The organism is Nonomuraea terrae, assembly GCF_044465245.1.
Lineage (GTDB): Bacteria > Actinomycetota > Actinomycetes > Streptosporangiales > Streptosporangiaceae > Nonomuraea > Nonomuraea terrae.
The window spans coordinates 450309-561521 of the sequence record NZ_JBITLL010000007.1 but is presented as its reverse complement, the minus strand read 5'-3'; the positions used below and the strand labels follow the sequence as shown (position 1 = coordinate 561521).

107 protein-coding genes and 3 pseudogenes (2 of these 110 running past the window's edge) are annotated in these 111213 nt (G+C 71.7%); 60 read left to right on the top strand and 50 right to left on the bottom strand.

All coding sequences use genetic code 11. The features are described 5' to 3' along the window. Both treY and glgX read right to left on the bottom strand, forming a co-directional pair. Positions 1-772: the beginning of a malto-oligosyltrehalose synthase gene (treY, locus tag ACIBP6_RS36680; RefSeq protein ID WP_397058492.1), read on the bottom strand. Its footprint begins 1358 nt before the window's first position; only the first 772 of its 2130 coding nucleotides appear in the window; its start codon is at positions 770-772; the stop codon falls past the left edge of the window. Beyond that, positions 765-2858 carry a glycogen debranching protein GlgX gene (gene glgX / locus ACIBP6_RS36675; protein ID WP_397058490.1) on the bottom strand — a complete coding sequence of 698 codons (2094 nt, stop codon included), beginning with the start codon at positions 2856-2858 and terminating at the stop codon, positions 765-767. Before glgX ends, treY begins: the two co-directional genes overlap by 8 nt. Positions 2859-3072: 214 nt before the next feature. On the opposite strand from glgX, the gene mscL reads away from it, so the two are divergent. The 3 genes from mscL (at position 3073) to pip (ending at position 5119) form a co-directional block, all read left to right on the top strand. Beyond that, the gene (gene mscL, locus ACIBP6_RS36670) at positions 3073-3492 is read left to right on the top strand and encodes a large conductance mechanosensitive channel protein MscL (protein WP_132622396.1); all 420 of its coding nucleotides are present in this window, start codon (positions 3073-3075) and stop codon (positions 3490-3492) included. Positions 3493-3566: 74 nt separating this feature from the next. Next, positions 3567-4151 (top strand): hypothetical protein, encoded by a 585-nt coding sequence (locus tag ACIBP6_RS36665; RefSeq protein WP_397058488.1) that lies wholly within the window; start codon positions 3567-3569, stop codon positions 4149-4151. Then, complete coding sequence (gene pip, locus ACIBP6_RS36660; RefSeq protein WP_397058486.1) at positions 4148-5119, top strand: prolyl aminopeptidase; 972 nt, start codon at positions 4148-4150, stop codon at positions 5117-5119. Before ACIBP6_RS36665 ends, pip begins: the two co-directional genes overlap by 4 nt. Here pip and ACIBP6_RS36655 read toward each other — a convergent pair. Beyond that, positions 5073-5621, bottom strand: coding sequence for a phosphatase PAP2 family protein (locus ACIBP6_RS36655; RefSeq protein ID WP_397058484.1), 549 nt, complete (start codon positions 5619-5621; stop codon positions 5073-5075). The two genes, pip and ACIBP6_RS36655, sit on opposite strands and share 47 nt — an antisense overlap. Before the next feature lie 108 nt (positions 5622-5729). Then, positions 5730-6032 carry a hypothetical protein gene (locus ACIBP6_RS36650; protein WP_397058482.1) on the bottom strand — a complete coding sequence of 101 codons (303 nt, stop codon included), beginning with the start codon at positions 6030-6032 and terminating at the stop codon, positions 5730-5732. Positions 6033-6111: 79 nt separating this feature from the next. On the opposite strand from ACIBP6_RS36650, the gene ACIBP6_RS36645 reads away from it, so the two are divergent. Continuing rightward, entirely contained in the window at positions 6112-6906 is a 795-nt protein-coding gene (locus ACIBP6_RS36645; protein WP_397058480.1) for a universal stress protein, read from the top strand. A 397-nt stretch (positions 6907-7303) separates the two neighbouring features. Next, positions 7304-8611 (top strand): annotated as a pseudogene (locus ACIBP6_RS36640) (histidine kinase); the annotation flags it as partial. Between the two features lie 381 nt (positions 8612-8992). Here the strand turns inward: ACIBP6_RS36640 and ACIBP6_RS36635 are convergent. After that, positions 8993-9601, bottom strand: coding sequence for a DNA-binding response regulator (locus ACIBP6_RS36635; protein ID WP_397058478.1), 609 nt, complete (start codon positions 9599-9601; stop codon positions 8993-8995). A 98-nt stretch (positions 9602-9699) separates the two neighbouring features. On the opposite strand from ACIBP6_RS36635, the gene ACIBP6_RS36630 reads away from it, so the two are divergent. Both ACIBP6_RS36630 and ACIBP6_RS36625 read left to right on the top strand, forming a co-directional pair. Beyond that, positions 9700-10428: an ABC transporter ATP-binding protein gene (locus ACIBP6_RS36630; RefSeq protein WP_397058476.1), complete on the top strand. Its 729-nt coding sequence runs from the start codon at positions 9700-9702 to the stop codon at positions 10426-10428. Beyond that, on the top strand, positions 10419-12776 hold the full coding sequence (locus ACIBP6_RS36625) for an FtsX-like permease family protein (RefSeq protein WP_397058474.1): 2358 nt from the start codon (positions 10419-10421) through the stop codon (positions 12774-12776). Before ACIBP6_RS36630 ends, ACIBP6_RS36625 begins: the two co-directional genes overlap by 10 nt. Here the strand turns inward: ACIBP6_RS36625 and ACIBP6_RS36620 are convergent. Both ACIBP6_RS36620 and ACIBP6_RS36615 read right to left on the bottom strand, forming a co-directional pair. Then, a complete protein-coding gene (locus tag ACIBP6_RS36620; RefSeq protein ID WP_132616876.1) occupies positions 12765-13883 on the bottom strand; it encodes a glycosyltransferase in 1119 nt (372 codons plus the stop codon). The genes ACIBP6_RS36625 and ACIBP6_RS36620 overlap by 12 nt on opposite strands. After that, complete coding sequence (locus tag ACIBP6_RS36615) at positions 13880-14854, bottom strand: glucosyl-3-phosphoglycerate synthase (RefSeq protein ID WP_132616874.1); 975 nt, start codon at positions 14852-14854, stop codon at positions 13880-13882. Before ACIBP6_RS36615 ends, ACIBP6_RS36620 begins: the two co-directional genes overlap by 4 nt. Positions 14855-14963: 109 nt before the next feature. On the opposite strand from ACIBP6_RS36615, the gene ACIBP6_RS36610 reads away from it, so the two are divergent. Both ACIBP6_RS36610 and ACIBP6_RS36605 read left to right on the top strand, forming a co-directional pair. Next, complete coding sequence (locus tag ACIBP6_RS36610) at positions 14964-15905, top strand: Gfo/Idh/MocA family protein (RefSeq protein WP_397058471.1); 942 nt, start codon at positions 14964-14966, stop codon at positions 15903-15905. Then, positions 15898-17013, top strand: a complete 1116-nt coding sequence (locus ACIBP6_RS36605; protein ID WP_397058469.1) for a zinc-binding dehydrogenase — start codon at positions 15898-15900, stop codon at positions 17011-17013. The genes ACIBP6_RS36610 and ACIBP6_RS36605 overlap by 8 nt, the downstream gene beginning before the upstream one ends. Before the next feature lie 9 nt (positions 17014-17022). On the opposite strand, the pseudogene ACIBP6_RS36600 reads toward ACIBP6_RS36605, so the two are convergent. The 4 genes and pseudogenes from ACIBP6_RS36600 to ACIBP6_RS36585 form a co-directional block, all read right to left on the bottom strand. Then, a pseudogene (locus ACIBP6_RS36600) lies at positions 17023-18201 on the bottom strand (MGH1-like glycoside hydrolase domain-containing protein); the annotation flags it as partial. Further along, the gene (locus tag ACIBP6_RS36595; protein WP_132616868.1) at positions 18198-18983 is read right to left on the bottom strand and encodes a sugar phosphate isomerase/epimerase family protein; all 786 of its coding nucleotides are present in this window, start codon (positions 18981-18983) and stop codon (positions 18198-18200) included. The gene ACIBP6_RS36595 and the pseudogene ACIBP6_RS36600, both read right to left, overlap by 4 nt. 1 nt (position 18984) lies before the next feature. Then, on the bottom strand, positions 18985-20013 hold the full coding sequence (locus ACIBP6_RS36590; RefSeq protein WP_397058467.1) for a zinc-binding dehydrogenase: 1029 nt from the start codon (positions 20011-20013) through the stop codon (positions 18985-18987). A 96-nt stretch (positions 20014-20109) separates the two neighbouring features. Further along, positions 20110-20394, bottom strand: coding sequence for a hypothetical protein (locus ACIBP6_RS36585; RefSeq protein ID WP_397058465.1), 285 nt, complete (start codon positions 20392-20394; stop codon positions 20110-20112). Between the two features lie 331 nt (positions 20395-20725). Between ACIBP6_RS36585 and ACIBP6_RS36580 the strand changes: the two genes are divergently transcribed. From ACIBP6_RS36580 to ACIBP6_RS36565, 4 genes are read left to right on the top strand one after another with little or no spacing between them, the layout of a single operon-like run. After that, positions 20726-22096, top strand: a complete 1371-nt coding sequence (locus ACIBP6_RS36580; protein ID WP_397058463.1) for an ABC transporter substrate-binding protein — start codon at positions 20726-20728, stop codon at positions 22094-22096. Continuing rightward, positions 22093-23007 carry a carbohydrate ABC transporter permease gene (locus ACIBP6_RS36575; RefSeq protein ID WP_397058461.1) on the top strand — a complete coding sequence of 305 codons (915 nt, stop codon included), beginning with the start codon at positions 22093-22095 and terminating at the stop codon, positions 23005-23007. Before ACIBP6_RS36580 ends, ACIBP6_RS36575 begins: the two co-directional genes overlap by 4 nt. Beyond that, the gene (locus ACIBP6_RS36570) at positions 22991-23860 is read left to right on the top strand and encodes a carbohydrate ABC transporter permease (protein ID WP_397058459.1); all 870 of its coding nucleotides are present in this window, start codon (positions 22991-22993) and stop codon (positions 23858-23860) included. Before ACIBP6_RS36575 ends, ACIBP6_RS36570 begins: the two co-directional genes overlap by 17 nt. Positions 23861-23863: 3 nt before the next feature. Continuing rightward, on the top strand, positions 23864-25021 hold the full coding sequence (locus ACIBP6_RS36565) for an ROK family transcriptional regulator (RefSeq protein WP_397058457.1): 1158 nt from the start codon (positions 23864-23866) through the stop codon (positions 25019-25021). 5 nt (positions 25022-25026) lie between these two features. Here the strand turns inward: ACIBP6_RS36565 and ACIBP6_RS36560 are convergent, their stop codons facing one another. After that, positions 25027-25773 carry a helical backbone metal receptor gene (locus tag ACIBP6_RS36560; RefSeq protein WP_397058455.1) on the bottom strand — a complete coding sequence of 249 codons (747 nt, stop codon included), beginning with the start codon at positions 25771-25773 and terminating at the stop codon, positions 25027-25029. 67 nt (positions 25774-25840) lie between these two features. Between ACIBP6_RS36560 and ACIBP6_RS36555 the strand changes: the two genes are divergently transcribed. Next, complete coding sequence (locus ACIBP6_RS36555) at positions 25841-26827, top strand: ATP-binding cassette domain-containing protein (protein WP_132616854.1); 987 nt, start codon at positions 25841-25843, stop codon at positions 26825-26827. Continuing rightward, positions 26824-27660 carry an ABC transporter permease gene (locus ACIBP6_RS36550; protein ID WP_397058452.1) on the top strand — a complete coding sequence of 279 codons (837 nt, stop codon included), beginning with the start codon at positions 26824-26826 and terminating at the stop codon, positions 27658-27660. Before ACIBP6_RS36555 ends, ACIBP6_RS36550 begins: the two co-directional genes overlap by 4 nt. A 1698-nt stretch (positions 27661-29358) precedes the next feature. Here the strand turns inward: ACIBP6_RS36550 and ACIBP6_RS36545 are convergent. After that, a pseudogene (locus tag ACIBP6_RS36545) lies at positions 29359-30549 on the bottom strand (ATP-binding protein); the annotation flags it as partial. A gap of 365 nt (positions 30550-30914) precedes the next feature. Here ACIBP6_RS36545 and ACIBP6_RS36540 point away from each other — a divergent pair. After that, positions 30915-31826 (top strand): TIGR03619 family F420-dependent LLM class oxidoreductase, encoded by a 912-nt coding sequence (locus ACIBP6_RS36540; RefSeq protein WP_397058450.1) that lies wholly within the window; start codon positions 30915-30917, stop codon positions 31824-31826. On the opposite strand, the gene tpx is transcribed toward ACIBP6_RS36540, so the two are convergent. Then, positions 31796-32296: a thiol peroxidase gene (gene tpx, locus ACIBP6_RS36535; protein WP_397058448.1), complete on the bottom strand. Its 501-nt coding sequence runs from the start codon at positions 32294-32296 to the stop codon at positions 31796-31798. The genes ACIBP6_RS36540 and tpx overlap by 31 nt on opposite strands. 145 nt (positions 32297-32441) lie before the next feature. Continuing rightward, the gene (gene icmF / locus ACIBP6_RS36530) at positions 32442-35657 is read right to left on the bottom strand and encodes a fused isobutyryl-CoA mutase/GTPase IcmF (RefSeq protein ID WP_397058446.1); all 3216 of its coding nucleotides are present in this window, start codon (positions 35655-35657) and stop codon (positions 32442-32444) included. 103 nt (positions 35658-35760) lie between these two features. Here icmF and ACIBP6_RS36525 point away from each other — a divergent pair, with 103 nt between their 5' ends. Further along, positions 35761-36810, top strand: a complete 1050-nt coding sequence (locus tag ACIBP6_RS36525) for a glucose 1-dehydrogenase (RefSeq protein WP_397058444.1) — start codon at positions 35761-35763, stop codon at positions 36808-36810. A 3-nt stretch (positions 36811-36813) separates the two neighbouring features. On the opposite strand, the gene ACIBP6_RS36520 is transcribed toward ACIBP6_RS36525, so the two are convergent. Both ACIBP6_RS36520 and ACIBP6_RS36515 read right to left on the bottom strand, forming a co-directional pair. Next, entirely contained in the window at positions 36814-37761 is a 948-nt protein-coding gene (locus ACIBP6_RS36520) for a CHAP domain-containing protein (protein WP_397058442.1), read from the bottom strand. Positions 37762-37846: 85 nt separating this feature from the next. Further along, positions 37847-38617, bottom strand: coding sequence for a PP2C family protein-serine/threonine phosphatase (locus tag ACIBP6_RS36515; protein WP_132618713.1), 771 nt, complete (start codon positions 38615-38617; stop codon positions 37847-37849). 76 nt (positions 38618-38693) lie between these two features. On the opposite strand from ACIBP6_RS36515, the gene ACIBP6_RS36510 reads away from it, so the two are divergent. The 4 genes from ACIBP6_RS36510 to ACIBP6_RS36495 all read left to right on the top strand — a co-directional run bounded on the left by ACIBP6_RS36510 (position 38694) and on the right by ACIBP6_RS36495 (position 43471). Continuing rightward, on the top strand, positions 38694-40472 hold the full coding sequence (locus ACIBP6_RS36510; RefSeq protein ID WP_397058441.1) for an N-6 DNA methylase: 1779 nt from the start codon (positions 38694-38696) through the stop codon (positions 40470-40472). 57 nt (positions 40473-40529) lie between these two features. Beyond that, a complete protein-coding gene (locus ACIBP6_RS36505; protein WP_397058439.1) occupies positions 40530-41420 on the top strand; it encodes a serine/threonine-protein kinase in 891 nt (296 codons plus the stop codon). A gap of 63 nt (positions 41421-41483) precedes the next feature. Beyond that, the gene (locus ACIBP6_RS36500; RefSeq protein ID WP_397058438.1) at positions 41484-42455 is read left to right on the top strand and encodes a FecCD family ABC transporter permease; all 972 of its coding nucleotides are present in this window, start codon (positions 41484-41486) and stop codon (positions 42453-42455) included. Next, on the top strand, positions 42452-43471 hold the full coding sequence (locus ACIBP6_RS36495; RefSeq protein ID WP_397058436.1) for a FecCD family ABC transporter permease: 1020 nt from the start codon (positions 42452-42454) through the stop codon (positions 43469-43471). The genes ACIBP6_RS36500 and ACIBP6_RS36495 overlap by 4 nt, the downstream gene beginning before the upstream one ends. A 1-nt stretch (position 43472) precedes the next feature. Here ACIBP6_RS36495 and ACIBP6_RS36490 read toward each other — a convergent pair whose 3' ends face one another. Then, positions 43473-44444 (bottom strand): alpha/beta hydrolase-fold protein, encoded by a 972-nt coding sequence (locus tag ACIBP6_RS36490; RefSeq protein WP_397058434.1) that lies wholly within the window; start codon positions 44442-44444, stop codon positions 43473-43475. After that, a complete protein-coding gene (gene fepB, locus ACIBP6_RS36485; RefSeq protein WP_397058432.1) occupies positions 44444-45427 on the bottom strand; it encodes a Fe2+-enterobactin ABC transporter substrate-binding protein in 984 nt (327 codons plus the stop codon). Before fepB ends, ACIBP6_RS36490 begins: the two co-directional genes overlap by 1 nt. 170 nt (positions 45428-45597) lie before the next feature. On the opposite strand from fepB, the gene ACIBP6_RS36480 reads away from it, so the two are divergent. Next, on the top strand, positions 45598-46482 hold the full coding sequence (locus ACIBP6_RS36480; RefSeq protein WP_397058430.1) for an aminoglycoside phosphotransferase family protein: 885 nt from the start codon (positions 45598-45600) through the stop codon (positions 46480-46482). On the opposite strand, the gene ACIBP6_RS36475 is transcribed toward ACIBP6_RS36480, so the two are convergent. From ACIBP6_RS36475 to ACIBP6_RS36445, 7 genes are all read right to left on the bottom strand, one after another. Then, positions 46474-47007, bottom strand: coding sequence for a carboxymuconolactone decarboxylase family protein (locus ACIBP6_RS36475; RefSeq protein WP_397058428.1), 534 nt, complete (start codon positions 47005-47007; stop codon positions 46474-46476). The two genes, ACIBP6_RS36480 and ACIBP6_RS36475, sit on opposite strands and share 9 nt — an antisense overlap. A 23-nt stretch (positions 47008-47030) precedes the next feature. Further along, a complete protein-coding gene (locus tag ACIBP6_RS36470; protein ID WP_397058426.1) occupies positions 47031-47633 on the bottom strand; it encodes a dihydrofolate reductase family protein in 603 nt (200 codons plus the stop codon). A gap of 143 nt (positions 47634-47776) precedes the next feature. Beyond that, on the bottom strand, positions 47777-49285 hold the full coding sequence (locus ACIBP6_RS36465; protein ID WP_397058424.1) for a glycoside hydrolase family 13 protein: 1509 nt from the start codon (positions 49283-49285) through the stop codon (positions 47777-47779). A gap of 3 nt (positions 49286-49288) precedes the next feature. After that, the gene (locus ACIBP6_RS36460; RefSeq protein WP_397058422.1) at positions 49289-50158 is read right to left on the bottom strand and encodes a carbohydrate ABC transporter permease; all 870 of its coding nucleotides are present in this window, start codon (positions 50156-50158) and stop codon (positions 49289-49291) included. Positions 50159-50484: 326 nt separating this feature from the next. Continuing rightward, complete coding sequence (locus ACIBP6_RS36455) at positions 50485-51351, bottom strand: carbohydrate ABC transporter permease (RefSeq protein WP_397058420.1); 867 nt, start codon at positions 51349-51351, stop codon at positions 50485-50487. Then, entirely contained in the window at positions 51351-52679 is a 1329-nt protein-coding gene (locus tag ACIBP6_RS36450; protein ID WP_246075419.1) for an ABC transporter substrate-binding protein, read from the bottom strand. Before ACIBP6_RS36450 ends, ACIBP6_RS36455 begins: the two co-directional genes overlap by 1 nt. Before the next feature lie 114 nt (positions 52680-52793). Then, positions 52794-53783 (bottom strand): LacI family DNA-binding transcriptional regulator, encoded by a 990-nt coding sequence (locus tag ACIBP6_RS36445; protein ID WP_397058417.1) that lies wholly within the window; start codon positions 53781-53783, stop codon positions 52794-52796. A gap of 264 nt (positions 53784-54047) precedes the next feature. On the opposite strand from ACIBP6_RS36445, the gene ACIBP6_RS36440 reads away from it, so the two are divergent. From ACIBP6_RS36440 to ACIBP6_RS36430, 3 genes are all read left to right on the top strand, one after another. Next, entirely contained in the window at positions 54048-54782 is a 735-nt protein-coding gene (locus tag ACIBP6_RS36440) for a hypothetical protein (protein ID WP_397058415.1), read from the top strand. A gap of 104 nt (positions 54783-54886) precedes the next feature. After that, positions 54887-55591: a maleylpyruvate isomerase family mycothiol-dependent enzyme gene (locus ACIBP6_RS36435; protein WP_397058413.1), complete on the top strand. Its 705-nt coding sequence runs from the start codon at positions 54887-54889 to the stop codon at positions 55589-55591. A gap of 14 nt (positions 55592-55605) precedes the next feature. Next, a complete protein-coding gene (locus ACIBP6_RS36430; RefSeq protein ID WP_132618689.1) occupies positions 55606-55875 on the top strand; it encodes a DUF6343 family protein in 270 nt (89 codons plus the stop codon). Here ACIBP6_RS36430 and ACIBP6_RS36425 read toward each other — a convergent pair. From ACIBP6_RS36425 to ACIBP6_RS36410, 4 genes are all read right to left on the bottom strand, one after another. Beyond that, positions 55834-56070 (bottom strand): DUF3040 domain-containing protein, encoded by a 237-nt coding sequence (locus tag ACIBP6_RS36425; protein ID WP_397058411.1) that lies wholly within the window; start codon positions 56068-56070, stop codon positions 55834-55836. The two genes, ACIBP6_RS36430 and ACIBP6_RS36425, sit on opposite strands and share 42 nt — an antisense overlap. Before the next feature lie 69 nt (positions 56071-56139). Continuing rightward, positions 56140-57087 carry a DUF1152 domain-containing protein gene (locus tag ACIBP6_RS36420; RefSeq protein WP_397058409.1) on the bottom strand — a complete coding sequence of 316 codons (948 nt, stop codon included), beginning with the start codon at positions 57085-57087 and terminating at the stop codon, positions 56140-56142. Between the two features lie 3 nt (positions 57088-57090). Beyond that, positions 57091-57336: a type B 50S ribosomal protein L31 gene (locus tag ACIBP6_RS36415; protein ID WP_132618685.1), complete on the bottom strand. Its 246-nt coding sequence runs from the start codon at positions 57334-57336 to the stop codon at positions 57091-57093. A 28-nt stretch (positions 57337-57364) separates the two neighbouring features. Next, positions 57365-58132, bottom strand: a complete 768-nt coding sequence (locus ACIBP6_RS36410) for an SDR family NAD(P)-dependent oxidoreductase (RefSeq protein ID WP_397058407.1) — start codon at positions 58130-58132, stop codon at positions 57365-57367. 49 nt (positions 58133-58181) lie between these two features. Between ACIBP6_RS36410 and ACIBP6_RS36405 the strand changes: the two genes are divergently transcribed. The 3 genes from ACIBP6_RS36405 (at position 58182) to ACIBP6_RS36395 (ending at position 62008) form a co-directional block, all read left to right on the top strand. Continuing rightward, positions 58182-59750 (top strand): MFS transporter, encoded by a 1569-nt coding sequence (locus ACIBP6_RS36405; RefSeq protein WP_397058405.1) that lies wholly within the window; start codon positions 58182-58184, stop codon positions 59748-59750. 100 nt (positions 59751-59850) lie between these two features. Then, positions 59851-61662, top strand: coding sequence for a DNA helicase RecQ (recQ, locus tag ACIBP6_RS36400; RefSeq protein WP_397058403.1), 1812 nt, complete (start codon positions 59851-59853; stop codon positions 61660-61662). Between the two features lie 109 nt (positions 61663-61771). After that, positions 61772-62008, top strand: a complete 237-nt coding sequence (locus ACIBP6_RS36395; RefSeq protein WP_397058401.1) for a hypothetical protein — start codon at positions 61772-61774, stop codon at positions 62006-62008. A 288-nt stretch (positions 62009-62296) separates the two neighbouring features. On the opposite strand, the gene ACIBP6_RS36390 is transcribed toward ACIBP6_RS36395, so the two are convergent. Next, positions 62297-62914: a TIGR03086 family metal-binding protein gene (locus ACIBP6_RS36390; RefSeq protein WP_397058399.1), complete on the bottom strand. Its 618-nt coding sequence runs from the start codon at positions 62912-62914 to the stop codon at positions 62297-62299. Between the two features lie 393 nt (positions 62915-63307). Here ACIBP6_RS36390 and ACIBP6_RS36385 point away from each other — a divergent pair, with 393 nt between their 5' ends. Continuing rightward, a complete protein-coding gene (locus ACIBP6_RS36385) occupies positions 63308-63643 on the top strand; it encodes a hypothetical protein (RefSeq protein WP_397058397.1) in 336 nt (111 codons plus the stop codon). A gap of 14 nt (positions 63644-63657) precedes the next feature. Here ACIBP6_RS36385 and ACIBP6_RS36380 read toward each other — a convergent pair whose 3' ends face one another. Then, on the bottom strand, positions 63658-64464 hold the full coding sequence (locus ACIBP6_RS36380) for a lysophospholipase (protein WP_397058395.1): 807 nt from the start codon (positions 64462-64464) through the stop codon (positions 63658-63660). Positions 64465-64549: 85 nt separating this feature from the next. Here ACIBP6_RS36380 and ACIBP6_RS36375 point away from each other — a divergent pair, with 85 nt between their 5' ends. After that, positions 64550-65188: an alpha-ketoglutarate-dependent dioxygenase AlkB family protein gene (locus tag ACIBP6_RS36375; protein WP_397058393.1), complete on the top strand. Its 639-nt coding sequence runs from the start codon at positions 64550-64552 to the stop codon at positions 65186-65188. Here the strand turns inward: ACIBP6_RS36375 and ACIBP6_RS36370 are convergent. The 3 genes from ACIBP6_RS36370 to ACIBP6_RS36360 are packed head-to-tail and all read right to left on the bottom strand — an operon-like array spanning position 65172 to position 68148. Then, entirely contained in the window at positions 65172-65852 is a 681-nt protein-coding gene (locus ACIBP6_RS36370; protein ID WP_246075607.1) for a helix-turn-helix domain-containing protein, read from the bottom strand. The two genes, ACIBP6_RS36375 and ACIBP6_RS36370, sit on opposite strands and share 17 nt — an antisense overlap. Beyond that, on the bottom strand, positions 65849-66904 hold the full coding sequence (locus tag ACIBP6_RS36365; RefSeq protein ID WP_397058391.1) for an alpha/beta hydrolase: 1056 nt from the start codon (positions 66902-66904) through the stop codon (positions 65849-65851). Before ACIBP6_RS36365 ends, ACIBP6_RS36370 begins: the two co-directional genes overlap by 4 nt. A 14-nt stretch (positions 66905-66918) precedes the next feature. Then, complete coding sequence (locus ACIBP6_RS36360; RefSeq protein WP_397058389.1) at positions 66919-68148, bottom strand: amidohydrolase family protein; 1230 nt, start codon at positions 68146-68148, stop codon at positions 66919-66921. A 96-nt stretch (positions 68149-68244) separates the two neighbouring features. Here ACIBP6_RS36360 and ACIBP6_RS36355 point away from each other — a divergent pair, with 96 nt between their 5' ends. After that, positions 68245-68697 carry an SRPBCC domain-containing protein gene (locus ACIBP6_RS36355; RefSeq protein ID WP_397058387.1) on the top strand — a complete coding sequence of 151 codons (453 nt, stop codon included), beginning with the start codon at positions 68245-68247 and terminating at the stop codon, positions 68695-68697. Here the strand turns inward: ACIBP6_RS36355 and ACIBP6_RS36350 are convergent. After that, positions 68692-72114, bottom strand: coding sequence for an AfsR/SARP family transcriptional regulator (locus tag ACIBP6_RS36350; RefSeq protein ID WP_397058385.1), 3423 nt, complete (start codon positions 72112-72114; stop codon positions 68692-68694). The genes ACIBP6_RS36355 and ACIBP6_RS36350 overlap by 6 nt on opposite strands. Before the next feature lie 53 nt (positions 72115-72167). Beyond that, positions 72168-72785 (bottom strand): TetR/AcrR family transcriptional regulator, encoded by a 618-nt coding sequence (locus ACIBP6_RS36345; protein ID WP_397058383.1) that lies wholly within the window; start codon positions 72783-72785, stop codon positions 72168-72170. 66 nt (positions 72786-72851) lie between these two features. Between ACIBP6_RS36345 and ACIBP6_RS36340 the strand changes: the two genes are divergently transcribed. Further along, the gene (locus ACIBP6_RS36340; RefSeq protein WP_397058381.1) at positions 72852-73745 is read left to right on the top strand and encodes an NAD(P)H-binding protein; all 894 of its coding nucleotides are present in this window, start codon (positions 72852-72854) and stop codon (positions 73743-73745) included. A gap of 64 nt (positions 73746-73809) precedes the next feature. Here ACIBP6_RS36340 and ACIBP6_RS36335 read toward each other — a convergent pair whose 3' ends face one another. Next, the gene (locus tag ACIBP6_RS36335; RefSeq protein ID WP_397058379.1) at positions 73810-74163 is read right to left on the bottom strand and encodes a nucleotide pyrophosphohydrolase; all 354 of its coding nucleotides are present in this window, start codon (positions 74161-74163) and stop codon (positions 73810-73812) included. Between the two features lie 41 nt (positions 74164-74204). Between ACIBP6_RS36335 and ACIBP6_RS36330 the strand changes: the two genes are divergently transcribed. Together ACIBP6_RS36330 and ACIBP6_RS36325 are read left to right on the top strand one after the other, a co-directional pair. Further along, positions 74205-74642, top strand: a complete 438-nt coding sequence (locus ACIBP6_RS36330; protein ID WP_397058377.1) for a MarR family transcriptional regulator — start codon at positions 74205-74207, stop codon at positions 74640-74642. 47 nt (positions 74643-74689) lie between these two features. Next, positions 74690-75511, top strand: a complete 822-nt coding sequence (locus ACIBP6_RS36325) for an alpha/beta fold hydrolase (protein WP_397058375.1) — start codon at positions 74690-74692, stop codon at positions 75509-75511. On the opposite strand, the gene ACIBP6_RS36320 is transcribed toward ACIBP6_RS36325, so the two are convergent. Next, entirely contained in the window at positions 75492-76241 is a 750-nt protein-coding gene (locus ACIBP6_RS36320; RefSeq protein WP_397058373.1) for a maleylpyruvate isomerase N-terminal domain-containing protein, read from the bottom strand. The genes ACIBP6_RS36325 and ACIBP6_RS36320 overlap by 20 nt on opposite strands. Positions 76242-76444: 203 nt before the next feature. Further along, complete coding sequence (locus ACIBP6_RS36315; RefSeq protein WP_397058372.1) at positions 76445-77194, bottom strand: alpha/beta fold hydrolase; 750 nt, start codon at positions 77192-77194, stop codon at positions 76445-76447. 88 nt (positions 77195-77282) lie between these two features. Here ACIBP6_RS36315 and ACIBP6_RS36310 point away from each other — a divergent pair, with 88 nt between their 5' ends. The 3 genes from ACIBP6_RS36310 to ACIBP6_RS36300 are packed head-to-tail and all read left to right on the top strand — an operon-like array spanning position 77283 to position 79557. Further along, positions 77283-77711, top strand: a complete 429-nt coding sequence (locus ACIBP6_RS36310; RefSeq protein ID WP_397058370.1) for a winged helix-turn-helix transcriptional regulator — start codon at positions 77283-77285, stop codon at positions 77709-77711. Between the two features lie 44 nt (positions 77712-77755). After that, on the top strand, positions 77756-78313 hold the full coding sequence (locus ACIBP6_RS36305; RefSeq protein WP_397058369.1) for a helix-turn-helix domain-containing protein: 558 nt from the start codon (positions 77756-77758) through the stop codon (positions 78311-78313). Then, complete coding sequence (locus tag ACIBP6_RS36300; protein WP_397058367.1) at positions 78310-79557, top strand: MFS transporter; 1248 nt, start codon at positions 78310-78312, stop codon at positions 79555-79557. The genes ACIBP6_RS36305 and ACIBP6_RS36300 overlap by 4 nt, the downstream gene beginning before the upstream one ends. Before the next feature lie 267 nt (positions 79558-79824). Here ACIBP6_RS36300 and ACIBP6_RS36295 read toward each other — a convergent pair whose 3' ends face one another. Continuing rightward, positions 79825-80835: a LacI family DNA-binding transcriptional regulator gene (locus ACIBP6_RS36295; RefSeq protein WP_397058365.1), complete on the bottom strand. Its 1011-nt coding sequence runs from the start codon at positions 80833-80835 to the stop codon at positions 79825-79827. Between the two features lie 142 nt (positions 80836-80977). Here ACIBP6_RS36295 and ACIBP6_RS36290 point away from each other — a divergent pair, with 142 nt between their 5' ends. The 9 genes from ACIBP6_RS36290 (at position 80978) to ACIBP6_RS36250 (ending at position 88219) form a co-directional block, all read left to right on the top strand. After that, positions 80978-82258 (top strand): extracellular solute-binding protein, encoded by a 1281-nt coding sequence (locus ACIBP6_RS36290; protein WP_397058363.1) that lies wholly within the window; start codon positions 80978-80980, stop codon positions 82256-82258. Positions 82259-82332: 74 nt separating this feature from the next. After that, positions 82333-83214 carry a carbohydrate ABC transporter permease gene (locus ACIBP6_RS36285; RefSeq protein ID WP_397058361.1) on the top strand — a complete coding sequence of 294 codons (882 nt, stop codon included), beginning with the start codon at positions 82333-82335 and terminating at the stop codon, positions 83212-83214. Beyond that, positions 83211-84056: a carbohydrate ABC transporter permease gene (locus tag ACIBP6_RS36280; protein WP_132621134.1), complete on the top strand. Its 846-nt coding sequence runs from the start codon at positions 83211-83213 to the stop codon at positions 84054-84056. The genes ACIBP6_RS36285 and ACIBP6_RS36280 overlap by 4 nt, the downstream gene beginning before the upstream one ends. Before the next feature lie 3 nt (positions 84057-84059). Further along, on the top strand, positions 84060-85424 hold the full coding sequence (locus ACIBP6_RS36275) for a glycoside hydrolase family 5 protein (RefSeq protein WP_397058358.1): 1365 nt from the start codon (positions 84060-84062) through the stop codon (positions 85422-85424). Between the two features lie 74 nt (positions 85425-85498). After that, on the top strand, positions 85499-86197 hold the full coding sequence (locus tag ACIBP6_RS36270; protein WP_397058356.1) for an STM4015 family protein: 699 nt from the start codon (positions 85499-85501) through the stop codon (positions 86195-86197). Between the two features lie 105 nt (positions 86198-86302). Further along, positions 86303-87034 (top strand): hypothetical protein, encoded by a 732-nt coding sequence (locus ACIBP6_RS36265; RefSeq protein ID WP_397058355.1) that lies wholly within the window; start codon positions 86303-86305, stop codon positions 87032-87034. Between the two features lie 143 nt (positions 87035-87177). Beyond that, the gene (locus tag ACIBP6_RS36260; RefSeq protein WP_397058353.1) at positions 87178-87318 is read left to right on the top strand and encodes a hypothetical protein; all 141 of its coding nucleotides are present in this window, start codon (positions 87178-87180) and stop codon (positions 87316-87318) included. After that, the gene (locus tag ACIBP6_RS36255; protein ID WP_397058352.1) at positions 87315-88076 is read left to right on the top strand and encodes a GNAT family N-acetyltransferase; all 762 of its coding nucleotides are present in this window, start codon (positions 87315-87317) and stop codon (positions 88074-88076) included. The genes ACIBP6_RS36260 and ACIBP6_RS36255 overlap by 4 nt, the downstream gene beginning before the upstream one ends. Before the next feature lie 11 nt (positions 88077-88087). Continuing rightward, positions 88088-88219 carry a hypothetical protein gene (locus ACIBP6_RS36250; RefSeq protein WP_397058350.1) on the top strand — a complete coding sequence of 44 codons (132 nt, stop codon included), beginning with the start codon at positions 88088-88090 and terminating at the stop codon, positions 88217-88219. A 95-nt stretch (positions 88220-88314) separates the two neighbouring features. Here ACIBP6_RS36250 and ACIBP6_RS36245 read toward each other — a convergent pair whose 3' ends face one another. Continuing rightward, a complete protein-coding gene (locus tag ACIBP6_RS36245) occupies positions 88315-89811 on the bottom strand; it encodes a carboxylesterase/lipase family protein (protein WP_397058348.1) in 1497 nt (498 codons plus the stop codon). A 27-nt stretch (positions 89812-89838) separates the two neighbouring features. Between ACIBP6_RS36245 and ACIBP6_RS36240 the strand changes: the two genes are divergently transcribed. From ACIBP6_RS36240 to ACIBP6_RS36195, 10 genes are all read left to right on the top strand, one after another. Beyond that, positions 89839-90237, top strand: a complete 399-nt coding sequence (locus tag ACIBP6_RS36240) for a helix-turn-helix domain-containing protein (RefSeq protein WP_132621123.1) — start codon at positions 89839-89841, stop codon at positions 90235-90237. 236 nt (positions 90238-90473) lie between these two features. Beyond that, positions 90474-91424, top strand: a complete 951-nt coding sequence (locus ACIBP6_RS36235) for an STM4015 family protein (RefSeq protein WP_397058346.1) — start codon at positions 90474-90476, stop codon at positions 91422-91424. Further along, positions 91421-92377, top strand: a complete 957-nt coding sequence (locus ACIBP6_RS36230) for an STM4015 family protein (protein ID WP_397058344.1) — start codon at positions 91421-91423, stop codon at positions 92375-92377. The genes ACIBP6_RS36235 and ACIBP6_RS36230 overlap by 4 nt, the downstream gene beginning before the upstream one ends. Positions 92378-92480: 103 nt before the next feature. Beyond that, positions 92481-92825, top strand: a complete 345-nt coding sequence (locus ACIBP6_RS36225; RefSeq protein WP_397058343.1) for a hypothetical protein — start codon at positions 92481-92483, stop codon at positions 92823-92825. A gap of 153 nt (positions 92826-92978) precedes the next feature. Next, complete coding sequence (locus ACIBP6_RS36220) at positions 92979-93920, top strand: STM4015 family protein (RefSeq protein WP_397058341.1); 942 nt, start codon at positions 92979-92981, stop codon at positions 93918-93920. After that, a complete protein-coding gene (locus tag ACIBP6_RS36215; RefSeq protein WP_397058339.1) occupies positions 93920-94927 on the top strand; it encodes an STM4015 family protein in 1008 nt (335 codons plus the stop codon). Before ACIBP6_RS36220 ends, ACIBP6_RS36215 begins: the two co-directional genes overlap by 1 nt. Beyond that, positions 94927-95970, top strand: a complete 1044-nt coding sequence (locus ACIBP6_RS36210) for an STM4014 family protein (RefSeq protein WP_397058337.1) — start codon at positions 94927-94929, stop codon at positions 95968-95970. Before ACIBP6_RS36215 ends, ACIBP6_RS36210 begins: the two co-directional genes overlap by 1 nt. Then, positions 95963-96754, top strand: a complete 792-nt coding sequence (locus ACIBP6_RS36205) for an STM4013/SEN3800 family hydrolase (protein ID WP_397058335.1) — start codon at positions 95963-95965, stop codon at positions 96752-96754. The genes ACIBP6_RS36210 and ACIBP6_RS36205 overlap by 8 nt, the downstream gene beginning before the upstream one ends. Then, entirely contained in the window at positions 96741-98009 is a 1269-nt protein-coding gene (locus ACIBP6_RS36200; protein WP_397058334.1) for an STM4012 family radical SAM protein, read from the top strand. Before ACIBP6_RS36205 ends, ACIBP6_RS36200 begins: the two co-directional genes overlap by 14 nt. Further along, positions 98003-98830 carry an STM4011 family radical SAM protein gene (locus ACIBP6_RS36195; protein ID WP_397058332.1) on the top strand — a complete coding sequence of 276 codons (828 nt, stop codon included), beginning with the start codon at positions 98003-98005 and terminating at the stop codon, positions 98828-98830. The genes ACIBP6_RS36200 and ACIBP6_RS36195 overlap by 7 nt, the downstream gene beginning before the upstream one ends. A gap of 223 nt (positions 98831-99053) precedes the next feature. Here the strand turns inward: ACIBP6_RS36195 and ACIBP6_RS36190 are convergent, their stop codons facing one another. From ACIBP6_RS36190 to ACIBP6_RS36180, 3 genes are all read right to left on the bottom strand, one after another. Continuing rightward, positions 99054-100421: a DUF6745 domain-containing protein gene (locus ACIBP6_RS36190; RefSeq protein WP_397058330.1), complete on the bottom strand. Its 1368-nt coding sequence runs from the start codon at positions 100419-100421 to the stop codon at positions 99054-99056. Then, entirely contained in the window at positions 100421-100717 is a 297-nt protein-coding gene (locus ACIBP6_RS36185) for a hypothetical protein (RefSeq protein WP_132612090.1), read from the bottom strand. Before ACIBP6_RS36185 ends, ACIBP6_RS36190 begins: the two co-directional genes overlap by 1 nt. A 244-nt stretch (positions 100718-100961) precedes the next feature. After that, on the bottom strand, positions 100962-101489 hold the full coding sequence (locus tag ACIBP6_RS36180) for a CGNR zinc finger domain-containing protein (protein WP_397058328.1): 528 nt from the start codon (positions 101487-101489) through the stop codon (positions 100962-100964). Between the two features lie 28 nt (positions 101490-101517). Between ACIBP6_RS36180 and ACIBP6_RS36175 the strand changes: the two genes are divergently transcribed. The 3 genes from ACIBP6_RS36175 (at position 101518) to ACIBP6_RS36165 (ending at position 104484) form a co-directional block, all read left to right on the top strand. Continuing rightward, entirely contained in the window at positions 101518-102399 is an 882-nt protein-coding gene (locus ACIBP6_RS36175) for an arginase family protein (RefSeq protein ID WP_397058326.1), read from the top strand. Between the two features lie 196 nt (positions 102400-102595). Then, entirely contained in the window at positions 102596-103510 is a 915-nt protein-coding gene (locus ACIBP6_RS36170; RefSeq protein WP_397058325.1) for an RNA polymerase sigma factor, read from the top strand. A gap of 89 nt (positions 103511-103599) precedes the next feature. Next, the gene (locus ACIBP6_RS36165) at positions 103600-104484 is read left to right on the top strand and encodes an alpha/beta fold hydrolase (RefSeq protein ID WP_397058323.1); all 885 of its coding nucleotides are present in this window, start codon (positions 103600-103602) and stop codon (positions 104482-104484) included. Between the two features lie 17 nt (positions 104485-104501). Here the strand turns inward: ACIBP6_RS36165 and ACIBP6_RS36160 are convergent, their stop codons facing one another. After that, positions 104502-106085 carry a DUF4434 domain-containing protein gene (locus ACIBP6_RS36160; RefSeq protein WP_397058321.1) on the bottom strand — a complete coding sequence of 528 codons (1584 nt, stop codon included), beginning with the start codon at positions 106083-106085 and terminating at the stop codon, positions 104502-104504. A 98-nt stretch (positions 106086-106183) separates the two neighbouring features. Here ACIBP6_RS36160 and ACIBP6_RS36155 point away from each other — a divergent pair, with 98 nt between their 5' ends. Next, positions 106184-106969: an SDR family NAD(P)-dependent oxidoreductase gene (locus tag ACIBP6_RS36155; protein WP_397058319.1), complete on the top strand. Its 786-nt coding sequence runs from the start codon at positions 106184-106186 to the stop codon at positions 106967-106969. Between the two features lie 99 nt (positions 106970-107068). Here the strand turns inward: ACIBP6_RS36155 and ACIBP6_RS36150 are convergent, their stop codons facing one another. From ACIBP6_RS36150 to ACIBP6_RS36135, 4 genes are all read right to left on the bottom strand, one after another. Further along, a complete protein-coding gene (locus ACIBP6_RS36150) occupies positions 107069-107302 on the bottom strand; it encodes a hypothetical protein (RefSeq protein ID WP_397058317.1) in 234 nt (77 codons plus the stop codon). Positions 107303-107482: 180 nt separating this feature from the next. Continuing rightward, entirely contained in the window at positions 107483-109603 is a 2121-nt protein-coding gene (locus ACIBP6_RS36145; RefSeq protein ID WP_397058315.1) for a Xaa-Pro dipeptidyl-peptidase, read from the bottom strand. A gap of 266 nt (positions 109604-109869) precedes the next feature. Next, positions 109870-110907: a hypothetical protein gene (locus tag ACIBP6_RS36140; RefSeq protein WP_397058313.1), complete on the bottom strand. Its 1038-nt coding sequence runs from the start codon at positions 110905-110907 to the stop codon at positions 109870-109872. Next, positions 110897-111213 carry the end of a Gfo/Idh/MocA family protein gene (locus ACIBP6_RS36135; RefSeq protein ID WP_397058311.1) on the bottom strand. It continues 964 nt past the right edge of the window, so only the last 317 of its 1281 coding nucleotides appear in the window; its start codon lies off the right edge, out of view — the gene reads right to left on this strand; the stop codon is at positions 110897-110899. Before ACIBP6_RS36135 ends, ACIBP6_RS36140 begins: the two co-directional genes overlap by 11 nt.

The window sequence follows — 111213 nt, the reverse complement described above, 5'->3', positions numbered from 1 at the left end:
CGTAACCGGTCGTCCCGTCGCACGCCCAGTCGCCCGGCAACCGCTCGGGCCCGATGAGGATCTTCTCCACCACCGTCCACCGCTCGCCCGCCCGCGTCCGCAGCCGCTCCAGGTAGCCGCGCGGATCGGCCAGCCCGTCAGGATGGTCGACGCGCACCCCGTCGACCAGCCCCTCGTCGAGCAGCCAGAAGATCACCTCGTGCGTGGCGAAGAGGACCGACGGGTCCTCCACGCGCAGCCCGATCAGCGACGAGACGTCGAAGAAGCGCCGGTAGCCGGGCCCCTCGCGCCAGTCGACCAGCCGGTAATGGCCCGGGTGGGGAAAGGCGTGCTCGTGGTAGCGCAGCACGTCGCCGTCGACCACGGGCTCGACGTCGTCGCCCAGCACGGGCAGCGCGACCTTCCCGTCGACCCACTCGATGTCGAACCAGTGCGCGTACGGCGAGGCCGGCCCCTCCTTGAGCACCGACCAGAACTGGGCGTTGACCGTGTTCATGTGGTTGGGCACGATGTCCACCACGATGCCCAGGTCGTGGGCGGCGAGCTGCTGCGCCATCTCCCTGAAGCCGTTCGCGCCGCCGAACTCCTCGCGGATCCTGGAGTGGTCGGTGACGTCGTAGCCGTGGCGCGACTCGGGCACGGCCTGCAGCACCGGCGACAGGTAGACGTGGCTCACGCCGAGGTCGCGCAGGTAGCCGGCGATCGCCGCCACCTCCGCGAAGCCGAAGTCGGGGGTGAGCTGCACCCGGTAGGTCGAGGCCGGTCTAGACACGGCGCAACACCCGTACGCTGCGGCCGGGCACGTCGGTGCCCTCGCCCGCCCGCACCATCCGGGCGTCGAGCCGGATCGGCATGGCCGTGTCGATCTCGGTGTGCCACATCTCGCCGTAGTCCTTCGGGATCGTGAACTTGATCGTGTCGTGGTGGGCGTTGAACAGCAGCAGGAACGAGTCGTCCCTGATCGGCCGGCCGCGCCGGTCGGGCTCGGTGATCGCTTCACCGTTGAGGAAGACGGCCAGCGACTTGGCGTAGCCGACGTTCCAGTCGCTGTCGGTCATCTCCTCCCCTGACGGGGTGAGCCAGGCGATGTCGCTCAGCCCGCGTACGGGCTTGCCGTAGAAGAACCTCCTGCGCCGGAAGACGGGGTGCTTCTTGCGCAGCTGGGACAGGCTCTGGGTGAACTCCAGCAGCAGCCAGTTCTCCCGTATGTCGGACCAGTCGACCCAGGTCAGCTCGTTGTCCTGGCAGTAGCCGTTGTTGTTGCCCTTCTGCGTACGGCCCAGCTCGTCGCCGTGGGAGAGCATCGGCACGCCCTGCGAGAGGAACAGCGTGGTGAGGAAGTTGCGCTTCTGCTGCTCGCGCAGCGACTCGACGGCGATGCCCGCCGGGCCCTCTTCGCCGCAGTTCCACGACCGGTTGTCGTCGGTGCCGTCGCGGTTGCCCTCCTTGTTGGCCTCGTTGTGCTTGGTGTCGTACGAGACCAGGTCCTGCAGGGTGAAGCCGTCGTGGCAGGTCACGAAGTTGATCGAGGCGGCGGGGCGGCGGCTGTCGTCCTTGTACAGGTCGCTCGACCCGGTGAACCGCGAGCCGAACTCCGGCAGCGTCGCCGGCTGGCCGCGCCACAGGTCGCGGATGGTGTCGCGGTAGCGGCCGTTCCACTCCGTCCACCGCGACGGGAAGTTGCCCACCTGGTATCCGCCGGGGCCGACGTCCCACGGCTCGGCGATGAGCTTGACCTGCGACAGCACCGGGTCCTGCTGCACCAGGTCGAAGAACGCGCTCAGCCGGTCGACCTCGTGCAGCTCGCGCGCCAGCGTCGAGGCGAGGTCGAAGCGGAACCCGTCGACGTGCATCTCGATGACCCAGTAGCGCAGCGAGTCCATGATCATCTGAAGGACGTGCGGCGAGCGCATGAGCAGGCTGTTGCCGGTGCCGGTGGTGTCGACGTAGTAGCGCCGGTCGTTCTCGACCAGCCGGTAGTAGTTGCTGTTGTCGATGCCGCGGAAGCCGAGCGTCGGCCCCAGGTGGTTGCCCTCGGCGGTGTGGTTGTAGACGACGTCGAGGATGACCTCGATGCCAGCCTCGTGCAGCGAGCGCACCATCGCCTTGAACTCCAGCACCTGCCCGCCACGCTGCCCCTGGCTGGAGTAGCGGTTGTGCGGCGCGAAGAAGCCGATCGAGTTGTAGCCCCAGTAGTTGGACAGCCCGCGCTGCTCCAGGATGTGGTCGGTGACGAACTGGTGCACCGGCATGAGCTCCAGCGCCGTCACGCCCAGCTTGGTGAGGTGGTCGAGGATCTCGGGATGGCCGAGGGCCGCGTACGTGCCGCGCAGGTGACGGGGGATCTTGGGGTGGCTGATCGTCAGCCCCCGCACGTGGGCCTCGTAGATCACGGTGTCGTGGTACGGCGTCGCGGGCGGCCGGTCGTGCCCCCAGCCGAAGAACGGGTTGATGACGATCGAACGCTGCACGTACGGGGCCGAGTCGAGGTCGTTCCTGGTGTCGGGCTGGCCGAAGCGGTAGCCGTACACCGCCTCGTTCCAGCGCACGTCGCCCTCGATGGCCATGGCGTACGGGTCGAGGAGCAGTTTGTTGGGGTTGCAGCGCAGGCCGCGCTCGGGGTCGTACGGCCCGTGCACGCGGTAGCCGTAACGCTGGCCGGGGCCGATGCCCGGCAGGTAGCCGTGCCAGATGAACCCGTCGACCTCGGTGAGCGGCACCCGCCGCTCGACGTTCCGCTCGTCGAACAGGCACAGCTCGACCTTGTCGGCGACCTCGGTGTAGAGCGAGAAGTTGGTGCCGGCGCCGTCGTAGGTCGCCCCGAGCGGATAGGGGTCTCCCGGCCAGATCTCGATCATCGAGGCTCCCTTGCGGTCTCTCCCCATGTTCTGTTCCCCTGCTCTGCCCGACAACCCCGGCCCCCGGCCGATCACCATGGTTCTTTTCCACACTCCGCGTCCGATTACTCCCCGTGAGTGAGCCGCCCCCGACGGCGCGGTATCGGAGACGGCTCACTCACCAGCATGCACCCGTCCTGTTTGCCGCCGCCGTTCTCGGCTACTTGGCGGTGGCATGGGCGGTTTCAAACAATTCTTACTTCGAGGCAACGTCGTCGAGCTGGCGGTCGCGGTGATCGTCGGCGCCACGTTCAGCGGTCTGGTGCAGGCGTTCGTCACCGACCTGATCACACCGCTGATCGGCGCGATCACCGGAGGCCGGCAGCCGGACTTCGCGTCGTACTCGTTCACCGTCAACGGCAGCCGCTTCCGGTACGGCGACTTCCTCAACCACCTGCTGAGCTTCCTGATCATCTCGGGCATCGTGTACTGGCTGGTCGTGGCGCCGATGGCGCGGCTCGTCGGCCTGCTCGAACGCCACAAGGAGGCCACCACCAAGCAGTGCCCCGAATGCCTGTCGGAGATCCCGGCCGAGGCGCGGCGGTGCGCGAACTGCACGGCCCGCCTGGTCCCCGACTCGGAGAAGCCGAGCTAGCGGTTTGCGGACGCCTGCCCCTGTCCGGGCCTCCGTTTGGCATGGGATGAGGGCGAGTCCGACAAGATGGACCGATGAGCGTTGAGTTGATGGTCTGGGACGAGCCGGTGCCGATCGACCGGGACCGGGCCCGTGCCACGTACCTCGCGGTCAAGCGGACCGAGCCCGGCGGCGGTGACGTGCCCGACGTCGCCAAGGAACTGCCCGGGCAGGTCACGCTCTACCCGGGGCACGTGCTGGTGACGATGGACCTCGACACGATGGACGAGATGTCCGCGCGGGTCTTCGCAGTCGCCCGCGCCCACGGCATGGTCTGCTACGACCCGCAGCGCGACCTCGTGCACAACGTGGCGCCGCTGGGGGTCTACGAGGGCATGCAGCTGCACACGGGAGACGGCATGATCGTCCACGACCCCGACCTCGGGCTGGTGCACGACGTGCTGGCCACGCTCTCGCCGCAGAACCCGTTCGTCGCGCTGGTGAGCTTCGGCCGGCATTTCCTGCAGGTCTCGCCGGGCTACGAGCTGGAGTACAAGGAGGGCACGCTCATCCGCGCGATGGTGCCCGAGCTGGCCGAGGTGCAGCAGGCCTTCCACGAGTACGCGACCGGCGGGCGGGGGTTCCTCGATCGGCACACCTGGCAGGATCAGGCCGTATGAGAACCCTGTATCCCCCGATCGAACCGTACGACTCCGGGTTGCTCGACGTCGGCGACGGCAACCAGGTCTACTGGGAGGTCTGCGGCAATCCGCACGGCAAGCCGGCCGTCATGCTGCACGGCGGCCCCGGCGGCGGGTGCGACCCCAAGCACCGGCGCCAGTGGAACCCCGAGCGCTACCGCATCGTCCTGTTCGACCAGCGCAACTGCGGCCGGAGCCGCCCGCACGCCTCCGACCCGGCCACCGACCTGAGCGCCAACACCACCTGGCACCTGGTGGCCGACATCGAACGGCTGCGCGAACACCTCGGCATCGAGCGCTGGCAGGTGTTCGGCGGGTCATGGGGCAGCACGCTGGCGCTCGCGTACGCCGAGACCCATCCAGGCCGGGTGACCGAGCTGGTGCTGCGCGGCATCTTCACCCTGCGCCCGCAGGAGTTGCGCTGGTTCTACCAGGAGGGCGCGAGTCACCTCTTCCCGGACCTGTGGGAGCGCTACGTCGCGCCGATCCCGCCGGAGGAGCGCGACGACCTGATCGCGGCCTTCCACCGGCGCCTGGAGGGCCCCGACGACGAGGCCAGGCTCGCGGCGGCGCGGGCGTGGGCGCAGTGGGAGGGCGCGACCGTCTCGCTGCTGCCCGATCCCGGGCGGGTGGCGGAGTTCGGCGAGGAGGACAAGGCCGTCGCCTTCGCCAGGATCGAGAACCACTACTTCACGCACGGCGGCTGGTTCGAGCCCGGCCAGCTGATCAAGGACGCCGGGAAGATCCGGCACATCCCGGCGGTGATCGTGCAGGGCCGCTACGACGCCTGCACGCCCATGGCCACCGCGTGGGACCTGCACAAGGCCTGGCCGGAGGCGGAGTTCCACGTGGTCGACGACGCCGGGCACGCCTACTCCGAGCCCGGCATCCTCGACCGGCTCATCGCGGCGACAGACGCGTTCGCGCCAGACGTACCGCAGGGGTGACGGCGCCCACCAGCAGCAGCGTGAACAGCGGCGCGAGCCCCACGCCGAGCAGGAACCCCGCGACCACGTCGTGCGGATAGTGCACGCCGATGAACACCCGCGAGAACGCGACGAGGGCGGCCAGCGGGAACACCAGCCAGGCCAGGCCGCGCCAGGCCAGCACGAGCGTGGCGGCGGCGCCCGCGGCGATCACCGTATGGTTGCTGGGGAACGACCAGTCGGCCGAGGGCGGGCAGGCGGCGATCGTCGCCACCCCGCCCCGGCACGGCCGCTCCTCCCTGACGAACACCTTGACGACCTCGCTCACGAGGTACGCCAGCGTGATGCCGACCGGGCCCGCCACCACCAGCGCCAGGTCCCGCGCCGGGCCGCGCCACGCCCGCAGCGCGGCCACCGCGAACAACGCCGCGAACAGGAAGAGCCCGCCGTCCGTGCCGACCTCGGCGAGCGTGTGCAGCCACTCGGGCGTGCCGACGGCGAAACCGACGATGTCCTGATACACACGTGTCCAATCCCTTAATGATCAATGGACACGACCTTACGGACATCGCCGGTCAGACGCCTCGACCGAAAGAGGGAAATTCTCGGCCCGAAAGGCCGGAGACGTGGGTCAGGTGAGGAGCTGGCGCGCCAGCGCGGCGTGCTTCGTCTCCAGCTCGGCCCGGGTGATGAGGCCCCGGTCGAACGCCTCTGTGGTGGCGTCGCGCTCGGCCACGTAGTAGGCCGCCATGATCTCGCTGCGGAGCGGCGTGAACCCGCGCTCCACGCAGTCGGAGAAGAGGCTGACCTTCCGCTCGACCGTGTCGGCGGCCACGGTGCAGGCGAGGTCGTGCTTACGGAGCTGCTCGACCGCTTCGAGCAGCGTGATCGGGCCGAGGGACCCGACGAATTTGGTCTCTAGGGTGATCTTCACTTTCTTTACTCCTCCAAAGGTTTCCAACGTTCGGATCAAGGTCGCGTATTCCCTGGTCGGAGCGGGTAAGAGGGCTTTCGTGATCGGGGGGCACGTGATCGTCGGGTATGCGGACGACCGGGGTGGGCGCGACGCGCTCGCCCTCGGCGCGTCGATCACCCGGCTCACCGGCGGCGAGCTGACCGTCGCGACGATCTACCCGCCCGGCAGTCCCGGGCTGGCGGTCGAGGCGCAGGCCAACCTGGCGCACGCGGCCGAGGAGCTGGGGCCCACGCCGGCCGGCTACCTCACGTTCGAGAGCCGCGGCACCGGGCGCGGGCTGTCGGTGCTGGCCAGCAGGATCAGGGCCGACCTCATCGTGGTGGGCTCGGCGTCCGGCGGGCAGCACGGCCGCATCGCGATCGGCGCCACCTCCGACCACCTGCTGCACCGCTCGTCGGAGGCCGTCATGATCGCCCCCGCCGACTACGAGCCGCCCGAGGAGCACGACCGGCTCACGCTCGCGTACGTGCACCGGCCGCAGTGCGACGAGGCCGTCGAACGGGTCGCCCAGGCGGCGCTGCGCTTCGGCGTGCCGCTCCGGCTCATCACGCTCGACCTGCGCACGGAAGACCCCGACCGGCTGCGCGACGACCTCGCGCTGGCCGTACGGCTGGCGTGGGAGACGACCGGCATCGAGGCCGAGTCGGACGTCGCGGAGGGCCACGACGTGGCCGCCGCCATGCAGAACGTGGAGTGGCTGCCCGGCGAGCTCCTGGTCTGCGCCGCCAGCGAGGACGCCGAGCCCCACCGCGTCTTCCTCGGCGAGCTGGCGATGAAGATGCTCCGAGCCTCCGACCGCCCGGTCGCCGTCCTCCCCCGAGGCTTCTCCTAGCCCGCTCGGTCTCCCGGTGGCCGTCGCTCGCCGGGATGCTCCTAGGCTGCCGGATGTGGTTGTGGCGCGGGTGATCGTGGTGGCGGTGCTGGCCGCCCTGTGCGGCGTGTACGTCCTGGCGGGGGCGACGGGGGCGCTGCTCGTGTTCGCCGTGCAGTGTCTGTACACGCTCTGGTCGCGGAGGTGGTGGCTGCTCGCGGCGCAGGCGCTGCTGGTCGTCTGGGTGAGCGTGGGGGCCGGGGCGTCGGTGGTGATCCTCGGCTTCCTGGCCGGGTCGCTGCTGGTCACCCGGTTGTGGGCGGTCGTCCCCGGTGTGGTGCTGGGGGCGGCGGTGATCGCGTACGCGCGGAGCGGCGACGTGCTCGTCACGCTCGACCTGACGATCACCACGGTGCTGATGACGCTGATCGTGCCGGGGCTCATCCGGCTGGTCGAGCGGGTGGACGAGCTGCACGCCACCCGCCTGGCGCTGGCCGCCGCGGCCGTGGGCGAGGAGCGGCTGCGCATCGCCGCCGAGATCGGTGACGGCCTGGGCCGCGGCCTGCAGACGATCGTCGACGGCGTGCGACGCGCCCTGACCGAGCCCGCGGACGCCGCGGTGGGGCTCGCGGCGGTGGTGGAGGCGGCGCGGGGGGCCTTGGGCGCGGCGCGGGCGGCCGCGGCGGGGTATCGGGCGATGTCGTTGACCCCGGAGCTGACCACGGCCCGTGGCCTGCTGACGGCCGCCGGGGTGGAGGTCGAGGTGCGGTCGGGGCACACCGAGCCGCTCGGGCCCGCGGGCGCGCTGCTCGCCACCGTGTTGCGCGAGGCCGTCACCGACGTCGTACGCCGCGGCGCCGCCCGTACGTGCCTGGTGGAGACCTCGGAGGAGGGCGGCGAGGTACGCCTGCGGGTGACCGACGACGGCCGCCGTACCGCCGAGGACGACGCCCTGGCCGGGCTCGTCCCGCAGGTGCGGGCGGCGGGCGGGCGGCTGTCGGGCGGCCTGTCTGAGCAGGGGCGGCACACGGTCGAGGCCGCGTTGCCCGCGCCGCAGCGCGGGCCGGCGGAGCGCGAGCCCGCCGACGTGTCGGTGCTGCTGCTGGCCGCCGTGCTGATCGGCTTCAGCCTCAAGGCGCTGCTGCAGGTGCCGGCGGCGCTGCTCGCCCCCGCCGTCGTGATCCTGGCCGTGATCGTGATCATGCAGCTCAGGTCGGTCAACGGCCGTCACATGGCCGCGCTGGCCGTGATGGCCGTGCTGGCCTTCGCACCGGTCCCGGTGTTCGGCCCGATCTGGCTGGGCGTGACCGGGTTCCTGGCGGGCCCGGTGCTACTGGCGTTCCGGCCCCGTACGGCCTGGCCGCTGGTCGCCGCGATCGTGGCGGCCACGGGCGCGAGCGCCGCGCTGTACGGGCTGCCGCCGGCCCAGTGGGCGAACGTCACGGTGAGCACGCTGGTCACCGGCCTGGTGGTCTACAGCCTGCTGCGCCTGGCCCAGATCGCCGACGAGCTGCGCGCCGCCAGGGAGCACCTCGCCCGCTCGGCCGTGGTCGAGGAACGCCTGCGCGCCGCCAGGGACCTGCACGACCTGCTCGGCCACAGCCTGGCCGCGATCCTCCTCAAGTGCGAGCTGGCCCGCCGCCTGCCGCCGGAGCGGTCGCGGGCCGAGCTGGCCGAGGTGTTGGAGATGGCCGAGCGTGCCCGGCACGACCTGCGTTCGGTCTCGGGCGAGCAGCGCGACCTGTCACTCACGGCGGAGGCGGAGTCGGCGGCGTCCGTCCTGCGGACGGCCCGCGTGGAGGTCACCGCCGACCTGGCACACCCGCCGCTCCCTGCCGACGTCGAGACCGTGCTCAGCGCCGTGCTGCGCGAGGCGGTGACGAACGTCCTGCGCCACAGCGCCGCCCGCCGCTGCGAGATCGCGACGTCCGCCGACGGCGGGCGGGTGCGGCTGCTGGTCGGCAACGACGGCGCGCGCCACGCCGGGCCGCGCCGCGGCTCGTCGGGGCTGGGCAACCTGACCACCCGCCTGGCCGCCCTGGACGGCCGGCTGACGACCGGCGTCGAGGACGGCTGGTTCACGCTCGACGCCACGGCGCCGTACGGGCTAGATCCAGCCCGACTCGGTGGCGATGCGGACGGCGTCGGTGCGGTTGCGGGCGTTGAGCTTGGCGACGATGGTCGTCAGGTAGTTGCGCACGGTGCCGGCCGTCAGATGCAGCCGGGCGGCGATGTCGGGGGCGTCCGCGCCTCCGGCGACCAGCCGTAGCACGTCGGCCTCGCGCGGGGTGAGCGGGTTGTCGGCCAGGTTCCAGGCCGTGACGGCGAGGGACGGGTCGAGTACCCGCTCGCCGCGCACGACCGTGCGGATAGCGGCCACCAGCTCTTCGGGCGGCGCGGTCTTCAGCATGAACCCGCCCACCTGGGCCGCCAGCGCCCGCTTCAGGTGCGCCGGCTTGCCGTGCCCGGTGAGCATGAGCGTCCGGCACGAGGGGACGCGCTCCCCGATCCGGGCGGCGGCGTCGAGGCCGTCCAGCTCCCCCGGCATGTCGATGTCGAGCACGGCGACGTCGGGCCGTTCCACGGTGGCGGAGGCGACGGCGGCGGCGCCGGAGTCGACGGCGGCCACGACCTCCAGGTCGGGCTCCAGGCCGAGCAGCGCCGCCAGGGCGCCCCGGATGACGGCCTGATCCTCGGCCAGAAGTACGCGAATCACGCAGACATGTCTATCAGTGTCCGAATCATGACGACGTCATGAGTGACGGGTGACCGCCTCTCTGGGCCGCGTACGCGCTGGTCGGCAGGCTTTACCGCATGGATGTCGTGCGGTTGGACGCGGTGAGCAAGGTGTACGGGAAGGGCCAGGGCGCGGTCGCCGCCCTGCGCGAGGTGTCGGTGGGAATCCCGCGCGGGTCCTTCACCGCCGTGATGGGGCCCTCCGGGTCGGGCAAGAGCACGTTCCTGCACTGCGCGGCGGGGCTGGACGTGCCGTCGTCCGGCTCGGTGCGCCTGGGCGGCACGGAGTTGTCCGGCATGGGCGAGGACGAGCTCACCGAACTGCGCAGGAAGCGGGTCGGCTTCGTGTTCCAGGCGTTCAACCTGGTGCCCGCGCTCGACGTGGTGGAGAACGTCACCCTCCCCCTCCGCCTGGCCGGAGCGCGGGTGGACCGCGGCCGGCTGGAGGAGATCCTGCGCAGGGTCGGGCTGGAGGGCCGCGCCGGGCACCGTCCCGCGCAGCTGTCGGGCGGCCAGCAGCAGCGGGTCGCCATCGCCAGGGCGCTCGTGACCCGCCCCGAGGTGGTCTTCGGCGACGAGCCGACCGGCGCCCTCGACACGATGACCGCCCGCGACGTGCTGCGCCTGCTGCGCGAGGTCGTCCAGAGCATGGGCCAGAGCGTGGTCATGGTGACGCACGACCCGCTGGCCGCCGCGTACGCCGACACGGTGTTGTTCCTGGCCGACGGCCGCATCGTGGACGCGATGACCGGCCCGACGCCCGAGAAGGTCGCCGAGCGGATGACCAGGCTGGGGGCGTGGACGTGATCGGCTTCGCGCTGAAGACGCTGCGCCACCGCAAGGGCGCGTTCGCCGGGGCGTTCGTGGCGCTGTCGTGCGCCGCCGCGCTGGTGTGCGCCTGCCTGATGCTCCTGGAGACCGGCCTGCGCGGCACGGTCGCGCCCGAACGGTACGCCGGCGCGCCCGCGATCGTGGCCGCCGACCAGTACGTCCGCGAGACCGTCGACAAGGGCGACGGCGAGACGAAGACCAAGGCCAAGCCGTTGTCGGAGCGCGCCTGGCTGCCCGCGGAGGTCGCCACGCGCCTGGAGCGCATGCCCGGGGTCACGAAGGTGGTGACCGAGGTGACGTTCCCGTTCGGGTCGTACACCGGGCACGGGTGGGAGTCGGCGGCGCTCACCCCGTTCACCCTCGCGGAGGGACGCCCGCCGCGGGGGCGCGGCGAGGTGGTCGTCGACGCCCGAGCCGGGCTCGACGTGGGAGCGGACCTGCGCGGCTACCGCGTCGTGGGCGTCACCGCGCAGGCGCTGCCCAGCCAGGACACCGTGTTCTTCGCCACCGCCGAGGCCCGCCGGCTGGCCGGCCGGCCCGGCATGGTCAGCGCCGCGGGCGTCTTCCCCGGCCTCGCCCGGGCTCCCGAGGGCGCGGTGCTCCACACCGGCGACGAACGCGGCAGGCTGGAGTTCCTGGACGCCGAGCAGGCCCGGGTGAAGCTGATCAGCTTGGGCGGCGCGCTCGCCGGCACCTCGCTGCTGGTCGGCATCCTCGTCGTCGTCGGCACGTTCGCGTTGTCGATCGGGCAGCGTCAGCGCGAGCTGGCACTGCTGCGCGCCGTGGCGGCCACGCCGCGGCAAATCCGCCGGCTCGTCGGCGGCGAGGCGCTGCTGGTGGGCGCGCTGGCCGGGGTGCCGGGCGCGGCGGCGGGCATCGGGCTGGGGCTGGCGCTGCACGCGGTGTTCACGGCGCTCGGCGCGACCCCGGCGAACCTGGGCGCGGTGGTGAGCCCGTTCCCGCCGCTGGCGGCGCTGCTCGCCACGGTCGGCGCGGCGTGGGTCGCGGCCCGCGTCTCGGCCCGCCGCCTGGCCAGGATCCGCCCCGTCGAGGCACTCGGCGAGGCCGCGCTCGGCGCCGCGCGGGTGCCGTGGTGGCGCCTGGTCGCCGGGGCCGTGCTGCTGGCGGGCGGCACGGTGCTCACGCTGGTCCTGTCGGGCCTGGACACCGAGGCCGCGGCCACGCCGGTGACCATGCTGACGGCACTCGTCTGGACGATCGCCGTGGCCGTGCTCGCGCCGCTGCTGGCGAGGGTGGCGCGGCTGGTCCCGCTGCGGGCCGCCGGGGCAAGCGGTTTCCTGGCCGGGCGCAATGTCCGCGCCGTGCCCGCCGCGCCGGCCTCGGTGCTGTCGCCGGTGAGCCTGATGGTGGCGATGACCTGCACGATCCTGTTCAGCCAGACCACGATGGGGCACGCGGCGCAGGAGCAGGCCGACGCGGGCACCCGCGCCGGTTACGTCCTGACGGGCGCGCGGGCCGAGCAGGTCGGGCGGGTGCCGGGGGTGGCGGCGGCCACGCCCGTGCTGCGCACGTCGATCCGGGTCGGCCTGGACAAGTACGCCGCCCAGGCCGTCGCCTACGACCCGCGCACGCTGGACCTGGGCGTGGCCGGCGGCTCGATGGACGGCTTCGGCGCGGGCTCGGTCGCGCTCAGCCGCACCGCGGCCGGCCACCTCGGACTCGGGCCGGGCGACCGGGTGCGGCTCACGCTCGGCGACGGCACCCCCGCCGCGCTCACCGTGGCCGCCGTCTACACCCGCGGTCTCGGCTTCGGCGACGTCACGCTCCCGTACGAGCTGGTCGCCGGCCACGTGGACGACTCCTCCGGCACTCTTCTGGTCTCGGCGCCCACCCTGACCAGGGACGCCCTGGCGCGGGCGGTGCCCGGCGCGGTCGTGCTGGAGCGGGCCCGGGCCATGGCGGTGGCCGCGGCGAACCCGCAGGTCACGTTCGTGGCGCTCGGGCTGGTCATCGCGTTCACCGCGATCGCCGTGGTCAACACGCTGGCCATGGCCACCTCGGGGCGGGCGCGCGAGCTGGCCGTGCTGCGGCTGGCGGGGGCCACCCGGCGGCAGGTCAGGCGCATGCTCGCCCTGGAGACGCTCTGCGCCGTGCTGACCGGCGCCGTCGCCGGCACTGCCGTGGCGTTCGTGACGCTGGCGGCCTTCGGCGCGGGCATGACGGGCTCGGCCACGCCGTACGTGCCGCCGGTGGCGTACGGGCTGGTGGTCGCGGCGGCGGCGGTCCTGGCTCTGGCCGCCACCGCCGTCCCGGCCCGGCAGGCCATGCGCACCCGCCCGGCCGAGGCCGTCTCACCGGCCTGACGCGACCTGCTCGTACAGCTCCAGGTAGCGGTCGGCCATCACCGACGGGGAGAAGCGGCGGCGGGCCTCCCTGCGGCACTCCTCCGGGTCGATCTCGTCCACCCGCAGCACCCACTCCGCCAGCTCCTCCTCGCTGTCGGCCAGGAAGCCGGTGCGGCCGTGGTCGATCAGTTCCGGCAGGCAGCCGCGGCGCAGGCCCACCGGCGGCACCCCGAGCGCCAGGGCCTCCACCACGGCGGTGCCGCCGGGCTCGTCCCACTGGATGGGGAAGAGCGCGGCGCGGGAGGAGGCGTACAGGCGGTCGCGTTCCTCGCCGCCGACCGCGCCCACCCACCTGACCAGGTCGCCGTCGAGATAGGGAGAGACCTGGTCGAGGTGGTAGCGCACGTCGGGGTGGCTGTGCAGGGGGTGGTAGGGGTTCTGGGCCACCACGTCCAGCTCGGCCGGGGTGTTGCGGCCGCTCACCGGGCCCGCGAGCACCAGCGGCTGGCCCAGCTTCTGACAGATCCTGGCGGCCACGTGCTGGCCCTTGAGCCCGCAGATGCGTCCCATCACCACCATGTGCTCCCCCCGCTCGGCCCGCAGGTCGCGGTCGGCGAGCGGGGTGGCCAGGTGGACGGCGCCGAGCGCGGCCTCCCGCAACGAGCCGGGGGCGCGGGCGAGCTGCGACTCCGAGACGCCGTTGACCGCGATCGCCGGGGGGAACGCCCCGTAGAAGGCCGGATGTTTGCGCAGGTCCCAGTGGAGGGTGTGCAGGACGGGCGGCCCGGCCAGCGCCGACAGCACCGCCGGGCCGACCACTTCCACGTGGTCGTGGACGAGGTCGATGTCGTCGCGCGAGCGCAGCTCGGCGATCACCCGTGCCTGGTGCGCGTGTGTGATGCCCATGACCTGGTTGTACGGTTTCTGCAGCTCGGTGAACTGTCCGTCGTCGAAGACGCCGATGAGCTCGTCCACCTCGAGGGAGCTGGCGCCGACCGAGGCCAGCACCACGTGGACGCCGCGTTCGCGCAGGGCGGGCACCAGGGTGGCCACCACGTTCTCGATCCCGCCGTAGCCGGCGGGTGGGACCGCGAGCCAGGGGCCCGCGTTCACCAGGACTTTCATGCCACATCCTCCTCCAGTACGAGGGAGGCGAGCGGTGGTCGCTCGGCCACGGCCACGTCGACAAGGTCGGCCTGTCCGTCCAGCCCGAACTGCAGCAGCGTGTGCGCCGGACGTTCCGACGCCACCACGCGGCCCTGGCGTTCCAGGCGGGACCAGGCGGTGAGCATGATCTGCCCGGCCATCCGGCCGAGCGCGGACATCGACTGATGCGTGTGCGTACGGCGTCCCAGGTCCACCTGGGCCATCGCGTCCAGCCCGACGAGCTGGAGCAGGTCGACGAGGAGGCCGAACTCCACGCCGTACTCGGTGACGAAGGGGACCCGTTCGAGCACCTTCCGGCGGGCGGCGTACTCGCCGCCGAGCGGCTGGGCGAAGCCGGCCAGCTCCGGCCAGAACAGGTTGATCAGCGGCCGGGCCACCAGCTCGGTCACGCGGCCGCCGCCACCCGGTTGGACGACGCCGTCCGCGCCGGTGTACGGCCGTTCGTAGGTGGCCTTGACGAAGTGGGTGCCGGGATCCACCAGCAGCGGCCCCACCAGGCCCGACACGTAGTGGGCGCCGAAGCTGCGCAGGTCGGCGTCCACGAAGACGACGATGTCCCCATGTGAGGCGGCCAGCCCCTTCCACAGCGCCTCACCCTTCCCGCTCAGCGGCGCCAGGTGGGAGAGCACCTGGTTCTGCGCCACCACCCGGGCGCCCGCCTGTCTCGCGCGTTCGGCGGTCGCGTCGGTGGAGTTGGAGTCGACGACGAGGATCTCGTCCACGAGTGGCATGCGTTCGACCAGGTCACGGCGGATCACGTTGACGATGTCACCCACGGTTTCCTGTTCGTCGCGGGCGGGCAGCACCACGCTCACGGTGGTGTCGCCCTTGGCCATGATTAACGCGTCGAGCGGCCATTCGGCCGCGGTGCTCGAGTGCGGGCCGTACCATTCCTGAACCCTGGTGATGGCTCGCAGATCAGATTCCATGCAGTCAGCCCCGATCTCATGAGGTCACGGCTTTCTGCCCGCCGAGAAGGCGAACGAACATGTTTGTTTGATACTCGCTAGACGTGGCATATGCCGGGTTGTGTCATCAATGACCCGAGTCGGCATCGTAGGTGCCGGAAATGTCGCCGCCCGCCACGCAGACGTCCTGTCCGGCTTCCCCGATGTCACGATCGCTGGAATAGCCGACACGGATCCCCACAAGGCCGAGGCTCTGGCCTCGAAGCATGGCGCCCCCGCCTATGGCGGCCATGCCGACCTGCTCAGTGCCGGCGGTCTCGATGCTGTCTACGTCTGTGTTCCTCCTTTCGCGCACGGTAACCCGGAACTAGATGTTCTGTCGTGCGATCTACCGATGTTCGTGGAAAAACCCCTTTCGCTGGACCTGCAAACAGCGGAAAACATCGCAGCCGAAATAGAACGGAGATCTCTGCCATCCGCAGTAGGCCATCATTGGCGTTACCTGGACATTCTCCAGCAGGCTCATGACCTGCTCGACGGCCGTCCGGTACGCCTCGCGCTCGGCCACTGGCTCGACAAGGTGCCGCCCGTCGGCTGGTGGCTCGATCCCGGCATGTCCGGCGGCCAGATCGTCGAGCAGGCCGTCCACGTGCTCGACCTGGCGCGGCTGCTGGTGGGCGAGGTGTCCATGGTGCACGCGGTGCCGGCGGAGAACACCGTGGACGGCGAGGTCGACCGCGCCACGTCGGCGGTCATGCGTTTCCGCGGCGGCGCCTCCGGCCTGCTGGCGACCGCCTGCCTGCTCTCCCACAAGCACCGGGTGGGGCTGGAGGTCTGCGCCGACGGCATCGCGCTGGAGCTCAGCGAGACCCGCCTGCTCATCGACGGCGAACGCGTCGTCGAGGACGACGGCAACGCCAAGACCCGGGTGGACCGGGAGTTCATCAACGCCGTACAGGGCAGGGGGGCCGATGTTCGCGTACCGTACCGGGAAGCGCTCAGGACCCACCGGCTCGCCCTCGCGCTGGCGCGGTCCGCGACCGAACGGAGGCCGGTGATGCTGGATGAGTGACGCGCTCGCCGAAACGCTGAGCATCGAGGCGCCGGGCGAGGTCCGCCTGGTCGAGGAGAAGCTGCCCGACCTGCCCGACGGCGGGTTCATGGTGGCCACCACCCACAGCGGCATCTCGGCCGGAACCGAGCTGACCTATGTCAAGGGCACCAACCCCTACCTCGGCGCCTCCTGGGACCCGGCGCTCGGGCTGTTCCTGGAGGGCACGCCGTCGGTGTCCTATCCGGTGCGCGGCATCGGCTACATGCAGGTCGGCCTGGTCGTCGAGACGCGGACGCGGGCGGTGTCCGAGGGCGCGCTGGTCGCCATGTGCTACGGGCACCGCACGGCGTACGTGGCCGACCCGATGGCCGACCGGTTCGTGGAGCTGCCGGACGACCTCGACCCCATGCTCGGCATCTACGTCGCCCACATGGGCCCGATCTGCGCCAACGGCCTGCTGCACGCCGCCCACGACCTGTGCGGCCCGGCCGTGCAGGGCCTGGGCGACGGCGTACGCGGGCGGCGTGTCGCGGTCGTGGGCGCCGGCGTGGTCGGCCTGCTGACAGCCATGTTCGCGATCTCCGCGGGCGCGGCCGAGGTCGTCGTCGTGGACGAGACCCCCGAACGGCTCGCCATCGCCGAGGCCCTCGGCGCCAACGTGCTGGCCGCCGACCCGGAGACCGCCGTCGAGCTGAAGCGCCGCTGGCGCCACGGCCCCAACGACCGCGGCGCCGACGTGGTGTTCCAGTGCCGCGGCCAGTGCCGGGCGCTGGCGCTCGGCCTGCGCCTGCTGCGCCCCCAGGGCACGCTGGTCGACCTGGCCTTCTACACCCAGGGAGCCGAGGAGGTGCGGCTCGGCGAGGAGTTCCACCACAACGGGCTGACCGTGCGCTGCGCCCAGATCGGCCGGGTGCCGCGCGGCCTCGCGCACGCGTGGGACCGTGAGCGGCTCTCGCACGAGACGATCGCGCTGCTCAGGGAGCGCGGCCGGCTGCTACGCCGGCACGTGATCACTGACGTCGCCCGCTTCGCCGAAGCACCGCAGCTCATGACCGATCTGGCGGCCGGCCGCCGGCACACCGTTCAGGCCGTGCTCTGCGACGACGTCGAGGACGAGGGCGGCTGACCAGCTGAAGTCGCGGCTGCCGTGGCCGCTCAGGGTGAACGGGTCGAAGTACTCGCGCAACCCCGAGCGGGCCGCGGCGCAGAGCATGCCCCTGGCCAGCGGCCCGGCCAGGTCGGGTCGGCGGTCCTTGAGCCCCTGCCAGACGAGCCAGTCGAGGTTGATCCAGCTCGGGCCGCGCCAGTAGCGGGCCACGTCGAACCCCGGCGCGGACGGTGAGTAGCTGGGCAGCACGCCGTCCTTGAGCGCGAAGCGGTCGAGAGCGGTGTCGATCAGCGCGTCGGCCACCTTGCCGGGCAGGTCGGGCAGCAGCAGCGGGGTCAGCCCGGCGGCGCTGGCGGAGCTGATCAGCCGGCCGGTGCGCACGTCGCGGGGCTGGAAGAGCGCGCCGTCGAAGAGGTGGTCGACCATCGCCTCGGTCGTCGCCTCGGCCTCGCGCTCGTGCGGCCCGGGGTCGAGCCCGAGCTCGCGCGCGATCAGCGCGAGGATGTGCTCGGCCAGCCCGTACGCGGCGTTGAACAGCGGGTCCTCGACCTGGAACTGCCCGTTCACGCGGTAGCCGGAGTCACGGTAGGCGAGGGCGAGGGTGACGTAGCGCTCGTAGTCGCGGTCGGTGGGCCGCTCCTCGGCGCTGACGCTGTCGAGGTCCTTGCGGACGAACCCGGTGTTTCCCGGCTCCACGGCCCGCAGCGGCTCGTCCCAGGCCGGGCTGTTGTCCATGCCCGACTCCCAGGGGTGCACGATCGAGATCAGCCCCTTCGCGGAGCGCCGGGCCGCGCGCAGGAACTCCTGCTGCGCCACCAGCCGGGGGTAGATCCGGCGCAGGAACGCCACGTCGGGCTCGGCCAGGTACGTCTTCCACACGGCCAGGGCGTGCACGGGCGGCTGGACGATGCCGGAGGTCGCCGACCCGGAGGGGGCGTGTACTTCCCAGAAGCGGGGCCCCGGGAAGTAGGCCGCCTCCGGCACCTTCGGGTTGAACACGATGTGCGGCACCCTGCCGTCCTGCCACTGGGCACCGAACAACGACAGCAGCTCCGTCCTGGCCCGTCGCGGGGACAGGCGGGCGTTGCCGATCGCGATGAAGGCGGAGTCCCAGCTCCACTGGTGCGGATAGAGGCGACGGGAGGGGACCGTGTAACTGCCGTCCCAGTTGCTCACCAGAACGCGCACGGCGTCGCGGAGGATCATAGGAATTTCCTCACGAAGGCAGCGGTTTGGGGGAGAACGATCTCGGGCTCCCCGCGCAGGCGGCACTCGAGAGCGAGGTAGCCGTCATAGCCGACGGCGTCGAGCGTGGCCAGCTGCGCGCCCCAGTCGATGTGGCCGGTGCCGGGCTGGTTCCTGTTCGACTCGCTGATCTGCATGTGGGCGATGTAGGGGGCGGCCTCGATCAGCGACCGGCAGGGGTCGTCCTCCTCGATGTTCATGTGGTACGTGTCGCCGACGACCCTGATGGAGTCCATCGCGCAGTAGGAGACGGCCTCGGCCAGCGTGTTGACCATGTGGTTCTCGTAGCGGTTGAGAGGCTCCAGCATGATGAGGACGCCGTTGCGCTGCGCGTGCTCGCCCAGGACGCCGAGCGCCTCGGCCAGCACCTCGCGGTCCTCCTCCGGGCTGCGCGGCGGCTCGAACGGCGGCAGCCGCCGGGAGAACTGACCCCACGACGCCGGCGTCATGACCCCGATGCCGCCCAGCTCGGCGATCACCGTGAGCTGCGAGCGGAGCTGCTGGATCGCGTCCTTGCGCTTGGCCGGGTCGAAGTCGCCGATGAAGTGCGGCATGTCCACGCAGACCGTGGGCATGACGACCCCGTCGGCCAGGGCTCGCTTGAGCTCGGTCAGGCGGCCCGCGAAGTGGAAATCGCCCTTGCCGCGCAACTCGATGGCGTCGAACCCGGCGTCCACCGCGAACGCGAACTTCTCCTGCAGCGTGCGGCCAGGAAGAAGCTGCTCCTGTACGGCGAGCTTCATGTCACTCCTTGAATTCGAAGACGAGCTGGAGCACCTCGGACTGGTGCTTGTCGAGCAGATCGAAGGCCGCGGCGGCTTGGTCCACGGGCATGACGTGGCTCACGAGCGCCCGTGCGTCGATCTCGCCGCGGTACACGAGCTCCATGAAGGTGCGCTGCAGGCGTTCGACGTCCCAGCGGTGCGACAGCCAGGAGGCGACGCCGCCGATCTGGGAGGAGACGAGCTGGACCTGGTTGTGGTGGAACTCCTCGCCCAGCCGCAGCCCGACGCCGTCGCCCTGGTAGAACCCGGCGGCGACGACCCGGCCCCCCTTGCGGACGGTCCTGATGGCCTCGTGCAGCCCGAGGTTGCTGCCGCTGAGCTCGATCACGGTGTCGGCGCCCTCGACACGCTTGCGCATGAACTCGGCGACCGAGCCCGCGCGCACGTCGAACGTCTCGGCGGCGCCGAACCTCCTGGCCAGCTCCAGCCGGTCGGAGATGGCGTCGGCGGCGACCACGCCGGCCCCGCTCAGCACGGCCAGACGGGTGGCGAGCAGCCCGATGACGCCCTGGCCGAAGACGGCGACCTGGTCGCCGAGGTGCACGTCGGCGGCGTGGACGGCGTTGAGCGCGATGGCCCCGACCCGGGCGAGGACGCCGGTGATCGGGTCGACGCTGGCCGGCAGCACGTGGCCGACGAGCTTGTCGGCGGGCAGGACGGCCTCGGCGCGGTGGCCCCAGATGCCCCACACCAGGCAGCCGAGCGGCGGGTCGGCCACGTCGGGCGCGGCCTCCACCACCTCGCCGACCTCCTGATAGCCCCAACCGGCCAGCGGATACGCATGCGTCTGTCCTTCGACGAAGAGCCGGCGCTCGGTGTCCCACTTGCGACTGAGATAGGGATTGGTACCGCGGTAGGCGGTGAGTTCGGTGCCCGCTGAGACTCCTGAGTAAAGCGTGCGTACTCGCACGGAGCCCGGCACGAGATCGGCGGGCGCCTCCAGGCCGACGCGGACATGGCCTGGCTCTTCGAAGGTGATGACGCGCATTCCCCACACTTACGCTTTTTGATCAGACAAAAGACAAAGCTTTAGTCCTTGTTTGCAAACGATAGTTGCGCTCGTAACACTCACAAGTCTACGACTTCAGTCGAAGATGTGACTGATGAAATTGGGGTTCCTGACTGCGTGTCTTCCGGAAAGCGACCCTTCCGACATCGCCATGAGGCCGTCGAGCAGGGTTTCGAGGCCCTTGATGGAGCCGGCTGACCGGCTCGGGATGACACAAATCACACCAGGGTAGATCGTTGCCGCGAAGCAGAACGCGATCGTTTCAGGCGAATCTTCGGGGAGACCGGACTGACGCTTTCCTCTGTCGCGTACGACGAGAACAATCTTCACCCTGAGCAAGGGCCCCAGGTGAACGCGCATGTCAGGCGTTCCGTGGCCGACGCGGCCGCCCGACGACCGGCACGTCCGCCGGCCGCCGGCCCGGCCGGCCGTGCGCGACGACCTCCAACGCAGCCGAAGACCGCTGGCCGACTACGCGAAAGAGCGCCGGGGGGAGATCGTTGTCGGCGACCGCGTGAGGAAGTGCTGGCACCCCGATGGGCATCCCGGGAACCTCGCCGCCAAGCGCGAGAGACGCGGGCCTGAAACGGAGCACGGACAGAGTACAGAACGGTCTCTGTATCGCTTACCGCACGTTGCGTGACCTCATCCGGGGGTAAGGGCGGCATATCCCCAACCGGAGGAGCGTGTGATGCCCAACAAGGTTACCGCCGTCCTCTCCGTCGCCCTCCTGGCCGTCGCCTCCCTGGCGGCCTGCGGGGACGACGGCGGCGGGCAGTCGTCCGCGAACGAGATCACCGTCTGGACCGAGGAGAACCTCGAGGACCGGATGGCCATGCAGACCGCGATCGTCAACGAGTTCACGCAGAAGACCGGCATCCGGGTCAAGCTCGTCGGCGTGGCCGAGGACCAGTTCAGCCAGACCGTCACCGCCGCCGCCGCGGCCGGCGACCTGCCGGACGTCATCGGGGCGCTGCCGCTGGCCCAGGTGCGCGAGCTGGAGGCGAACGACCTGCTCGACACCGAGACCCCCGGTCGGATCGTCGACCAGCTCGGCCGTGACACCTTCTCCCCCCGCGCGCTGGAGCTCGACTCCTCCGGCGGCACGCTGCTCGCGGTGCCGAGCGACGGGTGGGCGCAACTCCTCCTCTACCGCAAGGACCTGTTCGAGAAGGCCGGGCTGCAGCCGCCCGACACGTACGAGGCGCTGGAGGCCGCGGCGGCGAAGCTGAACACCGGCGGCGTCGCGGGCATCACGCTGGCGATCGCGCCGCGCGACTCGTTCACCGCGCAGAGCTTCGAGCACGTCGCCCTGGCCAACGGCTGCGAGCTGGTGGACGGCTCCGGCAACGTCACCCTCGACTCGCCGCCGTGCGTGCGGGCCTTGGAGTTCTACGCCAAGCTCGCCTCCGACTACTCCGTCAAGGGCCGGCAGGACGTCGACTCCACCCGGGCCACGTACTTCTCCGGCAAGGCGGCCATGATGATCTGGTCGTCGTTCATCCTGGACGAGATGGCGGGGCTGCGAAAGGACGCGCTGCCGAGCTGCGCCGAGTGCCGCGACGACCCGCAGTGGCTGGCCGAGAACACGGGCGTCGTCACCGCGCTCAAGGGCCCCGACGGCGGCGCCCCCGCCCAGTACGGCGAGATCGTCTCCTGGGCGATCACCCGCGACGCGAACCGGGACGCCTCCGCCCGGTTCGTCACGTACATGATGAGCGAGGGCTACGAGCGCTGGATCGGCATGGCGCCCGAGGGCAAGGTCCCCACCCGCAAGGGCTTCGACACCGCCTGGGAGAAGATGCCCGCCGGCGTCGACGACAAGCGGCCGCTGGCCGACGTCTACCCCGCCGACGTGCTGGACGCGCTGCGCAAGAGCCCGGACACCTTCGCCCGCTGGGGCATCCCGCAGGGCCAGGGCAAGCTGGTCGGCGCCACGATGGGCGAGCTGCCCGTGCCGAAGGCGCTCAGCGCGATCGTCGACGGCTCCATGACCCCGCAGGCCGCCGCCGCCCAGGCGAAGTCGGAGGTCGAGTCCATCAAGCGCGGGATCCGCGAGTGACCCCCCGCACTCTCAGGCAGCAGGAGGGGCGGGCGGGCCTCGCGCTCATCTCGCCCACGCTGATCATCACGCTGGTGGTCGTCGTGCTGCCGCTGCTGTGGGCGATCATGCTCGCGTTCCAGGACGTACGGCTGATCAACATCCGGCAGGTGGGCCTGTTCGGCAACTACACGCTGGAGAACTTCGCCTACGTCGTCTCCGAGCCGGGTTTCTGGTCGTCGCTGGTCAACACGCTGATCTACACCGTCGCCGGCACGGCGCTGTCGATCGCCATCGGCCTGGTGACCGCGCTGGCGCTGCGCGACAGGTTCAAGGGCAGGACCATCGTGCGGGCCTCGATCCTGATCCCGTACGTGGCCCCGGTCGTCGCGGTCGCGTTCCTGTGGGAGACGATGCTCAACCCCCAGTACGGCATCGTCAACACCTGGCTCGACGAGCCGGTCGCGTTCCTGAGCCAGGCCCAGGGCGAGTTCCTCGGCATCCAGGTGCCGGTGGCGCTGCTGACGGTGATCGCGTTCGAGGCGTGGCGGTATTTCCCGTTCGCGTTCCTGTTCATCCTGGCCCGGCTGCAGGCGCTGCCGTCCGAGCTGGACGAGGCCGCGGTGGTCGACGGCGCCACGCCGACCCAGCGGTTCCGCTACGTGATCATGCCGCAGCTGTGGCGCATCGTCGCGCTGCTTGCGGTGCTGCGATTCGTGTTCACGTTCACCAAGTTCGACGACGTCTACCTGCTGACCGGCGGCGGCGCCGGCACCGAGGTGGTCAGCGTGCGGGTCTACAACTTCCTGACCGCCCGCGACGACATCGGGGCCGCCGCGGCGCAGTCGATCGTGCTGGCGGTCTTCCTGGTCGTCTTTCTGATCGTCTATCTGAAGTTCTTCGCGGGAGGCGAGCGTGAGCAGGGCCGTTGAGCCGACCATGAGCCGCGACAGGTTCGAGCGCGGCCTGCTGAGGGTGCTCAGACCGGTGGTGATCGCGTTCCTCTTCCTGATCACCGGGTTCCCGTTCCTGTACATGGTGATGCTGTCCGTACGCGACATCCAGGAGCTCATCCTGGATCCCGGCTCGTTGTGGCCGCGCGCCTTCACCCTGGACACCTACGAGAACGTGCTGACCCGGCAGGGGTTCCTGATCTTCCTCAAGAACAGCGCGATCGTCTCGGTCGCCTCGGTGCTGGTCACGCTGCTGATCTCGATCCCGGGCGCGTACGCCGTCGCGCGGCTGCGCTTCTTCGGCCGGCGGCAGGTGCACTTCCTCTTCCTCGCGGTTTACCTCTTTCCGGCGATCGTGCTGGCCATCCCGCTGTTCGTGTTCTTCACGATGATCGGGCTGCGAGGTTCGCTGATCGGTTTGGTGCTCGTTTATATCGCGCAGACCGTGCCGGTCACGGTATACATGCTGCGCAACTACTTCGAGACCGTGCCGCAGAGCGTGGAAGAGGCGGCCGCGATCGACGGGTGCACGAGGTTGTCGACCATCTGGCGTGTGGTGCTGCCGCTGTCCAAGCCCGCGCTGATGGCGACCGGCCTCTACGCGTTCATGATCGCTTGGAACGAGTTCCTGTTCGCCCTGCTGTTCCTCGTGGAGCGGCGGGAGAGCTGGACGGTTTCGCTCGGGCTCTCGCAGCTGGCGGGGAGCATCGAGATCCCGACGACGGTCCTGATGGCAGGTTCCGTGGTGCTCACACTGCCCATTGTGATCGTGTTCTTCGCCAGCGAACGGCTGCTGACGGAGGGCCTCACCGCAGGGGCGGAGAAGGGATAGATCATGCTGACGGCAGGGCAGATCCTCCAGCTCATCCGCGATGGCGCCTGCCGTACCCGCAAGGAGCTGATCGAGCACACCGGGCTGTCCCGCTCGACGATCACCGACCGGGTCGACCGGCTGATCGACGCGGGCTACATCCACGAGTGCGGCGTGGCCAGCTCCGGGGGCGGGCGGCCGCCCTCGGTGCTGGACGTGGACGCCGCCAGGAGGCTGATCCTGGTGGCCGACCTGGGCGCCACCCATGCCAGGGTGGCGCTGACCGACCTGGCCGCCCGGACGCTGGCCGAGGAGCGCACCGAGATGCGCATCGAGCTCGGGCCCGAGGCCGTGCTGTCGTGGGTGCGGCACACGTTCCAGCGCATGCTCGACCGGGCCGGGCGGATGCCGGACGAGGTGTGTGGGGTGGGCCTCGACGTGCCCGGCTCCGTCGACCAGACCAGCGGCCGGGTCATCCGGTCGTTCCTCATGCCCGGCTGGGACGACTACCCGGTGGGCGAGGCCATCGCCGCGACGTACGGCGTGCCGATCCTGGTGGAGAACGACGCCAACGCGATGGCGCTGGGCGAGTGGTGGTCCACGTGGCGCGGCTCCGACGCGCTGCTGCTGGTCAAGGTGTCCACGGGGATCGGCACCGGCATCATCTTCGACGGCCGCATCTACCGGGGCGTCGAGGACGCCGCCGGCAACATCGGTCACGTGCGGTTAAACGAGGACGACGACCGCGTCTGCACGTGCGGCTCGCGCGGCTGCGTGGCGTCGCTGGCCAGCGGCCACGCTCTGGCGGGCGACCTCGGCGTCGGCTCCAGCCGCGACGTCGTGCGCCTGGTCCAGGCCGGCGACCCGGCGGCCATCTCACGCGTCCAGGAGGCCGGGCGCACGCTGGGCGTGGTGCTGGCCACCGCGATCAGCCTGCTCAACCCGGCCGTGCTGGTGTTGTCCGGCGACATGGCCGCGACCGGCGAGCACTACCTGACGGGCATCAGGGAGATCGTCTACCGGCGCAGCCTGCCGTACACGACCCGCAACCTCAAGATCGCCACCGGCTCGCTGGGCGAGCGGGCGGCGATCGTGGGGATGGCGGTGATCGTCATGGAGCACGTGCTCTCCGCCGCCTCCGTCGACGCCGCGCTGGCCGCCGAGCCCGGCGCGGTGGGCTGAGGCGGTCAGCCGAGCGCCGCGCGCAGCAGGGCGGGGGCGTCCACGAGGGACGGGCCGTACCACGTGAGCAGGCGGCCGCTGACCAGGGCGCAGGTGAGGCCGGGGAACGACTCGGGGCCGTCGCCCGCGCTGAAGGTGTACGGCTCGTCGGGCAGGACCACGAGGTCGGGGCGGCGTGCGGTCAGCTCGGGAAGCGGGATCTTGGGATAGCGCTCGGGATGGTCGGCGTACAGGTTGTCCACGCCCAGGTGGCGCAGCACGTCGCCGGTGAACGTCTCACGGCCTGCCACCATCCAGGGGCGCCGCCAGATCGGCACGATCGCCGTGCGTCTCGGGCCCGCGTACGGCTCGCCCCACGCCCGCCGCGCCGCCGCCAGCCAGGCGGGCGGCTCGACGCGGCACGCCCGGGTGAACATGCGCTCCAGCGAGGCGAACGCCTGCTCCAGCGTCACGATCCGGGTGACCCAGACCGCGAGCCCCGCCGCGCGCAGGGCCTCGATGTCCTGTGGGCGGTTCTCCTCGAAGTTGGCCAGGACCACGTCGGGCCGCAGCCGCCTGATCGTGTCGAGGTCGGGGTTCTTGGTGCCGCGGACCCTCGCCACGTCGAGATCGGCCGGGTGGGAGCACCAGTCGGTGGCCCCCACCAGCGCGTCCGGGACGGTCGCCGCCACCGACTCGGTCAGCGACGGCACCAGCGACACGATCCGGCGTACGGCGCCGGGGATCTCCACGGTTGCTCCGGTGTCGTCCACACCAGCAGCCTAGGTCGTGAAACCGGCGCGAGGGGGCCGTGAAACCGGGGGCGGCGACAGTGCTGTCATGAACATCACAGAACCCGGAACGGAACCGGCCGTACGCGCGGAAGGGCTGGTCAAGGCGTTCGGCGAGCATCGTGCCGTGGACGGCATCGACCTCGACGTACGGGCCGGCGAGATCTTCGGCGTCCTCGGCCCGAACGGCGCCGGCAAGACCACCACGCTGCGGATGCTGGCGACGCTGCTGCCGATCGACGCCGGCCGTGCCGAGATCTTCGGCGTGGACGTGGCCGCCGACCCGCACGTGATCAGGCAGCTGGTCGGCGTCACCGGGCAGTACGCCTCGGTCGACGAGAACCTGACCGCGCGCGAGAACCTCTGGCTCTTCAGCCGGCTGCAGGGCATCCCCTCCGCGCGCGCCAAGCGGATCGCCGACCGGCTGCTCGGCCAGTTCGGCCTGGAAGAGGCCGCGGACAAGACGCTCGCGCACTTCTCCGGCGGCATGCGGCGCCGCCTCGACCTGGCCGCCAGCCTGATCACGAGACCGCCGTTGATCTTCCTCGACGAACCGACCACCGGCCTCGACCCGCGGACCCGCGGCCAGATGTGGGACACCATCCGCGGCCTGGTGGCCGACGGCTGCACGGTGCTGCTCACCACGCAGTACCTCGACGAGGCCGACCAGCTCGCCGATCGCATCGCCGTCATCGACCGCGGCCGGAAGGTGGCCGAGGGCACGCCCGACGAGCTGAAGACGGCGGTCGGCGACTCCACCCTGCAGCTGCTGCTCGCCGAACCCGGCGAGGTGCCGGCCGCCGTCGAGGTGGTCCGGCGCGTCCTCGGCTCCGACCCGGTGCTCAGCCCGGAGCAGGGCCGCCTCAACGTCGCGCTCGACCAGGCCGACCGGGCCGCGGACGTGCTGATCGCGCTGCGTACCGCCGGGGTCTCGATCTCCTCGGTGAGCGTGGCCAAGCCCAGCCTGGACGAGGTGTTCCTCGCCCTGACCGGTCACGAGACGGATGACAGGACCGATGTGGAGGAGAACCGATGAGCAGCACGATCGCGCCCGCCCGGCAGACCGTACGGGCGGCGGAGCGGGTGGCGGCCGCCCGCCGGCACGTCTCCATGGGCGAGACGCTCGCCCAGACCATGACGATGGCGTGGCGGGCCGTCAAGAAGATGCGCCGCAACCCCGAGCAGTTCTTCGACGTGGTGCTGCAGCCGATCTTGTTCACCGCGATGTTCGCCTATGTCTTCGGCGGCGCGATCGCCGGTGACGTGGAGAGCTATCTCCCGCTGATGATCCCGGGCATCCTCGCCCAGACCGTGCTGACGACGTGCATGGTCACCGGGACGCAGCTGCGCGAGGACATGGAGAAGGGCGTCTTCGACAGGTTCAAGTCGTTGCCGATCGCCCGGATCGCGCCGCTCGCCGGGCCGATGGTGGCCGACCTGCTGCGCTACGCGACCGCGGCGACCCTGACCTTCTCCATGGGCCTGCTGATGGGCTATCGCCCCGGTGGAGGGGTGACGGGCGTGCTCGCCGCGATCCTGCTGGCGATCCTCACCGGCTGGTCGCTGGCGTGGATCTTCACCTGGGTCGGCACGATCGCCAAGAGCGCCCAGGCCGTCCAGGGCATCTCCATGATGATCCTGTTTCCGCTGACCTTCCTGTCGAACGCGTTCGTCCCCGTCGGCACACTGCCCGGCTGGCTTGCCGCGTTCGTCCGGGTCAACCCGGTCTCACACCTGGTCACGGCCGCTCGCGACCTCGCCAACGGCGCTCTCGTGAGCGGAGAGGTGGCCTGGACGCTGCTGGCCTGCCTGGTCGTCGTCGCGATCTTCGCGCCGCTGTCGGTACGCAGCTACAAGCGACACATCTGACCCCCGGCCGTGGTGCCCCGAGAGTCTGCGGAGAAGAGCCAGTGCTTCGCCGAGGAGGTCGTCGCCGCGCCGGTCGCCGTACTCGGCGCGCACACGGGCGAGCATCCCCGGCGCGACGTCCTCGGCGTACGGCTCGATCTGCTCAAAGGTCATGCTGGGCATCATGCCGTTGTAGGAGAACCGCTCGGCCAGCACCAGCAGAGCGACCGCGTCGCGGGGAGCCATGGCCTCCCGCAACAGCCCCCAGACGCCGAGCGCGAAGAGCAGCGAGCCGCTCACCGGGTAGTCGATGAGCGTGCTCTCCGCGTTCAGCACATCGCGGGCCCGGCCGGTGGAGCAGGACAGGAACAACTCCTCACCGTACGGGACATCCGCCGGCCCGGCGTGGTAGGCGTGCGCCGTCAGGGCGAGCGCCTCCGCCGTGACCACCCACGGCTCGAACCCCGAGCTCGGCATCCCCGGCAGCCGCAGATCGCGCGCCCGCTGGACGGCCAGGCGGTAGTCGGCGAGGGCGGCCGCCGTCTCGCCGCGCGCGAGGGCGAGTTCGGCGGCGCACAACGAGACGATCGCCAGCCCGCCGAGAACCGCCTCGCTGTCGTTGATGCGGATGATCTCCGCGAACTCGGCTTCCGCGGTCGCGTGGTCGCCGTCGGCGATCGCGGTGATCAGCAGTATGGAGCGCAGCTGCGTCTCGTCGTCCGTGGCGCCGAGGCGGCGCAGGACCGGCAGCGCGACGCGCGCATGGGCGATCGCCCGCCGCCGGTCGCCGCGCTGCATGCTCAAGTGGCCCAGCACGTTGTGCAGGACGGCCGCGAACCACGGCCCCTCGTCCTCGCGGAGCAGCGTCAGGGCACGCTCGGCCGCCGCGATCGCGCCGGCCGTGTCGCCCGCGTTCTCCAGGACGTGGACGCTCGCCTGCGCCGCCATCAGCGCCACGTCACGGTCGGCGCTGCGGCACAACATCTCCAGCCGGCCCCGCAGATCGGCGCCTTCCGACGGGTCGCACGCGAGCGCCACCGTCACCATCGCCGCGAGGCGAGAATCCGTCGTGTCGTGGACGGGCAGCCGGCTGAGCAGCTCGCGCAGCTGCCCGTCGCGGCCGTCGACGACGATCATCGTGTTCATGAGCGTGACCAACAGGGCGGCCCGGGTGGCCTCCACGAGCTCCGGCGACGGGAACCACCCCCTGACCGCCTGGATGATCGCGTCTCTGAGCGCGATGACCCTGGCGTGGTCGCCGCGGATCGACCACAACGCGCCCACGCCGTTCAGCAACTGGACCGCCGTGGCGGGGTCGGGCTCGGCGAGCGCCTGACGGAGCAGATCGGTGAGATTGACCTCTTCGGCCCGCAACGCGTCGACCGCCGCGAACTGGTCCGGACTGAACACCTTGGCGGCGTTCTGCCGCGAGTAGTCCGTCGCCCACGCCCGCAGCGCGGCCCGCGCGGGCGGTTCTTCGCCGGCCTCCTTCAGGCGCACCCGGCCGAACTCCCTGACGGTCTCCAGCATCCGGTAACGCATGCCGTACGCCGTCTCCTGGACGCTCAGCAGTGACTGCTCGGCCAGCGCCTGCACGGCGTGCAGGGCGTCGGGGCCGAGCACGTGCTCGGCGGCGGCCAGCGTGAAGCCGTCGCCGAACCGGGACAACCACCGCAGGGCCCGACGCTCCGGTTCAGCGAGCAGGTTCCACGACCAGTCGATGACCGCGAGGAGCGTCTGATGCCGGTCAGGGGCGCTGCGATCGCCGCCGCGCAGCAGGGCGAACCGATCGGCCAGGCGCCGCGCGATCTCCTCGACCGACATCACCCGCGCCTTGGCCGCGGCCAGCTCGATCGCGAGCGGCAGCCCGTCCAGCCGGGTGACGATCTCGCGGACCGCCCTGTCGTCGATGCGCACGCCGGGGCGGGCCGCCGTGGCGCGCTGGCGGAAGAGCTCCACCGCGTCGCCGGGCTCCAGCTCGCCCAGCGGGTAGACCCGCTCGGCGGGGATCGACAACGGGGCGCGGGACGTGGTCAGCACCCGCAGGTCTCGCGTGGTGGCGGTCAGGAAGGCCGTCAGATCGGCGACGGCATCGATCACGTGCTCGCAGTTGTCGAGAATCAGCAAGGCCGGGGCCTGGTCGAGATGCCCGGCGATGCGGGCGCGGATGTCGGCACGCTGCTCGGACGTCAGCGCACGGCGCCCGCTGACCGAGTCGCGGACCCCGAGCGCCGAGCCGACCTCGCCGATGACTCCCTCGGGCGAGGAGACGCCGACGAGCGCGACGAAGTGGACGACGGGTTGCGTGGCGTTCCTGCCGACGACGTGGGCGAGGCGCGTCTTGCCCAGCCCGCCGGGCCCGATGACGGAGACCACCCGGTTGGCCCGCAGCAGGGCGTGCACCGCGCGGATGTCGCCGTCGCGGCCGAGCAGCGAGGAGCCGTCGTACAGCACGCCCGCTCGCACGGGCCGGTCGGCGGCGAGTAACGCGGCGTGCACGCGGGCGAGCTCCGGCCCCGGGTCCGTGCCGAGGCGCTCGGCCAGGTCCGCGCGATGGCGTTCGTAGCGCTCCAGCGCCGCGGCGGCGCCGCGCACCGCCGCCTCGCTGCGCAGCAGGCAGGCGAGCAGCTCCTCGTCGTGCGGCCGGACGGCCGCGGCCTCCTCCAGCAGGGGCAGCGCGTCCTTGTGGTCGCCGCCTCGGGAGCGCGCGACGGCCGACACCCGCCGCGCCTCGGCCAGCTGACCGGCGGCGACGGCCCTCAGGTCGGCCAGCGGGCCGGTGGCGGCCTCCAGGCCGCCGGCCACGAGGTCCATGGCCTCTTCGGCGTGGCGGCGCGCGCCCGCCACGTCGTCCTCGGCCAGCGCGGCGTGCGCCCGCTCGACCAGGAGACCGAGCAGCAGCGCGTCCACCTGCTCGTCGGGCAGGCCGAGGCGGTAGCCGCGGGCCGTGCGCGTCACGGCGTCGGCGCAGGTCGCGGCACGGGTCCGCGACACGACGACGTGCAACGCCTTCGTCGGGTTGGCGGGCGGGCGGCCCGGCCACAGCTCCTCGACCAGGCGCTCGTCACCGGCCCCGGCCCGGCCGTGCAGGGCGAGGACCGCCAGCAGGGTGTGCGCGCGATCGCCGATCACGCGCGCCCCTCGCCAGCGGACGCCGTCGAGCAAGGTCAGCACCGGAGCCACGCACCCCAGCTTACGAGCGTGCTCGTCGCGTCCCGCGCGGGCGTGAGAAGATCACTGCCATCCTGTGCGGCGTGGGCGGAAAGGGCCGGGGCATGCGTATCGGGCTGGCAGTACCGCAGTACGGCGTCTTCGCCGCATCGTCCAGTGTGCTGCGGGTCGCGCGGGAGGCCGAGGCCATGGGCTTCGACAGCCTGTGGGCGGGCGACCGGCTGATGACGCCGCTGCGCCCGAAAGACCGCTATCCGGGCGGCGACGGGGCGATCCCGGAGGCGCACCGGGTGTTCCTCGACCCGTTCGCGGTGCTGTCGGTGGCCGCCTCGGTCACCTCGGCCGTACGCCTGGGCACGAGCGCGCTCAACGCCTGCTGGTATCCGCCGGTGGTGCTGGCCCGTTCGCTCACCACGATCGACCACCTGAGCGGCGGCCGGCTGGAGGCGGGGTTCGGGCTCGGCTGGTCGTCGGACGAGTACGCCGCCGCCGGGGTGCCGTGGAAGGATCGCGCCGGCCGCTACGACGCCACGCTCGACGCGCTGGAAGCCATCTGGACGAGCGACCCGGTGGAGTTCGAGCACGACCTGTGGACGATCGTGCCCAGCCACATCGAGCCCAAGCCGGCCCGCCGCCCGCCGATCCACCTGGCCGGCTTCTCCGACGCGGCGCTGCGCCGCGTCGGCCGCCGCGCCGACGGCTGGCTGACCGCGTCGCTGCCGGTGCCCGTGCTCACCGCCATGTGGCGGACGGTGTGCCGCAGCGCCGAGGAGGCCGGCCGCGACCCCGGCGCGCTGCGCATGATCCTGCGGGCCAACCCGATCGTGACCGACGCGGGCACACCGCCGCGCAGCGGCACGGTCGGCGAGTTGTCGGCCTATCTCGCCACCGTGGCGGCGGCCGGGGTCGACGAGGTCATCCTCGACCTCCAGCACACCGCCACGGGCGATCAGCACCTACTGGAGCTGGCCGGAGAGTTCAAGACTCACTTGAGCGCCGCGAGCGCGGCGTCGTAGTCGGGCTCCTGGCTGATCTCGGGCACCAGCTGGGAGTAGACGACCTTGTTGTCGCCGTCGAGCACGACCACCGCGCGCGCGGCCAGCCCGGCCATCGGGCTCGACTCCAGCGCCACGCCGTAGTCCTTGAGGAACTCACGGCCGCGCATGGCCGAGAGCGTGGTCACGTTCTCGAGCCCCTCGGCGCCGCAGAACCGCTTCTGCGCGAACGGCAGGTCCGCGGAGATGCACAGCACGGCGATGTCGGGGTGCTCGGCGGCCACCTCGTTGAAACGGCGCACGCTGGCCGCGCAGGTGCCGGTGTCAAGGCTCGGGAAGATGTTGAGCACCTTGGTCTTCTGGCCGAAGTCGTCGAGCGACCGGTCGGCCAGGTCAGCCCCGACCAGGCGGAACGCGGGCGCGGTGTCGCCCGGCTTGGGGAAGGTGCCGGCCACGGTGACCGGGTTGCCCCTGAGAGTGACGTCGGACATGAAACCTCCTGTTAGCGATCTTTCTTCGCTGAGCGTGCCCCCTTCTTGATCCTATCCATGGGGCCCGGCCCACTCGATCACCCCGTCCGCCGCCGGCTCAGCCCGAGACGGCCCTGCCGCGATGTCAGCCGAAAGTGCCGAAGCGCTAGACGTTGCGGCGGTACTGGCCGCCGGCTTCGAAGAGGGCGTCGGTGATCTGGCCGAGAGAGCAGACGCGGGCCGCGTCCATCAGGACCTCGAACGCGTTTCCCTCCGACATCGCCACCTGGCGCAGGCGGGCGAGCTGGGCGGGGGCCTCGTCGCGGTGGCGGTCCTGGAAGGCGCTCAGGCGTTCCAGCTGGGAGCGCTTCTCCTCCTCGGTGCCGCGGGCCAGCTCCAGCTTGTGGGCGTCGGACTGGTCGGCGCCTTCCGGGTTGCGGAACGTGTTCACGCCGATGATCGGCAGCGAGCCGTCGTGCTTGCGCATCTCGTACAGCATGGACTCGTCCTGGATCTTGCCGCGCTGGTAGCCGGTCTCCATCGCGCCGAGCACGCCGCCGCGCTCCGACAGCCGCTCGAACTCGCTCAGCACCGCCTCCTCCACCAGGTCCGTGAGCTCCTCGACGATGAACGAGCCCTGCAGCGGGTTCTCGTTCTTGGCCAGGCCCCATTCACGGTTGATGATCATCTGGATCGCCATGGCGCGGCGCACCGAGTCGGCCGACGGCGTGGTCACGGCCTCGTCGAAGGCGTTGGTGTGCAGGCTGTTGCAGTTGTCGTAGATGGCGATCAGGGCCTGCAGGGTGGTGCGGATGTCGTTGAAGTTCATCTCCTGGGCGTGCAGCGAACGGCCCGAGGTCTGGATGTGGTACTTCAGCTTCTGCGAGCGCTCGTTGGCGCCGTACCGCTCGCGCATGGCCACCGCCCAGATGCGGCGGGCCACCCGTCCGAGAACGCTGTACTCCGGGTCCATGCCGTTGGAGAAGAAGAACGACAGGTTCGGCGCGAAGTCGTCGACGTTCATCCCCCTGGACAGGTACGCCTCCACGTAGGTGAAGCCGTTGGAGAGGGTGAAGGCGAGCTGGCTGATGGGGTTGGCCCCGGCCTCGGCGATGTGGTAACCGGAGATCGAGACCGAGTAGAAGTTGCGCACGCCGTTCGCGATGAACCACTCCTGGATGTCGGCCATCATTCGCAGCGAGAACTCGGTGGAGAAGATGCAGGTGTTCTGGCCCTGGTCCTCCTTGAGGATGTCGGCCTGCACCGTGCCCCTGACCGTGGCAAGCGTGCGGGTGCGCAGCTCGCGGTCCTCCTGCTCGCCGGGGTCGCGGCCGTGCTCGGCGCGGAAGCGCTCTCTGGCCTGGTCGATGGCGGTGTTGAGGTAGAAGGCCAGGATCGTCGGGGCGGGGCCGTTGATGGTCATCGACACGGACGTGTTGGGCGCCGCCAGGTCGAAGCCGTCGTAGAGCACCTTCATGTCGTCGAGCGTCGCGATTGACACCCCAGAAGTGCCGACTTTTCCGTAAATGTCGGGCCGAGGGTCGGGGTCGTGGCCGTACAGGGTCACCGAGTCGAACGCGGTGGACAGCCGCGTCGCCGGCTGGCCCTCCGACAGCAGCTTGAAGCGCCGGTTCGTACGGAACGGGTCGCCTTCGCCGGCGAACATCCGCGTCGGGTCCTCGTCGTCCCGCTTGAACGGGAACACCCCCGCGGTGAACGGGAACATCCCCGGCAGGTTCTCACTGCGCAGGAACCGCAGCAGGTCGCCGTGGTCGCTGTAACGCGGCAGCGCGACCCGGGGCACGCGGTTGCCCGAGAGCGTCTCGCGCCAGAGCGGGGTGTGGATCTCCCGGTCGCGGATCTTCACGACCAGCTCGTCGGCGCGGTAGCGCTCCTTGATGGCGGGCCAGCCGTCGAGCAGCGCGCGGCTCTCCTCGGTCAGGGCGCTTTCCGCCTGCTCGGCCAGCTCGGCGAGCCGCCCTCCGTCCTCCCCCAGCATCTCGCGGACCGCGGCGAGCTGCTGGCGGCGGCGGGCGATCTCGGCCTGCGCGAGCGTCTCGGCGTGGTACGCCCGCACGGTCTCGGCGATCTCCGCCAGGTAGCGCGACCGGGCGGGCGGCACGATGGCCGCCGACACCTCGGAGGTGCGCCCCTCCACCCGCGGCAGCAGCCCCGGGCCCGTCCCGATCCCGAGCAGCGGCTTGAGGTGGTGGTAGACGGCCGTGACGCCGGCGTCGTTGTAGCGGGCGGCGATGGTGCCGAAGACCGGCATGTCCTCGGGCCTGGCCCCGAACGCCTCGCGGTTGCGCACGAGCTGGCGGCGCACGTCGCGCAGGGCGTCCTCGGCGCCGCGGCGCTCGTACTTGTTGATGACCACGGCCTCGGCGAAGTCGAGCATGTCGATCTTCTCCAGCTGGGAGGCCGCGCCGAACTCCGGCGTCATCACGTAGATCGGCACGTCCACGTGCGGGACGATCCCGGCGTCGCCCTGGCCGATGCCGGGCGTCTCGATGATCACCAGGTCGTGTCCGGCGGCCCGGCAGGCGGTGACCACGTCGTCGAGGCAGGCCGGCACCTCGCTGCTCGCGCCCCGGGTGGCCAGGGAGCGGAAGTACGTCTGCGGGCCCAGGCTGTTCATCCGGATGCGGTCGCCGAGCAGGGCGCCGCCGCCGCGCCTGCGGGTGGGGTCGATGGCGATGACCGCGATGCGCAGCTTGTCGTCGTTGTCGACGCGGAAGCGGCGGACCAGCTCGTCGGTGAGCGACGACTTGCCGGAGCCGCCGGTGCCGGTGATGCCGAGCACGGGGGCCGCCCCGCCGTCGCGCTCCTTAGCTCCGGCCGCGCGCAGGCCCGCGACGAGGTCCTCGGGGGCGCGTCCTGACTCGATGAGGGTGATCGCGCGGGCCAGCGCCGCCTGGTCGCCGGAGACCACGGCCTCCACCGACGGCGGGTCGCCCAGCTCGACGTCACACTCCTCGATCAGCTTGTTGATCATGCCGGGCAGGCCGTACCGCTGGCCGTCCTCGGGCGAGAAGACGCGGGCGACGCCGCGCGAGTGCAGCAGCTCGATCTCCTCGGGGACGATCACTCCCCCGCCGCCGCCGTACACCCTGATGTGCCCGGCGCCGCGCTCGCGCAGCAGCTCCACCAGGTAGGAGAAGAACTCGACGTGGCCGCCCTGGTAGGAGCTGATGGCGACGCCCTGGACGTCCTCCTGGATGGCGGCCGTGACGATCTCGTCCACGGAACGGTTGTGGCCCAGGTGGATGACCTCCGCTCCCTGGGTCTGCAGGATCCGCCGCATGATGTTGATCGCCGCGTCGTGCCCGTCGAACAGGGCCGCGGCGGTCACGAAACGTACGGGGTGTACCGGGACGTGCACGCCTGATCACTCCTTCGTGGAGGCTTCACCTTCGAAGATACTAGGACGTCCTACTATTTCCCACAGTCGCCGGGGTAGGGGCAGAGGCGAGGGGGTGAGAGCGATGCGCGCACTGACGTTCGTACCCCGCACGAAAGGGACGCTCGCCGTGGAGGAGCTCCCCGACCCGCGGCCGGGCCCGGGCGAGCTGCTCGTCCAGGGGCTCGCCCTGGGCGTCTGCGGCACCGACCGGGAGCTGGAGCTGGGCGAGTACGGCTGGCCGCCGCCGGAACGCGAGCGCATGGTCATCGGGCACGAGTCGCTCGGCCGGGTGCTGGAGAGCCCCGAGGGCTCGGCGTTCTCGCCCGGCGACCTGGTCGTGGGCGTCGTCCGCCGGCCCGATCCCGAGCCGTGCGGGGCCTGCCGGCGCGGCGAGTTCGACATGTGCCGCAACGGCCGCTACACCGAGCGCGGCATCAAGGAGCTCGACGGGTACGCCAGCGAGCTGTGGACCGTGAAGGCCGCCTACGCCGTCCGGGTGGATCCCTCGCTGGAGAGCGTCGGCGTGCTGGTGGAGACCGCATCGGTGGTGGCCAAGGCGTGGGAGCAGATCGAGCGGATCGGCTCACGGGCCTGGTTCGACCCGCAGAGCGTGCTGGTCACCGGCGCCGGGCCGGTGGGGCTGCTGGCGGCGCTGTTCGGGCGGCAGCGCGGTCTGGAGGTCCACGTGCTCGACCGGGCCGCGCCGGGCCTCAAGTCGAGCCTGGTGGAGGAGCTGGGGGCGACGTACCACTCGTCCTCGACGCTGGAGGCGTTCGGGGACGACAAGCCGGACGTCATCATCGAGTGCACCGGGGCGGGGCAGCTCGTCATCGACGCCCTGACCACCACGGCCGCCGCGGGCATCGTCTGCCTGTGCGGCCTGTCGTCGGGCGGGCGCGCGCACCGCGTGGACGCGGGGGTGATCAACCGGGACATCGTCCTGGAGAACGACGTGGTCTTCGGCACGGTCAACGCCAACCAGCGCCACTACCGCGACGCCGCGGCCGCGCTGGCCAAGGCGGACCTGTCCTGGCTGGGACGCCTCATCACCCGCCGCGTCCCCCTCTCGAACGCCCTGGAGGCCTTCGAACCCGCGGGCGACGTCAAGGCGGTCGTCGACCTCACGACCTGACGATCAGGTCGGATCGTACGGCTTGCGCCTGGTGGGAGTGGACCGGCGGGCGGGACCGGCGGGGACGCGGGTCCGCTCGGGACGGGCCGGCGGGGTGGTCCGGTCGCGGGCTCCGGAGGTCCGGCCCGCGGTGGCGCGGGGGCGCGGCGGCTCCTTGTCGGCCGCCAGCGGGTTCCTGGGCGACGGGACCTTCGGGGGGCCGGACGCGGGCTCAGCGGGCTTGCGGGTGAATGGCGCGTTCCACGGCCAGGGCAGGCGGCGGTGGGAGCCGCGGCGGCGGCCGGTGACCCGGAGCGAGAGCACGAGGATGACGAGCACCATGACGGCCAGCAGCGCGGGCGGGGTGCCTAAGACGTCGAGGGGCGACGACGGCGGCGCCTCGGCGCGCGGCAGGGGGACGAAGGGCCGTTCGGTGGAGCGGATCTCGTCGCGCTCGGCGCGCTCCTTGACGATGCGCGGGACGCCGTAGCCGACGACCTTGTCGGTCTCCCTGGTCTTGCGCTTGAGCCAGACGCGGTCGACGTTCGCCTCGATGGTGTGGATCTTCGTGCCCTCGACGCGCTCGACGACGCCCACGTGGTCGACGCCCTTGTAGCTGCTGCCGCCGCTCCAGTCGAAGAAGACCAGCGCCCCCGGCTCGGGCTTCTGCGTCCAGGCGCCCTGCTTGATGAACCAGGCCGCGTGGGACGGCGTCCAGGCGAACTCACCGACGTATTCGGAAATATCCGCCTTGTTGGCCGCCCAGGCGAGGAACATGTCGCACCATGCCCCGTTGCGGAACTGGGAATCTTGCACGCGATCCGCGTACCACTCGCCGAACTTGGTGAACTGGCCGCTCTTCTCCTTGTAGCCGAGTTCCTGCCGCACCGTTTTCAGCAGCTCGTCCGCGATCGGGTCCAGGACGACTCCTCCAGAAAACCGATAAATCACGATGGACTGTAATAGCGCCATCGAGAAATTGCGCGGCTCACTCGGAAAATGTCGCGCTATGAGGCGAAATATCGGCTCTGTGACCGATGAGGCAGGTGATACGGCGTCAGATCCCCGCACCCACGCGATAAACGGCCACGTCCCCCGCGCCCGGCGCGACCACGTCGGCCACGATCACGGTCACGTTGTCGGGCGAGCCGCCCTCGTTCGCCAGGTCGATGAGCCGCTGCACGGCCGCCGCCGGGTCCACCACCGTGGTCAGCACCTCGTGCAGCACCTCGGGCCCGAGCACGGTCGTCAGCCCGTCGGAGCACAGCAGGTAGCGGTCGTCCGGCTCGGCCTCGCGCAGCGCCATGTCGGGCTCGGCCCGGCCCTCGCTGCCCAGCACGCGCAGCACCATGGAGCGCCGGGGGTGCACGGCGGCCTGGTCCTCCGTTATCCGGCCTTCGTCCACCATCGACTGCACAAGTGTGTGATCCTTGGTCATCTGATAGAGAGCACCATCGCGAAGCAGATATCCGCGGGAGTCACCGAGATGAGCCAGGGCGAACCGGTAACCGTCCCAGAGCATGGCGGTCACCGTGGTCCCCATCCCCCGGCGGGCGGGGTCGATCTCGGCCAGCTCGACCAGCCTGCGCGCGGCCTCGTGCACGGCCCCTTCCAGCGCGGCCTCCAGGTCGGAGCCCGTCTCGGGAAGCGTGGCGTCGAGCTCACGCATGACGGCGATCGCCGCCGAGCTCGCCAGCTCGCCGGCCGCGTGTCCACCCATGCCGTCAGCCACCACGAGCAAGCGGCCACTCGCATAGCCGGAGTCTTCGTTCTGCTCCCTGCGGCGGCCCACGTCTGATCCGGCGGCATAGCGGATGTTGTGCTTCATACCCTGCAGTAAATCATTGGTTGAAAGACTTCACAAGCAGATGCGCTGAAGACTCTTGTGAACTACTGTGGGGTCCATGAGCCACGACCCGACCGTCAACGCCGGGGACATCGCCCGGCTCGCCGGTGTCGGGCGGGCCGCGGTGAGCAACTGGCGCCGCCGCCACGACGACTTCCCCCAGCCCATCGGCGGCACGGCCAACCAGCCGTTGTTCTCACTGCGGCAGGTCGAGTCCTGGCTGCGGCGCTATGGGAAGTCCTACCAGGTCTCCCTGGGAGATCGGGTGTGGCAACGCCTGAAAGCCGCCGGTGATTTGCGGCTCGGCGAGCTGGTGGCCCACGCCGGAGCCCTGCTGACCGGCGCCGCCGACGTCTCCGACGCCGCGCTCGATCCCGAGCTGGCGCGGCTCGTCCTGGAGCTGGGCCAGGAGCACGGCCCGGCGGCCGCGTACGAGTTCCTCTGCGAGCGCTACCTCGAGGCCCACTCGCGCCGGCTCTCCGTCACCCGCGACGACGTGGCCGAGCTGATGGTGACCCTGGTGGGCGCGGACGGCGCCACCGTCCTCGACCCGGCCTGCGGCGTCGGCACGCTGCTGCTCGCGCCCGCCCTTACGGCGCCGGGTCCGGTCAGGGTGCTCGGGCAGGAGCTGAGCGAGACCTCGGCCGCCATCGCGGCCTTCCGGCTGCGGCTGCGCGGCGTCGAGGCCAGCGTGGTGCCCGGCGACTCCATGCGTCACGACGGCTTCGCCGGCGAACGGGCCGACGCGGTGGTGTGCGATCCGCCGTTCAACGAGCGGGCCTGGGGTTACGAGGAGCTCACGGGCGACCCGCGCTGGGAGTACGGCCTGCCGCCGCGCGGCGAGTCCGAGCTGGCCTGGGTGCAGCACTGCCTCACCCACGTCAGGCCGGGCGGCCTGGTGGCCATCCTGATGCCGCCGGCCGCCGCGAGCCGTCGGCCGGGCCGTCGCATCCGCGCCAACCTGCTGCGCGCGGGCGCCTTGCGGGCGGTCGTCGCGCTGCCGGGCTCCGACCTGTGGCTGCTGCGCCGCCCGGCGGCGGGCGAGCGCCCGCCGTCCGACGTGCTGATCCTCGACGCCGCGGCCGACCTGGCGGCGGTCGAGCCGGCCTGGCGCGCGTACGTCGAGGAACGCTCCGAGCAGACGGTGCGCATCATCGACCTGCTGGCCGACGAGGTCGACATGACCCCGGCCCGCCACCAGCGGCGCGACGACGTCGGGCGGGCGTTCGCCGAGGCGCGTGACCGCTTCCTCGCGGCCGCCGCCGTGCCGCCCGACCTGAAGGTCCTGGACCAGCCGCTCGACCAGCCCGCCACCACTCTCGGCGATCTGATCAAGGAGGGCCTGGTGACCACGTCGCAGGCGCCGCCGAAGATGGCCGCCGACGGGGGCGACGTTCCGGTCCTGACCTCCGACGACGTGTTCAGCGGCAGTTCGCCGTCGGGGGCGACCACGGTGCAGCAGGGGCTCGTCGCGATCCGCCCGGGCGACGTGGTGGCCTCCTACTCCGCCGTCCGGGTGGTGGCCGACGGCGGCGGGGCGGTGCTGGGCCCGCACCTGACGCTCTACCGGGTCGACGCCCGCCGGCTCGACCCCGACTTCCTGGCCGGCTTCCTGCGGGCCGCGGGCGGCCGGGTCACGACCGGCTCCAGCCGGTTCGACGTGCGCCGCACCCGCCTGCCGCGGCTGCCGCTGAAGGAGCAGAAGGCGTACGGCGCCGCGTTCCGGCAGCTCGCCGTGCTCGAAGACGCCATCCGTGAGACCTCGTCCCTCGGGCAGACGCTGATCCGGCTGGGCCTCGACGGCCTGGCCGAAGGCCATCTGCACCCGCAGTCCTGACGGTGTAGCTTTTGCCGAATGTAGTGATTTTCCACGAAAGGCAGCGCGGAGGGGCTAATGGTCATCGGCGACCGCTATGAGCTCGACGACCTCCCTCTCGGGCAAGGCGGCATGGGAGCCGTGTACGCGGGCCACGACCGCCATCTCGACCGCCGGGTGGCGGTGAAGCTGCTGCGCCTGCCCAGCGGCCCCGACCAGGAGCTGGAGCGCAGGTTCCTGCGCGAGGCGCGCATCCTGGCCCGGCTGGAGCATCCGGGCGCACCCGTCCTGTACGACTTCGGCACCCACGAGCAGCGGCTCTACCAGGTGATGCAGTTCATCGAGGGCGTCACGGTGGCCGACGTGGTGCACGAGCACGGGCCGCTGCCGGTGCCGTGGGCGGCGGCGATCGCGGCCCAGGCGTGCGCCGTGCTGTCGGCGGCCCACGCGCTGTCGATCTGCCATCGCGACCTGAAGCCGACGAACCTCATGCTCTGCCCCGACGGCAGCGTGAAGGTGCTCGACTTCGGCCTGGCGATGTTGCGCGAGTCGGACGTGACGACGTTCACCCGGATCGGGCAGATCATGGGGACGCCGGCGTACATGGCGCCCGAGCAGATCCAGCACGGCGTCGCCGAGCCGCGCAGCGACCTGTACGCGCTCGGCTGCGTGCTGCACGAGATGCTGACCGGGCGCCAGTTGTTCACCGGCCCGACCGACTACGTGGTCTTCGAGAAGCAGGTCAGGCAGAGCCCGCCGCCCGTGCCGGGGCTGCCGGAGCCGCTGGGGGCGCTGCTGGCGCAGCTGCTGGAGAAGAGCCCGGACGACCGCCCGAGGGACGCCGACGAGCTGTACGAGCGGCTCGACCCGTTCGCGGTGGACCTGCCGATGCTGCCCGGCTTCCTGACGAGCTCCCCCAGTCCAGGCCGCATGTACGCCCGCATGGCGGGGCGCGTCCTGGGCGGCTGACCCTGGTGCGCCAGGCCGCCGATCCCCCGCTAAGGTAAGCCTTACCTTAAAAAGGGGTAGGTCATGCGGTGGACGGGGCTGGTGCTGTCCCTGGCGGTTCTGGTGGTCGTGGGCGCACTGAGCCTCGCGGTCGGCGCGCAGGCGATTCCCGCCGGCGAGGTGTGGCGGCAGTTCTGGCACCCTGACGGCGGCGAGACGGCGGCCGTGATCCACGACCTGCGCGTCCCCCGTACCCTGCTCGGCCTGTGCGTGGGAGCCGCGCTCGGCCTGGCCGGGGCGCTCATGCAGGCGCTCACCCGTAACCCGCTGGCCGATCCCGGGCTGCTCGGGGTCAACTCCGGGGCGTCGCTGGCCGTGGTCTGCTCGATCCTGTTCTTCGGCGCGCACGACATGACGACGTGGGTGTGGTTCTCGATGGCGGGAGCGCTGGTGGCGGCGGTGGTCGTGTACGCGCTGGGCGCCCACCACCCCACCCGCCTGGTGCTGGCCGGCTCCGCCATCAGCGCCTCGCTGCTGGCGGCGATCAACGGCGTGCTGGCGCTGGACGCCGGGGTGTTCGACCGGTGGCGGTTCTGGGACGTGGGCGCGCTGGCGGGGCGCTCGCTCGACGTGGTGGCACAGGTGGCGCCGTTCGTGCTGGCCGGGGCGCTGCTGGCGCTCGGGCTGGGGCGCGGGCTCAACGCGCTCGCGCTGGGCGACCAGACGGGGCGGGCGCTCGGCGTGCGGCTCGGGCGTACGCGGGTGCTGGCCGGGCTGGCGATCACGCTGCTGTGCGGGGCGGCGACGGCGGCGGCCGGGCCGATCGGCTTCATCGGGCTGATGGCCCCGCACGCCGTGCGCTCGTTCACCGGCCCCGACCACCGCTGGGTGCTGGCCTACTCCGCCGTGCTCGCCCCGGCCCTGCTGCTGGCCTCCGACGTGCTGGGGCGCGTCGTCGTCCGGCCCGGCGAGCTGGAGACCGGCATCGTGACGGCGTTCGTCGGAGGGCCGCTCTTCATCTACCTGCTGCGCCGGCGCAAGGAGGTCGCCGCGTGAGAACCCTGCACATCTCCGGCCTGGCCCTGCGCGTCCACGTACGCGCCTGCGTCACGGTGGTCTGCATGGTCGCGGCCGGCGCCGGGGTGGCGCTGACCGGGCTGAGCACCGGTTCGGCCCTGTCCGTGGGCGAGGCGCTGCGCACCCTCGCCGGGTACGGCGACGCCGCCACCGAGCTGGTCGTCTACACCCTGCGCGCGCCCCGGGTGCTGCTGGCCCTGCTCGTCGGCGCGGCGCTGGGCGTGGGCGGCGCGGTGGTGCAGAGCCTGTCGCGCAACCCTCTCGGCAGCCCCGACATCATCGGCGTGAACGCGGGAGCCGCCGCGGGAGCCGTGCTGATGATCCTGGTCATGGGCTCGGCGAGCACGCAGAGCGTCTCGCTGGGCGCGCTGGCGTGCGGCCTGGCCGCCGGAGCCCTCGTGTACGTGCTGTCGTTCAAGCGCGGCGTCAAGGGCACCCGGCTCGTGCTGGTCGGCATCGGCGTGACCGCGATGTTGCACTCCCTGATCGCGTACCTGCTGACCAGGGCCGATCTCTACGAGGCGCAGGGCGCGAAGGTGTGGCTGATCGGCAGCCTGGCCGGGGCGGGCTGGGAGCGGGTCTGGCCGGTGGCGCTGGCGGTGCTGATCGGGCTGCCTGCGGTGCTCGCGCTCAGCCGGTCGGCGACGCTGCTGGAGATGGGCGACGCCACGGCGGCCTCGCTGGGGCTGCGGGTCGAGCGGCTGCGGCTGGTGCTGCTGCTGGTCGCGGTCGGGCTGTCCGGCGTGGCCGTGTCGTGCGCGGGGCCGGTGGGTTTCGTGGCGCTGGCGGCGCCGCAGCTGGCCAAGCGGGTCACCCGGGCTCCCGGGCCCGGCATCGCGTCGTCGGCGGCGATGGGGGCCCTGCTGCTGGCCACCGCCGACCTGGTGGCCCAGCGGCTGCCGACCCCCGGCCAGCTGCCCGTGGGGGTGCTGACCGGAGGGCTCGGCGGGATCTACCTGGCCTGGCTGATCTACCGCGAGTGGCGGACCGCGTAGGTCACCGGGGAAGAGCGGCGAAGGCGGCGATCAGGCCGTCGGCGAGCTCGTTGCGCCAGCAGTAGCGGTCGTGGCCGCCCTCGAACTCGCGGTACGTGCCCGTCTCCCCCAGCGTCTCGCGCAGCCGCGCCGTCGGGCCGTGCAGCGCCCACTCCAGCGTGCCGACCTGCAGGTGCACCCGGGGCGGCGCCGTGGCCGCGGCCAGCTCCCTCGTCAGCCACTCGGGCTCCGGGCCGTTGGGCCACCAGAAGGAGCCCGACTGCGACACGGCCGCCACGAACCGGTCGGGACGGCGCAGGGCCGCGTACACCGCCGTCAGGCCGCCGAAGCTCTGCCCGGCGATGACGGTCGATCCCTCGTACGGCAGCGCGTCCACGAACTCGGGGTTGCACGTCAGTTTGCTGACGCGGTCGGGGCCCGACTCGACGAGCCAGGCGGTGACCGGGGGCAGCTCGCCGGCCTCGATGAGGTTGTCCAGCATGACCGGCAGGTCGTCGGCCCAGTGCTCGCCGTCCAGCACGACGAGCGCGCCGCGTGGCGGGCGTACCGGGTCGTAGCGCAGGCCGGTCGCGTGCCGGGTGAGCCTGTGGAGCGGCTCGGCGCGGGCGGTCGTCCACGGGGACGGCGGCGCGGTCTCGGCGACGGAGAAGCCGTGCCAGACCCGCGGATTCAGCGGGTCGGCCACCGGCACACCGTCCACGGACAGCCGGTAGGACGCCCGCCAGCCGTGCCGCACCAGGTACGTACGGTGCCACAGGTCGCCGGTGCGCTCCATCACGGCGGCCTCGGTGTCATGGGTCAGTTTGTTGGCCAGGACCCGCACCTCGTCGGCCTGCCCGCGCCAGAGGAACGTCACCGCGCGATGGTCGTGGTCCACCTCGGTGACCAGCGGGGACACGGTCGCGTCCAGCGTGGGGGTGGGCAGGGTCTGCGGGGGTGCGGGCCGGGGAACCCGGGGAGGGAGATCACGCATCAGGAGAACTGCTGCTCGATCCGGCCGAGGATGTTGGAGGCGCTGTAGTGGTCGACGCGGAAGGCGTCGACCCCGAGGTCGTGGACGCGGTCGTCGGCGACGGCGGGCAGGTCCTTCCACAGGGGCTTGGCCGCGGTGGCGGCGATCTGCTCGGCACTGTGGCCGGCGAAGAAGAGCGAGCTGTCGCCGAACGCCTTGATCACGTTCTCCTGGGAGACGTTCACGATGTCCTTGCGTCCGCCGCCCTCCTTGGTGGACTCGGCGGCCAGGGAGGCGTCCACGGGGTGGAGTCGGAAGCCGAGCGAGGCCAGCAGGCCGCCCTGGGCCGAGGCATCGGTGAAGACCGGGATGTCGGTGTTGTTGTCGCGCAGGACGACGACGTCCTGCTCGGGGAGCTTGATCTTGCCCTTCACCTCGGCGACGCGCTTGTCGTAGGCGGCGACGACCTCGGCGGCCTTCGCGTCGAGGGCGAGGGCGCCGCCGAGCTTGCCGGCCAGTTCCTGCCAGGTGACGTTGTCGTGGCGGAAGAGCACGGTGGGGGCGATGGCGGCGAGCTTGTCGTAGACGTTGGCGCTGCTGTCGTTGCCGGAGGCGGCGCCGACGATGAGATCGGGCTCGGCCGCGATGACCTTCTCGAGGTCGGCTTCGAAGCCCTGGTAGAGCACCTCCACCTTGCGCTCGGCGGCCACGTCGGACCACTGCTTGAAGAAGCCCTTGTCGTCGGTGAACGGGCCCGGCGCGGTCGCCTGCGAGGCCACCACCGGGGCGCCCAGCGCGAGCAGGTGACCCGTCATGGTCACGCTCATGGACACGATGCGCTTCGGCGCCATGGGCACCTCGGTGGTGCCCTTCTCGTGCTGGACCGTACGCGTCTGGCCCTTCTCGGCCGAAGCGCCGGTCGCCGGCTCACCGTCGGACCCGCAGGCGGCCAGGCCGGCCACCATGAGCAGCGCGGCGAGGCCGGCGCGGAAAGGGGATGCCACATCCACTCCAAGTTAGGACAGCCTAAACTAATTTAGGGCAGCCTAAACTATCTACCTGATGAATATTCATGCAGGTCACCCTTGACTGATCCGACAATCGCCAGTCAGCGGAGCGCCTGCGGCCGCAGGCGCCTTCGGCGGGCTGCGCACGGCGTGTGGAAGATAGGGGGATGATCCCGAACAGCGCCGCCGTGTCCGCCGCCGTCGCCGTCGCCGAGGCCCACGGGGTGCGGGTCCGGGAGCCGGTCGTGCTGAACGACTCGTTCAACCTGCGGATCCACCTGCGGCCCGCGCCCGTCGTGGCGCGGGTCCCCACCGTCACCGCGCTGGGCCGGGCCCGGCCCGCCGACGCGCTGGCCCGCGAGGTGGCGGTCGCGTCGTTCCTGCACGCGGCGGGGGCGCCGGTGGTGCCGCCGAGCGACCTGCTGCCCGCCGGGCCGCACGTTCACGACGGCGTCACGGTCTCCTTCTGGGCCCACGTCGAGCACGATCCCGGCCACGCCGTGACGCCGGACGCGGCCGGGCAGGCACTGGCCGGCCTGCACGCCGCCCTGCGCGGCTTCCCCGGCGGCCTCCCGCGCCTCGGCCCGGTGCTGGACGAGCCCGTACGGCTCCTGTCGGCGCTGGCCGGCTCCGGCGTGGTCGAGCCGGACGTCCTGGCGCGGCTGCGCGACTCCCACGCCGAGCTGACGGCGCGGCTCCGCGACGTGGACGGGCTCCAGGCCGTGCACGGCGACGCGCATCCGGGCAATCTGCTCGCCACCCCCGGCGGCCTGCTGTGGAACGACTTCGAGGAGACCATGGCGGGGCCGCGCGGTTGGGACGTGGCCTGCCTGCTGCGCACCACCCGCCTCGACGGGCGGGCCGCCGTACGCGCTTACGGGGCGGATCCGGACGATCCCGGCCTGGCGGTGTACGTCGCGGCGCGCGGCCTGCAGGGCACCCTGTGGGTGCTGGCCAGGGCGGCGCACTCCCCGCAGTGGCTTCCCGCGGCCCGGCAGGCCCTCCAGGCGTGGCTGAACGACCCCACCGGCATGACCCGCGCCCTACGGTGAGACGCGGAAGACGCGGAGCTGGAGGGCGAGCGTCGTGTAGTAGCCGACCAGCGTGGTCAGCTCGAACAGCGCCCGCTCCCCCAGCAGGGCGTACAGGTCGTCGTCCAGGTCGCCCTTCGTCACCAGGGCGCGGGTGACGGCGAGCACCGCCGCCTCGCCCTCGTCCGGCAGGCTCAGCGGGGCGCCGTCGCGCAGCGCCCGCAGCTGCTCGTCGGTGAAGCCGAGCCCGCGCGCGATCGGCTCGTGCGCCGCCTGCTCGAACGCGCTGTCGTGGTGCCCGGCCACGACGAGCACCGCCAGCTCCCGCGCCCGGTCGCCGAGCGAGGAACGGTAGCGGACGGCCACCCCCAGCTCCTGCAGCGGATCGCCGACGGCGGGGCTGAGCAGCATCGCGTTGAACGGGCCCGTGAGCCCGCCCGCCGGATCGACCATGAACCGCCCGCGCGGCCCCGAGGTGATCTTCTCGTGCAGCGCCCGGGCCTCGGGGTCCAGCTCGTGCGGCGGAGTCCTGCGCAGCCGTGCCATACGCGTGATCGTAACCCGGAACCTCAGCGGGTGATCCGGTAGTCGAGGTGCGCGACCGCCCCGTCCAGCCCGACGCCGGCCGTGTCCGGCAGGCCGTCGAACAGTCGGATGCCTGCCCCGAGCAGCACGGGGGCCAGGTGGATGACGCCCTCGTCGACGGCACCCGCGGCGAGACACTGCCGGACGAGGTTCGCGCCGCCGGAGACGCGCACGTCCTTGCCGCCCGCCGCGGCCTTCGCCTGCGCCAGCGCGCTCTCGACGCCGTCGGTGACGAACGTGAACGTCGTGCCGCCCTTCCGCACCCACGGCTCGCGGGCCCGGCTGGTCACCACGAACACCGGGTGGTGGAACGGCGCCTCCTCCGGCCAGCCGACCTCGCCCTCGTCGAACATGCGCCGGCCCATCACCGAGGCCCCCGCGCGCTCGATGGTCCGCCGCACGAGGTCGTCGTCGGGCCCCGTCTCCCCGCCGTTCCCGCGGCCGATCAGCTTCATGAACGCCGCCGTACGGTACATCCAGGTGTGCAGCCGCTCGCCGCCGTCGCCCAGCGGGTTGCCGGGACGCGCGCCGGGACCGGCGATGTAGCCGTCCAGTGACATCGCGAGATCGAAGAACACCTTGCCCATTGCCTTCTCCTGCCTGTTCGGGGTTCCTTCACAGCAGAGTCGGAGCCACGATCCCCGTCTCGACATCCCCCGCGAAACTGTTCACGGCACATGGGTGGTTCGGGGGCCAGGCCGGTCAGCCGGCATCTCCTCGTACGCGGAGGTCAGGTCAGCCAGACCGTGGTGTCGGAGGGGACGGCGCCGTCCTCCAGCCGGCCGCTGGTCAGGAGTACGCGGCCGGGCGGGAGCGGCACCGGGGTGGGGCCGAGGTTGGTGATGCTGGTCAGGCCGGAGTCGCGGGTGAAGGCGAGGACCTGGTCGCCCAGCGGCAGCCAGGTCAGCGTTCCGTCGCCGAGCAGGTCCCGGCGCAGGCGCAACCCCGAGCGGTAGAGGTGGAGCATCGAGCCCAGGTCCGTACGCTGCGCCTCGGCCGTCAGCTTGCGCCAGCTCTCCGGCTGCGGCAGCCACGGCGTGCCGCCGCCGAAGCCGAACGGCGGCTCCTCCCCCGACCACGGCAGCGGCACGCGGCAGCCGTCGCGGCCCGGGTTCGCGCCGCCCGAGCGGGCGTACATCGGGTCCTGGCGCAGCTCGTCGGGGAGGTCCTCGACCTCGGGCAGTCCCAGCTCCTCGCCCTGGTAGACGTAGACCGAGCCGGGCAGGGCCATCGCGAGCAGCGCCGCCGCGCGGGCCCGCCGGTAGCCGAGCTCCAGGTCCGACGGCGTGCCGTGCAGGCGGCCGCCGTGCTCGAACGCGGTGTCGGCGCGGCCGTAGCGGGTGACGACGCGGGTCACGTCGTGGTTCGACAGCACCCACGTCGGCGGTGCGCCGATCGGGGTGTGCGTGGCCAGCGTGAGGTCGATGACGCGGCGCAGCTCGGCCGGGTCCCACGGGCACGACAGGAAGTCGAAGTTGAAGGCCGTGTGCAGCTCGTCGGGGCGCAGGTAGCGGGCGAAGCGCTCCTGGTCGGGCAGCCAGACCTCGCCGATGAGGACGCGCCCGCCGTACTCGTCGGCGATCTCGCGCCAGCGCCGGTAGACGTCGTGCACGCCGTCGAGGTCCTCGTACGCGCTGTCCGACTTGACCAGCAGGGCGGCCGAGTCGATGCGGAAGCCGTCCACGCCGCGTTCGAACCAGAAACGCAGCACGTCCTCGAACTCCCGGTGCACCTCGGGATTCGCCCAGTTGAGGTCGGGCTGCTCGGGGGCGAACAGATGCAGGTACCACTGGCCGTCGGGGACCTGTGTCCACGCCGGGCCGCCGAAGATCGACCGCCAGTCGTTCAGCGGCTCGTCGCCGAACCAGAACCGGTCGCGCTTGGCCGGGTCGGCCAGGGCCTCCTTGAACCAGGCGCTCTCGGTGGAGCTGTGGTTCGGCACCACGTCGATGACGACCTTGACGCCGAGCCCGTGCGCCTCCTCGATGAACCGCTCGGCCTCGGCGAGCGTGCCGAAGACCGGCTCGATCCCCCGGTAGTCGGCCACGTCGTAGCCGCCGTCGGCCATCGGCGACGGATACCACGGGTTGAGCCAGACGGCGTCGATCCCGAGGTCCCTCAGGTACGGCAGGCGGGCCCGCAGGCCGGCCAGGTCGCCGATGCCGTCGCCGTTCCCGTCGGCGAAACTCCGCAGGTAGACCTGGTAGATCGCGGCCCCCCGCCACCACGTTTGCGACATGCGCTATCCCTTGATGCTTCCGGCGGTAAGGCCCGCCATGATGTGCCGTTGGAAGACGAAGAAAACGATGATCATGGGGACGGCGGCGATGACCAGCCCGCCCATGACCTGGTTCTGGGTCACCGCGCCGGCCGTCTGCGACAGACCCACGCTGATCGTCATCTTCTCGCTGTCGGTCATGACGAGCAGCGGCAGGACGAAGTCCTTGAACGCGGTGACGATCGTGAAGATGGAGACCACACCGAGGATCGGCCGCGAGACCGGCAGCACGACCGACCAGAGCACCCGCAGCGGGCCGGCGCCGTCGATCTGCGCCGCCTCGATGAGCTCGCGCGGGATGGAGTCGAAGAACCGTTTCAGCAGGAAGATGTTGAAGCCGTTGGCCGCCGCGGGGAACCACAGGCCCCACGGGTTGTTCAGCAGCCCGAGGTCGACGATCGTGACGTACAGCGGGATGAGGATCACCATCGGCGGGATCATCAGCGTGGCCAGCATCGCGCCGAGGATCACGTTCCCGAACGCCGGCCGCAGCTTCGACAGCGCGTACGCCGCCGCCACGTCCACGCACATGCAGAAGATCCACGCGCCGAGGGCGTAGTAGACGGTGTTGGCCAGCAGGGTGCCGATGTCGAACAGCTCCCACGCCTCGAAGAACGGGGTGAGCGTCGGCTGCGCCGGGACGAGGGTCGGCGGCATCTGCGCGACCTCCTCCGGCGTCTTCATGGCGCCCGTGACCATCCAGTACAGCGGCAGCACGAACGCCAGGCTGAACGTCACGACGACCGCGGCGAGCACGAGCCAGTAGATCCGCCGCCCCCACCTGCTGTTCAGCTGCTGCGGCGAGACGATCGTGCGGAACTGGACTGTGCTCATGGCCTCACTCCGTTCGGCGGCTCGGTCACCCGGATGCCGCCGCCTTCCCCCACTCTGGTCGCTACGCTCCCGCCGCTCCCCCAGACGACGGCGCTCCCTCGCGCGCTCATGGCCTCACTCCGTTCGGCGGCTCGGTCACCCAGATGCCGCCGCCTTCCCCCACTCTGGTCGCTACGCTCCCGCCGCTCCCCCAGACGACGGCGCTCCCTCGCGCGCTCATGGCCTCACTCCGTTCGGCGGCTCGGTCACCCGGATGCCGCCGCCTTCCCCCACTCTGGTCGCTACGCTCCCGCCGCTCCCCCAGACGACGGCGCTCCCTCGCGCGCTCATGCCGGGTCCTCCCTGGTCCACCTGAGCTGGAGGGCGGCGAAGACGAGGAGCACGAGCATGAGCATCATGCCGAGCGCGCCCGCCTGGCCGTAGTTCATCTGCGAGAAGGCGAACTGGTACATCAGGTACGCCACCGTGACCGTCGAGTTCTCCGGCCCGCCGCCGGTCAGCATGTACGGCTCGATGAACACCTGCATGGTCGCCACGATCTGCAGCATCAGCATGAGCAGCAGGATCAGCCGCGTCTGCGGGATCGTGACGTGCCGGATGCGGCGGAAGATCCCGGCCCCGTCGAGCTCGGCGGCCTCGTACAGCTCGGACGGGATGTTCTGCAGCGCGGCCAGGTAGACCAGCGTCGCGCTGCCCATGTTCATCCACGTGGAGACGAGCACGAGGGAGATCAGCGCGGTGGAGGAGCTGTCCAGCCAGGCCAGCGGCGGCAGGCCGGCCAGGTCGAGGAGCTGGTTGAACAGCCCGGGCCCCGGGTCGTAGAACCACCGGAACAGCAGCACCGCCACGATCGGCGGCAGCATGACCGGCAGGTAGACGACGAACCGCAGGTAGGCCCGGGCATGGCGCAACTCGTTCAGCACGAGCGCGACGACGAACGGCACGGCGTAGCCGCACAGCAGCGCGAGTAACGTGAACTCCACGGTGTTCAGCCAGGCCTCCCAGAAGGCCGGGTCCTGGACGGCCCCCCGGAAGTTCGCCAGGCCCACCCACTCGGGCGGGTTGATCAGGTCGGTCTTCTGGAAGCTCAGGACGAACTCCCTGACCATCGGGTACCAGGCGAACACCGTGAAGCAGAACAGCGCCGCGCACAGGAACCCGTAGGCCGTCAGGTTGCGCCGCAGTACTCCCATCAGCCCTTGGCCGCCAGCAGGTTGTTGACCTTGGTCTCGGCGTCGGCGAGCAACTGGCCGATGTCGGCGTCCTTGCGGCTCAGCACGGCGGACATGGGCACGTCGAGGATGGCGTAGATCTCCTGGGCGTGCACCGGCTCCGACTTCGGCGGGATGCTCGCGGCGGCCTCGACGTAGCTCTGATAGTTCTCGACCGGCAGGGTGGCGTTCTTCACCCGGTCGGCCTGGATGGCCTGGCCGGTGGGCGAGTCACCGTAGACGGCGTTGTCGGGGACGCCGACGGGGTTGCCGATGGCCTTGCCGCGGGCGAAGTCGAAGCGGCCCTTGCCGACGGTGTTGAAGCGGAAGTCGATCCACGCCATGCCGGCCTTCACCTGCTCCGGCGTGGCCTTCGGGTTGATCATGTACGCCTCGCCGCCGCTCAGCGACGCCTTGGCCTCGGGGAAGCCGGTGATGCCGTAGTCGGAGACCTTGCCCCGGAACTTGGTGACCACGTCGGTGACCACGTCGGGCGCGCCGAGCATCATGCCGACCTTGCCGCCGCCCATCGCCACCATGAGCGACTCCCAGCCGATCAGGAGCTTGTTGCCCATGCTGTTGTCGGCCCAGCGCATGTCGTGCAGGGTCTGCAGCACGGCCCTGCCCTCGGGGGAGTTGAACGCCGCCTTGGTGTTGTCGGGGGTCAGGACGTCGCCGCCACGACCGTAGATGGCCTGGGTGAAGTGCCAGCCACCGGTGTTGCCGCCGGAGTACTCGCCGAAGCCCACGTGGTCGGGGCCGAGGGCGGCGATCTTCTTGGCGGCCTCGCGCACCTCGGCCCAGGTCTTGGGCGGGGTGTTCGGGTCGAGGCCGGCCTGGGTGAACAGGGCGCGGTTGTAGACCAGGCCGACGCTGTAGAGGACGTTCGGCACGCCGTAGACCTTGCCGTCCCTGGTGACCAGCTCGCGCGCGTCGGGCCGCAGGTCGTTCCAGTTCTTGATCAGGTTCGTGTGCGGCGTGACGTCGAGTGCCTGGCCCTGGGAGATGACGTCGTCGTAGTTGGTCACGGGCACCACGAAGACGGTCTCCATCTGGCCGCCCGCCAGCTTGGGGCCGAACGTCTTGGGGTCGAAGCACGGCTGCTGGTCCGTGCTCTTGACCGTCACCCCGGGGTTCGCCTTCATGAACGCGGCCACGTCGTCGTCCCAGGCCTGTCGTTCCTTCGGCGCGGTCCTGGCCGGCTGGCAGGCCACCGTGATCGTCACGGCCTCGGCGCCGCCGGTGGCCGGGGTGGCGGGCTCACCTGATCCGCAAGCCGTGGCCCCGAGCCCGAGCACGGTTACGAGCAAGAGTCCAGTGGATCTCCGCATGGTCTGACCCTTCTGATGCGAGGTGCCCACACCATAGGATCGCCAACCAAAATGAGCAATATTTCGACGGAATATTGCAAGATAACGACTGCGTTACGAGCGAACGCGCGCGGTGGACGCCCTGACCACGAGCTCGGGCTCGAACAACAGCTCGTCGGCGGGCACCACGGCCTTGCCGATCTGCGCGACGAGGAGGTCGACGGCGGCGCGGCCCATGGCGTCGATCGGCTGGCGGACCGTGGTGAGCGGGGGGTCGGTGCAGTTCATCAGCGCCGAGTCGTCGAAGCCGATGACGGACAGGTCGCCGGGCACGGACAGACCGGCGCGGCGGGCGGCCCGCACCGCGCCGAGCGCGAGCAGGTCGCTGGCGCAGATCACCCCGGTCGCCTCGCGCCTGACCAGCCGTGCGGCGGCCGCGTGCCCGCCCTCCAGCGAGAACATCGTGTGCTCGACCAGCTCGGGGTCGCCGCCCTGCGCCTCGAACGTCTCCAGCTTGCGCCGTGAGGGGAGGTGGTCCTTCGGGCCGAGCACCATGCCGATGCGCTCGTGCCCGAGCGCCCGCAGGTGAGCCAGGGCGATCTCGGCCGCCACGGCGTCGTCGCACGACACCTGGGGGAAGTCGAGGTGCTCGACGGCCGCGTTGACCAGCACCGCGGGCAGCTTGCGCTCGTGCAGCAACCGGTAGTGGCCGTGGGCGGCGTCGGCCTGGGCGTACAGGCCGCCGGCGAAGACCACGCCGCTGACCTGCTGCTGCAGGAGCAGGTCGACGTAGTCGGCCTCGGAGACGCCGCCGACCGTGCGCGTGCACAGCACGGAGGTGAAGCCCTGCTGGGCCAGGGCGCCGCCGACCACTTCCGCGAAGGCGGGGAAGATCGGGTTCTGCAGCTCGGGGAGCACCAGGCCGACCAGTCTGGCGCGGTCGCCGCGCAGCTGGCTGGGGCGTTCGTAGCCGAGCACGTCGAGCGCCGTCAGCACGGCCTCGCGGGTCGCGTCGGACACCCCGGGCTTGCCGTTGAGCACCCGGCTCACGGTCGCCTCGCTCACCCCGACCTTCTTGGCCACCTCTGCGAGTCGTCGCGTCATGCGCAAACTATACGGCCTTCTACGCAAGTACTTGCAATGACTTACGCTTACTTGCGCACGATGACAGAGAGGAGTCAGAAGACTTCACAACGTCATATCCGCGCGAAGGCGACTTCCTCTTCATTTGTACTGGTCAAGACTGTGATCAAATTTTTCTCAGATTTTTAGCAAACCTTCTTCCCTCCTGCGGACTCAAAGGAGTAGTGAGCCGGCCACCCCAGGCCGGTTCCCAGTCCGACTACGGGGAGAGGAATCAGCACCCTCATGAGAAAGATCGCAGTAGGCATACTGTCCGCCGTCGTGGGCGGGGCCATGCTCGTGTCCGGAGCAGGTACCGCATCGGCCGCCAAGCGCGACGCCGAGGTCAAGATCCGCGACATCAGCCCCAACCCGGTCGCCGTCGAGCGCGGCCGCACCACGACCGCGTACTTCGACATCGGGGCCACCCGCGACGTCAGCCGGGTCGAGCTCAGCGTGGCGCCCGCCGAGGGCATGCGCACGATGCGCACCAAGGACGTCAGGGATCTGGAGGGCTGGCGCTTCGCGATCGGCTTCAACCAGGACGACCCGACCGGCAAGTGGAGGGCCACGGCCACGGCCTTCGACCGCTCCAACAGGGTGATCGCGAGGGACGCGGCGTACTTCTCGGTCTACCTGAAGCGGAGCAAGGCCGACACCCGCATCGCGCGCTTCAGCGCCGACCCGTCGGCGGTGCGCTCGGGCAGGACGATCGGCTTCTCCGGCTACCTCCAGGCCGAGACCCGCGGCTGGAGGGGCGTCCGCGGCGAGCGCGTCAACGTCTACTACCGCGCCACCGGCTCCAGCGCCTGGAAGTGGGTCGCGGCCGGCACCACGTCGTGGAACGGCAAGTTCACGGCCCAGACCCGTGCCTTCCGGAGCGGCTCGTTCCGCGCCGTGTACGCGGGTGACGAGCGTCTCGACAGCACCACGGGCCGCACGGACTACGTGCGGGTCTATGGTCCCGTCTGGCGCCGATAACCCCCTCTCCGAAGGCCCGGCCTGTCCCGAGGGGCCGGGCCTTCGGCATGTCCGCGATTAACCCGAAACCGTGAAAGTCGGGGCGTGCGGGGTAGCGTCCCGATATGGCCGAGGACCTGCTCAAAGACTGGAACCCGTTCGACATCTTCGACGCCGAGGCGGCCCGGCTCGACCGGTTCTTCTCCGGGCTCGACGAGGCCGGCTGGCAGCGCCCGTCCCGGTGCGCGGGCTGGTCGGTGCGCGACGTGCTCGGACACCTCGCCGGTGAGGAGCTGTACAACCACGCCTGCCTCGACGGCAGCGTGGAGGAGCTGACGAGCCGGCTGACCGTCGAAGGCGTGAGCGGCTACAACGACTTCAACGAGTGGTCCGTACGCCGCCGTCGCGACGTGCCCGTCGAGGACGTGCTGGCCGAGTGGCGCACCAAGAACGGCGAGACCCGCGAGCGGATGCGCGCCCTCGGCCCCGACGCCCTGCTCGACACGATGGCGGGCCCGTACCCGGTCGGCAGGCAGACCTTCCACTACGACTCCGAGTACGCCACCCACGCCGACGACGTGGGCGCGCCCGTCTCTCCGGAGGAGACCGACGGCCGGCTGCTCTGGCGGGCGGCCGTGGGCCGGTTCGTGCTGGCCGAGCAGGAGGCCGACGTCCAGGTGGAGCAGACGGCCGAGCAGATCTGGGTCAACGCCGACGGCGTCAGCGCCACGCTGTCGTACCCCCAGTTCGTGGAGGCCACGGTCGGCCGGCTGCCCGAGGGGCACGGCCTCGACCCGCGCGTCGTCTCGGCCCTTCGGTGCCTGGCCTGAAAGGAGAGCCTGCCATGTGGCTGCGCAACCGCGAGGGGACCGAGCCGGTGACCGCCCGCAGCCCGCTGCGGCTGCGCCGGATCCTGTCGTCGGTCGTGCTCGTGATCGCCGTCGTCGCGGCGGTGGTCTTCGCCGTGCTGGCCATGAACACCGGCGCGCAGGTGTGGCTGTGGGAGGCCGCGATCGCCGCCGCCGTGGCCATCATCGCCGCCCTCGACCTGCTGGTGCTGCGCCACCGGCGCTCACGTGGCGAGAACGGCGGCCAGCAGCAGCACGATCACTAGGAGACCGAGCACGAAGATCACCCACACGTGGAAGGTCCGGCCGCGCGGGAGACGCCCCCGCCAGCGGCCGGCCCGCGCACGCTCCGCCTCGACCCTCTCGATCTCCGCGAGACGACGGGCGAAGTCGGGGTCGTCCTGTTCGAGGGCTCGCTCGATCTCGGCGAGGATTCGGCGTTCCCTTCCGGAGAGACCCATCGCACCACCACTGCTCTCACGCCGGTTCCCTTCTTCTACCCGTGGGTAGCGCACGCATTCCGCCCGTCTTCAGTGCGGGAAGACCCTGGGCGGGCGTGGCGTGATCTCGTCGCGGTAGTCCTCGATGATCGAGGCGATCTGGCGGGCCAGCACGGTGTCCTCGATGCGGTCGAGGTAGAGCGAGCGCGCGGCCAGCGCGTCGAGGTCCACGGCGAAGTAGAGGGACATGAGCGGGTTGACGAACAGCTCGCTGCCCTTGGTCCGGTCGGTGAAGCGCACGTCGCCGAACTCCCCGCGCACGGCCGCCGCGATCGAGCCGTTCACGATGCTGGGGTGGGAGGGCATCTCGCCCCGGGCGTGGGCGACCGCGTCGAGGTAGAGCTCGCCCGGCGCCGTGGCCCTGGACAACGAGAACGCGCCCAGGTAGCCGCCGTCGCGTTCCAGCGCGGCGAGGTACTCCAGCACCTGCGCGTGGTTGACGCCGTGGTAGGCGTCGACGCCGAAGCCGAGGCACACGACGGCCTTCACCGGCACGTCGAGGCCGCGCACGGCCGCGAGGCTCGCCATGTCCTCGACCGGGGTGCCGAGCCCGGCCTCGTCGCCGCGCATGAGGATGTCGGTGCCGCCGTCGGCCAGGATGATCGCGTCGATGCCCAGGTGGGCGGTCAGCCGCTCGTACGCGGCCTTGAGGGGACGCACGCCGACTCTCGGGAACGCGTACACCGTCGCGGGCAGGCGCCGCGAGTGGAGCCAGCGGGCCAGGGCGCGTTCGGGGAAGTACCAGTCGCGGGAGGGTGTGTCGGGGCCGATCGCGGCGACGTCCTCGGCGAGCCAGGCGTCCAGGCCGAGCCCGTCGAGGTGGCTGAACGACAGGTTCGCCAGGTACGCCTCCTTGCCGCGTTCGCGCAGCGCCAGGGCGAGGGGCAGGCCCGCGTACACGTCGAAGCCCCCGCCCGCGCCGGCGACGGGGATCCGGTGGGAGCCCTCAAGCCGGGCGGACAGGGGCGATTCGAGCACGCCTCACATCTTGCCGTAACGCTGGTTGAAACGCTCGACGCGGCCGGCGGTGTCCAGGATGCGGCCGCGCCCGGTGTAGAACGGGTGGCTGGCCGACGACACGTCCACGTCGATGACCGGGTAGGTCTTGCCGTCCTCCCACTCGACCGTCTTGTCGCTGGTCCTGGTCGAGCGGGTGAGGAACGCGAAGCCGACGCTCGGGTCGCGGAAGACGACCGGCCGGTACGCGGGGTGCAGGTTCTTCTTCATGGCCGCTGCAACCGTACGGGAACGGTTTTCATTCCCTCATCTCCGGGTCCAGCCCGAGCACGCTCCGACCGCCGTCCACGGGGATCGTCGCGCCGGTGACGAAGGCGGCGTCCGGGGAGAGCAGGTGGGCGACGACGGAGGCCACCTCGGCGGGCGCGGCGACCCTGCCCAGCGGGTGGAGCCGGGCGAACTCCGCCTCCACGGCCGCCGCCTCCTGCGAGCTCTTCGCGGCCAGGAACTCCTCGTAGCGCTCCGTGGCCACCGAACCGGGGGCGACGGCGTTGACGCGGATGCCGTGGCGGCCGTACTCGACGGCAAGCGCCCTGGTCAGCCCCTCGACGGCGGCCTTCGCCGTCGCGTACGGCAGGCTGCCCGGCACCGCCCTGGCGGCCTGGTGGGAGGTGACGTTGACGACGGCGCCCGGCCTGCCGGCGGCGAGGAAGTGCCGCACGGCGGTGGCGCAGCCGACCAGGGCCAGGTCGAGGTTGGCCGCGATCAGCTCTCTGACCTCGGCGATCGGGGACGTGTGGACGGAGGCGTCGCGGAAGACGGCGGCGTTGTTGACCCAGCCCGCCAGAGGACCCGCCTCCTCGGCGAGCGCGGCGGCCCTGGCCATGATCTGCTCGTCGGCCGCGTCGCCGATCAGAGGGACGACCCGGGGACCGGCCCAGGCCAGGGCTTCCGCGTCGCGTTCGACGGCGACCACGGTGTTCTGCTCGTCTTCGCCGAGCAGCCGCTCGACCACCGCCTTCCCGATTCCGCGCCCGCCACCGGTCACCACGTATGAAAAGCTCATGATTCGACGCTAGCGATGGTTTCTTCGGACAAGCGGGAACGAAAAAGGAATGATCGCCAGACCGACGTCGCCCGCCCGGATGGTCGCCGCGCTGGCGATCACGCAGACCGCCGGCTACGGGGTGCTCTATTACGCCTTCTCGGTGTTCATCCCGCCGATGTCGCGCGACCTGCGCGCCGGGGTGGCGGAGCTCACGGGGGCGATCACGCTGTCGGTGCTGGTGTCGGGGCTGGTGGCGCCGGTCGTCGGCCGCCGGCTCGACCGGCACGGCGGTCGCGGCCTGATGACGACGGGCTCCCTCCTGGGCGCGCTGTCCGTGCTGGCCTGGTCGCAGGTGCGCTCGGTGGCGGAGTTGTACGTCGTGTGCGGGGTGCTGGGCGTGGCGTCGGCCATGGTGCTGTACGAGGCGGCGTTCGCGGTGATCGTGGCCTGGTTCGACGCGGCGCGGCGGGCGCGGGCGCTGCTGGCGGTGACCGTGGTCGCGGGGTTCGCCTCCAGCGTCTTCCTGCCTCTGACGGGGGTGCTGGTCGAGCTGTACGGGTGGCGGCGGGCGCTGGTCATCCTGGCCGCCGGCTACGCCGTGACCGCCGTGCCGCTGCACGCGCTGGTCGTACGCGGGCGGGCTGCGCCGCCGCACGCCGACCGGCGTGAGATCGTGCGGACGGCGGTGCGCGAGCGGCCGTTCTGGCTGCTGGCGGCGGCGTTCCTCACTCAGACGGGCGCGGTGGCGGTGATGGGCGTGCTGCTGGTCACGTACCTGATCACGCTCGGGCACCCGCCCGTGTTCGCCGCCGGCGTGGCCGGGCTGCTCGGGGTGCTGTCGGTCACCGGGCGACTGGTCACCACGGGGCTGCAGGCGCGCTGGCCGGTGGCGCTGGTCACGGCCGCCATGTTCGCGCTGCAGGGGCTGGCGGCCGTGCTGCTGCCTCTCGTGGGACGCGACACGGTGGGGGCGGTGGTCGGGGTGGTGCTGTTCGGGCTCGGGTTCGGGGTGGCCACGATCGCCCGGCCCGCGCTGATGGCCGACCGGTACGGCACCGCCGCGTACGCGTCGCTGAGCGGCGCCTTGGCGTTGCCGATCACCGTGGCGAAGGCGGTCGCTCCCCTGCTGGCGGCCGGGCTGGCGCAGGTCACGGGGTATCCGGCCGTGATGGGGGCGGTGGCGGCGGCCTGCGCGCTCGGCGCCCTGGCCCTGGTGGCGTACGAACGGGACGGCCGCTCACGCGACCGAGCCGGCGAGCTTTCCGGCCATCCCGGCCAGGGCCGTTCTGTCGGCGAGGGCGAGCATACTGGCGGCAGCGGGCGTTCCGCCGGTGACGGACGTCCCGGCTCGGGCCCGCCTACCGGCGGCGGTGGGCGGTGTGGCGGTGAGGAGCGTTCCGGCGTGGACCTTCCCGCGGGTGACGGTGAACGTCCGAGTGGTGGCGGGCGTGCCGGCGGCGGCGCTTCTCCGGACGACCGGGGGCGTGCCGGCGGCGGCTCTTGTCCGGACGACCGGGAGCGTGCCGGCGGCGGCGCTTGTCCGGGCGACGGGCAGCGTGCCGGCGGGGATGCGGGGTCCGATCTGGGGCGTCGTCCCGGGGACGGCGGTGGGCGTACGGAGGGCGCGTCGGCGTGAGTACGGTAGTGCGTACCGGCCGATTCGCGGGCCGCGGAGGCCGCGTCCGCCGTCGGCGGAAATGACGATCCGTTCGCCCCCGAACACGTAAGGTAGCCGCATGGATACCCCCTCCGACGTTCTGCAGCGCGTGTTCGGCTACGACTCGTTCCGGGCGGGCCAGCAGGAGATCATCGACCACCTCGTGACCGGCGGCGACGCGCTCGTCCTGATGCCCACCGGCGGCGGCAAGTCGCTGTGCTACCAGATCCCGGCGCTGGTCCGCCGCGGCGTCGGCGTGGTCGTCTCGCCTCTGATCGCGTTGATGCAGGATCAGGTCGACGCGCTGCGGGCGCTGGGCGTGCGGGCGGGGTTCCTCAATTCGACGCAGGGCTTCGACGAGCGGCAGCTCGTGGAGTCGGAGTTCCTGGCGGGTGAGCTCGACCTGCTCTACCTCGCGCCCGAGCGGTTGCGCCTGGAGGCCACCCAGCGGCTGCTGGGCAAGGGTGACATCTCGGTGTTCGCCATCGACGAGGCCCACTGCGTGGCGCAGTGGGGTCACGACTTCCGCCCCGACTACCTGGAGCTGTCCAAGCTGCGCGAGCTCTGGCCCGACGTGCCGCGCATCGCGCTCACGGCCACGGCCACGCCCGCCACCCACGCCGAGATCTCCGCCCGGCTCGGCCTCGACCAGGCCCGTCACTTCGTGGCCGGCTTCGACCGGCCCAACATCCACTACCGCATCACCGCCAAGAGCGAGCCCAAGCGTCAGCTCCTGCAGTTCCTGCGCGAGGAGCATCCGGGCGACTCCGGCATCGTCTACTGCCTGTCGCGCTCGTCGGTGGACAAGATCGCCGAGTTCCTCAACGACAACGGCATCGCGGCGGTGCCCTACCACGCGGGCCTCGACGCCGCCACCCGCGCGCACCACCAGGCCCGTTTCCTGCGCGAGGACGGGCTGATCGTGGTGGCCACGATCGCGTTCGGCATGGGCATCGACAAGCCCGACGTGCGGTTCGTCGCCCACCTCGACCTGCCCAAGTCGGTGGAGGGCTACTACCAGGAGACCGGCCGGGCCGGCCGCGACGGCCTGCCCGCCACCGCGTGGATGGCCTACGGCCTGCAAGACGTGGTGCAACACCGGCGCATGGCGCTGGAGGGCGACGACGCCCACCGCCGCCGGCAGGTGCTCCACCTCGACGCCATGCTGGCGCTGTGCGAGACCGTGAGCTGCCGCCGGGTGATGCTGCTCGACTACTTCGGCCAGCAGGGCTCCCAGCCGTGCGGAAACTGCGACACCTGCCAGACCCCGCCCGAGTCGTGGGACGGCACGGTCGCCGCCCAGAAGGTGCTGTCCGCCGTGTGGCGGCTGGCCAATGAGCGGCGGCAGAAGTTCGGGGTGGGGCAGGTGGTCGACATCCTGCTCGGCAAGCAGACCGCCAAGGTCATGCAGCACGGTCACGACACGCTGAAGGTCTTCGGCGTCGGCGCCGAGCTGGGCAACGCGGAGTGGCACGGCGTGGTCCGGCAGCTGCTGGCGCAGGGGCTGCTCGCGGTGGAGTCCGACTACGGGGCGCTGGTGCTGACCGAGGCGAGCGCGGCCGTGCTGAAGGGCGATCGCCAGGTGCCGCTGCGCCGCGACACGCTGCGCCCGGCCCGCGCCAAGGTCTCCGCCCCCGCCAAGGCGCAGGCGGCGGCCGAGCTGCCGGCGGAGGCCGCCCCCGTGTTCGAACGCCTGCGTGCCTGGCGCGCCGGTGTCGCCAAGGAGCAGGGCGTGCCCGCGTACGTCATCTTCCACGACGCGACCCTGCGCGAGATCGCCACCCGCGCCCCGTCGTCCCTGTCCGAGCTGAGCTCGGTCAACGGCGTCGGCGAAAACAAACTCGCCAAATACGGCGAACAAGTCCTGGAGACCCTCCAGGCCACCACGTGACCCCTCGGTCGGACGGCGACGCGCACGCATGAGCAGCGCCACGACTTCACTTGAACGCTGGCACGCGCCCGTGAGCGGGGCGGGCGTCGGCCGAGCGGGAGCGGGCCGGGTGCGGTCCGGACCGCCGTTGCCGGTCAGGGAGCGAAGAACCGCGCTGCTGAACGCGGGCCTGTCCACGGAGGTGATCCGTGAGGTGCTGCCGTGCGCCCGGGGCGAGCGCCCGGAGATCGACTGGTGCACAGAGTTGTGGGAGGTCCTCAACAGCGAGCTCGCCGCCATGGACCACCACATCGACGATCTCCGACGTAGCCGCGGCACTCTCGCCGGCTACCTGACGGGATCCTGATCCGGCCCCGCGGGGTGGTGGCGACGGCCGCACGAAGAACGGTCGTCGCCACCACGTTGGCCGGCCCGTCCGCGGCCGTCAGGGTCCCGCCTGTGCGGGCCTGGCCGGACGGGGTTGCGCCCTCGGCACGGTGTCCTGCGTGGTCGTCCCGGGATGGCCGGGCCCTTCGGTGTCACCGTGTCGGCGGGGACGTACATGGTTCGCCCACCGGCGCCCATGGGGAGCGCCGTGACTTTTCCTCTAGGAGATCGTACGACCTGTGAGGCGGTGATGCGGAGTCGAAACAGGTCAATTATGGGCGAACCAGTCAGGGTCCCGGCCGAGATGGGCGAGCAGGTGGTCCTGCGCGGGCGCGTACGCGGGCACCACCGTCGGCGTGGCGAACCTGGACGGGCGGTCGGCGCACGTCACGAACAGGCGGGCCAGGTCGAGCAGTTCCTCCGCCATGAGCGGCGGGATCGGGCGGCGCTCGCCGCACGATCTGGCCACGTCCCAGCCGTGCACGGCGATCTCGATCGCGCCCGCCGCGGCCACCATCGGGCCGGTCAGCCGCTGATTCCCGACGCAGACCGTCCCGGCGTCGCCGTCTCTCAAGGCCGACCACCCTCCCAGCATCTCGGCGGCCCCGTCCCTGACGAGCAGTGCCGGATCGGCGCCGGACGCCGGCCGGTCGCGTAGGCCCTCGGTGGTGGGGGGGCAATCTGCGACGTGGCCGGTGGCGGCTTCGGTCAGGGTGCGGAGGGAGTCGTCCAGGTGTTCCAGCAGGTGGTGGAGTTTCCAGCCTGAGCAGGGTGTGGCGCGGCAGAGGGCGGCCGGGGTCACGCTGCGCAGGCTGCCGAGGGTGTAGTCGATCGCGCGTTCCAGGAGCGCCACGCCTGCCGCCAACGGTCGTCCGTACTCGCCCATATCGCCTCCTCGCCAAAGGAGACCCGTACGTGTGGGGAAAATCATCGGCCTTGGCCGCCGGGAACCTCCTGGGCCGATGCGGAGTAGTGAGGGCGAGGAGGTTCGATGGCGAACAGAGCGTGGATGGGTGGAGTGGCGGCGCTGCTGCTGGCGGGGGTGGGGCTGGTGGCCGCCGGATGTGGGGCGAAGGCACCGGCCGCCGGGCCCGCCGTGGGATCCGGCACGAGCCCGAGCCCGAATGTCGGCGGAGGCTCAGGTTCGAGTGCCGGTGCGAGTGCCGGTGCGAGTGCCGGTGCGAGTGCGCGGCTGAGTGCCGGTGCCATTCCCGCGGCCCGTGCCGGAAGCGAGAGCCCTGCGCCGGTCGTCGCCGAGGGAGGGTGCAACGGGAGCAGGGTGCTCATCGGGGAGGGGTTTCCCGAGGTGCGGGGGACGTCGCGGGACGCCGAGCTCTGGGCGCTGCTGTTCGTCAAGGAGGCGCCGCTCTCCCGGGGCCAGGAAGTCAAGATCGTGTGGCGGATGACCGGTGCGGGCCCGCTCACGATCAAGGCCACCCTCCCGGACGGGACGGCCGCCGAGCGGACCTGGGGTCCGGAGGAGCACACGGGGTCGACATGGGAGCGGCCCGGACAGGAGTGGGGCACCGGGTTCGCGTTCCCGAAGCGCGGTTGCTGGAAGATCGAGCTCACCCGCACCCAGGGCAAGGGCCACGTCTGGCTCGCCGTCGCCTGACCCCGGTGAGGACGTCAGCGCAGGGTTCGGTCCACGAAGGTGGTGACGTCGTCCAGGACCTCGTCCTTGTTGGTCTCGTTGAAGACCTCGTGGCGGGCGGCGGGGTAGACGCGTTCGGTGAAGTCGGTGCCGCGGGCGGCTTCGATGCCGATGCGACTGCCCGCCAGAGGCACCAGCCGGTCCTCCTCGCCGTGGATCCACAGCGTGGGCAGGGCGCCCAGCGTGCCGCTCTTGCGGATCGTGTCGAGCATGGACGAGAGGGCCTCCAGGGTGCGGCGCTTGAACGGGCCGTGCCACACGAGCGGGTCCTCGCCGTACGCGGCCCCGACCGACAGGTCGCGTGACAGCGTGGCCGGGTCGATCGGGGTGTCCGGCGGTTCCGGGTACGCCAGCAGCTCGGTCAACACCTGCCACTCCCCGATCACCGGCCCGGACAGCACGAGGGCGGTCAGGCCGGAGCCGTACCGCTGGGCGTACCGGGCCGCGATCATGCCGCCCATCGAGTGGCCGATCAGCACCACGGGAACGCCCGGGTGGTCGGCCCTGGCGCGTTCCTCGACGGTGTGGACGTCGGTGACCACGTCCTCGTAGTCGTCGATGAGCACCCGCTCGCCCTGCGACCTGCCGTGGCCCATGTGGTCGGGCCCGTAGACGGCGGCGCCGTGCCGGACGAGCCGGTCGGCCACGTACTCGTAGCGGCCGATGTGCTCGCCGTATCCGTGGCAGAGGAGCGCGACGTAGCGCGGATCGTCATGGGGCCATTCGCGGACCGTGACGCTGCCCCTGGTGCCGGTGAAGGTGTGCTCGCGGGACTCGGCCATGCTCTGCTCCTACCCTGCTTCGCTCCGGGGCTCGAAAGTACGCCGTCCGTCCTAGATCGTCCACCCGCGCTGGGAGACTGGAGGGGTGATTCCACTGCCGATCAGGGAGATCGCGCCGGGGGCGGTGCACCTGCCCGGGTGGCTGACGTCCGACGAGCGGCGGCGCCTCGTCGAGGCGTGCCGCGCGTGGGCGAGGGGGCCGGTGCCGATGCGGCACACCGTGCTGCCCCGGGGCGGGGTCATGTCGGTGCGGACGGTCTGCCTGGGCTGGCACTGGCAGCCGTACCGGTACACGCGGACCGCCGACGACGTGAACGGCCGGCCCGTGGCCCCGCTGCCGGAGTGGCTGGCGGACCTGGGCCGGCGCGCCGTCGCCGACGCCTACGGCGAAGCGGGCGCGTACGACCCCGACACCGCGCTGATCAACTTCTACGACGGCCAGGCCAAGATGGGCATGCACCAGGACAAGGACGAGAAGTCAGCCGCCCCCGTCGTGTCGCTGAGCATCGGCGACGCCTGCCTGTTCCGCTTCGGCAACACCGAGACGCGCGGCAGGCCGTACACCGACGTGCGGCTCGACTCGGGTGACGCGTTCGTGTTCGGCGGGCCGTCGCGCTTCGCCTACCACGGCGTGCCGAAGGTCTACGCCGGCACCGGCGATCCGGCGACCGGGCTGAGCTCCGGCCGGCTCAACCTCACGCTGCGCGTCACCGGCCTGCGGTGACGTAGCCGAACGCGTCGTCGGAGAGTGTGCGGCGCAGCGTCCGCAACACCTTGGCCGGGTCGTCGCCGGGGAACTCCACGTAGTACGGCTTCCCGTCCCGGCCGAACGTGATCGCCGAGCCGCCCTCCCACTCGCCGAGCAGGTCGGCCCCGGGCTCGAAGGCTCCGTCGGGCTCGAACCCGAGCGTGCGGGCGTGGTCGACGGACCCGAGCACGAGGTGCTGGGCCAGCTCGAACGGCGCCTCCTGCCAGCCCCGGTAATCGCTGAAGAAGTATTCGCGGAACTGGCTCAGCATGCGGTCGTCGATCACGTCGGGACCGATGGCGTTCTTCACGCCCATGCAGTAGACGTCGGCGAGGTAGCCGCAGACGCGCAGCTTGTCATAGCCGTGCCGCCGGGCGACGAGCACGCTGACCATGCCGCCGCCGCCCGATTCGGGCTCGTTGTCCACCCAGCCGCGCGCCGGGTCGACGCCGAGCCCTTCGCTCCAGCCGACGTTGATCCAGCACCCGGCCACCTCGGCCGCACCGGTGCCGGGCGTCTCGGCCGCGATGGCGCGCACGAGAGGCGCGACGACCGACGGCGCGACCTTGAGCGCGCGGGCGATCTCCTTGGGCGACTTGCCCTGCCGGCGCAGCTCACGTACCTGGTCCTTCAGTGTCATTGGGGCAGCGTAGCGCGGCCTTGGGCGAGGCGGCGGGCAAGCCAGGCCAGCGCGAGCGGGTAGCGGTATTCGATGCCGCCGTGACCGGCGTCGAACAGCTCGAAGAAGACCCGATCATCCGGTACGCCCGCCGCTTCCAGCGCCCGCCGGAAGGCGAGCGCGCCGAAGTCCAGGAAGTACTCGTCCCGTTCGCCGGCGTCCACCCAGATGGCCCGCATCGACCGCAGCGCCTCCGCGTACTGCGGCCGGCCGGCCATCGTGACGGGGTCGCGCTCCACCCAGCGCCGCCAGACCTCCGGCACGACCGCGCCCGTGTCGTCGAACGGCAGGCGTACGGTGCCGTCGTCGTCGGCGGAGTAGGCGGCCGCGTAGGCGTACGTCTCCAGCAGTTCGAGGTCGCCCTCCTTGGTGCCGGCGATCCTGCCGCGGAAGTCGTTCAGGAAGGTCTCGTACGAACCGTCGTACATGTCGCGCAGCCTGCGGGCCAGCACCGGGAAGGCGGGACGGTTGGAGACCTCGAACAGCGCGTCGCCGGCGTGCGTGGCCAGGGCGCCGAACACGTCGGGGGCCAGCATGGCGGTGACCATGGCGCCGTAGCCGCCGCTCGACTTGCCGGTGACCGCGCGGTGGTCGCGGTCGGCGATCGTCCGGTAGTGCTCGTCCACCCAGGGCACGATCTCGTCGCGCAGGTACGCGTGGTAGCGGCCGGTGCCGGGCGAGTCGAGGTACTGGCTGCCGCCGAGGGACGTCCAGGCGTCGACGTACACGACGATGACGGGCGGCACGTCGCCGGCCGCGAACACCGCGTCGGCCAGCTCCGGGTACGGCTGCCGGAACGGCGTCCGGTTCAGCCACATGGCGACGTGACCGGTGTAGCCCTGCAACACGTAGACGGCCGGGTAGCGGCGGTCCGGCGCGTCGTCGTAGCCCGGCGGGACGTACACCATGAGCGGCCGCTCGTGCGGGTCGCCCAGCCGGTTGCCGCGCAGCACGGCGCTGTCGACGACGTGGTGGTCGAGACGGCCGGCCAGTTCGGCGGACCAGGGCAGCATGCGTTCTCCTCTACTCAACCGGCGGACGAGGTCACGGTGTCGACGCCCGCCTGGCCGACGGACCGCCCCGACACCAGCACGAGCGTGACGTTGCGCAGGTCGGCCAGGCGTGCGAGCGGATCGCCCGCGACCGCTATGAGGTCGGCCCGCTTGCCGGGGTCGAGACTGCCGGTGACCTGCCCGACCCCGCAGGCGTCCGCGGCGCGTACGGTGGCCAGCTCGATGATCTCCGCGTTGCCGTGGCCCGCCATCGCGAACACCTCCAGGCCCCCGACGTACCCGTCGGTCTCGTTGGCGATGCCGCCGACGGCGAACCCGGCGTCGGTGCCGGCGATGAGCCGGACGCCGGCCTCGCGCATGGCGGTGACGCCGGCCAGCCAGGCGTCGAGCATCTCGGCGCCGTGGACCTTGCGGATCCGTTCGAACGCGCCGTGCACGGTGGGGCAGACGTACGTGCCGCTCGCCGCGACGAGGTCGGCGAGCGCGGGATCGTAGCGGTGGCCGGACGGGGTGATGAACGAGCAGTGCTCGATGGTGGTGACGCCGGCCTCGACGGCGCTGCGGATCGCGGCGTGCGCGTGAGCGTGGGCGGCGACGCCCTTGCCGCGGGTGGCGGCCTCCTCGACGACGACGCGGAGCTGCTCGGTGCCGTACTGGGGGATCCAGCTGGGCGGCGCGCCCGGGGTCATCTGGCCGCCGGAGGCCATCACCTTGAGGCAGTCGGCGCCGGCTCGGAGATTCTCCCTGGCGACGCGGCGGATGGCGGGCTCGTCGTCGGCCTCGCCGCCCATGTACCAGCAGTGGCCGCCGGTGATCGTGATGGGCCGGGTGGCGGCCACGATGTGCGGGCCGACGGCCATGCCCTCCTCGATCGCGTCGCGTAACGCGATGTCGAGGAAGCCACGCGCGCCGAGGTCGCGCGCGGTGGTGACGCCGGCGGAGACGAGCTTGCGGGCGTTCTCGGCCATGCGCAGCAGCAGGTGGTGGTCGCTCTCGGGGCTGCGCCGGGTCACCGGGTCGACACGGTCGTCGAACCCCAGGTGGACGTGCGCGTCGACGAGCCCCGGCAGCACCGTGTGGCCCGGCAGGTCGAGCACGTCGCCCTCCCCCGCCACGGCGTGCTCCCCCGCGTGACCTCTCGGGCCGACGGAGACGATCGTCGCCCCGTCGATGAGGACCTCACCGTCTTCGAGCACTTCCCCGGAACGTCCCGTGAGCACCTTGGCGGCGCGGATGATCCTCATGCGTCCCAGCGTGCCACGCGCCGTAAGGAGGTGAGAAGGGCATCGTAAGCACCGGCGGGCACCGTGGAGACGTCGCCCAGAGGAAGGACCGCCGCCATGACCCCGACCGCCGAGTACGTCATCACCCGCCTGTTCGACGCCCCGCGGAAGGCGGTATGGGCCGCCTGGACCGAGCCGGAGCGGTTCTCGCGCTGGTTCGGGCCGCCGCCGCTGACCACGCCGGTGGGCCGGATCACCCTGGACGCCTGGCCGGGCGGGGTCTGGCGGGCCACGCTCGTGGGCGAGGAGGGGTTCGAGGTGACGCTGGACGGAACGTACCGCGAGGTGGTGCCGTCGGCGCGGCTGGTGTTCACCACCGGCGACCCCGACGCGCCCGGTGACGGCCCCGCGTCCGTGGTGACCGTCGAGCTGGCCGACGTGGAGGGCAAGACCGAGATGCGCTTCCACCAGTACGGCGTCAACACCGACGACCGGCACGCCGAGCAGGCCAGGGCGGGCTGGGTCGAGTTCTTCGACCGTCTCGCCGCCGACCTGGAACGGGGCTCATAGCAGCTTCTCGACGTCCTCCAGCTTGCCGGTGGCCCCCTGCGCGTACGCGGCTTCGAACGCCTCGTCGCCGAGCGCCGCGCGGGCCCGGGATGCGGCCCGTTCGATGTCGGGACGCTCGGACGGGCCGACCGGCGTCTGGTTGTGCCGCCTGACCGCGTCCGCCAGCCCGAGGAGCCTGGCCGCCTGTTCGGGCGGCGCGGCGCCCGCGGCGCCCTCCACGGCGAACACCGTCGTGGCGGGGTCGCCGACCTTGCGCGCCATGCCCAGCGCCTCCATGTGCAGCAGCATGGCCGCGTCGGGGTCGCCGCGCAGCTCCGTGAGGTAGCCGAGCTCGACCAGGGTGTCGGGCAGGTGCATCGCGAAGTCGCCGTCGGGGTCGCGCGACAGCCCTTCGAGCAGGTGGTTCAGGTGTCTCTCCGCCAGGTCGTACCGCCCGGCACGGCGCGCGGCGAAGGCCAGGCCCATCTCGGCCATGCTCGTGTTCCTCGAGTAGCCCTGGGCGGTGGCCAGCTTCAGCGCCCGCTCGCAGATCTCGATGGCGGTGTCGTAGTCGCCCTTCCCGAGCGCGACCCAGCCCAGCCAGGCGGTGTGCGAGGCGACCTCGGGCCACAGTCCCAGGTCCTCCGCCATCCGCAGACCCTCGCCGAACAGCTTGGCGGCCTTCTCGGCGTCCTGCCTCATCTCCGCCAGCGAGGCCAGCCATTCGGTGGCGCGCAGCAGGCCCCACCGGTCCCCCAGCTCGGTGAAGAGCCGGGCGCTCTCGGTGCCGATCCGTTCCAGGGCGTCGTGGTCGCGGCGGGTGAAGGCGTCCATGGCGTGCCGGATGAGCGCGACCGCGACGCCCCACCGGTCGCCGACCTCCCTGAACGTGGCCAGTGCCCGCTCCGTCAGCTCCTGCCCGGTCGCGATGTCCTCGACGTGCATGCCGACGAACACCTCGACCCTGGCCCGTTCGCGCCGGTCGGGGACGGCCTCCAGCACCGGCCGCCAGTCGACGTGCTCGCCGGCCAGCAGCGCGAACGCGGCCTGCCAGGCGGCGGCCCGCGCGCGTGCGGCGCCGACGCCGGGCGCGGGCGGCGCAGAGGCCGGCACAGAGGTCGGCACAGAGGTCGGCACAGAGGTCGGCACAGAGGTCGGCACAGAGACAGGCGCAGAGACAGGCACGGACAGGGCCGTCTCCAGCGAGCGCCGGGCCTCGGCGAGCCTGCCGCGCAGGAACCAGTACCAGGCGAGCGCGTTCACCAGCCGGGCGGCGGCGTCCGCGTCGGCGCGGGCCACCGCCGTGTCGAGTGCGGCCCGCATGTTGGCGGCCTCGGCGTCCAGCCGCAGCAGCCAGTCGCGCTGGTCGTGCGCGTACAGCTCGGGCTCGGCGCGTTCGGCGAGCTCCAGGTAGTGGCGCAGGTGTGCGAGGCGTACGCGGTCGAGCTCGCCCGCGTCGGACATCCGGGCCCGGCAGTACTCGGACACCGACTCCAGCAGCCGGTAGCGCATGCCGGTCGGCGTGTCGGCGACCACGACCAGCGACCGGTCGACCAGCCGGGCCAGCAGATCCAGCACGTCGAGCTCGGTCGTCACCGCGTCGCCGACCGCCGATCCCGCCGCGTCACCGGACCCCGGAGCAGCCGCGCCACCGACCGCCGGTCCCGCCGCGTCACCGGGTCCCAGAACAACCTCGCCACCGACCGCCGATCCGGCCGCGTCACCGGGCCCCGGAGCAGCCGCGTCACCGTGCGCGAGCATCGGCGCGTCACCGGGACGGCGGGCGGCGGGGGTGTCGGCGAGGGCGCAGACGGCCTCGGCGGCCTCCAGCGTGCAGCCGTCGGCGTGCGACGCGAGGCGGCGCAGGACCGTGCGTTCGTCGCCGGACAGCAGGTCCCAGCTCCAGTCGATCACCGCGGTGAGCGTCTGCTGCCGGGCCGGCGCCCCGCGCTGCCCGGAGGCCAGCAGCCGGAACCGGTCGTCCAGCCGGGCGACGACGCCGTGCACGCCGAGCGCCCGCACCCGGGTCGCGGCCAGCTCCAGTGCCAGCGGGATGCCGTCGAGCCGCCGGCACAGCTGCGCCACGGCCTGCGCGTTGGACGCGTCCAGCGAGAACCCGCGGGCGGACGCCGCGGCCCTGGCCACGAAGAGCCGTACGGCGTCGGAGCGGGCCATGGTGGCCAGGTCGGCGGCGGCGGGCACGTCGAGCGGCGGCACGCTCCACAGCACCTCGCCGGACACGGCCAGCGGCTCGCGGCTGGTGGCCAGGACGCGCAGCTCGGGACAGGCCCGCAGCAGCGTCTCGGCCAGCTCGGCGACCTGCTCCACGACGTGCTCGCAGTTGTCCAGCACGAGCAGCGTCCGCCGGGGCTTGAGCGCGGCGACCAGGTGCCCGGCCGGGGAGCCGCCGGAGGCGTCCTCCCTGATGTCGAGGGCCGCGATGACGGCCTCGGCCGGCGACCGGGACGCCTGGTCGAGCGCGACCAGCCAGGCTCCGTCCGGGTAGGCGTCCAGCAGCCGGCTCGCCACCTCCACCGCCAGCCGGGTCTTGCCGACGCCGCCGCTGCCGGTGAGGGTGACCAGTCGTTCCTCGGTGACCAGCGCGCACACCTCGGCCAGGGCCTCTTCCCGGCCGATGAGCCTGCTGACGGAGGCGGGCAGGTTGGTCACCGGGCGTTCCGCGGGCACGCTCAGCGCCGGGTCCTGGCCGAGGATCGCCTGGTGGAGCGCGACCAGCTCGGGCCCGGGGTCGAGGCCGAGCTCCTCGGACAGCCGTTCGCGCAGCTCGCCGTAACTGGCGAGGGCCTCACTCTGGCGTCCGGCCCGGTAGAGGGCGCGCATGTGGACGGCGCGCAGGCGTTCCCTGAGGGGATGGCGGGCCACCAGGTCGCCCAGCTCGCCGACGAGCAGGCCGTGTTCGCCGAGCTCCAGCCGCGCCTCCGCGTGCTGCTCCAGCGCCGACAGCCGCTGCTCCTCCAGCCGCAGGACGGCCGAGCGGGTGTACTCCTCGTCGGCGAAGTCCGCGTACGCCGGGCCGCGCCACAGGGCCAGCGCGCCCGCCAACAGCTCGGCCTTCGTGCGCGGGCTGGTCGCGGCCTCCGCCTCGGCGAGCAGACCGGCGAATCGGGCGGCGTCGAGCGCGCCGTCGTCGCAGCGCAGCAGGTACCCGGGGGCGCGGGAGACGACGAGGTTCTTTCCACCGGGCTCGGCGTCCTCGAACGCCTTGCGCAGCTGCGAGACCCGCACCTGCAGCGCGCCCGCCGGATTCGCCGGCGCGTCATCGCCCCACAGGTCGTCGACCAGCCGGTCCACGGACACCGGATGGCCCTCGTGCACGAGCAGGTCCACGAGCAGCGCGCGTACCTTGAGACCGGGGATGGTGACGGGCTCCCCCGCGTCGGTCCAGACCGCCAGCGGCCCCAGCACCCCAAATCGCATGCTCGCCACCTTATGCGGGCCTCTGCTGGCAATGCCGCCCTTTTCGCGGACCTTCAGCCGGGCAGCGTCGCGGTGACCGTCCGGCGGATCGCGTCCAGGTCGACGTCCTCGGCCAGGGTCGCCGGCTCGGGGGCGTCCTTGATCGCCTCCTCGACGTTGAGCAGCCTGCGCAGCAGCCGCGGCAGCACGGTGCGGCCGAGCAGGTCCTCGGCGAGCGCCGCGCTGCCCGCGCCGCTCATCGCGAACCGTTCGGCGAGGTAGACGCCGAGCCGCTCGTACGTGCCGGCGAAGACGGCGTCGAAGTACGCGCGCGAGCTGCCGGGCAGCCGTTCGGCCTCGGCGATGCTCAGCCGGCAGGTCCGCACCTGCGGCTCCCACGCCATCAGCTGCAGGAACCGGCCGCAGAACAAGGTCACCGCCTCCATGGGCTCCTCGGCGTACGCGTCGGGGGTCTTCAGCCTGCCCAGGTACAGCTCGCGGACGAGGTCCATGACAGCGAGGAGCAGTTTGTCCTTGCTCTCGAAGTGCGCGTACAGCGTCCGCTTGGACGTTTCGGCGCGGACCGCGACGGTGTCCATCGAGGCGCGTTCATAACCGGTCTCGAGGAACACGTCCTTGGCCACGAACAGGATGTGGCGGCGGAGTTCCTCGCCACGCCGCTGACCGCTCATCGGTGTCCCACCGAAGTAAACGGTACGGTAGAGTTTACTTGTCCTCGCGTTCTTGGGAGATTCCTCATGATCGTCATCACCGCCCCTACCGGAAACATCGGACACCAGGTTCTCGACAACGTACTGGCCTTCGGCGAGCCGGTTCGTGTCGTCGTGCGCGACCCGGCCAGGCTGTCCGCCGACGTCCGTGACCAGGTCGAGGTCGTCCAAGGCTCTCACGGCGACCAGCGGGTCGTCGCGCGCGCGTTCGAGGGCGCCGACACGGTGTTCTGGCTGTTGCCGACCGACCACGGCGCCCCGAGCGTCGAGGCGGCCTACGTCGGTTTCACCCGCCCCGCGGCCGAGGCGATGCGCGAGCGGGGCGTCAAGCGCGTGGTGAACGTCAGCGCCCTGGGCCGCACCACCCCGTACGCCGGCCGGGCCGGATACGTGACCGCGTCGCTGGCCATGGACGACCTGATCGCCGGCACCGGTGTGGCGTTCCGTGCGCTGGCCCTGCCGTCGTTCATGGACAACGTGCTGCGGCAGGCGCGGGTGATCAAGGAGCAGGGCGTGCTCTTCGACATGATCGCCCCCGACCGGAAGGCGCCCACCGTCGCCACCCGCGACATCGCCGCCGTCGCCGCCCGCCTGCTGCTCGACACCTCGTGGTCCGGCCAGGAGGAGGTGCCGGTGCTCGGCCCCGAGGACCTGTCGTACGACGACATGGCCGCCGTCATCTCGGAGGTGCTCGAGACCCCGGTGCGCTACCAGCAGATCCCTGGCCAGGCACTGAAGGACCGCCTCGCCGGCTCCGGCATGTCCGCCGCCATGGCCCAGGGCATGGTCGAGATGATGATCGCCAAGGACAACGGCCTGGACCACGGGGTCACCCGCACGCCACAGCACGCCATCGACACGCCCACCACGTTCCGCCAGTGGTGCGAGGACACCCTCAAGCCGGCCGTGCGGGCCGCCTGATCCGCGCCCGTCAGACGGTGGGCGGGGCCGTGCGGGCCGCCTGATCCGGGTGATCACGCGTCGGTCAGGCGGTGGGCGGGGCCTTGCGGGCCGAGCCGCGGTAGCGGTCGGCGTCGTAGCGGCGGTCGTTGTGGTCGAGCTTGTCCCGCGCCGCCTCCACCAGGTCGACGCCCAGGACGTCGGCCAGGCGCACGAGATAGAGCGTCACGTCGCCCAGCTCCGTACGCATCCGGGCGAGCGCCTCGGCGTCGGGGTGGCGGGACTCCTCGGCCGTCAGCCACTGGAACTCCGCCACCAGCTCCCCGACCTCGCCCGCCAGCGCCATCGCGAGATTCTTCGGCGTGTGGAACTGCTCCCACTCCCGCACCCGCGCGAACTCCCGCAGCCGCTCGGCCAGCCCTTCCAGCTCCGTCGTCACGCCACAGGACCCTACCGACTCCCGCCTGTATGTTTCTGAGCGTGAATGGGGTCGAACTGTTCCTGCTGGGCCGGACACTGATGAAGATCGGCGAGGAGGCGATGCCGACCGAGGGCATCGGCGAGCACTCCACGAGCCTGCGCACCGTGCTCATCGTCGTGAGCGACCTGCGCGGCCATCCCGACACCACCGTGGGCGAGATCGCCACCCGCACCGGCCTGCCACAGAGTGCCGTGTCCGCTGCCGTCGCGCGGCTGCGCGAGACGGCAGCGGTGACCACGGAGACCGACCCGAGAGACCGCCGACGGACGATCATCCGCGAGGCGCCCGAGGTCTCCGACCGCGTGTCGCAGGTCCGCGACACCCCCATCGACCAGGCTCTGGCGGCCGCGCTGGGCACGGACGACCCCCAGCGCGTCAGCGAGACCGTCGCCGCCCTGGAAGCCCTCGCGGAACGACTCGTCCCAGGGACGCGATAACCCCATCATTTTTGATGCATCAAATTTGATGGACTAGGCTGGGCGACATGACCTCGCACACCTTGCGCGTGCCCGGCGCGTCCCTCCACTACGCGATCCGCGGCACGGGCCCCCTCCTGCTGATCTCCCAGAGCGGCGAGGGCGACGCCGACCGCACCACCGACCTGGTGGACCGGCTCGCGGACGAGTACACCGTGGTCACGTACGACCGGCGCGGGCTGAGCCGCAGCACCGTCGACGACCCCGGCGCGGGCGTGACCGTCCGGCAGCACGCCGACGACGTGCACCGGCTGCTCGGCCACCTCACCGAGAAACCCGCGATCATGCTGGGCCAGAGCCTCGGCGCGACCATCGGCCTGCACCTCGCCGTCCGCCATCCCGAGCAGCTCAGCCTGCTCATCGCCCACGAACCGGTCGCCCCCTGGCTACTCCCTCAGGCCGAGCAGGCCCGGCACCGCGCGGAGCTGACCGAGGTGCGCGACCGCTACCTCGACGGCGGCCTGGCCGCCGCCGTCGCGGAGATCCCGCGCGTCCTCGGCATCACCGCCGACGCCGAACCCGATCTGACCCCGCAACCCATGACGCTCCGGCGGCAGGCGAACTTCGATTTCTTCCTCAGGTACGACTTCCCCGCCGTGATCCAGGACGAGCTGGACCTGTCGGGCTGCCGGACCCCGATCGTGCCCGCTGCCGGCCGCGGCACACCGAGCGCCGTCTTCGACCGCCGCTGCGCCGTCGAGCTGGCGAAGCGCCTCGGGACCGAGCTCGCGGAGCTGCCGGGCGGGCACAACGGCAACACCAGCCACCCGCGCGCGTACGCCGCCGGCCTCCGCCAGCTCCTCCGGGTTTCTACTGGGTGGCGTCCTTGAGCAGGCCGCGCAGACGTTCGACCGGCTCCGAGCCGCCGGAGAAGGACGGGGTCGTGCCGCCCTGGCGGCCCCAGAGCCACAGCAGGACGTCGTGCGGCGAGCCCGTCACCGAGGCGTCGGTCTCGGCGGTGGAGCCCTTCGCCACCTCGACCCCCGAGGCGGACGGGCGCACCAGCCAGCGGTGGTCGCCCGCCTGGATCGACACCGTACGGCCCTCCGCCGCCACCAGGCCGTCGCCGAACTCCTGCGGCCACTTGGCCGCCGCGTAGGCGAGGAACGCCACCAGGATCTCGTCGATGCCGTCGAGCGCCAGGTCGTCGGGGATCGGGGCGAGCGGCTCGCCGGCCGCCAGCTCGGCGTCGACCCGGTGCACGACCGTCTCCAGCGCCATCCGGCGCACCCAGAAGCCGACCGTCTGGTCCGCGTCGTACCAGGTGAGAGCCGGCTCGCCGGGCTTGCGCGCGGCGAACTCGGCGCGCAGCACGGACAGGGCACGGTCGAAGTATCCGGCGGGCTCGGCCGGCTCGGGCGGCAGCGGCCAGGGGTCGGGCCAGGCGCCCCGGCGCATCGCCTCGACCTTGTGCAGGTAGACCTCGCCGACGTGCAGCAACAGGTCGGCGGCCGTCCACCCGGGACAGGACGGCACCGGCGCGCCCACATCGCGCACGGCGACCTCCCGCAGTCGCGCGGCGTCACGGTCGAACAGCTCCAGGTACCGGGGAGAATCCATACGCCAATTCAAACACATGATCGAGTGTCGTCGGTCACAATCGGATCGCCCATCATCGAATTCACCGGTGTCAGCACAGCCAAGGGGCGCGGCATCGAGGCGGCGCCGACGCGTTCATGCTCGACACCATGTCCGCGCGCCTGGAGCTCCGCGCCCGGCGGCTGCGCCCGGCGGCCGCACGCGGCGGTGCGCGCCCGAGCAGGTCAGCGGGAGAGGAAGTCGCGGACGCGGGGCAGCACGTCCGCCGGGCGGCGCAGGGCCGTGGCGTGGTCGGCGTCCGCCACCGAGAAGAACTCCGCGCCGTGGGAGCGGGCGTAGTCGCGCATCGGCTCGTGCCAGGGGCCGGCCGTGCCGGCGTACATGAGGGTCGGCACCTCCGAGGCGGCCAGCCGGTCGGCGAGGCCGGGCTCGCGGGAGAACGCCTCGTAGTTCGCGCGGTGCGCCGCCGCGTCGCCCGCCTCGATCACGGCAACCTGGTACGCCGACTCCAGCGCCCCGCCCCTGACCAGCTCGTACGGGTCATGGTCGGCGGGCAGCCCGAGCGCGGCCAGCACGACGGGCACCCGCGCCATGAACCCGTACGGGTCGAAGGCCCCCGCCACCAGCCGGGTCAGCCGCTCCGGCGCGCGGACGGCCACCGCGTAGCCGGTCAGAGCGCCCAGCGAATACCCCCAGAAGGCGGCCCGATCCAGCCCGAGGTCGTCGAGCACGGCGGTGACGGACGCGGCCCGCCGCTCCAACGTGTACGCCGCCGGAGTGCGGGGCGCGACACTCGCGCCCAGCCCGAGCGGATCGATCGCGATCACCGTGTGGGCAGCGGCCAGGACCTCGGTGTAACCGAGGTAGGCCCAGTGGCCCCCGTCCCCGAACATCCCGGGATGAAGCACCACGGGTGCCCCCGCTCCGGACACCGTGTACGCGATCTTGTAGCCGTCGGCATACGCAAAAGGCATGACATATCCCCTTACGACCAGGAACGTTACCTCTTGTAACGGGAGTTATCCTGCGCCACCATCGAGACGCTGAAAAGGAGGCACTTTCTTGGCGCAACGGAACACCGCGGTAACCGACCAGGCCGACTGCCCGCTCCCCGAGGTGCTGCGGCTGATCGGCGACAAGTGGTGCATCCAGATCCTGGTCGAGCTGGGCGAGGGCCCGCGCCGCTTCACCCAGTTGGAGCGCGCGATCGAGGGCGTCAGCCGCCGCATGCTGACGCTCAACCTGCGCAACCTCGAACGCAACGGCCTGGTCACCCGCACCGTCCACCCCGACGCGCCCCCGAGCGTCGAATATGCCATCACGCCCCTGGCCGAGGACATCCGCGACCCTCTGGAGGCCCTGGCGAACTGGGCCCGCCGCGCCGCCCCGGCCCTGGTCGCCGCCAGGCAGGCGTACGACGCCCGGCCTTTGGGCCAGGGCCGGCGGCGGACCGAGTCCGAGCCGGGGCAGGGATACGACAGCACTACGTGAAAGAGTCATTGCGAAAGAATTGTTTCGCACGTACGCTCAACCAGGTGAAGATCAAGGACCCGAAGGCGATGCGGGCCATCGCGCACCCCCTCCGCATCCAGCTCCTGGAGTCGCTGGCCATCGAAGGCACCGCGACGGCGACCCGGCTCGGCGAGCTTCTCGACGAAAACCCCTCCAACTGCTCCTTCCACCTGCGCGTCCTGGCGAAGTTCGGATACATCGAACGCGTCCCCGGCAAGACCGCGCGCGACCGGCCCTGGCGGCTCGTCGACATCGAACACTTCTGGGACACCGAGCAGCCGGACGAGGACGGCCGGGCCGCCGCGACCGCCCTCAACCAGGCGTATCTGGACTGGGAGTACGCGCGCATGAAGGCCGCGGGAGTGGCGGCGGTGCCGCAGGAGTGGAAAGGCAAGGTGTCGACCGGCGGTGCCACCGTCTGGCTGACGCCGGACGAGGCGGAACAGCTCCAGAAGGCCGTCTCCCGGCTCATCGACCCGTACGTCGAACGCTGGCGCAAGCCGGAGACGCGCCCGGCCGACGGGCGGCCGGTCCGGCTGTTCCACACCACCTATCTCACGCCGCACACGGACCAGCGATGAAGGGCGCACTCGCCAGCCCGCCGTTCCGAAGGCTGCTGGGCGGCTGGACGATCGGCAACTTCGCCGACAGCGCGCTGTTACTCACCCTCGGGGTATGGGCCAAGGACCTGTCGGGCAGCAGCAGCGCCGCCGGTCTGGTCTTCCTCGCGGTGGCCGCCCCGGTCACGCTCTCCCCGCTCATCGGCCTGCTCGCCGACCGGGTCAACCGCAGACCCCTCCTCGTCTGGGCGAATCTCGCCGCCGCCGCGGCCGCCACGACGCTCCTGCTCGTCCAGGCGCCCGACCGGTTGTGGCTGCTGTACGTCGTGGCGTTCGCCTTCGGCACCCTCGGCCTGGTCAACTCCGCCGCCCAGACCGGCCTGGTCCGCGACATGCTGCCCGCCGGGCAGCTCGACACGGCCAACGGCCTCCTGACCACCGTCGACCAGGGGCTGCGCGTCCTGTCCCCGATCGCGGGCAGCGCCCTGTACGCCGCGTGGGGCGGCGGCGCGCTCGCCGTGGGCGTGGCCGCCTGCCTGGTCCTCACGGCGCTCGCGCTGCTGACCATCCGGGTACGCGAATCCGCGCCGGAACCGCGCCAGGCGCGGCACGACTGGTGGCAGGAGACGACCGCCGGACTGGTCCACCTGCGGAGCATCCCGCTGCTGTGGCGCATGGTGATGGTGAGCGCCGCGGCGTTCGGCGTCGTCGGCTTCTTCGACACGGCCCTGTTCGAACTCGTGGACAAGGGTCTGGGCAAGGAGGCCGCGTTCTTCGGGGTGCTGGTGACCGTGCAGGGGGCCGGCAGCGTGCTGGGCGGCCTGACGGCAGCCTCGATGCTGCGCCGGCTGGGGCCCGCGGCGGTGGTCGCGACCTCACTCGCGCTGGTCGGCGCGGCCGGCGTCGCGATGGCGGCCGACCTGATCGGCGCTCCGCTGCTCGCCTTCGCGTTGACGGCCATGTTCGCGTGCGGGGTGGCGGTCCCGTGGCTGATCGTCGCGCTGGTGACCACCCGGCAGCGGCTCACGCCCGCCAGGCTGCAGGGACGTACCGCCGCGGCCACCGACGTCGCCATGACCGTGCCGCAGACGGCCTCCATCGCGGCCGGCGCCGCGCTCGTCGCCGTCGTCGACTACCGATGGCTGATGATCGTGGCAGGAGTGGTGCTGATCGGCTGCGCGCTCACGCTGACGTCGGCCTCCACGAGAGCCCTCGCCGCCTCCGCACCGCGACCACTCGACGACGCACCCGCCCCGTCACCGTGACCGGACCGCGCTACGCGAGTCGTGCCTTACTCGGTCGTCGGCGGCTCGCCAGAGGTTCGCAGACCCACGGCCTTCCCGTCGAAGCCGAACGCGTCAGGTGACAGGGGAACCGGGGTGCGCCTTCAGGAGTGGTGGAGAACTGCCACCCGGCCTTGGAACGTTCCTCCACAGGCGCCTCTTCACCGCCGGCCGCAGCACCGTCATTTTCGGCATTCGAATGTACAGCCGTAGATCGACACAGGTGCGTACGTGCGAGAAAGCGCCCGGCTAGGAGGGGCGGGCCGTGCTCTCGCGGACGATGAGCTCGGTGGCGAGTTCGACGCGTTTGGTCTCGGGGACCTCGCCGTGGCCCATGGCCAGCACCGTGCGGGTGGCGAGGGCGGCCATCTCCTGGAGCGGCTGGCGTACGGTCGTCAGCGGCGGCCAGGCCGACTTGGCCAGCGGCAGGTCGTCGAAGCCGACCACGCTCAGGTCTTCCGGCACCCGCAGCCCGCGCTGCCGGGCGGCCTCGAACACGCCGAAGGCCATCAGGTCGCTGCCGGCGAAGATCGCGGTGGGCGGCTCGGGCAGCGACAGCAGCGCGTGCCCCTGGTCGTGACCGGAGTCGACGAGGAACGTGCCACGCTTGATCAGCTCGGGCACCACCGGCAACCCGGCGGTCTCCAGCGCCGCGCGGTAGCCGTCGATGCGCGCCTGGCTGCAGAGCATGTCGGCCGGGCCGCTGATCATGCCGATCCGGTGGTGGCCGAGCTCCAGCAGGTGGCGGGTGGCGGCCAGGCCGCCGTTCCAGTTGGTGGCGCCCACCGAGACGACGCCCGGCGCGGGCTCGCCCTCCGGGTCGACCACCGCGAACGGCAGCGAGCGGGCACTGAGCTGCGCCTGGATGCCGGTCGACAGCCGGGAGGCGACGATCACGACGCCGTCGGTACGCCGCGCCGCCAGGCGTTCGAGCCAGTCGCGGCCCGGGCCGGCGTGGGTGTGCAGGACCGAGATGACGACGCTGGCGCCGGCGTCGTGGGCCGCGCTCTCCGCGCCGCGGACGATCTCCATCGCCCACGGTGACTCGATCTCGGCGAAGACCAGGTCGACCAGGCCGGCGGGGGTGTCGTCCTGACTGACGCGCCGCTGGTAGCCGTGCTCCTGCAGCAGCCTCTCCACCCGATGGCGGGTCGCCGGCGCGACTTCGGGACGCCCGTTGATGACTTTCGAGACCGTCGGGATGGAAACCCCGGCCTCCTCGGCGATCAGTGCGATCGTGACCCGCCTCTTGCCTGACACAAATTCGGAGTCTAGCCGAAAGTTTCGGTTTGGATCGCTCGCATACGAGGTGTTGACGCTTCACATACTGTTACTTACGATCCAGACATCGAAATTATCGGGGGTTTCACGAAACTTTCATCCGCCTGAGGAAGGGACCCCGATGAAACGCAGTCTGGTGCTCATCGCGGCCGCCGTACTCGTCGCCGGCTGTGGTGGGGCCGGCGGGAGCGCACAACAGGAGGGCACGGACGGCTCCCCCGGACAGGTCACGCTCGAGTGGTGGCACCTGTCGACGGCGGAGCCGCTCAAGTCGCTCTGGGACCAGCGCGCCAAGGAGTTCATGGCCCAGAACCCGAACGTCACCATCAAGGCCACCGTCCTGGAGAACGACGCCTACAAGGCCAAACTCACCACGATCACTCAGTCCGGCCAGGCCCCCGACCTGTTCGCCACGTGGGGCGGCGGCGTGCTCCAGCAGCAGATCGAAGCCGGCCTGGTCAAGGACATCTCGGCCGACGTCGCCGACGTCCTGCCGAACTTCACCCCGGCGGCGCTGAGCGCGTACCAGTTCGACGGCAAGACGTACGGTCTGCCGACCGACATCGGCGTGGTGGGTTTCTGGTACAACAAGAAACTTTTCCAGCAGGCCGGAATCACGGAGCCGCCCGCCACGTGGTCGGCGTTCCTGGAGGACGTCAAGAAGCTCAAGGCGGCCGGCATCACCCCGATCGCGCTCGCCGGCAAGGAGAAGTGGCCCGGCCACTACTACTGGGCCTATCTCGCCATGCGCATCGCCGGTCTGGACGCGCTCAAGCAGGCCGCCGTCGACAACGACTTCAACAAGCCCGACTTCGTGGCCGCCGGTCAGCAACTGAAGGCGCTGGCCGACCTGCAGCCGTTCCAGAAGGGTTTCCTCGGCGCCGGCTACGGCACCCCCGACGGCCAGGCCGCCACGATGGGCAACGGCCAGGCCGCCATGGAGCTGATGGGCCAGTGGGCGCCGGCCACGCAGGCCGACGCGGGCAAGGGGCTCGGCGAGGACCTCGGCTTCTTCCCGTTCCCCGCGGTGGAGGGCGGCAAGGGCTCGGCCGGTGACGCGTTCGGCGGCGGAGGCGGGCTCGCCGTGGGCACGGACGCTCCCCCGCAGGCCGTGGAGTTCGTCAAGTACATGACCGCGATGGAGAACCACTCCAAGGCCGTCGAGGCCGGCGGCGTGCTGCCGGTGCTCAAGGGCGAGGAGAACGCGGTCGAGGACCCGAACCTCAAGCAGGTCGCCACGATGCTGGCCGGTGCCACCGGCTACCAGCTCTACCTCGACCAGGCCTACCCGCCGGCCGTGGGCCAGCAGGTCAACGACAGCGTCGCCGAGCTGATCGGCGGCACGAAGACACCGGAAGAGGTCGCTCAGGACATCACCGAAGTGGCCAAGAGCGAAGGATGACGACGCTCACGAAAGGGCCGGAGGCAGTCAGGCTTCCGGCCCCTCCCCCTGCTGCCCGGCGACGGGGACGCTGGGTGACCATCGCCCTCTTCCTGCTGCCCGCCATCGTGCTCTTCCTGATGCTGGTCGTGGCGCCCATGGTGGTGGCCGCGTACTCCAGCCTGTTCCGGTGGAACGGGTTCGGCGGGCTGCCGACCGACTTCATCGGACTGGACAACTTCACCCGGCTGTTCAGCAGCGAGATCTTCGTCCAGGACATGTGGCACCTGGTGGTGCTGGTCGCGCTGTCGATCTTCGTGCAGCTGCCGTTCTCGCTGGCCGTGGCGATGCTGCTGCACCAGCGCATGCGCGGGCGAGCGATCTACCGGATGGTGTTCTTCGCGCCGTACGTGCTGTCGGAGGTCATCACGGGCGTGCTGTTCTCGCTCATCCTCAGCCCCGGCTCGGGGATGGCGAACCAGGTGCTGTCGGTGTTCGGGTGGGAGTCGGAGTGGCTGGCCGACACCGACACGGTGCTGCCGTCGCTCTTCCTGGTGATGACGTGGAAGTACTTCGGCTTCCACATGATGATCTATCTGGCCGGCCGGCAGAACATCCCGGACGAGCTCGTCGAGGCCGCGCAGATCGACGGGGCGACAGGCTGGAAGACGTTCCGGTACGTCACGCTGCCGCTGCTCGGCCCGACGATCCGGATCAGTGTCTTCCTGTCGGTCATCTACACCATCCAGCTGTTCGACCTGGTGTGGATCCTCACCGGCGGCGGCCCCTCGCACGCCTCGGAGACGATGGCCGTGACCATGATGGACTGGGGTTTCAAGCGCTCCCAGGTGGGTTACGCCAGCGCGATCAGCGTCGTGATGTTCGTCCTCAGTCTCGTCTTCGCGCTGTTCTACCAGCGTCTCGTCATGCGGCGGGACCTGGAGGGCGCGACCACCTCGATGGGAGGCCGGCGATGAGCCGCGCCACGAAGAAGGTGTCCCCGAGGCGCACCACCCTGCCGCTGCACGCGATCGCCCTGGTGGTGGGCGCGTTCATCATCGTGCCGGTGGTGTACGCGCTGCTCGGCGGGTTCAAGGACAACAGCGAGCTGTCCGGGAATCCGTTCGGCCTGCCCGGCACATGGGTGACGGCCAACTACACCGACGTGCTGGCCTCGGGGTCGTTCTGGCTGCAGTTGTGGAACAGCACGTTCATCGCCGTCGTCACGACCGTGCTGACGGTGGCGCTGTCGGCGCTGGCGGCGTTCGTGTTCGCCCGGTTCGCCTTCCGCGGCAGGGAGCTGTTCTTCACGTTGTTCACGGCCGGGCTGATGTTCCCGTTCGCGGTGGCCATCCTGCCGATCTTCGTGCTGCTGCGCACGTTCGGGCTGCTGGACAACCCGCTCGGGGTGATCCTCACGCAGGCGGCGTTCGGGCTGCCGCTGACGATCATCATCCTGCGCGGCTTCTTCCGCAGCATCCCCGGGGAGATCGAGGAGGCGGCGACGATCGACGGGTGCACGCCGTTCGGGTTCTTCTGGCGGATTCTGCTGCCGATGGCGCGGCCGGCCATCGCGACCGTCTCGGTGCTGGCCATCGTGGGGAGCTGGAACAACTTCATGCTGCCGCTGGTGGTCTTCAGTCAGGAGACCAGCTGGACGCTGCCGCTGGGCATCCAGCAGTTCCAGGGCCAGTACGCCTCCGACACCGCCCGCATCCTGGCCTACCTGATCCTGGCCATGGTGCCGGCGCTCGGCTTCTACGCCATCGCGGAACGCCATCTCGTCGGCGGCCTGACCGCGGGCGCCACGAAGGGTTGAGTCATGCTGCACGTGTCAGGAACCACGTTGGTCGGCGACGACGGCGCCCCGGTACGTCTGCGGGGCGTCGGGCTCGGCGGCTGGATGAACATGGAGAACTTCGTCACCGGTTTCCCGGCGAACGAGAGCTCCATGCGCCAGGCCGTACGCGCGGAGCTGGGTGAGGAGCGGGCCGAGCTGTTCTTCGACCGGCTGCTGTGCTCGTTCTTCACGGAGAAGGACGCGGCCCTGCTGGCCGGGCTCGGCATGAACTGCGTGCGGATCCCGGTCAACTACCGCCACTGGGAGTCGGACGAGCGGCCGATGGAGATCGACCCGGCCGGTTTCCGCCACCTCGACCGGGTGGTCGACGTGCTGGGCGAGCACGGCCTCTACAGCGTGATCGACCTGCACGCGCTGCCCGGCGCGCAGAACCAGCACTGGCATTCCGACAACCCGACGCATGTGGCGGCGTTCTGGCAGCACCGGCACTTCCAGGACCGGGCGGTGCACCTGTGGGAGGCCGTCGCCGACCACTACCGCGACCATCCGTGGGTGGCCGGATACAACCCGGTCAACGAGCCGGGTGACGTGTCGGGCAAGGTGATCGGCCCGTTCTACGACCGGCTGGTGAAGGCGATCAGGGCGGCCGACCCGCACCACATCCTGTTCCTGGACGGCAACACGTACGCCACCGACTTCTCGATATTTCGGGAGGTGTATGAAAACACGGTGTTCGTGCTGCATGACTACGCCGTGGCCGGATTCGCCCACGGCGGCCCCTACCCGGGCCGCACCCGCGGTGAGTGGTGCGACCGCGACGCGCTGGAGCGGACGTTCCGCAAGCGGTCCCAATTCCAGCGCGAGACGGGCACGCCGCTGTGGGTGGGTGAGTTCGGGCCCGTCTACACCGGCGACCCGGAGGCTGACCGGCAGCGTCGCCGGCTGCTGCGCGACCAGCTCGCGATCTACGACGCCCACGGCGCGGGCTGGTCGTTGTGGACGTACAAGGACGTGGGGTTGCAGGGGCTGGTGTACGCGTCCGGGGCGTACATGGACAGGTTCGGCGGGTTCGTGGCGAAGAAGCGGCGGCTCGGGGCGGACCGGTGGGGATCGACCATGGAGGAGACGGCCGACGTGCTGGCCCCGTTGCACGCGCTGGTCGAGCGCGAATGCCCGGCGTGGGACCCGTATCCGTGGGGCGCCCGCTACCAGACCGACGACCTGATCAGGCACATTCTGATCGCGCAGGCGCTGCTGCCGGAGTACGCGGCGTTGTTCCGCGGGCTGAGCGACCACCAGCTGATCGCGCTGGCGGACTCGTTCCTGCTGGACCGCTGCGTCCGCCGCGAGCCGCTGCTCGGTCTGCTCGCCGACGCCCTGGAGTGAACCCGAGTGTCGGACGGGTCTGGTAAGAGAGGAGCCCCTGGGCCCCCGGCCATCGAGCCTCCGACTGGTCCGGCATGGAGGTCGTCGAGCCGCTCATCCGCAACGCCGACCGGCTGCGCGCGCTGCGCTCGCTGTTCCTCGGCGCGATGACGTTCGAGCACTGCGAGCTCTCGTGGATCCAACATGACGACATCACGCCGCTGCTGGAGGCGTTCCCGAAGCTGGAACGCCTGGAGGTGCGCGGATCTCAGGGGCTGAAGCTGCGGCCGATGCGGCACGAGTCGCTGCGGATCCTCAGGTACGAGGGCGCCGGCCTGCCGGCCGAGGTGGTGCGGGGGACGGGCGAGTGCGACCTGCCCGCCCTTGAGCACCTGGAGCTCTGGTTCGGCATCGATCACCAGGGCGGCGACTCCACGCCCGCCGACTGCGCGGCCATCCTGAGCGGCGCCCGGCTGCCCAGCCTGCGCCATCTCGGCCTGCGCAACTGCCCCTTCACCGACGAACTCGCCGCCGACCTGGCCCACGCCCCCGTCGTCGCCCGGCTGGAGTCGCTCAGCCTGTCGATGGGCTCGCTGGGCGACGCCGGAGCCGAGGCGCTGCTCAGCGGCCAGCCCCTCACCCATCTGCGCATGCTCCACCTCGACCACCACTATCTGAGCGAGGCCATGACCGCCCGCCTGACGGCCGCGCTGCCGGAGACCGACGTCGTCCTCACCGACGCACGCGACCGCGCCACGGACCCCTCCTGGGACTACGTCGCCGTGGGCGAATGATGCCGCGTTCTCCAACGGCCACCGGCCGCCACTGCGCGGCCGTCATGAACGGCGCGCGGCTGTCGTGGCCGCGCCGTGATCCGATTTGCGGCATGATCAGCCGGCATGAGGAAAACGATCTCTGTCTTAGTCGTCTGCGGCGCCTTCCTGGTGGGCACGGCCCCCGCCCAGGCCGCACCCAAGGACCCGGTGCGCGTGCTGAAGTCCACGCTCATCCCCGGCCACGGCGTCCGGTACACCGAAATCGCCAACTGGTCCGACGGCGTGGAGACCTCGCAGGCGTACGACACGAAGGGCGTCCTGCAGTTCGGGAAGAAGGGCCTGGCCGCCTACGACATCGCCAGCAGCGCGTGGGATGAGGAGAAGGACCGCGTCATCTACAACGGCAAGGCCACGTACTACTCCGGCGCGCTCGCCGGAGAACTGCCCAAGGGCAAGACCTGGCTCGAGGTGCCCGGCGGCGGCGGCATGCCCAGCGAGTACGACCACGTCCTCGACCCCACCGAGCCCACCACGCTGTCGGCGCTGCTCAAGAAGGGCGGCAAGAGCGGGAACACCGTCACCGGCACCATCACCTTCGGGGAACTTCGCAAGGTGTCGGCCTGGTTCTCCCGCTCGGACCTGCGCTCCTGGGCCTCGGACACAGAGGTCTCCTACAAGCTGACGCTCAGCTCGGCCGGGCTGGTCAGCAGGCTGTGGAGCTCGTACACGGCCAAGGGCGTCTCGGAAGGCTACGAAGACTTCGAGGGCAGCACCGCCATCGTCGACACGCGCTACACCGGCTGGGGCGCCAAGGTGTCCGTCAAGACGCCCAGCCCCAAGACCGTCACCGAGTGACCTCGCGGGCAGACCTGCTCCTCCGGCCGCAACCGCGTGACGCCGTCGAGGGATGATCAGACCGGGCCATACGTCCGCGGATATCAACTCATCGTCCAGCGCGTATTGGACGTATCACCCCTGGTCCTCCTAGCGTTCGTCGGGTGACGGAGCGACGCGCGATCCTCAGCGGATCGACCTTCGAGGAACAGATCGGGTACGCCAGGACGGCCGTCGACGGCGACCGCCTGCACGTGTCGGGGACCACCGGGTTCGGCCACTCGACCATGACGTCTCGGCCATGATCAGGGAACTCCATGCGAACGAGGAGTTCGAGCAGGTCGACGCGTTGTTCGAGCGGATCTGGGGGTTCGAGCCGGACAGCCGGCCGATCAGCGCCGGGCTGATGCGGGCGCTGACCCACGCGGGCAACTACGTCTCCGGCGCCTTCGACGGCGACCGGATGGTCGGGGCGTCGGTGGGCTTCTTCGGGCAGGACTCCACCCTGCACTCGCAGAACACGGGCGCGGCGGCGGGACGCGGCATCGGCTTCGAGCTGAAGCTGCACCAGCGGTTGTGGGCGCTGGACCGCGGGATCTCCCGCATCACCTGGACCTACGACCCGCTGGTCCGCCGCAACGCGCACTTCAACCTGGCCAAGCTGGGCGCACGGCCGGCGGAGTACCTGCCGAACTTCTACGGCGTGCTGGCCGACGCCATCAACCACGGCGACGAGTCCGACCGCATCCTGGCCGTGTGGCCGCTGACCGATCCGCGGGTCGAGGCAGCCGTCCGGCGGGTGCCGTACCTGCCGGCGGTGCCGGAGGACGCCGTGGTCGGGCTGGGCGACGACGGCGACCGCCCGGTCGAGGGCCGTACCGACGGGCGCGTGGTGCTGGTCGCGGTCCCCGAGGACATCGAGCGGCTGCGCGTGGTGGACGCCGGCGCCGCCAAGGCGTGGCGGCACGCCGTACGCGACGTGCTGGGCCGCCTCATGGAGGAGGGCGCCACGGTGACCGGCTTCCACCGCAAGACCTACTACGTGGTGGAGAGGAACACCTGAGGACCACCGGGGTGGAGCTGCGGCGGATCACGGTGCCGCTGGTCGTGTGGTTCCTCGGCGACGGCCAGGCCACCGTCGCCGACGACCCGCTCTTCAGCCGCCCGCCCGAGGAAACGAGCCGTCGCCGACGCTCTGCCGCCTGACCTCACGCGGATCCCTTCTCCGCTCCTTCGCTCAGCCGGCAACGAGCGTCATGGACTCGACCGACCGTGCCTGGCCCGAGCGCGATACCGGACCATCAACCGATGCCCGTCCCTGACGGCCGGGCCGTCCCGGCGGCTGCCTGACTGGTGGGGGAGGAGCTTGCCACCGGGTTGTCGGTGCCGTCGAAGAGCTTGACGGTACGGCTGTGCGGGGTGAAGCGAGGCCAGCCCGGATCGCCGTGGGCGGCGAAGTCCACCCAGGCGTCGTGCATGGCCGTGGCCAGGGATTGTGGCGGGTTGGCCCCCACCAGCGCGGCCATGTCGGGGCTTCGCGGGTTGTCGAAGACGAAACCGAGCTCCAGGGCGTGGCCGGCGCCCATGTCGAGCTCGGGAGTGCGCCAGGCGAACTCGTACATCCAGACCTGAGGGTGGGCGTGGGCGATCCGCAGCGCGGGCAGGCGGAAATAGCCGTCGGTCAGAGCAGCGGCCAGCACGTCCGCGGGCGAGGCGTCGGGCATGGCCGCCCGATGGCTCTGGATCAGCGCTGGGTCCAAGCCCATGCTGGTCAGCACCCAGGACGCCACCTCGAAGGTGATCAGGCTGTCTCGGCCGGTGGCGAACAGGGACGGCCGGGATTCCTCGCTGGTGCAGCCGACCATCAGCGCCACCTCGGCTCCGGCGCCGTCGGCTATCGCCTGCTCGGGGTGCCGGGTGAGCAGGCGCCCGTCCAGCACCGGCATGAACGGCATCGACGCGGCAGAGGTGGTGGCGCCCCACCGATCAGGGTCGGGCCGTGCGGCGACCTCGGCGGCCAGGGATGCCTGGACGGGCAGGATGGCTGCCGGAGACAGCCTGGCGAAGCCGTCGGCGGTGGGTGCGACGCCGAGCCGGGCTGCCAGCTCGCGGGTGACCAGGCGCGCATCGTCGGGATCTTGGACGGCGTTGCCGAAGCCGCTTTGCGCGATGGCCCGCCAGAACAGGCCATGACGTTGCGATCGTTCCAGCGACAGCAGGCTGATCACGCTCACGCCACCGGCTGATTCGCCGAAGACGGTCACCTGGTCGGGGTCGCCGCCGAAGACGGTGATGTTGTCGCGCACCCAGCGCAGCGCCGCGAGCTGGTCCAGCAGACCGCGGTTGGGCGGGGCACCGGGCAGGTCGGCGAAGCCTTCCACGCCGAGCCGGTAGTTGATCGTCACCAGGACCACGCCGTCGCGGGCGAAGGCCGCACCGTTGTAGACGTCCAGGGCACCGGAGCCGCCCAGGAAGGTCCCGCCGTGGATCCAGACCATCACCGGCAGGCCGCGGCCACCGGCGTCCGGAGTCCAGATGTTGAGGTTCAGGCAGTCTTCGCCCGGGATGGTGGGGTCGGCCATCAGCCGGTCGAGGGGGGCGGCGTAGCTCGACTTGGGGACGGTGGGCCCGTAGTGGGTGGCGTTCCGGATGCCGTCCCAGGGCTGGGGCGGCGCAGGTGGGCGGAACCGGTGCGGGCCGAATGGCGGAGCCGCGTACGGGACGCCCAAGAACGCGGCCACGCCATCGGTGACGGTGCCGCGCAGTTGCCCGTGGGAGATTGTCACTACTTTCGGCATGACCTCAGGCTGAGGCTTAATGTCGACATGAAGGCAAGCCACCAGGAGACCCTGAGCATTGGCCAGGCGGCCGACCGCTTCGGCGTGGCTGCGCATGTGCTGCGGCACTGGGAGGCGATGGGCCTGCTCGCGCCGGCCCGCACCCGGACCGGCGAGCGCCGTTACAGCGCCGACGACCTCTACCGGATCGCGTTGATCGTCAAGGCGAAGGCGGCCGGATTCAGCCTGGATGCCCTTGGTGAGATGTTCACCACCGGTGATCCCACCGACCGTCAGGCCATGCTCCGGCAGCAGCGTGCCGACCTGAAGCGACGCATCGCCGAGCTGGAGTCCTCCGTGCACCTCCTCGACGCCGTCCTCAGCTGCAAGCACGAAGACTTCGCTCGCTGCCCGACCTTCCGGGCGGCGGTGGCTGAGCAGCCGTAGAAACGCTCTGCTGCCGCCCCGGCTCTCGGTTCAGATTGTCGGCCGCATGGCGTCATCAGGCCGGCCAGCGCTTCGTCCGCCTGACGGCCGCGCTGCTGGAGACCGAGTCGTGCTCACCGATGCACGCGACCGCCACAAGCCGTGGGCGCGTTCTCCAAGATCAACGGCGGCGGTGAGGGTGGGTCTGGTAGGACAGGGGCGGCCGATCATCCCCCGACTCCTGAGGAATCACCCCCATGACCCAACGCTGGAGCGTCAACAGCCATTGGGACGACTACACCGCCGGCTACGCGGGCCTGCCGGTGGTCACCGTCCCCCTGCCTGAGGAGGCGGGGCCGGGGCCCGATCCGGGGGCCGTCGCGTGGCGTTTCAGCGAGTTGGAGGGCTGTCTCGCCGACGGTTTCGAGTGGTTCTTCCGGCACGTCGACACCGCGAAGGTCACGGCCATCGTGATCGGCGAATGGGACGACCCCCTGAGCGGGCCGTGCGACGAGATCAACGAGTGGCTGACCGGCAACGCCGGCCGGCTGCCCGAGCTGCGTTCTCTGTTCGTCGGCGCGATGACGTCGGAGCACTGCGAGATCTCCTGGATCCAGCAGGACGACGTCACGCCGCTGCTGGAGGCGTTCCCGAAGCTGGAACGGCTGGAGGTGCGCGGGGCCGACGGGCTGCGGCTGCGGCCGGTGCGACACGAAGCGTTGCGGACGCTGAGGGTCGAGAGCGCCGGCATGCCGGCCGAGGTGGTGCGGGCGGTCGGCGAGTGCGACCTGCCCGCCCTGGAGCATCTGGAGCTCTGGATCGGCATCGAGGACCAGGGCGGCACCTGCACGGCGGCGGACTGCGCGGCGATCATGAACGGCGCACGGCTGCCGAGCCTGCGCCACCTGGGTCTGCGCAACTGCCCCTTCGCCGACGAACTCGCCGCCGGCCTGGCCCACGCCCCGGTCATGGCCCGGCTGGAGTCGCTCAGCCTGGCGATGGGCTCGTTCGGCGATCCGGGCGCGGAGGCGCTGCTCAGCGGCCAGCCCCTCACCCAGCTGAGCACGCTCGACCTCGACCACCACTTCCTGAGCGAGGCGATGGTGGCCCGCCTGACGGCGGCCCTGCCGGAGACCGAGGTCGTGCTGACCGACCGACGCGACGACGCCGGGGACGGCGCCTGGGCGTACGTGGCGGTGAGCGAGTGACGAACGACCCGGGCGAGACGTTCCTGCCCGAGATCACCGGCGGCAGTTTGGGCGGGCACCGCGACCATTTCGCCGGTCTCCCGGTCACGTTCCTCAGCGAGTCCGTCGACGCCCCCGACAAGGTCGCCTGGCTGCTCTACGACGAACCCGACGTCATCGAGGGCGAGGCGGAGTCGGACCTGCCTGGCGGGCTGGAGGCCCTGCTGACGCGGCACGACCCCGCCCTCGTGCGGGCCCTGGCGATCAGCGGTTACGGCGCGTCCCACGCGCCCGGGGTGCTGGCGGCTTACGCCGACCGGCTGCCCGGGCTGCGGTCGGTGTTCCTGGGGCTCGCCGAGGCGGAGCAGTGGGAGATCTCCTGGATCGGGCAGGGCGACATCACACCGCTGCTGGAGGCGTACCCGCGGCTGGAGCGGCTGGAGGTGCGCGGGTCACAAGGGCTGGAACTGCGGCCGTTCGCCCACGACCACCTCAGGGTGCTGCGCTTCGAGACCGGCGGCCTGCCGCCCGAGGTGGTCAGAGCCCTCGGGGCGAGCACGTTCCCCGCGCTCGAGCACCTGGAGCTGTGGCTCGGCGTCGAGGAGTACGGCGGCGGGGCGACGGTCGCCGACCTGGAGGGCGTCCTGTCGGGGGTGGGAACGCCCGCGCTCAGGCGGCTCGGCCTGCGTGACAGCCCCATCCAGGACGACATCGCCGCCGCCGTGGCGGCCGCCCCCGTGGTGACCCGGCTGGAGGAGCTCAGCCTGGGCATGGGGGCGCTCACCGACCGGGGCGCCGAAGCGCTGCTCAGCGGGCAGCCGCTCACCCACCTGCGCCGGCTCGACCTGCGCCATCACTACCTCGGCGAGGAGATGATGGCCCGCGTGCGGCAGGCGCTGCCCGGCGTGGAGGTCGACCTGGAGGAGGCGCGGTTCGAGCCGGGCGAATGGACGTACGTGGCGGTGTCGGAGTGATGGGCGCCTCCGGCCGGGAAGCCGGTCGCGGGGGATGGCACGGAGCGGGTCGATCTCATAGAGTAATGATTTGACTACGTTCCGTAAATCTTTGGAGGTGCCCATGAAGATCTCTGCCCGGGTGGCCAGTGTCCTGGCCGCGGGCGCGCTGACGCCCCTCGCGCTCTCCGCTCCCGCCCTCGCCGCTCCCCCGCCGGCGTACGCTCCCCCACCGGCGTACGCCCCGGCCCCCGCGTACGCTCCCGCGCCCGCGCCCGCGCCCGCGTACGCTCCCGCCCCGGCATACGCTCCCGCTCCTGCGTACGCGCCCGCACCTGCCCCGGCACCCGCTCCAGCACCGCGGCGGGACCCGGTCGGTTCCACGCTCAACAGCGTCAGCGGGCTCAGCGGAACGGTCAGGCATCTTCCCGAAACGGTCGAAGCGCTCACCGGCGTGCACCTCAAGTAAGAGTTCCCCGCCTGGTGGTCCCGCCGGGCTGACGGGTCAAGCCCGGGCCGGCGCGGGGAGCCAAGTCTCCAGTCGACGGTCTGGGGGGAAGTGTCGGGGACATCTGGTAGGACAGGTGCTCACATCGAATCCCCCCGACACGAGGACCACCCCGTGAGTTACCCCCATGACGACCACGTCGACGACTACGCCGGGCTGCCGGTGGCGTCCGTTCCCTTCTCCGAGGAGGAGCCGCAGCCGCGGGCCGATGCCGCAGCCTGGCGGCTGTGGGCGAGCGAATGGCAGGACGACGCGCCCGACCACGTCGCCGAGGGCCTCGACTGGTTCTTCGAGCACGTGGAGACGGAGAAGGTCCAGGCCATCGTGGTCGGCGAGTGGGAGGAGTGCTACGAGTCCGACAGCGGGCCGATCGTCGCCCGCCTGACCGCCGAGCGCGACCGGCTTCCCGCGCTGCGCTCGCTCTTCCTCGGCGCGATCGCGCGGGAGGAGGCGGAGATCTCCTGGATCCAGCAGTCCGACATCACGCCGCTGCTGGAGGCGTTCCCGAAGCTGGAGCGGCTGGAGGTGCGCGGCGGCACCGGGCTGCGGCTCCAGCCGGTGCGGCACGACTCGCTGCGGGTGCTCAGGTTCGAGACGGGCGGCCTGCCGGGCCACGTCGTGCGGGCGGTCGGCGAGTGTGACCTGCCCGCGCTGGAGCATCTGGAGCTCTGGCTCGGCGTCGAGGAGTACGGCGGCGACGCCACGATTCCCGACTGCGCGGCCATCCTGAGCGGCGCGCGGCTGCCCAGCCTGCGCCACCTCGGCCTGCAGGACAGCGAGATGCAGGACGACCTCGCCGCCGCCGTGGCCGCTGCCCCGATCGTGGCCCGGCTCGAGTCGCTCGACCTGTCGATGGGCGTGCTCACCGACACGGGCGCGGAGGCCCTGCTCAGCGGGCAGCCCCTCACTCACCTGCACACGCTCGACCTCAGCCACCACTACCTGAGCGACGAGATGACGCGCCGGCTGCCCGAGGCGCTGCCCGGGGCGCGGGTCATCCTCGACGACCGGCAGAAGCCGGACGGCGAGTGGCGCTACGTCGCGGTGAGCGAGTGATGGACGACTTCGACGAGGAGTTCTCCGGGGAGACGCCGGCCGATCCTCGCGATCCCGGCGAGACGTTCCTCTCGCAAGACGCGGTCTACCGCCATGACATGGGGGGCTCCCACCGGGAGAGGTTCGCCGGCCTTCCGGTGCCGTACGACATCCAGCCGGTGGCCGATCCCGGCCGCGTCGCCTGGGCCCTGTGCGACGAGACGGAGATCGGCCACGACGCGCCCGGATCCGCTCTGCCCGACGGGCTCGACAAGCTGCTGCGGACCGTGAACGGCGCCGAGGTCCAGGCTCTCGTGATCACCGGTTTCGGCGCGACCAACGCGCCCCGGCTGCTCGCGGAGCACGCCGATCGCCTCCCGGCGCTGCGGTCGGTGTTCCTCGGGTTCGTCGAGCCCGAGCACTGGGAGATCTCCTGGATCCGGCAGGGCGACATCACACCGCTGCTGGAGGCGTACCCGAGGCTGGAGCGGCTCGACGTACGCGGTTCCGAAGGGCTGACGATGCGGCCCGTCACCCACCGGCACCTGAAGGTCCTCCGCTTCGAGACGGGCGGGCTGCCCGGTGAGGTCGTCAGGGCCGTCGGCGCGTCCGCCCTGCCGAGCCTGCAGCACCTGGAGCTGTGGCTCGGCGTCGACCAATACGGCGGCGACTCCACGGTCGCCGACCTCGACGGCATCCTCTCCGGCGCCGGCCTGCCCGCGCTCAAGCGGCTCGGTCTGCGCGACAGCCCGATCCAGGACGACATCGCCGCCGCCGTGGCCGCCGCCCCCGTGGTCGCCAGGCTCGAAGAGCTCAGCCTGGGCATGGGGACTCTCACCGATCGGGGCGCCGAAGCGCTGCTCAGCGGTCAGCCGCTGAGTCACCTGCGCGCGCTCGACCTGCGCCACCATTTCCTCAGCGAGACGCTGACGGCCCGCCTGCGGCAGGGGCTTCCCGGCGTGGCCGTCGACCTCGGGGATGCTCAGCCCCGCGACGACGACTGGCTGTACGTGGCGGTGAGCGAGTGATGGTGCGCTTCGCCGTGGTGGGGGTGCCCGGGGATCGGCGGGTGGCGCTGTTCCGGGAGGCGGTGCTCGCGCGGGGTCTGGCGGAGCCGTACGTGATCTCGTGGCGGGACGTGCTGGCCGGGCGGGAGATCGGCGCGCCCGCGGGAGCCCTGGTGCGGATCGATTCGCCGGGCGAGGACGCCGAGGTCGACGCGCTGCTGCGGGGGCCCGGCGACCCGGCGCGGGTCGGCGGGAGCGCGGCCTGGTTCAAGGGGTTCGCCGCCGGCCTGGAGCGGGTGTCGGCGCTTGCGGGGGTGCGCGTGCTGGGAGACACCGGGGAGATCTTGACGATGTTCGACAAGCGCCGCTGCCACGCGGTGCTGGCGGCGGCCGGGGTGCCGGTGCCCGACGCGTTCGAGGCGGTGTCGTACGCCGATCTGCGCGAGGGCATGGCGGGGCGGCGCTGGGCGCGGGTGTTCGTGAAGCCGGCCCACGGCTCGTCGGCGTCCGGGGTGATCGCGCTGCACGCCCACGGCGGGCGGGTGCACGCCGTCACGTCGGCCACCTGGGTCGGCGCGACGCTCTGCAACTCGTTGCGGGTTCGCACCGTGACCGACGAGGCGGAGCTGCGGCGGCTGGTCGACCGTCTGGCGCCCGACGGGCTGCACGTCGAGCGCTGGTTTCCGAAGGCGTCGCTCGGCGGGCGGGCGTTCGACCTGCGGGTGGTCACCGTGGCCGGCACGCCGACGCACGCCGTGGCGCGCACCAGCCGCACGCCCATGACCAACCTGCACCTCGGCGGCGCGCGCGGCGATCTCGGTGCGGTGCGGTCGCGGGCCGCGCTGTGGGAGCGGTTGACCGAGGTGTGCGCCCAGGCCGCCGCCTGCTTCCCGCGCAGCGTGGCGACCGGGGTCGACGTGATGGTGGGGGCCGACTGGCGGTCGGTGGCGGTGGCCGAGGTGAACGCGTTCGGCGACCTGCTGCCAGGCTTGGGGGATCTTTCCGGAAATGACCGGAGTACGTACGACGAGCAGGTCGAGGCGGTCCTCCGTGAACATGCGTGAGATCGTCGGCAGCCACGACATCCTCCTGGTCACGCTCGACACGCTGCGCTACGACGTGGCCGCCGCGCTGGCCGAGGCCGGCGAGCTGACCGGCCTGCTCCCGCCGGGCGTGCGCTGGGAGCGCCGGCACAGCCCCGGCAGCTTCACCTACGCCGCCCACGCCGCCATGTTCGCCGGCTTCCTGCCCACCCCGGTCACCCCGGGGCCGCACCCCCGGCTCTTCGCGGCCACGTTCCCCGGCAGCGAGACCACGGCCGAAGACACGTGGGTCTTCGACGCCCCCGACCTGCCCGCGGGGCTCGCGCAGGCCGGCTACCACACGGTCTGCATCGGCGGCGTGGGCTTCTTCAACAAACTGACACCGCTCGGCTCGGCGCTGCCCGGCCTGTTCGCCGAGAGCCACTGGGCGCCCGAGTTCGGCGTGACGAACCCCGCCTCGCTGGAGCGCCAGATCGACCGTGCCGCCGAGGTGCTGCGCGACCGCCGCGAGCCGGTGTTCCTGTTCGTCAACGTCTCGGCGCTGCACCAGCCCAACCACTTCTACCTGCCCGGGGCCTCCGGCGACTCGCTGGAGAGCCACGCGGCCGCCCTGCGCCACGTCGACCGGCACATCAGCCGGCTCTACGCGCTGATGTCCCGCCGCCGCCCGTGCCTGGTGATCGTCTGTTCCGACCACGGCACCGCGTACGGCGAGGACGGTCACGTCGGCCACCGGATCGGCCACGAGGTCGTCTGGACGGTCCCCTACACCCACTTTCTCCTGGAGCACCATGCGGCCGTATGAGGGTTACGTCTACGCCTATCCCCACAAGACCGCCTACCGGCCGCTCGACCCGCGCCCGCATCTCAAGGAGGTCTGGGCCGGCGAACACCCCGGGGCGCTGTACGTGCACATCCCGTTCTGCGAGATGCGCTGCGGTTTCTGCAACCTGTTCACCCGGACGGGCGCGCCGGAGGAGCTGGTCGCGGCCTACCTCGACACCCTCGAACGCCAGGCGCGGCAGGTACGCGACGCGCTGGAGGAGACCGCCTTCACCACGGCGGCCTTCGGCGGCGGCACGCCGACCTACCTCAGCGCCGGCGAGCTGGAGCGGCTGTTCGACCTGACGGAGCGGGCGATGGGCGTCGACCTCGCGCGCATCCCGCTGTCGGTGGAGACGTCCCCGGCCACCGCCACCCCCGACCGCCTGTCCGTGCTGGCCGGGCGCGGCACGTCGCGGGTCTCGATCGGCGTGCAGAGCTTCGTGGACGCCGAGGCCCGCGCGGCCGTGCGCCCGCAGAAGCGCGCCGAGGTGGACGCGGCGCTCGATGCGATCAGGGACTGCGGCGTGCCGGTGCTCAACATCGACCTGATCTACGGCATCGACGGCCAGACCCCGAGCTCGTGGCTGTACTCGCTCGACACGGCCCTCGGCTGGCGCCCCGAGGAGCTGTACCTGTACCCGCTGTACGTCCGGCCGCTGACCGGGCTCGGCAAGCAGGGCCGGGCGTGGGACGACCAGCGGCTGGAGCTCTACCGGCTGGGCCGCGACCACCTGCTGGGGGCCGGCTACGAGCAGGTCTCCATGCGCATGTTCCGCCTGCCCGGCTCCGGCGCGGCCGGCGGCGACCACTGCTGCCAGACCGACGGCATGGTCGGCCTCGGCTGCGGGGCTCGGTCGTACACCAGCGGGCTGCACTACTCCTTCGAGTACGCCGTCGGCGCCCGCCACGTCCGCTCCATCATCGACGACTACGTGGCCCGCGACGACTTCGACGTGGCGAACGTCGGCTTCGTCCTCTCCCCCGACGAGCGCAGACGGCGGCACCTGCTGCAGTCATTGCTGCGCGCGGAGGGCATGTCGCGGCGGCTCTACGCCGACCGGTTCGGCACGGACGTGCTCGACGACTTCCCCCTGCGCGAGTTCCGCCCGTGGCTGACCGTCTCCGAGGAGACGGTGCGGCTCACCCCTGAGGGGCTCGCCCACTCCGACGCGATCGGGCCCGCGCTCTTCTCGCCCGAGGTGCGCCGGCTCATGGAGACGTACGCGGCATGCTGACCATCCTCTACCGCGGGCCGCTCGCCAGCTGCGACTACGACTGCGCCTACTGCCCGTTCGCCAAGCGCCGTGACACGCCCGAGCAGCTGCGTGCCGACCGGGCGGCGCTGGAGCGGTTCGCCAGCTGGGTGGCGGCTCAGGAGTCGCCGATCTCGATCCTGTTCACGCCGTGGGGCGAGGGCCTGGTCAGGTCGTGGTACCGCCGCGCGCTCGTGGAGCTGTCGTGGTTGCCGCACGTCGCCAAGGTCGCGATCCAGACGAACCTGAGCTGCCGTACCGACTGGTTGTCGGAGGCGTCGGAACGGGCGGCGCTGTGGGTGACGTACCACCCGACGCAGGTGCCGTACGAACGGTTCGTGGCGAAGCTGCGCTCGCTTCCGGTGCGCCACAGCGTCGGCATCGTCGGCGACCCCGCCCACCTGCCGCACGCGCGCCGGCTCCGGGCGGACCTGCCGCCGGAGACGTACGTGTGGGTCAACGCCGAGGAGGGCCGCCTCTACACCGACGCCGAGGCGGCCGAGTGGGCGGCGATCGACCCGCTCTTCTCCTACAGCCGCTTCCCCCACCGCAGCGCGGGGCTGCCCTGCCGCACCGGCGACAGCGTGATCTCGGTGTACGGCGACGGCACGGTCCGCCGCTGCCACTTCGTCCCGGAGGTGCTGGGCAACCTGTACGACGGCTCGTACCGCGCGGCCCTGCGCCCTCGCGCGTGCCCAGCCACGGCCTGCGACTGTCACATCGGCTACGTCCACCTGGAGCCCCTCGGCCTGTACGACGTCTTCGACGGCGGCATCCTCGAACGCATCCCCCACGCCCTCTGATCCAGCGGACATGAGGCATCCAGCCGATCAGTTGTCGTCACACCCTCCGAACCAGTGGGCGCGAGGCATCCGACCGATCAGTTCTCGTCACGCCCTCCGAACCAGCGCCGTAGAGGGACACGGCTGGTCAGGTTTCGTCACGCACCGCTGATCCAGCGGGGTGGGTGACGCGGCGGGTCTTGTTTTGTCACCCACCCTGATCCACGGGAACGTGGGCGGTGGGTCAGGTTTCGCGTCGAGGGCGGTAGTCCTCCTCGGTTGTCCCGAATGTCCAGGCGACACCCTGACGGGCCCGCGCCACCCACGGCGGGACGCGCAGGAAGTAGGTGCGGCGGGTGCCGTCGGGCTCGGGCGTGGAGTTGACCACCTCCACCATGACCAGCGGCTCGTCGCCGGGCAGCTCGATCCGCCACAGCACCCCGGTCTCGTCGGAGTGGACCGGCCGCGCCTCGGACTCGGCCAGGTAGCGGTCGAAACCGAAGTGCTCCAGCATGACGCGGCGCAGCTCGGCGTTCGGTTCGGAGCGGATGCGTTCGGGGGTGAGCTCGCCCAGCGTGGCCCCGAACCCGGCGGGGACCGGCATGCCGTGCCAGGCGTGCAGGGCGAACCCGTCGGCGTACGCCAGGGCCGGGCCGTCGCCGCGATGCAGCCGCCCCATGTCGTCGAGGTGCAGCTCGACGGGCCGCCGCGTGACGATCGCCAGCCGTTCGTACGGCCACCACCACCCGGCGCTCTCCGCCACCCGTCTGAGCCCCGCGAGCCCGCCCGCTCCGCCCGGCCCGTCGCTCCGCCCGTCACTCCGCCCGTCGCTCCGACTGTCGCTCCGGCCGTCGCCGCCCAAGGCGGCAGGCCCGCCGGCCGGGTCTGCGTCGTGGAACCCGTCGAACGCCGACAACCAGGGGGCGTCGTGCTGGCCCAGGACCGCATCGAGAGTCACCAGCCGGACGGCCTCACCGCCCAGGTCGGCGATGCCCCGGCGGATGTCGCGGACCAGCCGATCGACCGCCGGCCAGAGCCGCCCGCCCGTGTCGTCCCAGAGCGCCGCCCAGCCGGTGGCGCCCAGCTCGCCGTACGCGACCGCTCTCGCCCGCTCCCACGGACGGGTGCGAACGGCGTCGCGCACGCTCCGCCCGGGATCGCCGAACCCCAGCAGGGCCTGAAACGCCGGATCTGCGACGAGGGCCGACACCGCCTCGACGCCGCCCTGGGCACCGCCCGACGCCTGCTCCACCCTGCCGTCAGCGACGGCCGACGCCTTCTCGGCACCGCCCACGGCGACAGCCGACCCCTGCCCGGCACCGCCCACGGCGGCGGGCGGCGCCTGCGCGTCGCTGCTCTCGACGGCGGCCGGCACCTGCTCAGGACTGCCTTCAGCGAACGCGCCGAGCACGGACGCCGCCAGCGTGCGGCGCATCTCGTCGCCACCTGTCAGCCAGGCGGCGGCCAGGGCTCCGGCCGCGGGAGAGGCCAGCACGACCACCTGGTCGGGCTCGGCCAGCCCCGCCTCGCGGTACGCCTGCCGCACCGCTGCCTCGGCGTCGCCGCCCGGCCCGGTCGCGAGGGCGACGCCCTCCCACGTCAACGTCTCCATCAGTCGGCCACCACCCGATAGGAGCCCGGGACGTATTCGCGCTGCCGCACCACGCGATACCAGCCCTTCGGCAGGGAGATCGCCTCGTGCTCCTCGTGCACGAGACGCCCGCCCTCGGGCAGGTGCAGGAAGCCTCGGGACAGCGTGCCCGGCCCGGGGATCGCGTGGCAGTGCCCGGTCGCCTCGCCGTACGCCAGCACGAGCCGCCCGCGGGCATCCCGCGGCTCCGGCCGCACCGAGCTCGGCGCGGACTCATCGGCAATGGGGACGAGCAGGATGTCACCCTGTCGGTACATCGGCCAACCTCCATCAATCGGGGGGTGAGGGAAAGCTACCGACCCCCACCGACATTTCCCCGCCACGAACGAACACCCGTGTCAGACACGCCGGACGGCCGCGCCGGCCTCGGCGGCAACACCTGCCGGAGAGGGCATCGGCGACCGCCGGCCGGCGCGCACGGTCAGTCGGGTGACAGGCGCGGGAGACAGGGGCGCGCACGGTCAGTCGCTGACAGGCGCGGAGACAGAGGGGCGCGCACGGTCAGCGGTGGCGGGCGCGGGAGGCGGCGGCGTGGGCGCGGTTGGCGCAGCGGGTGGAGCAGAACTGGCGGCGGCCCGGGCGGCTGCGGTCGACGAACGCGTCGCGGCACGGGCGGGCGGCGCACAGCCGCAGGCGTTCCCAGTCGCCGGCCGCCGCGACGTCCAGCAGCTCCGCCACCGCGCGCACGGCGAGCCGCTCGGTGAGCGCCGCCTGCTCGGGGGCGGCGAGCCGCAGGACGGGAGCCCCGTCCGACTCCGCCACGACCGCGCGCACCGGCAGCTCGGTGGCCCACAGCGCCAGGGTGTGGGTGCGTTCGGCGGGTTCGTCGGCCAGGATCGCGCGCAGCCTCCGGCGCACCTCGCGCACCTGCCACAGCGCGTCCGGCTCGCCGGCCCAGGGCTCGCCCAGCTCGGCGCAGAACCGGCGCAGGGCCTCGGCGTCGGGCAGCCGCTCAGGGTCGTCCAGGTACTCGTCCCACGTGTTGGCGAGATCGAGGGCCACGAGACCCGTCTCGGCGTACTGGCGCATCCGCCCACCTCCTGTTACCGTCACGACTATGAACACAATAACCCCTGACAGGAGGTTGGCAGTCCTCGACGCCCCCTCCAACCTCGGCCTGCGCCAGCCCGCTCCCGACACGGTCCCCGGCTGCTACAAGGCCCCGTGGGCGCTGCGCGACACGGGCCTGCTCGCGCGGCTCGGCGCTGCCGACGCGGGAGCGCTGGTCCCGCCCCGCTACGTGGCCACGTGGAAGGAGGGCGACGGCGTGCGCAACGGCCCAGCGATCGCCGCCTACGCCCGCGCCCTGGCCGGCCGGGTGAGCACCATCAGGGCGGACGGCGGGTTCCCGATCCTGCTGGGCGGCGACTGCTCGATCCTGCTCGGCCCCGCCCTGGCGCTGCGCCGCGAGGGCCGCTATGGGGTGGCGTACCTGGACGCGCACGCCGACTTCCGCCACCTGGGCAACTCCCCTTACGTCGTCTCGGCGGCCGGCGAGGACCTCGCCCTGGTCACCGGCCGGGGCGAGGACCACCTGACGGACATCGACGGCCTGCGGCCGTACGTCAGGGACGAGGACGTGATCGTGCTCGGCGTCCGCGACGAGGAGGACCTGCGCGACGTGGCGGACAGCGGGCTGGCGTACGTCCCGGGAGCGGACATCCCGCTCGCCGCCGTCGAGGAGGTGCTCGTGCGCGACGACCTCGACGGGTTCTGGATCCACGTCGACGCCGACGTGCTCGACCCGTCGGTGTTGCCGGCCGTCGACAGCCCCACCCCGGGCGGCCTCGACGCGGACGGGCTGACCGGCCTGCTCCGTGGGCTGCTCGCCCTACCCGGCGCCGCCGGCCTGCAGCTCACGATCTACAACCCCGACCTCGACGAGGACGGCACGCAGGCGGCCCTGCTGGCCGACATCCTGGTGTCCGCCCTGACCTGAGACCTGGTGTCAGCGAAAGACGCCGCTGTAGGCGTCGAGCGCGAGCCGGCCGCCGAGGTGGGGCACACGGACGGCGAGCGCCGCTCCCTCGGCGCGCGACGCGGTCGTTCGTGCTGGGCGACCGAGGCCCGGCCTCAGGGTGGAACCGGCCTACGTCACGGCAGCTCGCGAGAACGGCCTGCGTACCCTGGGGCGAGTGAGAGGCGACATCTCCGATCAGGAGCTGCTGCGCGCCGCCCGGGACGGCGAGGTGCCCGCGCTGGGCGCGCTGCTGGAGAAACACCGGGCCGGCATGCGGGCGGTGGCCCTGAGCGTGCTGGGCAACGTGCCCGACGTGGAGGACGCCGTGCAGGAGGCGTCCATGATCGCCCTGCGGCGTATCGGCGACGTGCGGCGGCCGGAGTCCTGCGGCGCGTGGCTGCGCATGATCGTGCGTAACGTCTGCCGCGCTCACCTGCGCTCGGCGGGCGCCACGACGCCGGTCCCTGACCTGGCGGCGCTCGCGACGGAAGCGGGCCCCGAGCAGGTCATCGACCGGCACGCGATGCGCGACTGGCTCTGGCGGGCGATCGACGAGCTGTCCCCCACCCTGCGCATGACGGTGATGCTGCGGCACTTCAGCCCCCGCACTCCTTCCTACGAGCAGATCGCCGCCCTGTGCGGCGTGCCGGTGGGCACGGTGCGCAGCAGGCTCAGCGAGGCCAGGGGCAGACTGGCCGAGGCGATGGCCGCGACCGCGGACGCGGCGCACGGCGACGCGTCCGCGCGGTCACGCGCGAGCGCACTGGAGGCGGCGGAGACCCTGGCCGCGGTCGAGCAGGGGCGGTTCGCGGAGCTGGCGGCCGAGCGGTGGACGCCTGACGTCGCCTACTACTCCGGACGGCAGCGGGTGGGCGACCGGGACTTCCTGATCCGGGGCATGGTGAGCGATCTGGAGGCGGGCGTGCGTCAGCGCTTCGTGACCGCCGTCGCGAGCAGCGACACCACCATCTGGGAGATGGACATGGTGAACCCGCCGGACGATCCGCACCACTGCCCTCCGGCGGTCGCCTGGCTGATGTCCATGCAGAACGGCCGGATGCACCAGCTGCGGCTCTTCCACGCCGGCTGAGGGTGGCGCGGATCACTCTTCCCGCATCGAACTTCTCCGGCCCCGCCGCATCTTGTGGGTGTCCGACTACCTCCCACATGGAGATTTCGATGGAGAAAGACCTGTTGTCCCCCGGCGCCCACGACGTCGTGGTGGACGGCCTGACCCAGCGGTACCACGTGTACGGCTCGGGCCCGGTCTGCGTGGCCATGCCAGGCGGGCCCGGCGTGATCTGGGAGTCCCTGCGCATGCCGGCCGCGGAGGAGTTCCTCACCATGGTGTACGTCGAGCCGCTCGGCACCGGCGGTTCGCAACGCCTGCCGTCGCATCCGGACGGCTACAGCCGTGAGCGCTACACGAGAAGCCTGGTCGGCCTGCTGGATCGGCTGTCCCTGCCCCGGGTGATCCTCCTCGGGCACTCGCACGGCGGTTTCGTGGCCCAGTACTTCGCGCTGCACCACCCCGACCGGCTCAGCGGCCTGGTGCTGTACGAGAGCGCCCCGGTGACGGGCCCGCCGCACATCGCCGAGGCCGGCACCAAGATCGAGGAGTTCGTCCGGCGGCACGAGGGTCAGCCCGACCTCCCCAGGGTGCTCCACGGGCTCCGGTCCATGAGCGTCACCGACGACGAGGAGATCACCACAACACTGCGTGACCTGATGCCGGTCTTCTTCGCGCGCTACTGGGAGCGCGAGAACGAGTTCGGCAGCCTGCGCGAGACGATCTCCTGCACCTACATCTCGTCCCTCGACGAGAACCTGGAGCCCGACATCATCGACGACCGGGACACCCTCCCGTCGCTCGCCGTGCCCACCCTGGTCGTGGTCGGCCGGTACGACGTGCAGTGCGGCCCGCGGTGGGCGGAGGAACTCCACGCCCTGATTCCTGGGTCACGGCTGGTCGTGCTGGAGGACAGCGCGCACCTGGGTCACCTGGAGGAACCCGCCGCGTTCGCGAACGCCCTGCGGGACTTCACCCGGTCGATCCCCGCGTAACCCCCCTGCGGCCCCCGTCACCTGGGGACGGGGGCCTGACCCGGCATCACGTACGGGCTCGTGCTGGTGTGGCCGGCGCCGTTCGTGGCGGTGATCGCCGTCCACGGCCCCGAAGGGGTGTGCGGCGCCCAGGCCGACTCCAGTCGCCCGCCCGCGTGCCACTCCTGCGCCACGGCGGCCTCGCCGAAACGCAGCGTGCCGCCGCGCAGGTGGTAGCCCTCGACGAGGACGCCCGGCCGCCCGTTCATCTCCTTGGGGTAGGCGTTGACGATGATCGGCTGCTGCCACCCCTGCGCGATGCCGTCGGCCAGCGACGGCGCGCCGGGCCGGTCCTGGCAGGTGAAGAACGGCTCCCACCCGTACGAAATGATCTTCGCGGAGTACGGCGCCACCGCCATGACCTGCTGGTCGAGCCGGGCCTTGGTGGTGCGCCCGCGCAGCGGCAGGGGGTCGACGCGGCCGCACTCCCCCGGCACCGGGGTGGGCTCGAAACCCTCGACGTTCGCCCACAGCTCCACCCCGTCGGGCACCCGCCGGGCCGCCGCCACCATGAACTCGCGCGTGGAGCCGTAGTAACCCTGCTCGTAGGTCACCTGGCCGACGACCGGCGCCAGCCGGGGAGCCACCACGGCGCCGTCCTCCTGCTCGCCGTGCACCGGCACCTTGCCGGTGCCCCGCCCGTCCTGCACGGCGACGGCCATGGGCAGGCCGGCCCGCGTGGAGGCGATGTCGGCGAGCCCCTCCTCGGTCTGCTCCGGCGGGAACCCGCGGCCGCGCCGGCCGTCGATGTACGGGCTGACCACGAGCTTCTTGCCGGGCAGCGCCGCGGCCACGACCTCGTGCTGGGCCGCGTACAGGGCGATGATCGGGTCGGTGTCGGAGCGCGCCCGCATGGCCAGCTCGAACGACTGGTACACCCCGCCGAACGCCGTCATCGCCTGGAACCGCTGCCGGTAGTCGGCCAGCACCCGCGCGGTGAAGGCGTTGAGCGCGTCGACGTGGTCGAGGTCGGGCTCCCACGGCTTGCCCTCCCGCTGCGGCGCCGCGGGCAGCCCCGGGAAGACCGTCATGCCGTACGCGCTCGCCTCGGTCATGAGGTGGCCGATCCCGTCGCCGTCGGTGGAGACGATCACCAGGTCGTGCTCGGGGTCGGTGCAGGAGGCGGCCAGCGACAGCCGGTAGAAGATCCGCTCACCGACCACCACCCGCCGGTCGAGCCCGGGGCAGCGCAGCATGCCCTTCCCGAACTCCTCGCTGGTCGTGTACGAGTAGACGTGGCGGATCCGGGTGCCCGGCACCTCGGCGCACGGCCGGCCGTCGATCACGCAGTCGGGGTCGGACCCGACGGCGAACCGGGGGCCGAACGTGATCAGCGTGTCGCCGCCGATCCTGCGGATCCCCTCGACCATGCTGCGGGTGACGCACCGGTCGGCGCGCGGGATCACCCAGTAGCCGGTGACCGCGTAGGGGGCTGTCACGCGGGTGTCGCGCGGCGGGCACCCGTCGCCGGGCGGCTCTTCGGGGTCGTCGGGGACGACCATGGCCCCGACCATGACGACCACCAATGCCACTGCCGAGACGATCCACAGGATCCGGTGCACGCACGCCCCTTCCACGCCAACACCACCCTACGTATCACTGCCCCGGTGCGAGCGGTCGTGAGGTGATCGCGCAGAATGGGCGGGCAGGGGGGAACATCGTGCGAATCGATCTCAGCGGAAAGACGGCTCTGGTCACCGGCTCCACCCAGGGCATCGGGGCGGCCATCGCCACCGGCCTGGCCCGGGCGGGCGCCCGTGTCGGCGTCAACGGCCGCGGTGAGGCCTCGGTGGCGGCAGCCGTCGAACGGATGGAATCGGGCCTCGACCTGGTGGCGGCGCCCGGCGACGTCTCGACGGAGGAGGGCTGCGGGCAGGTGCTGCGGATGCTCCCCGACGTCGACATCCTGGTCAACAACCTGGGCATCTTCGGAGCCACGCCGGCGCTGGAGATCACCGACGAGGAGTGGCGGCGCTACTTCGAGGTCAACGTGCTGGCCGCGGTGCGCCTGACCCGCGCGTACCTGCCGGCCATGAAGGAGCGCGGCTGGGGCCGGATCCAGTACATCGCCAGCGACTCCGCCGTCGTCATCCCGGCCGAGATGATCCACTACGGCATGACGAAGACCGCGCTGCTGGCCGTCTCGCGAGGCTTCGCCAAGGAGGCGGCCGGCACCGGGGTGACGGTCAACTCGGTGATCGCGGGGCCCACGCACACCGGCGGCGTGGAGGATTTCGTCTACCAGCTGGTGGACCGCGAGCTGCCGTGGGAGGAGGCGCAGCGGGCGTTCATGCGCGAGCACCGCCCGCAGTCGCTGATCCAGCGCCTCATCGAACCCGAGGAGATCGCGAACATGGTGGTCTACCTCAGCTCGCCGTTCGCCTCGGCGACGACGGGCGGCGCGGTGCGCGTGGACGGCGGCTACGTGGACGCGATCCTGCCCTAGAGCTTCGCCCGGAGCGGCTTGCCGCATTCATCAATGCATGCGGCAAGCCGCTCACCGCGGTCGCCATTTCCGTCCCCGCAAAAGCGCCCGCGGGCCCAGCTAGTCAGTGAGCAGATCGAGATTGATCGCCGCCCAGAACAGAATGGTGGCCACGAACGCCACCTTCAGCAAAGTGCCGATACCGCGCCAGAAGTCGCCGCGGATGCCGGGGAGCGCCGCGACGGCCTTCGCGAGATTGGCGACGGCGTCCTGCCACTTGTTGTAGAGATCGATTGCGCGTTGCAGCCGTCGGCCGACGATGACGAACGCGAACGCGATAATGATCAGAATCATGACGTCACGGTCTCCGCCCACCAGACAAAGGTAAGCGGCCGGTCACACCATGGCCAGAAAATCGCCGCGATCGGCGAAACAGGCGCCCTCAATAAAAGATAAAATCGAAGATATCCCTCCATTGGGCGAATATCGCGATATCGGATATTGCGCCCGCTTTACTGCATTATTCGAGCGGGCTCACTTGGCGACGTTCGACCGAGCGGCGGCGCGGACGAGTGCGGAGCGTTCCTGGGCGCTGATCAGGTCCGCCGCGACGAGCCGGTCGGCGACTTCGGTCACGTGCCGCACGAACTGCCCGTGGTTCGGCCAGTCCTCCGTGTCGAGGATGTGATCGTTGACCGTGCAGGTGCCGGCCAGCGTACGGTTGGGCACCCCGCTGTCGACTTCGCCGACCACCACCGTCGGCCGGGCGTCCGGCTCGGCGCAGATCGGCATCGCGAGCGGCCCGCCGACGACGGGCAGGTCGACCGACGTTCCTGCGAGGTCGACGGTGAGCACGGTGCCCGGCGCGGGATGCAGGGTGAACTCGTGGTCGGTCGAGAAGATCATCAGCCCGATCCGCGACCCCGCGGGGACGACCTGGTCGTCCGGCTGCAACGGCACGGTCAGCTCGACGAACTCGCCGGGTTCGAGCGGGTCGCCGCGCCGCAGCGAACGGTTGTTCTGCGGGTCGGCCCAGCCACGGGTGATGATGCTGGTCGTCGAGCCGCGGGTGCTGGACTCGCAGCCCACCCCGCTGGTCCACGGCAACCGGACCAGCGCGATCGACAGGTTCGCCGCCGGCTTGCTCACGGCCAGCCGGATCCGGACCTGGGCGGTGCCGGAGATGTGCACGGGCGCGCTGAGTTCGGGGGTGACGTAGAGCAGCCGGTGCTCCGACGCCTGGGTGGCCAGGGTGCCCGCGTTGCAGGCCAGGTCACCGGCGTCGACGAGTTGCTCCGTGCCGCTGTCCGCCCGGGCCAGCGAGGTCAGCCCGCCGGTGGTGCCGCCGCCCTGCTGCAACGTCAGGCCGACCGGCGCCGCCTCGGGGTTCGGATAGTCGGCGTAGGGCGTGAGCCGGCTCTCCCCGGTCTCGTTGCGGACGATCCAGGCCCGGGGGTCGTTCTCGACGTCGTTGTGCTGCCCGTAGAGATAGCGGGTGAACCACCGGTTGCGCATGTCCAGCGGCGGCGCGCCGCCGTGCCCGCCCTGGTGGAAGTACGCCTGGACCGGTGTGCCCTGCGCCTTCAGCGCGTCGAGGATCCGGACACTGTGCTCCGGCACCACGTTCCAGTCGTTGAAGGCGTGCGCCATCAGGGTGGCCGCCCGGACTCCGCGCACCGCGTTGAGGAGGTCCCGCCCCGCCCAGAAGTCGTTGTAGTCACCGGTCGCCCGGTCCTGGTGCCGGTTCATCAGGTCGACGCGGACGTGCTGGGCGCAGTACTCCCGGCGGTCCGGATAGCCGCTGCTGATGTAGTCGAAGAGGTAGTCGATGTCCTCGCCCAGCCAGCCGCCCGGGTGCCGGACCAGCCCGTTCGAGCGGTAGTAGTGGTAGTAGGAGGTGTTCGGCGCGATCGGCACGATCGCCTCCAGCCCCTCGACCCCGGTCGTGGCCGCCGCCAGGGGAAGCGTCCCGTTGTACGACGTACCGGTCATCCCGACCTTGCCGGTGGACCATCCGGTGGCCGCGACCTGCTCGCCGCCGACGACGCTGGTGTAGCCCTTCGCCCGGCCGTTCAGCCAGTCGACGATCGCCTTCGGCGCCAGCGACTCGTTGGCCCCGCCCACCGTCGGGCAGCCTTCGGACAGCCCGGTGCCGGGCGAGTCCGAGTGCACGACCGCGAAACCGCGCGGCACCCAGGTGCTGACCTCGCTGGTCGACACGGCGGTCCGGTCCGGCCTGAACGCGATCGGGGGCGGCGAGGCCCGGGGCGGAGGCTCCTTGCCGAGCTCGGTGTTGACGTTCCAGAAGTACTGCCGCTGGGTCGAGGCCGTTCCCGCGTAGTACGGGCTGGTCTCGTAGACCACCGGCACCTTCAGCCCGTCGGCGGTCGGCCCCGGCCTGGTCACGTCCACGTGCATGCGGTCGAGCCGGCCGTCGCCGTCGGAGTCGAACTCCGTCTCCACCCATAATCGCTCCCGGATCCAGGTGCCGGGATCGGCGAACTCGGACACGATCTGGGCCTGCCCGTCGGCGAAGACCGGCCCCGGGAGCGGGTCGGCGGTGGCCGGTGCGGCGGTCACGGCGGCGGTGAGCGCCACCAGCGCCGGCACGACCAGCAGAGTGGAGATTCCCAGGCGTGGCGTTCCTCGCGTCATCGTGAATCACTCCATGTCAGCGCGGCGGCCGACGGAGGACCTGGCCCGACGGCAGCGAAGAGCGCGGCGCTGTCACCCGCGGTGCACCCCGTGGCCGGGCTGGATCTCCGTCTGGTCAGCCGACCCTATCCGCGGCGCCGACAGGGATCACCCGACATCTGACGGAACTTCGGCGGGCGGGATTCGACCACCGTAGCGCCGGGACGCGCCGCTGTGCGGTGCTGCCCGGCTGGTCCCGCCGCGGCGCGACGGGTCGCCGGTCTCCCTCAGGTCAGCCGCGCCGCCAGCCAGTCGAAGGCCTGCTCCTGCCGGGGCACGTCGAAGCTGTGCGGCACGTCGGCGAAGACCGCCTCGTACGCCTCGGGCGCGCCCCGGTAGCGCTCCTCGATCACGGCGTGCGCCCGGCGCATCCCCGCCTCCGGGAACAGCTCGTCGCGCAGCGCGTACTGCACCATGAGCGGCGCGGGCGCGCGCGAGGCGACCAGGTCGGGCCAGTCGCCCAGCCGCGGCAGCCCCGGCGGGTAGAGCATCCAGGTGTGCCGGTGCACGTGCGTGCCGATCAGATCGCGGTACGACGACATCATGGCCGCCACCACGACGGCCCTGATCTCGGGGTCGAACGCGCCGAGCAGGCCCGCCCTCAAGCCGCCGCCCGACAGCCCGGCGCAGCCGACCGGGCCCACGTCGGGCCGCGAGCGCAGGTAGGCCGCCGCGGCCAGGTCCTCCCCTGCCACCACACCCGCGAACGACGTGCCGAGCGCCGCGCAGTGCTTGGCCACGACGTGCTCGTGCTCCCGGGCGGCGGCGTCGTACCGGTCGGGCTCGCTCCCGGGGCCGTCGGGGACGTCCAGCGGGAAGCGGCGGCTGCCCCAGGCGAGCACGTCGTGCGCGAGCACGGCGAAGCCGCGCCGGGCCAGCGCCCCGGCGAAGGCGCGCCCGCCGTAGACGGCGTCCCTGAGCCTGCGCACCTCCGGCGACGGCCCTTCGGGACCATCGGCGATCTTGTCCTTGCCGGCCCACTTCATGCTGGAGTGACAGTGCAGCGCCACCACGCCGGGCAGCGGCCCGTCCGCGTCACGGGGCCGCAGCAGGTACGCCCCCGTGCGCGGCCCGAAGCCGACCGTCCAGGACAGCTCCTCGCCCCGCAGGTCGCCGTCGGTCCAGGTGCGCTCGACCCGCACGTCCCGCGCGGTCAGGTCGAGCACCCCCATGGCGTCCCGCGCCGCCGCCCGCAGCTCGACCCCGGGCAGCGCCGGCGTCGGCCCGAACTGCGCCGCGGCGACCCCGGCCAGCTCAGCGAACACGCGTGCCGTCGTCGGCCAGGTGGACGGGAGCCCCGGTGCGGGCCGAGACGTTGGCCGCGTGACCGGTCAGCACGCTGCGGATGCCGTCGCGGTAGCCGGCCTGCCGGGCCAGCGGGTCGCCGCCGGGGCCGCGGAAGACGTCGTCGAGCAGCAGCCGGTCGCCGCCGCCGTGCCCGCCGGCGCCGCTCTCGATGGGCACCTCCTCCGGCGGGCTCCAGTGGCGGCGCAGCGTGAGCCGCTCCGACGAGCCGGTCGCGTGCTCCTTGGCGGCCGCGCTCGGGTCGATGGCGGCGTGCGGCGGCGCCC

Excerpts from the sequence above, each read along its gene's own strand:
- glgX (WP_397058490.1), bottom strand. The coding sequence starts at position 2,858 with ATGATCGAGATCTGGCCGGGAGACCCCTATCCGCTCGGGGCGACCTAC.
- mscL (WP_132622396.1), top strand. The coding sequence starts at position 3,073 with ATGGGCGGTTTCAAACAATTCTTACTTCGAGGCAACGTCGTCGAGCTG.
- ACIBP6_RS36665 (WP_397058488.1), top strand. The coding sequence starts at position 3,567 with ATGAGCGTTGAGTTGATGGTCTGGGACGAGCCGGTGCCGATCGACCGG.
- pip (WP_397058486.1), top strand. The coding sequence starts at position 4,148 with ATGAGAACCCTGTATCCCCCGATCGAACCGTACGACTCCGGGTTGCTC.
- ACIBP6_RS36630 (WP_397058476.1), top strand. The coding sequence starts at position 9,700 with ATGGATGTCGTGCGGTTGGACGCGGTGAGCAAGGTGTACGGGAAGGGC.
- ACIBP6_RS36620 (WP_132616876.1), bottom strand. The coding sequence starts at position 13,883 with ATGAAAGTCCTGGTGAACGCGGGCCCCTGGCTCGCGGTCCCACCCGCC.
- ACIBP6_RS36615 (WP_132616874.1), bottom strand. The coding sequence starts at position 14,854 with ATGGAATCTGATCTGCGAGCCATCACCAGGGTTCAGGAATGGTACGGC.
- ACIBP6_RS36610 (WP_397058471.1), top strand. The coding sequence starts at position 14,964 with ATGACCCGAGTCGGCATCGTAGGTGCCGGAAATGTCGCCGCCCGCCAC.
- ACIBP6_RS36605 (WP_397058469.1), top strand. The coding sequence starts at position 15,898 with ATGAGTGACGCGCTCGCCGAAACGCTGAGCATCGAGGCGCCGGGCGAG.
- ACIBP6_RS36595 (WP_132616868.1), bottom strand. The coding sequence starts at position 18,983 with ATGAAGCTCGCCGTACAGGAGCAGCTTCTTCCTGGCCGCACGCTGCAG.
- ACIBP6_RS36590 (WP_397058467.1), bottom strand. The coding sequence starts at position 20,013 with ATGCGCGTCATCACCTTCGAAGAGCCAGGCCATGTCCGCGTCGGCCTG.
- ACIBP6_RS36585 (WP_397058465.1), bottom strand. The coding sequence starts at position 20,394 with ATGCGCGTTCACCTGGGGCCCTTGCTCAGGGTGAAGATTGTTCTCGTC.
- ACIBP6_RS36580 (WP_397058463.1), top strand. The coding sequence starts at position 20,726 with ATGCCCAACAAGGTTACCGCCGTCCTCTCCGTCGCCCTCCTGGCCGTC.
- ACIBP6_RS36565 (WP_397058457.1), top strand. The coding sequence starts at position 23,864 with ATGCTGACGGCAGGGCAGATCCTCCAGCTCATCCGCGATGGCGCCTGC.
- ACIBP6_RS36555 (WP_132616854.1), top strand. The coding sequence starts at position 25,841 with ATGAACATCACAGAACCCGGAACGGAACCGGCCGTACGCGCGGAAGGG.
- ACIBP6_RS36550 (WP_397058452.1), top strand. The coding sequence starts at position 26,824 with ATGAGCAGCACGATCGCGCCCGCCCGGCAGACCGTACGGGCGGCGGAG.
- ACIBP6_RS36540 (WP_397058450.1), top strand. The coding sequence starts at position 30,915 with ATGCGTATCGGGCTGGCAGTACCGCAGTACGGCGTCTTCGCCGCATCG.
- tpx (WP_397058448.1), bottom strand. The coding sequence starts at position 32,296 with ATGTCCGACGTCACTCTCAGGGGCAACCCGGTCACCGTGGCCGGCACC.
- ACIBP6_RS36525 (WP_397058444.1), top strand. The coding sequence starts at position 35,761 with ATGCGCGCACTGACGTTCGTACCCCGCACGAAAGGGACGCTCGCCGTG.
- ACIBP6_RS36520 (WP_397058442.1), bottom strand. The coding sequence starts at position 37,761 with ATGGCGCTATTACAGTCCATCGTGATTTATCGGTTTTCTGGAGGAGTC.
- ACIBP6_RS36515 (WP_132618713.1), bottom strand. The coding sequence starts at position 38,617 with ATGAAGCACAACATCCGCTATGCCGCCGGATCAGACGTGGGCCGCCGC.
- ACIBP6_RS36510 (WP_397058441.1), top strand. The coding sequence starts at position 38,694 with ATGAGCCACGACCCGACCGTCAACGCCGGGGACATCGCCCGGCTCGCC.
- ACIBP6_RS36505 (WP_397058439.1), top strand. The coding sequence starts at position 40,530 with ATGGTCATCGGCGACCGCTATGAGCTCGACGACCTCCCTCTCGGGCAA.
- ACIBP6_RS36500 (WP_397058438.1), top strand. The coding sequence starts at position 41,484 with ATGCGGTGGACGGGGCTGGTGCTGTCCCTGGCGGTTCTGGTGGTCGTG.
- ACIBP6_RS36490 (WP_397058434.1), bottom strand. The coding sequence starts at position 44,444 with ATGCGTGATCTCCCTCCCCGGGTTCCCCGGCCCGCACCCCCGCAGACC.
- ACIBP6_RS36480 (WP_397058430.1), top strand. The coding sequence starts at position 45,598 with ATGATCCCGAACAGCGCCGCCGTGTCCGCCGCCGTCGCCGTCGCCGAG.
- ACIBP6_RS36475 (WP_397058428.1), bottom strand. The coding sequence starts at position 47,007 with ATGGCACGGCTGCGCAGGACTCCGCCGCACGAGCTGGACCCCGAGGCC.
- ACIBP6_RS36470 (WP_397058426.1), bottom strand. The coding sequence starts at position 47,633 with ATGGGCAAGGTGTTCTTCGATCTCGCGATGTCACTGGACGGCTACATC.
- ACIBP6_RS36465 (WP_397058424.1), bottom strand. The coding sequence starts at position 49,285 with ATGTCGCAAACGTGGTGGCGGGGGGCCGCGATCTACCAGGTCTACCTG.
- ACIBP6_RS36460 (WP_397058422.1), bottom strand. The coding sequence starts at position 50,158 with ATGAGCACAGTCCAGTTCCGCACGATCGTCTCGCCGCAGCAGCTGAAC.
- ACIBP6_RS36455 (WP_397058420.1), bottom strand. The coding sequence starts at position 51,351 with ATGGGAGTACTGCGGCGCAACCTGACGGCCTACGGGTTCCTGTGCGCG.
- ACIBP6_RS36445 (WP_397058417.1), bottom strand. The coding sequence starts at position 53,783 with ATGACGCGACGACTCGCAGAGGTGGCCAAGAAGGTCGGGGTGAGCGAG.
- ACIBP6_RS36440 (WP_397058415.1), top strand. The coding sequence starts at position 54,048 with ATGAGAAAGATCGCAGTAGGCATACTGTCCGCCGTCGTGGGCGGGGCC.
- ACIBP6_RS36435 (WP_397058413.1), top strand. The coding sequence starts at position 54,887 with ATGGCCGAGGACCTGCTCAAAGACTGGAACCCGTTCGACATCTTCGAC.
- ACIBP6_RS36430 (WP_132618689.1), top strand. The coding sequence starts at position 55,606 with ATGTGGCTGCGCAACCGCGAGGGGACCGAGCCGGTGACCGCCCGCAGC.
- ACIBP6_RS36425 (WP_397058411.1), bottom strand. The coding sequence starts at position 56,070 with ATGGGTCTCTCCGGAAGGGAACGCCGAATCCTCGCCGAGATCGAGCGA.
- ACIBP6_RS36415 (WP_132618685.1), bottom strand. The coding sequence starts at position 57,336 with ATGAAGAAGAACCTGCACCCCGCGTACCGGCCGGTCGTCTTCCGCGAC.
- ACIBP6_RS36410 (WP_397058407.1), bottom strand. The coding sequence starts at position 58,132 with ATGAGCTTTTCATACGTGGTGACCGGTGGCGGGCGCGGAATCGGGAAG.
- ACIBP6_RS36405 (WP_397058405.1), top strand. The coding sequence starts at position 58,182 with ATGATCGCCAGACCGACGTCGCCCGCCCGGATGGTCGCCGCGCTGGCG.
- recQ (WP_397058403.1), top strand. The coding sequence starts at position 59,851 with ATGGATACCCCCTCCGACGTTCTGCAGCGCGTGTTCGGCTACGACTCG.
- ACIBP6_RS36390 (WP_397058399.1), bottom strand. The coding sequence starts at position 62,914 with ATGGGCGAGTACGGACGACCGTTGGCGGCAGGCGTGGCGCTCCTGGAA.
- ACIBP6_RS36380 (WP_397058395.1), bottom strand. The coding sequence starts at position 64,464 with ATGGCCGAGTCCCGCGAGCACACCTTCACCGGCACCAGGGGCAGCGTC.
- ACIBP6_RS36370 (WP_246075607.1), bottom strand. The coding sequence starts at position 65,852 with ATGACACTGAAGGACCAGGTACGTGAGCTGCGCCGGCAGGGCAAGTCG.
- ACIBP6_RS36365 (WP_397058391.1), bottom strand. The coding sequence starts at position 66,904 with ATGCTGCCCTGGTCCGCCGAACTGGCCGGCCGTCTCGACCACCACGTC.
- ACIBP6_RS36360 (WP_397058389.1), bottom strand. The coding sequence starts at position 68,148 with ATGAGGATCATCCGCGCCGCCAAGGTGCTCACGGGACGTTCCGGGGAA.
- ACIBP6_RS36355 (WP_397058387.1), top strand. The coding sequence starts at position 68,245 with ATGACCCCGACCGCCGAGTACGTCATCACCCGCCTGTTCGACGCCCCG.
- ACIBP6_RS36350 (WP_397058385.1), bottom strand. The coding sequence starts at position 72,114 with ATGCGATTTGGGGTGCTGGGGCCGCTGGCGGTCTGGACCGACGCGGGG.
- ACIBP6_RS36345 (WP_397058383.1), bottom strand. The coding sequence starts at position 72,785 with ATGAGCGGTCAGCGGCGTGGCGAGGAACTCCGCCGCCACATCCTGTTC.
- ACIBP6_RS36340 (WP_397058381.1), top strand. The coding sequence starts at position 72,852 with ATGATCGTCATCACCGCCCCTACCGGAAACATCGGACACCAGGTTCTC.
- ACIBP6_RS36325 (WP_397058375.1), top strand. The coding sequence starts at position 74,690 with ATGACCTCGCACACCTTGCGCGTGCCCGGCGCGTCCCTCCACTACGCG.
- ACIBP6_RS36320 (WP_397058373.1), bottom strand. The coding sequence starts at position 76,241 with ATGGATTCTCCCCGGTACCTGGAGCTGTTCGACCGTGACGCCGCGCGA.
- ACIBP6_RS36315 (WP_397058372.1), bottom strand. The coding sequence starts at position 77,194 with ATGCCTTTTGCGTATGCCGACGGCTACAAGATCGCGTACACGGTGTCC.
- ACIBP6_RS36300 (WP_397058367.1), top strand. The coding sequence starts at position 78,310 with ATGAAGGGCGCACTCGCCAGCCCGCCGTTCCGAAGGCTGCTGGGCGGC.
- ACIBP6_RS36290 (WP_397058363.1), top strand. The coding sequence starts at position 80,978 with ATGAAACGCAGTCTGGTGCTCATCGCGGCCGCCGTACTCGTCGCCGGC.
- ACIBP6_RS36280 (WP_132621134.1), top strand. The coding sequence starts at position 83,211 with ATGAGCCGCGCCACGAAGAAGGTGTCCCCGAGGCGCACCACCCTGCCG.
- ACIBP6_RS36275 (WP_397058358.1), top strand. The coding sequence starts at position 84,060 with ATGCTGCACGTGTCAGGAACCACGTTGGTCGGCGACGACGGCGCCCCG.
- ACIBP6_RS36270 (WP_397058356.1), top strand. The coding sequence starts at position 85,499 with ATGGAGGTCGTCGAGCCGCTCATCCGCAACGCCGACCGGCTGCGCGCG.
- ACIBP6_RS36265 (WP_397058355.1), top strand. The coding sequence starts at position 86,303 with ATGAGGAAAACGATCTCTGTCTTAGTCGTCTGCGGCGCCTTCCTGGTG.
- ACIBP6_RS36255 (WP_397058352.1), top strand. The coding sequence starts at position 87,315 with ATGATCAGGGAACTCCATGCGAACGAGGAGTTCGAGCAGGTCGACGCG.
- ACIBP6_RS36245 (WP_397058348.1), bottom strand. The coding sequence starts at position 89,811 with ATGCCGAAAGTAGTGACAATCTCCCACGGGCAACTGCGCGGCACCGTC.
- ACIBP6_RS36240 (WP_132621123.1), top strand. The coding sequence starts at position 89,839 with ATGAAGGCAAGCCACCAGGAGACCCTGAGCATTGGCCAGGCGGCCGAC.
- ACIBP6_RS36235 (WP_397058346.1), top strand. The coding sequence starts at position 90,474 with ATGACCCAACGCTGGAGCGTCAACAGCCATTGGGACGACTACACCGCC.
- ACIBP6_RS36225 (WP_397058343.1), top strand. The coding sequence starts at position 92,481 with ATGAAGATCTCTGCCCGGGTGGCCAGTGTCCTGGCCGCGGGCGCGCTG.
- ACIBP6_RS36215 (WP_397058339.1), top strand. The coding sequence starts at position 93,920 with ATGGACGACTTCGACGAGGAGTTCTCCGGGGAGACGCCGGCCGATCCT.
- ACIBP6_RS36210 (WP_397058337.1), top strand. The coding sequence starts at position 94,927 with ATGGTGCGCTTCGCCGTGGTGGGGGTGCCCGGGGATCGGCGGGTGGCG.
- ACIBP6_RS36205 (WP_397058335.1), top strand. The coding sequence starts at position 95,963 with ATGCGTGAGATCGTCGGCAGCCACGACATCCTCCTGGTCACGCTCGAC.
- ACIBP6_RS36200 (WP_397058334.1), top strand. The coding sequence starts at position 96,741 with ATGCGGCCGTATGAGGGTTACGTCTACGCCTATCCCCACAAGACCGCC.
- ACIBP6_RS36195 (WP_397058332.1), top strand. The coding sequence starts at position 98,003 with ATGCTGACCATCCTCTACCGCGGGCCGCTCGCCAGCTGCGACTACGAC.
- ACIBP6_RS36190 (WP_397058330.1), bottom strand. The coding sequence starts at position 100,421 with ATGGAGACGTTGACGTGGGAGGGCGTCGCCCTCGCGACCGGGCCGGGC.
- ACIBP6_RS36185 (WP_132612090.1), bottom strand. The coding sequence starts at position 100,717 with ATGTACCGACAGGGTGACATCCTGCTCGTCCCCATTGCCGATGAGTCC.
- ACIBP6_RS36180 (WP_397058328.1), bottom strand. The coding sequence starts at position 101,489 with ATGCGCCAGTACGCCGAGACGGGTCTCGTGGCCCTCGATCTCGCCAAC.
- ACIBP6_RS36175 (WP_397058326.1), top strand. The coding sequence starts at position 101,518 with ATGAACACAATAACCCCTGACAGGAGGTTGGCAGTCCTCGACGCCCCC.
- ACIBP6_RS36165 (WP_397058323.1), top strand. The coding sequence starts at position 103,600 with ATGGAGAAAGACCTGTTGTCCCCCGGCGCCCACGACGTCGTGGTGGAC.
- ACIBP6_RS36150 (WP_397058317.1), bottom strand. The coding sequence starts at position 107,302 with ATGATTCTGATCATTATCGCGTTCGCGTTCGTCATCGTCGGCCGACGG.
- ACIBP6_RS36145 (WP_397058315.1), bottom strand. The coding sequence starts at position 109,603 with ATGACGCGAGGAACGCCACGCCTGGGAATCTCCACTCTGCTGGTCGTG.